The 112,254-nt window shown below is 57.5% G+C and carries 114 protein-coding genes (1 of these 114 only partly in view); 44 read left to right on the plus strand and 70 right to left on the minus strand.

What is annotated here, in order from left to right; all coding sequences use genetic code 11:
- The first annotated feature begins 66 nt into the window (after nucleotides 1-66).
- Nucleotides 67-792, plus strand: coding sequence for a cation transporting ATPase C-terminal domain-containing protein (locus tag AB4090_RS06360; RefSeq protein WP_369573029.1), 726 nt, complete (start codon nucleotides 67-69; stop codon nucleotides 790-792).
- A 75-nt stretch (nucleotides 793-867) separates the two neighbouring features.
- Here AB4090_RS06360 and AB4090_RS06365 read toward each other — a convergent pair whose 3' ends face one another.
- The 4 genes from AB4090_RS06365 to AB4090_RS06380 form a co-directional block, all read right to left on the minus strand.
- Nucleotides 868-1,410, minus strand: a complete 543-nt coding sequence (locus AB4090_RS06365) for an OmpA family protein (RefSeq protein WP_369573030.1) — start codon at nucleotides 1,408-1,410, stop codon at nucleotides 868-870.
- Between the two features lie 88 nt (nucleotides 1,411-1,498).
- On the minus strand, nucleotides 1,499-2,833 hold the full coding sequence (locus AB4090_RS06370) for an OprD family outer membrane porin (protein ID WP_369573031.1): 1,335 nt from the start codon (nucleotides 2,831-2,833) through the stop codon (nucleotides 1,499-1,501).
- 142 nt (nucleotides 2,834-2,975) lie between these two features.
- Entirely contained in the window at nucleotides 2,976-4,259 is a 1,284-nt protein-coding gene (locus tag AB4090_RS06375) for an esterase-like activity of phytase family protein (protein WP_369573032.1), read from the minus strand.
- Nucleotides 4,260-4,304: 45 nt separating this feature from the next.
- Entirely contained in the window at nucleotides 4,305-5,612 is a 1,308-nt protein-coding gene (locus AB4090_RS06380; protein ID WP_369573033.1) for an OprO/OprP family phosphate-selective porin, read from the minus strand.
- Nucleotides 5,613-5,857: 245 nt separating this feature from the next.
- Here AB4090_RS06380 and AB4090_RS06385 point away from each other — a divergent pair, with 245 nt between their 5' ends.
- From AB4090_RS06385 to AB4090_RS06395, 3 genes are all read left to right on the plus strand, one after another.
- Entirely contained in the window at nucleotides 5,858-6,829 is a 972-nt protein-coding gene (locus tag AB4090_RS06385) for a LysR family transcriptional regulator (protein WP_369573034.1), read from the plus strand.
- Nucleotides 6,829-8,217, plus strand: a complete 1,389-nt coding sequence (gene hemN / locus AB4090_RS06390; protein WP_369573035.1) for an oxygen-independent coproporphyrinogen III oxidase — start codon at nucleotides 6,829-6,831, stop codon at nucleotides 8,215-8,217. Before AB4090_RS06385 ends, hemN begins: the two co-directional genes overlap by 1 nt.
- A gap of 187 nt (nucleotides 8,218-8,404) precedes the next feature.
- Nucleotides 8,405-9,310, plus strand: coding sequence for a DUF2034 domain-containing protein (locus tag AB4090_RS06395; RefSeq protein WP_369573036.1), 906 nt, complete (start codon nucleotides 8,405-8,407; stop codon nucleotides 9,308-9,310).
- 134 nt (nucleotides 9,311-9,444) lie between these two features.
- Here AB4090_RS06395 and AB4090_RS06400 read toward each other — a convergent pair whose 3' ends face one another.
- From AB4090_RS06400 to AB4090_RS06440, 9 genes are all read right to left on the minus strand, one after another.
- A complete protein-coding gene (locus AB4090_RS06400; RefSeq protein WP_369573037.1) occupies nucleotides 9,445-9,792 on the minus strand; it encodes an ArsC family reductase in 348 nt (115 codons plus the stop codon).
- A gap of 33 nt (nucleotides 9,793-9,825) precedes the next feature.
- Nucleotides 9,826-11,163 carry a Fic family protein gene (locus tag AB4090_RS06405; protein ID WP_369573038.1) on the minus strand — a complete coding sequence of 446 codons (1,338 nt, stop codon included), beginning with the start codon at nucleotides 11,161-11,163 and terminating at the stop codon, nucleotides 9,826-9,828.
- Nucleotides 11,164-11,358: 195 nt separating this feature from the next.
- Complete coding sequence (locus tag AB4090_RS06410) at nucleotides 11,359-14,394, minus strand: type I restriction endonuclease subunit R (RefSeq protein WP_369573039.1); 3,036 nt, start codon at nucleotides 14,392-14,394, stop codon at nucleotides 11,359-11,361.
- A complete protein-coding gene (locus AB4090_RS06415; protein WP_369573040.1) occupies nucleotides 14,391-14,984 on the minus strand; it encodes a retron system putative HNH endonuclease in 594 nt (197 codons plus the stop codon). The genes AB4090_RS06410 and AB4090_RS06415 overlap by 4 nt, the downstream gene beginning before the upstream one ends.
- Before the next feature lie 36 nt (nucleotides 14,985-15,020).
- Entirely contained in the window at nucleotides 15,021-16,439 is a 1,419-nt protein-coding gene (locus tag AB4090_RS06420) for an AAA family ATPase (RefSeq protein WP_369573041.1), read from the minus strand.
- Nucleotides 16,439-17,683, minus strand: coding sequence for a restriction endonuclease subunit S (locus AB4090_RS06425; RefSeq protein WP_369573042.1), 1,245 nt, complete (start codon nucleotides 17,681-17,683; stop codon nucleotides 16,439-16,441). The genes AB4090_RS06420 and AB4090_RS06425 overlap by 1 nt, the downstream gene beginning before the upstream one ends.
- Nucleotides 17,680-19,809, minus strand: a complete 2,130-nt coding sequence (locus AB4090_RS06430; protein WP_369573043.1) for an N-6 DNA methylase — start codon at nucleotides 19,807-19,809, stop codon at nucleotides 17,680-17,682. Before AB4090_RS06430 ends, AB4090_RS06425 begins: the two co-directional genes overlap by 4 nt.
- A gap of 163 nt (nucleotides 19,810-19,972) precedes the next feature.
- The gene (locus AB4090_RS06435; RefSeq protein WP_369573044.1) at nucleotides 19,973-21,601 is read right to left on the minus strand and encodes an ATP-binding protein; all 1,629 of its coding nucleotides are present in this window, start codon (nucleotides 21,599-21,601) and stop codon (nucleotides 19,973-19,975) included.
- Nucleotides 21,602-21,972: 371 nt separating this feature from the next.
- Nucleotides 21,973-23,160, minus strand: a complete 1,188-nt coding sequence (locus AB4090_RS06440) for a class I SAM-dependent methyltransferase (protein ID WP_369573045.1) — start codon at nucleotides 23,158-23,160, stop codon at nucleotides 21,973-21,975.
- Between AB4090_RS06440 and AB4090_RS06445 the strand changes: the two genes are divergently transcribed.
- From AB4090_RS06445 to pyrC, 9 genes are all read left to right on the plus strand, one after another.
- Nucleotides 23,159-23,911, plus strand: a complete 753-nt coding sequence (locus AB4090_RS06445) for a pteridine reductase (RefSeq protein ID WP_369573046.1) — start codon at nucleotides 23,159-23,161, stop codon at nucleotides 23,909-23,911. The two genes, AB4090_RS06440 and AB4090_RS06445, sit on opposite strands and share 2 nt — an antisense overlap.
- Nucleotides 23,912-23,915: 4 nt before the next feature.
- Nucleotides 23,916-24,299 carry a NifU family protein gene (locus tag AB4090_RS06450; protein WP_369573047.1) on the plus strand — a complete coding sequence of 128 codons (384 nt, stop codon included), beginning with the start codon at nucleotides 23,916-23,918 and terminating at the stop codon, nucleotides 24,297-24,299.
- Entirely contained in the window at nucleotides 24,299-25,645 is a 1,347-nt protein-coding gene (gene rimO, locus AB4090_RS06455; protein ID WP_369573162.1) for a 30S ribosomal protein S12 methylthiotransferase RimO, read from the plus strand. Before AB4090_RS06450 ends, rimO begins: the two co-directional genes overlap by 1 nt.
- A 120-nt stretch (nucleotides 25,646-25,765) precedes the next feature.
- On the plus strand, nucleotides 25,766-26,035 hold the full coding sequence (locus tag AB4090_RS06460; protein WP_369573048.1) for a ferrous iron transport protein A: 270 nt from the start codon (nucleotides 25,766-25,768) through the stop codon (nucleotides 26,033-26,035).
- A gap of 3 nt (nucleotides 26,036-26,038) precedes the next feature.
- A complete protein-coding gene (gene feoB / locus AB4090_RS06465) occupies nucleotides 26,039-28,375 on the plus strand; it encodes a Fe(2+) transporter permease subunit FeoB (protein ID WP_369573049.1) in 2,337 nt (778 codons plus the stop codon).
- Entirely contained in the window at nucleotides 28,372-28,656 is a 285-nt protein-coding gene (locus AB4090_RS06470; protein WP_369573050.1) for a hypothetical protein, read from the plus strand. Before feoB ends, AB4090_RS06470 begins: the two co-directional genes overlap by 4 nt.
- A gap of 66 nt (nucleotides 28,657-28,722) precedes the next feature.
- Nucleotides 28,723-29,331: an OmpA family protein gene (locus AB4090_RS06475; RefSeq protein ID WP_369573051.1), complete on the plus strand. Its 609-nt coding sequence runs from the start codon at nucleotides 28,723-28,725 to the stop codon at nucleotides 29,329-29,331.
- Nucleotides 29,328-31,241, plus strand: coding sequence for a peptidoglycan D,D-transpeptidase FtsI family protein (locus tag AB4090_RS06480; protein WP_369573052.1), 1,914 nt, complete (start codon nucleotides 29,328-29,330; stop codon nucleotides 31,239-31,241). Before AB4090_RS06475 ends, AB4090_RS06480 begins: the two co-directional genes overlap by 4 nt.
- 190 nt (nucleotides 31,242-31,431) lie before the next feature.
- On the plus strand, nucleotides 31,432-32,487 hold the full coding sequence (gene pyrC / locus AB4090_RS06485; protein WP_369573053.1) for a dihydroorotase: 1,056 nt from the start codon (nucleotides 31,432-31,434) through the stop codon (nucleotides 32,485-32,487).
- Nucleotides 32,488-32,493: 6 nt separating this feature from the next.
- On the opposite strand, the gene AB4090_RS06490 is transcribed toward pyrC, so the two are convergent.
- The 9 genes from AB4090_RS06490 to AB4090_RS06530 all read right to left on the minus strand — a co-directional run bounded on the left by AB4090_RS06490 (nucleotide 32,494) and on the right by AB4090_RS06530 (nucleotide 38,558).
- The gene (locus AB4090_RS06490) at nucleotides 32,494-32,757 is read right to left on the minus strand and encodes a Txe/YoeB family addiction module toxin (RefSeq protein WP_369573054.1); all 264 of its coding nucleotides are present in this window, start codon (nucleotides 32,755-32,757) and stop codon (nucleotides 32,494-32,496) included.
- Nucleotides 32,757-33,017, minus strand: coding sequence for a type II toxin-antitoxin system Phd/YefM family antitoxin (locus AB4090_RS06495; protein ID WP_369573055.1), 261 nt, complete (start codon nucleotides 33,015-33,017; stop codon nucleotides 32,757-32,759). Before AB4090_RS06495 ends, AB4090_RS06490 begins: the two co-directional genes overlap by 1 nt.
- Before the next feature lie 70 nt (nucleotides 33,018-33,087).
- Nucleotides 33,088-34,338: a diaminopimelate decarboxylase gene (gene lysA / locus AB4090_RS06500; protein WP_369573056.1), complete on the minus strand. Its 1,251-nt coding sequence runs from the start codon at nucleotides 34,336-34,338 to the stop codon at nucleotides 33,088-33,090.
- Nucleotides 34,338-34,469: a lipoprotein gene (locus tag AB4090_RS06505; RefSeq protein WP_369573057.1), complete on the minus strand. Its 132-nt coding sequence runs from the start codon at nucleotides 34,467-34,469 to the stop codon at nucleotides 34,338-34,340. The genes lysA and AB4090_RS06505 overlap by 1 nt, the downstream gene beginning before the upstream one ends.
- Entirely contained in the window at nucleotides 34,466-35,854 is a 1,389-nt protein-coding gene (argH, locus tag AB4090_RS06510; protein WP_369573058.1) for an argininosuccinate lyase, read from the minus strand. Before argH ends, AB4090_RS06505 begins: the two co-directional genes overlap by 4 nt.
- Before the next feature lie 67 nt (nucleotides 35,855-35,921).
- Complete coding sequence (locus AB4090_RS06515; RefSeq protein ID WP_369573059.1) at nucleotides 35,922-36,506, minus strand: cytochrome b/b6 domain-containing protein; 585 nt, start codon at nucleotides 36,504-36,506, stop codon at nucleotides 35,922-35,924.
- Nucleotides 36,507-36,551: 45 nt separating this feature from the next.
- Entirely contained in the window at nucleotides 36,552-37,484 is a 933-nt protein-coding gene (locus tag AB4090_RS06520) for a homoserine kinase (protein WP_369573060.1), read from the minus strand.
- Nucleotides 37,485-37,488: 4 nt separating this feature from the next.
- The gene (locus AB4090_RS06525; RefSeq protein WP_369573061.1) at nucleotides 37,489-37,821 is read right to left on the minus strand and encodes a DUF2782 domain-containing protein; all 333 of its coding nucleotides are present in this window, start codon (nucleotides 37,819-37,821) and stop codon (nucleotides 37,489-37,491) included.
- 17 nt (nucleotides 37,822-37,838) lie between these two features.
- The gene (locus AB4090_RS06530) at nucleotides 37,839-38,558 is read right to left on the minus strand and encodes a TIGR00730 family Rossman fold protein (RefSeq protein ID WP_369573062.1); all 720 of its coding nucleotides are present in this window, start codon (nucleotides 38,556-38,558) and stop codon (nucleotides 37,839-37,841) included.
- A gap of 68 nt (nucleotides 38,559-38,626) precedes the next feature.
- Here AB4090_RS06530 and polA point away from each other — a divergent pair, with 68 nt between their 5' ends.
- Nucleotides 38,627-41,329, plus strand: coding sequence for a DNA polymerase I (polA, locus tag AB4090_RS06535; protein ID WP_369573063.1), 2,703 nt, complete (start codon nucleotides 38,627-38,629; stop codon nucleotides 41,327-41,329).
- A 3-nt stretch (nucleotides 41,330-41,332) separates the two neighbouring features.
- On the opposite strand, the gene AB4090_RS06540 is transcribed toward polA, so the two are convergent.
- On the minus strand, nucleotides 41,333-41,791 hold the full coding sequence (locus tag AB4090_RS06540) for an NAD-binding protein (RefSeq protein WP_369573064.1): 459 nt from the start codon (nucleotides 41,789-41,791) through the stop codon (nucleotides 41,333-41,335).
- Between the two features lie 42 nt (nucleotides 41,792-41,833).
- Nucleotides 41,834-42,580, minus strand: a complete 747-nt coding sequence (gene yihA, locus AB4090_RS06545) for a ribosome biogenesis GTP-binding protein YihA/YsxC (RefSeq protein WP_369573065.1) — start codon at nucleotides 42,578-42,580, stop codon at nucleotides 41,834-41,836.
- 88 nt (nucleotides 42,581-42,668) lie between these two features.
- Between yihA and AB4090_RS06550 the strand changes: the two genes are divergently transcribed.
- Nucleotides 42,669-44,501: a cytochrome c biogenesis protein ResB gene (locus AB4090_RS06550; RefSeq protein WP_369573066.1), complete on the plus strand. Its 1,833-nt coding sequence runs from the start codon at nucleotides 42,669-42,671 to the stop codon at nucleotides 44,499-44,501.
- A gap of 24 nt (nucleotides 44,502-44,525) precedes the next feature.
- Nucleotides 44,526-45,704 (plus strand): c-type cytochrome biogenesis protein CcsB, encoded by a 1,179-nt coding sequence (gene ccsB, locus AB4090_RS06555; RefSeq protein WP_369573067.1) that lies wholly within the window; start codon nucleotides 44,526-44,528, stop codon nucleotides 45,702-45,704.
- A gap of 2 nt (nucleotides 45,705-45,706) precedes the next feature.
- Here ccsB and AB4090_RS06560 read toward each other — a convergent pair whose 3' ends face one another.
- Both AB4090_RS06560 and panD read right to left on the minus strand, forming a co-directional pair.
- The gene (locus AB4090_RS06560) at nucleotides 45,707-46,939 is read right to left on the minus strand and encodes an MFS transporter (protein ID WP_369573068.1); all 1,233 of its coding nucleotides are present in this window, start codon (nucleotides 46,937-46,939) and stop codon (nucleotides 45,707-45,709) included.
- Between the two features lie 6 nt (nucleotides 46,940-46,945).
- The gene (panD, locus tag AB4090_RS06565) at nucleotides 46,946-47,311 is read right to left on the minus strand and encodes an aspartate 1-decarboxylase (RefSeq protein ID WP_369573069.1); all 366 of its coding nucleotides are present in this window, start codon (nucleotides 47,309-47,311) and stop codon (nucleotides 46,946-46,948) included.
- Nucleotides 47,312-47,546: 235 nt separating this feature from the next.
- On the opposite strand from panD, the gene ettA reads away from it, so the two are divergent.
- The 8 genes from ettA (at nucleotide 47,547) to AB4090_RS06605 (ending at nucleotide 54,025) form a co-directional block, all read left to right on the plus strand.
- Nucleotides 47,547-49,214 (plus strand): energy-dependent translational throttle protein EttA, encoded by a 1,668-nt coding sequence (gene ettA / locus AB4090_RS06570; RefSeq protein ID WP_369573070.1) that lies wholly within the window; start codon nucleotides 47,547-47,549, stop codon nucleotides 49,212-49,214.
- A gap of 64 nt (nucleotides 49,215-49,278) precedes the next feature.
- Nucleotides 49,279-49,878 (plus strand): nitroreductase family protein, encoded by a 600-nt coding sequence (locus tag AB4090_RS06575; protein WP_369573071.1) that lies wholly within the window; start codon nucleotides 49,279-49,281, stop codon nucleotides 49,876-49,878.
- A 91-nt stretch (nucleotides 49,879-49,969) separates the two neighbouring features.
- Nucleotides 49,970-50,410: a type II 3-dehydroquinate dehydratase gene (gene aroQ / locus AB4090_RS06580; RefSeq protein WP_369573072.1), complete on the plus strand. Its 441-nt coding sequence runs from the start codon at nucleotides 49,970-49,972 to the stop codon at nucleotides 50,408-50,410.
- Nucleotides 50,411-50,431: 21 nt separating this feature from the next.
- Nucleotides 50,432-50,902 (plus strand): acetyl-CoA carboxylase biotin carboxyl carrier protein, encoded by a 471-nt coding sequence (accB, locus tag AB4090_RS06585; RefSeq protein WP_369573073.1) that lies wholly within the window; start codon nucleotides 50,432-50,434, stop codon nucleotides 50,900-50,902.
- A gap of 1 nt (nucleotide 50,903) precedes the next feature.
- Nucleotides 50,904-52,250 (plus strand): acetyl-CoA carboxylase biotin carboxylase subunit, encoded by a 1,347-nt coding sequence (accC, locus tag AB4090_RS06590; RefSeq protein WP_369573074.1) that lies wholly within the window; start codon nucleotides 50,904-50,906, stop codon nucleotides 52,248-52,250.
- Nucleotides 52,247-53,149 carry a 50S ribosomal protein L11 methyltransferase gene (gene prmA, locus AB4090_RS06595; protein ID WP_369573075.1) on the plus strand — a complete coding sequence of 301 codons (903 nt, stop codon included), beginning with the start codon at nucleotides 52,247-52,249 and terminating at the stop codon, nucleotides 53,147-53,149. The genes accC and prmA overlap by 4 nt, the downstream gene beginning before the upstream one ends.
- Nucleotides 53,124-53,768: a zinc-ribbon and DUF3426 domain-containing protein gene (locus AB4090_RS06600; protein WP_369573076.1), complete on the plus strand. Its 645-nt coding sequence runs from the start codon at nucleotides 53,124-53,126 to the stop codon at nucleotides 53,766-53,768. Before prmA ends, AB4090_RS06600 begins: the two co-directional genes overlap by 26 nt.
- On the plus strand, nucleotides 53,768-54,025 hold the full coding sequence (locus tag AB4090_RS06605; RefSeq protein ID WP_369573077.1) for a helix-turn-helix domain-containing protein: 258 nt from the start codon (nucleotides 53,768-53,770) through the stop codon (nucleotides 54,023-54,025). Before AB4090_RS06600 ends, AB4090_RS06605 begins: the two co-directional genes overlap by 1 nt.
- Here AB4090_RS06605 and AB4090_RS06610 read toward each other — a convergent pair.
- The 3 genes from AB4090_RS06610 to AB4090_RS06620 all read right to left on the minus strand — a co-directional run bounded on the left by AB4090_RS06610 (nucleotide 54,007) and on the right by AB4090_RS06620 (nucleotide 56,745).
- Complete coding sequence (locus AB4090_RS06610; protein WP_369573078.1) at nucleotides 54,007-54,660, minus strand: lytic transglycosylase domain-containing protein; 654 nt, start codon at nucleotides 54,658-54,660, stop codon at nucleotides 54,007-54,009. The two genes, AB4090_RS06605 and AB4090_RS06610, sit on opposite strands and share 19 nt — an antisense overlap.
- Nucleotides 54,657-55,070: a stringent starvation protein B gene (locus AB4090_RS06615; protein ID WP_369573079.1), complete on the minus strand. Its 414-nt coding sequence runs from the start codon at nucleotides 55,068-55,070 to the stop codon at nucleotides 54,657-54,659. The genes AB4090_RS06610 and AB4090_RS06615 overlap by 4 nt, the downstream gene beginning before the upstream one ends.
- Nucleotides 55,071-55,356: 286 nt before the next feature.
- Nucleotides 55,357-56,745, minus strand: coding sequence for a cation:proton antiporter (locus tag AB4090_RS06620; RefSeq protein WP_369573080.1), 1,389 nt, complete (start codon nucleotides 56,743-56,745; stop codon nucleotides 55,357-55,359).
- A gap of 474 nt (nucleotides 56,746-57,219) precedes the next feature.
- Here AB4090_RS06620 and AB4090_RS06625 point away from each other — a divergent pair, with 474 nt between their 5' ends.
- Nucleotides 57,220-58,509 (plus strand): NAD(P)/FAD-dependent oxidoreductase, encoded by a 1,290-nt coding sequence (locus AB4090_RS06625; protein ID WP_369573081.1) that lies wholly within the window; start codon nucleotides 57,220-57,222, stop codon nucleotides 58,507-58,509.
- A gap of 17 nt (nucleotides 58,510-58,526) precedes the next feature.
- Nucleotides 58,527-59,225: a glycosyltransferase family 2 protein gene (locus AB4090_RS06630; RefSeq protein ID WP_369573082.1), complete on the plus strand. Its 699-nt coding sequence runs from the start codon at nucleotides 58,527-58,529 to the stop codon at nucleotides 59,223-59,225.
- A 16-nt stretch (nucleotides 59,226-59,241) separates the two neighbouring features.
- On the opposite strand, the gene fabG is transcribed toward AB4090_RS06630, so the two are convergent.
- The 14 genes from fabG to AB4090_RS06700 form a co-directional block, all read right to left on the minus strand.
- Nucleotides 59,242-59,961: a 3-oxoacyl-ACP reductase FabG gene (fabG, locus tag AB4090_RS06635; RefSeq protein WP_369573083.1), complete on the minus strand. Its 720-nt coding sequence runs from the start codon at nucleotides 59,959-59,961 to the stop codon at nucleotides 59,242-59,244.
- Nucleotides 59,958-60,344, minus strand: coding sequence for a hypothetical protein (locus AB4090_RS06640; protein WP_369573084.1), 387 nt, complete (start codon nucleotides 60,342-60,344; stop codon nucleotides 59,958-59,960). Before AB4090_RS06640 ends, fabG begins: the two co-directional genes overlap by 4 nt.
- Nucleotides 60,345-60,401: 57 nt before the next feature.
- Entirely contained in the window at nucleotides 60,402-61,211 is an 810-nt protein-coding gene (locus AB4090_RS06645) for a beta-ketoacyl synthase chain length factor (RefSeq protein WP_369573085.1), read from the minus strand.
- Entirely contained in the window at nucleotides 61,208-62,404 is a 1,197-nt protein-coding gene (locus AB4090_RS06650) for a beta-ketoacyl-[acyl-carrier-protein] synthase family protein (RefSeq protein ID WP_369573086.1), read from the minus strand. The genes AB4090_RS06645 and AB4090_RS06650 overlap by 4 nt, the downstream gene beginning before the upstream one ends.
- Nucleotides 62,401-63,609: a hypothetical protein gene (locus AB4090_RS06655; RefSeq protein WP_369573087.1), complete on the minus strand. Its 1,209-nt coding sequence runs from the start codon at nucleotides 63,607-63,609 to the stop codon at nucleotides 62,401-62,403. Before AB4090_RS06655 ends, AB4090_RS06650 begins: the two co-directional genes overlap by 4 nt.
- On the minus strand, nucleotides 63,599-64,219 hold the full coding sequence (locus AB4090_RS06660) for a hypothetical protein (protein WP_369573088.1): 621 nt from the start codon (nucleotides 64,217-64,219) through the stop codon (nucleotides 63,599-63,601). The genes AB4090_RS06655 and AB4090_RS06660 overlap by 11 nt, the downstream gene beginning before the upstream one ends.
- 68 nt (nucleotides 64,220-64,287) lie before the next feature.
- Nucleotides 64,288-66,615, minus strand: coding sequence for an MMPL family transporter (locus AB4090_RS06665; RefSeq protein WP_369573089.1), 2,328 nt, complete (start codon nucleotides 66,613-66,615; stop codon nucleotides 64,288-64,290).
- Entirely contained in the window at nucleotides 66,605-67,207 is a 603-nt protein-coding gene (locus AB4090_RS06670) for an outer membrane lipoprotein carrier protein LolA (protein ID WP_369573090.1), read from the minus strand. The genes AB4090_RS06665 and AB4090_RS06670 overlap by 11 nt, the downstream gene beginning before the upstream one ends.
- Nucleotides 67,191-68,093, minus strand: coding sequence for an acyl-CoA synthetase (locus AB4090_RS06675; protein WP_369573091.1), 903 nt, complete (start codon nucleotides 68,091-68,093; stop codon nucleotides 67,191-67,193). The genes AB4090_RS06670 and AB4090_RS06675 overlap by 17 nt, the downstream gene beginning before the upstream one ends.
- Nucleotides 68,090-68,377 (minus strand): hypothetical protein, encoded by a 288-nt coding sequence (locus AB4090_RS06680; RefSeq protein ID WP_369573092.1) that lies wholly within the window; start codon nucleotides 68,375-68,377, stop codon nucleotides 68,090-68,092. Before AB4090_RS06680 ends, AB4090_RS06675 begins: the two co-directional genes overlap by 4 nt.
- On the minus strand, nucleotides 68,374-69,708 hold the full coding sequence (locus AB4090_RS06685; RefSeq protein WP_369573093.1) for an AMP-binding protein: 1,335 nt from the start codon (nucleotides 69,706-69,708) through the stop codon (nucleotides 68,374-68,376). The genes AB4090_RS06680 and AB4090_RS06685 overlap by 4 nt, the downstream gene beginning before the upstream one ends.
- A gap of 7 nt (nucleotides 69,709-69,715) precedes the next feature.
- Entirely contained in the window at nucleotides 69,716-70,174 is a 459-nt protein-coding gene (locus AB4090_RS06690) for a hypothetical protein (RefSeq protein ID WP_369573094.1), read from the minus strand.
- A gap of 111 nt (nucleotides 70,175-70,285) precedes the next feature.
- Nucleotides 70,286-70,558: a phosphopantetheine-binding protein gene (locus tag AB4090_RS06695; RefSeq protein ID WP_369573095.1), complete on the minus strand. Its 273-nt coding sequence runs from the start codon at nucleotides 70,556-70,558 to the stop codon at nucleotides 70,286-70,288.
- A 99-nt stretch (nucleotides 70,559-70,657) separates the two neighbouring features.
- Nucleotides 70,658-71,017, minus strand: coding sequence for a hypothetical protein (locus tag AB4090_RS06700; protein ID WP_369573096.1), 360 nt, complete (start codon nucleotides 71,015-71,017; stop codon nucleotides 70,658-70,660).
- Between the two features lie 136 nt (nucleotides 71,018-71,153).
- On the opposite strand from AB4090_RS06700, the gene AB4090_RS06705 reads away from it, so the two are divergent.
- Complete coding sequence (locus tag AB4090_RS06705) at nucleotides 71,154-72,158, plus strand: hypothetical protein (protein WP_369573097.1); 1,005 nt, start codon at nucleotides 71,154-71,156, stop codon at nucleotides 72,156-72,158.
- A gap of 65 nt (nucleotides 72,159-72,223) precedes the next feature.
- On the opposite strand, the gene AB4090_RS06710 is transcribed toward AB4090_RS06705, so the two are convergent.
- The 13 genes from AB4090_RS06710 to AB4090_RS06770 form a co-directional block, all read right to left on the minus strand.
- On the minus strand, nucleotides 72,224-73,228 hold the full coding sequence (locus AB4090_RS06710; RefSeq protein ID WP_369573098.1) for a class 1 fructose-bisphosphatase: 1,005 nt from the start codon (nucleotides 73,226-73,228) through the stop codon (nucleotides 72,224-72,226).
- A 23-nt stretch (nucleotides 73,229-73,251) separates the two neighbouring features.
- Nucleotides 73,252-74,001 carry a cell division protein ZapD gene (gene zapD, locus AB4090_RS06715; RefSeq protein WP_369573099.1) on the minus strand — a complete coding sequence of 250 codons (750 nt, stop codon included), beginning with the start codon at nucleotides 73,999-74,001 and terminating at the stop codon, nucleotides 73,252-73,254.
- A 66-nt stretch (nucleotides 74,002-74,067) separates the two neighbouring features.
- Nucleotides 74,068-74,664: a dephospho-CoA kinase gene (gene coaE / locus AB4090_RS06720; RefSeq protein WP_369573100.1), complete on the minus strand. Its 597-nt coding sequence runs from the start codon at nucleotides 74,662-74,664 to the stop codon at nucleotides 74,068-74,070.
- Nucleotides 74,664-75,464, minus strand: a complete 801-nt coding sequence (locus AB4090_RS06725) for an A24 family peptidase (RefSeq protein WP_369573101.1) — start codon at nucleotides 75,462-75,464, stop codon at nucleotides 74,664-74,666. The genes coaE and AB4090_RS06725 overlap by 1 nt, the downstream gene beginning before the upstream one ends.
- Entirely contained in the window at nucleotides 75,448-76,815 is a 1,368-nt protein-coding gene (locus AB4090_RS06730) for a sigma-54-dependent transcriptional regulator (RefSeq protein ID WP_369573102.1), read from the minus strand. Before AB4090_RS06730 ends, AB4090_RS06725 begins: the two co-directional genes overlap by 17 nt.
- Nucleotides 76,812-78,401, minus strand: coding sequence for a nitrogen regulation protein NR(II) (locus AB4090_RS06735; protein WP_369573103.1), 1,590 nt, complete (start codon nucleotides 78,399-78,401; stop codon nucleotides 76,812-76,814). The genes AB4090_RS06730 and AB4090_RS06735 overlap by 4 nt, the downstream gene beginning before the upstream one ends.
- Before the next feature lie 7 nt (nucleotides 78,402-78,408).
- Nucleotides 78,409-80,109, minus strand: coding sequence for a type IV-A pilus assembly ATPase PilB (gene pilB, locus AB4090_RS06740; RefSeq protein WP_369573104.1), 1,701 nt, complete (start codon nucleotides 80,107-80,109; stop codon nucleotides 78,409-78,411).
- Entirely contained in the window at nucleotides 80,079-80,939 is an 861-nt protein-coding gene (gene aroE, locus AB4090_RS06745) for a shikimate dehydrogenase (RefSeq protein WP_369573105.1), read from the minus strand. Before aroE ends, pilB begins: the two co-directional genes overlap by 31 nt.
- The gene (locus tag AB4090_RS06750; protein ID WP_369573106.1) at nucleotides 80,933-82,069 is read right to left on the minus strand and encodes an anhydro-N-acetylmuramic acid kinase; all 1,137 of its coding nucleotides are present in this window, start codon (nucleotides 82,067-82,069) and stop codon (nucleotides 80,933-80,935) included. Before AB4090_RS06750 ends, aroE begins: the two co-directional genes overlap by 7 nt.
- Before the next feature lie 20 nt (nucleotides 82,070-82,089).
- Complete coding sequence (locus AB4090_RS06755; protein ID WP_369573107.1) at nucleotides 82,090-82,575, minus strand: peptidylprolyl isomerase; 486 nt, start codon at nucleotides 82,573-82,575, stop codon at nucleotides 82,090-82,092.
- Complete coding sequence (hemH, locus tag AB4090_RS06760) at nucleotides 82,572-83,621, minus strand: ferrochelatase (RefSeq protein ID WP_369573108.1); 1,050 nt, start codon at nucleotides 83,619-83,621, stop codon at nucleotides 82,572-82,574. The genes AB4090_RS06755 and hemH overlap by 4 nt, the downstream gene beginning before the upstream one ends.
- Nucleotides 83,618-84,391 carry an exodeoxyribonuclease III gene (xth, locus tag AB4090_RS06765; protein ID WP_369573109.1) on the minus strand — a complete coding sequence of 258 codons (774 nt, stop codon included), beginning with the start codon at nucleotides 84,389-84,391 and terminating at the stop codon, nucleotides 83,618-83,620. Before xth ends, hemH begins: the two co-directional genes overlap by 4 nt.
- Nucleotides 84,392-84,401: 10 nt before the next feature.
- Nucleotides 84,402-85,001, minus strand: a complete 600-nt coding sequence (locus AB4090_RS06770) for a glutathione S-transferase N-terminal domain-containing protein (protein WP_369573110.1) — start codon at nucleotides 84,999-85,001, stop codon at nucleotides 84,402-84,404.
- Nucleotides 85,002-85,033: 32 nt separating this feature from the next.
- Here AB4090_RS06770 and rlmJ point away from each other — a divergent pair, with 32 nt between their 5' ends.
- Genes rlmJ through prmB form a run of 4 tightly spaced genes read left to right on the plus strand, consistent with a single transcriptional unit; the run spans nucleotide 85,034 to nucleotide 87,924 of the window.
- A complete protein-coding gene (rlmJ, locus tag AB4090_RS06775; protein ID WP_369573111.1) occupies nucleotides 85,034-85,981 on the plus strand; it encodes a 23S rRNA (adenine(2030)-N(6))-methyltransferase RlmJ in 948 nt (315 codons plus the stop codon).
- A complete protein-coding gene (locus AB4090_RS06780) occupies nucleotides 85,978-86,253 on the plus strand; it encodes a hypothetical protein (protein ID WP_369573112.1) in 276 nt (91 codons plus the stop codon). Before rlmJ ends, AB4090_RS06780 begins: the two co-directional genes overlap by 4 nt.
- Nucleotides 86,254-87,015: an exodeoxyribonuclease III gene (locus AB4090_RS06785; protein WP_369573113.1), complete on the plus strand. Its 762-nt coding sequence runs from the start codon at nucleotides 86,254-86,256 to the stop codon at nucleotides 87,013-87,015.
- Between the two features lie 9 nt (nucleotides 87,016-87,024).
- The gene (gene prmB / locus AB4090_RS06790) at nucleotides 87,025-87,924 is read left to right on the plus strand and encodes a 50S ribosomal protein L3 N(5)-glutamine methyltransferase (RefSeq protein ID WP_369573114.1); all 900 of its coding nucleotides are present in this window, start codon (nucleotides 87,025-87,027) and stop codon (nucleotides 87,922-87,924) included.
- On the opposite strand, the gene AB4090_RS06795 is transcribed toward prmB, so the two are convergent.
- A complete protein-coding gene (locus AB4090_RS06795) occupies nucleotides 87,888-88,829 on the minus strand; it encodes a LysR family transcriptional regulator (RefSeq protein WP_369573115.1) in 942 nt (313 codons plus the stop codon). The two genes, prmB and AB4090_RS06795, sit on opposite strands and share 37 nt — an antisense overlap.
- An 88-nt stretch (nucleotides 88,830-88,917) precedes the next feature.
- Here AB4090_RS06795 and AB4090_RS06800 point away from each other — a divergent pair, with 88 nt between their 5' ends.
- Nucleotides 88,918-90,423, plus strand: a complete 1,506-nt coding sequence (locus AB4090_RS06800) for a DHA2 family efflux MFS transporter permease subunit (protein ID WP_369573116.1) — start codon at nucleotides 88,918-88,920, stop codon at nucleotides 90,421-90,423.
- On the opposite strand, the gene AB4090_RS06805 is transcribed toward AB4090_RS06800, so the two are convergent.
- A complete protein-coding gene (locus tag AB4090_RS06805) occupies nucleotides 90,384-91,289 on the minus strand; it encodes a mechanosensitive ion channel family protein (protein WP_369573117.1) in 906 nt (301 codons plus the stop codon). The genes AB4090_RS06800 and AB4090_RS06805 overlap by 40 nt on opposite strands.
- A gap of 105 nt (nucleotides 91,290-91,394) precedes the next feature.
- Here AB4090_RS06805 and argS point away from each other — a divergent pair, with 105 nt between their 5' ends.
- Both argS and AB4090_RS06815 read left to right on the plus strand, forming a co-directional pair.
- Nucleotides 91,395-93,137, plus strand: a complete 1,743-nt coding sequence (gene argS, locus AB4090_RS06810; RefSeq protein WP_369573118.1) for an arginine--tRNA ligase — start codon at nucleotides 91,395-91,397, stop codon at nucleotides 93,135-93,137.
- A gap of 6 nt (nucleotides 93,138-93,143) precedes the next feature.
- Nucleotides 93,144-93,950 carry an SPOR domain-containing protein gene (locus tag AB4090_RS06815; protein ID WP_369573119.1) on the plus strand — a complete coding sequence of 269 codons (807 nt, stop codon included), beginning with the start codon at nucleotides 93,144-93,146 and terminating at the stop codon, nucleotides 93,948-93,950.
- Here AB4090_RS06815 and AB4090_RS06820 read toward each other — a convergent pair.
- Both AB4090_RS06820 and rsmA read right to left on the minus strand, forming a co-directional pair.
- Nucleotides 93,919-94,383: a YbjN domain-containing protein gene (locus tag AB4090_RS06820; RefSeq protein WP_369573120.1), complete on the minus strand. Its 465-nt coding sequence runs from the start codon at nucleotides 94,381-94,383 to the stop codon at nucleotides 93,919-93,921. The two genes, AB4090_RS06815 and AB4090_RS06820, sit on opposite strands and share 32 nt — an antisense overlap.
- Before the next feature lie 11 nt (nucleotides 94,384-94,394).
- Nucleotides 94,395-95,189: a 16S rRNA (adenine(1518)-N(6)/adenine(1519)-N(6))-dimethyltransferase RsmA gene (rsmA, locus tag AB4090_RS06825; RefSeq protein ID WP_369573121.1), complete on the minus strand. Its 795-nt coding sequence runs from the start codon at nucleotides 95,187-95,189 to the stop codon at nucleotides 94,395-94,397.
- Nucleotides 95,190-95,254: 65 nt separating this feature from the next.
- On the opposite strand from rsmA, the gene AB4090_RS06830 reads away from it, so the two are divergent.
- Complete coding sequence (locus AB4090_RS06830; protein WP_369573122.1) at nucleotides 95,255-95,809, plus strand: HNH endonuclease; 555 nt, start codon at nucleotides 95,255-95,257, stop codon at nucleotides 95,807-95,809.
- A gap of 3 nt (nucleotides 95,810-95,812) precedes the next feature.
- On the opposite strand, the gene pdxA is transcribed toward AB4090_RS06830, so the two are convergent.
- From pdxA to AB4090_RS06870, 8 genes are read right to left on the minus strand one after another with little or no spacing between them, the layout of a single operon-like run.
- The gene (pdxA, locus tag AB4090_RS06835) at nucleotides 95,813-96,805 is read right to left on the minus strand and encodes a 4-hydroxythreonine-4-phosphate dehydrogenase PdxA (protein WP_369573123.1); all 993 of its coding nucleotides are present in this window, start codon (nucleotides 96,803-96,805) and stop codon (nucleotides 95,813-95,815) included.
- Entirely contained in the window at nucleotides 96,802-97,065 is a 264-nt protein-coding gene (locus AB4090_RS06840; protein ID WP_369573124.1) for an RNA-binding S4 domain-containing protein, read from the minus strand. Before AB4090_RS06840 ends, pdxA begins: the two co-directional genes overlap by 4 nt.
- A complete protein-coding gene (locus tag AB4090_RS06845) occupies nucleotides 97,058-97,990 on the minus strand; it encodes an ABC transporter ATP-binding protein (protein WP_369573125.1) in 933 nt (310 codons plus the stop codon). Before AB4090_RS06845 ends, AB4090_RS06840 begins: the two co-directional genes overlap by 8 nt.
- Nucleotides 97,983-98,294, minus strand: coding sequence for a lipid asymmetry maintenance protein MlaB (locus AB4090_RS06850; protein WP_369573126.1), 312 nt, complete (start codon nucleotides 98,292-98,294; stop codon nucleotides 97,983-97,985). Before AB4090_RS06850 ends, AB4090_RS06845 begins: the two co-directional genes overlap by 8 nt.
- Nucleotides 98,284-98,937 (minus strand): phospholipid-binding protein MlaC, encoded by a 654-nt coding sequence (locus AB4090_RS06855; protein WP_369573127.1) that lies wholly within the window; start codon nucleotides 98,935-98,937, stop codon nucleotides 98,284-98,286. Before AB4090_RS06855 ends, AB4090_RS06850 begins: the two co-directional genes overlap by 11 nt.
- Before the next feature lie 17 nt (nucleotides 98,938-98,954).
- On the minus strand, nucleotides 98,955-99,434 hold the full coding sequence (mlaD, locus tag AB4090_RS06860) for an outer membrane lipid asymmetry maintenance protein MlaD (protein WP_369573128.1): 480 nt from the start codon (nucleotides 99,432-99,434) through the stop codon (nucleotides 98,955-98,957).
- Nucleotides 99,435-99,450: 16 nt separating this feature from the next.
- Complete coding sequence (gene mlaE / locus AB4090_RS06865) at nucleotides 99,451-100,227, minus strand: lipid asymmetry maintenance ABC transporter permease subunit MlaE (RefSeq protein WP_369573129.1); 777 nt, start codon at nucleotides 100,225-100,227, stop codon at nucleotides 99,451-99,453.
- Nucleotides 100,224-101,036, minus strand: a complete 813-nt coding sequence (locus AB4090_RS06870; protein ID WP_369573130.1) for an ABC transporter ATP-binding protein — start codon at nucleotides 101,034-101,036, stop codon at nucleotides 100,224-100,226. Before AB4090_RS06870 ends, mlaE begins: the two co-directional genes overlap by 4 nt.
- Nucleotides 101,037-101,390: 354 nt before the next feature.
- Between AB4090_RS06870 and speD the strand changes: the two genes are divergently transcribed.
- Entirely contained in the window at nucleotides 101,391-101,792 is a 402-nt protein-coding gene (gene speD / locus AB4090_RS06875; protein ID WP_369573131.1) for an adenosylmethionine decarboxylase, read from the plus strand.
- 45 nt (nucleotides 101,793-101,837) lie between these two features.
- On the opposite strand, the gene plsY is transcribed toward speD, so the two are convergent.
- Nucleotides 101,838-102,500, minus strand: a complete 663-nt coding sequence (plsY, locus tag AB4090_RS06880) for a glycerol-3-phosphate 1-O-acyltransferase PlsY (RefSeq protein ID WP_369573132.1) — start codon at nucleotides 102,498-102,500, stop codon at nucleotides 101,838-101,840.
- A gap of 46 nt (nucleotides 102,501-102,546) precedes the next feature.
- On the opposite strand from plsY, the gene folB reads away from it, so the two are divergent.
- The 7 genes from folB (at nucleotide 102,547) to AB4090_RS06915 (ending at nucleotide 110,674) form a co-directional block, all read left to right on the plus strand.
- Nucleotides 102,547-102,915 carry a dihydroneopterin aldolase gene (gene folB, locus AB4090_RS06885; protein WP_369573133.1) on the plus strand — a complete coding sequence of 123 codons (369 nt, stop codon included), beginning with the start codon at nucleotides 102,547-102,549 and terminating at the stop codon, nucleotides 102,913-102,915.
- Between the two features lie 154 nt (nucleotides 102,916-103,069).
- Nucleotides 103,070-103,417, plus strand: coding sequence for a DUF4168 domain-containing protein (locus tag AB4090_RS06890; RefSeq protein WP_369573134.1), 348 nt, complete (start codon nucleotides 103,070-103,072; stop codon nucleotides 103,415-103,417).
- Between the two features lie 172 nt (nucleotides 103,418-103,589).
- A complete protein-coding gene (gene rplM / locus AB4090_RS06895; RefSeq protein ID WP_369573135.1) occupies nucleotides 103,590-104,018 on the plus strand; it encodes a 50S ribosomal protein L13 in 429 nt (142 codons plus the stop codon).
- Between the two features lie 12 nt (nucleotides 104,019-104,030).
- Nucleotides 104,031-104,417, plus strand: coding sequence for a 30S ribosomal protein S9 (gene rpsI, locus AB4090_RS06900; RefSeq protein ID WP_369573136.1), 387 nt, complete (start codon nucleotides 104,031-104,033; stop codon nucleotides 104,415-104,417).
- Nucleotides 104,418-104,507: 90 nt separating this feature from the next.
- Nucleotides 104,508-105,542 carry an N-acetyl-gamma-glutamyl-phosphate reductase gene (gene argC / locus AB4090_RS06905; protein WP_369573137.1) on the plus strand — a complete coding sequence of 345 codons (1,035 nt, stop codon included), beginning with the start codon at nucleotides 104,508-104,510 and terminating at the stop codon, nucleotides 105,540-105,542.
- A gap of 161 nt (nucleotides 105,543-105,703) precedes the next feature.
- A complete protein-coding gene (locus AB4090_RS06910) occupies nucleotides 105,704-106,879 on the plus strand; it encodes an EAL domain-containing protein (protein ID WP_369573138.1) in 1,176 nt (391 codons plus the stop codon).
- A 33-nt stretch (nucleotides 106,880-106,912) separates the two neighbouring features.
- Entirely contained in the window at nucleotides 106,913-110,674 is a 3,762-nt protein-coding gene (locus AB4090_RS06915) for an EAL domain-containing protein (protein WP_369573139.1), read from the plus strand.
- A gap of 14 nt (nucleotides 110,675-110,688) precedes the next feature.
- Here the strand turns inward: AB4090_RS06915 and AB4090_RS06920 are convergent, their stop codons facing one another.
- A complete protein-coding gene (locus tag AB4090_RS06920; RefSeq protein WP_369573140.1) occupies nucleotides 110,689-110,907 on the minus strand; it encodes a hypothetical protein in 219 nt (72 codons plus the stop codon).
- 12 nt (nucleotides 110,908-110,919) lie between these two features.
- Here AB4090_RS06920 and AB4090_RS06925 point away from each other — a divergent pair, with 12 nt between their 5' ends.
- A protein-coding gene (locus AB4090_RS06925) for an EAL domain-containing protein (RefSeq protein WP_369573141.1) crosses the window boundary here: on the plus strand, nucleotides 110,920-112,254 show its 5' portion. 1,518 nt of this gene lie beyond the right edge of the window; 1,335 of the gene's 2,853 nt are visible here — the first part of the coding sequence; it begins with the start codon at nucleotides 110,920-110,922; its stop codon lies beyond the right edge, outside the window.

Raw genomic sequence — 112,254 nt, forward strand, 5'->3', positions numbered from 1 at the left:
GCCACCACAGACGTTTTCGAAAATAGGCGCTGAAACCCCTATGAATGCTGGGGTGGCATTACGAATTTGACGATTTTTGCCGTTGAACTGTCGAACTCGGGAGTGCTCGCTGACGACAACTTTGCCAGTATTGCCCGAGCGGTGGCAGAAGGACGTGCCATTTACGATAACCTGCGCAAGGCCATCTTTTTTATACTTCCCACCAATGGTGCCCAGGGTCTGGTGGTGCTGGTCGCCGTGGTGGCCGGACTGCAACTACCACTTTCCCCCCTGCAAATTCTTTGGGTCAACCTCGTCATTGCCGTCACCTTGGCACTGGCGCTGGCTTTCGAGCCGGCTGAACCCGGCATTATGAAGCGCCGGCCGCGCGATCCCCATGGCAGTTTTCTCGACCTGCGCTTTTTTCTGCGCGTTGGCCTCGTCTCCCTCAGCATTGGCGGCGCCACTATGGCCACCTTCTACGCCGAACTTTCCCTGGGTATGAGTGTGGAGCTGGCACGCAGTATGGCAGTCACCACCCTCGTCCTCAGTCAGGCCGCGTATCTCTTCAATGTCCGTCATCTACAAAGAGCAGCATGGCATTGGTGCGCCTGGTTCAGCAATCCCATGGTCTGGATGGCCCTGACTGCCTTGCTGCTTCTGCAATTGGCTTTTCTCTATCTGCCAATTTTGCAGCACGTTTTTCAAACGGAGGCCCTTGCCCCACGCCACTGGGGCGTTGCCGCGCTCATTGCCCTTGGGGAATTTTTGTTGATCGAATTGGAAAAATTCCTGATCGCCAAGCGCCCATAAAAAAGCCCCAGCAAGCTGAGGCGAGACAGAGGAGGAGCAATGCCGAAGCACTGCAGGGTTGAAATTGTGTACGAATTACTCGGTAACGGTCTTCTGCACCTTGATCGTGGAGTTGATCTCTACACGCTGATTCTGAAAGCGGCCTTCCGGCGTAGCATTGCTAGCGACGGGATCGTCAAAGGAATGACCCTTGAGTACCATGCGATCCTTGGCCACACCATGGGCTTCGAGATATTTTGCTACGCTTGCTGCACGCAGCTTCGAGAGCTTCAGGTTGTAGGCATAAGTGCCGACTTTGCTACAGTAGCCATTGACATCCAGAACCGCGTCCGGGTGCTTTTCGGAGAAGGCTGCCACTTCATCCAGAACATGGATATCATGACTAAGCAGTTTGTAAGAGTTGATTTTGAAGTTGATGCCGGTAATGGTGATGGGTTTGCTCTCCAAAACCGTTTTCTGCACCGGGGCAATGGGCGCCGGAGCGGGCGCAGGGGTTGGAATAGGGGCGGGTTTGGCTACGGGCGGCTTACCCGCAGGACAGCCCAAAAACGGCCCATTGGCACAGCCAGCAGCGGCAATCAGTACAGCGGACAGTATTACAGCTCTTTCTAGGCGCATATTTGATCTCCAATTGAGGGGAATCATTCCCAAATCTTGGTAGGGAAAGCACGCAGATGCGAGATTTCCCTAATTCGTTTGTAGTGCCTTAGAAGTCGTAAGTCAACATGACACGGTTATAAATGAAATATCCCGTGGGTAGATCGCCATGCGCCACTTCGACGCGATCGCGAATGGAAAGACCCTTCATAAAACCCTGCGGGAAATAGGTCAGATCGCCATAGATGTCGTTGGCATAGCCGGCCTGCTGCAGGTGATATTGCGCGTAGGCTGCCTGGAACAGAAATTGGTTGCCCAAGAGGTGCTGGGCAACGCCAATTTTCCAACCGTGGCCAGGCCCCATTTCCACAAGACCGCGAATCATGGAGGTGGTGTAGAGGGGATCGGTGGCATAACCGGCGGTGTAGGGAGAAACAATTGCACCGTTACCAATGGCCCCAACGTGGTTGAGAATTTCATTGTAGGCAGCGGTGATGGCTCCCTTGCCGAAGATGGCGTTGCCCAGATCATAATCAGCGCCTAACTTCACCCCCCAGCTGGTGCTGTTTACGCCACGTCCAATGCTGCCATTTGTACCATCGACAGACTTGGTGGCGTTGTTCAACAGGCTGTTACTTTCCCACTCGCGCAGCGCCTGCACGCCGATGAATGGGTCAATTCCGGTGCCTGTATTGTAAGTATAGCTGGCGTCGCCGTAGGCCATTTGCGCGAAACTGTAGAAATTGTAATACCAAGCCTGCGCATCAATGCCGTGATCCTTGTAGCTGGTGCCAAAGGCCAAGACACCGTTAGCAGCGTTCGTTTCTGTCTTTGGCAGCACCGCGTCGCCGCCATAAATTGGATCACCGTCGAAACTGGTCTGGTAGTAGAGGTTGTCGCGGTAGTAGTCACCCGAGGTACGACTCTTCCAGCGGAACATGCGCATGCCATAGATATTCCAGTGGCAATACGGGGAAACTTCCGCAAAAATCCCCTGGAAAGTCGCGGGAATCATGCGCGAGTCAGAGCTATTCACGAAAGGCGTGTTGACGATCTGGTTGCCGGCCCGGATCAACACGATATCTGGCATGGAGTACTGCAGATAGGCTTGGCCGAGGGCATTGATGGAGTTGGCGGTGCCCATGAGGGTAACGTCGGGATTCACGCGGTTGGTGCCCAGACTATTGGCGGTGTAGAAGCCAACGTCGGCGCTGAAACCTGCCAGAGAGGCAGTGTGGGCATTGATGTAACCACCCAGGGAGAAGGCGCTGAGATTGGTGGCATTCTTGCCAAAAAAGCGGTCGAAGTAGTACGAGCGAATCTGGCCATCAACCTTGCTGTTCATGATGAAGCTTTTCAGTGAGTCGTCGGCGTGGGCAACGGCACTGAAGCCACTGAGGGCCATTAGTACCGCCAAAGTCGTGGCGCGGTGCTTCGAAAACATGGGGGCGTTCTCCTCTTCGGTGTAATTGCAACATTGGCAAGATAACAACGGAATATGACGCTGTGATGACAGTTCCGTGAATCTTTTGTGACGTTATATATTATTAGATATAAAAATGCCATCCCTAGAGGAGTCCGCCCGGTTACTCCGCGTGCATGAGCCGCTGCGCCTCCGGGCTCAGGGAAACCTGCCAGACCGTGCTCTTCTCGTTGCTGATGCCAAAGTCATTGTCGCTGATGAAGAGTAGGCTCTTACCATCTACCAGGCTCATGCCCTCGACCTTGCCGAGCCCCTTGCCGAAGGCGTCGCTGCTTTCCCAGAGCAGTTGCAGCGCGATGGGCTTGACTCCAACCTTACTTAGATCGCTCTGCTCTTCCAGGCTGGGTAGGGTATCCGGCTTCGCCCATGGCGTAGCGATGAGATTGGTGGCTCCTTGCAGGTCGGCCAGATAGACCGCCACCTTGCGTCCGGCGTGCAACATCACCAGCACGCGATGCGTATCGACCACGCTCATGGCGGAGAGCTTGAGATCTTTTTGTTTTTCACCGGGGGCGAAATCCGCGATCTTGGGAAATTCCAACGCGTAACCGCCTGCCATACCAGCAAAGTTGCCAGCAGTATCCAGGTGGAGAGCGATTAAGCGGTCGCTACGCGAGTGCTTCGCCACTTCATCGTTGGGATTGGCCAAAGGGCTTTGCAAGGCTACAAAGAGCAGCTTCTGATCCGGCGCCAGGGCCATTCCCTCAAAGCCGCGATTGAGCTTGCGTCTGGCCAGCAGGGGTGGCAGCACAGCGCGCACCGGAACGGCGCTCCCTTGGTAGAACTGCGCCGTGCCCTTGGGCACCAGGCGCTCCTGTACCGTGCCATCGGGGCTCACCCGCAGCAGGCTCGGCCCATACTCCTCGCCAATCCAGAAGCCACCCTTGGTAAGAGCGGTAATGCACTCCGTGTCCACGCCATTGGCGGAAAACGGCAACGCCTGGAGTTGTGCATCAATGGGCTTTTCGCCATTGGGAAGCTGTGGCGGCAGGCCAGTCAGCTTTTCGCCGTTGGCGGCATGCAACGGAATGGGCTCGCCACTTAGGGCTACTTTGCCATTGGCAATGGTCAGCGGATAGATGCTCGGCGCATAACCGGGCACCGGAAAGATTACCTCCGGCTCATGACAGACTTCCTTGCCGAGCACCTTGCCGCTTTTGTCGCAGGGGATGTTGGGGCCGCGATCACTGACGGAATAGAAGTCTGTCCAGGGCATTCCCTGGGCGTGCGCCAGACCGCTGCCTGGACCGATCGTTAGCTGCAATTCTTTACCGGCCACTGCGACATTGGCGAGTGGCTGGCGTAGCACTTCGCTGCTCAATTCATCGGCGGCCGCGTGCAAGCCATAAGTAACGAGCAGCGCAGCCAAAAAAGAGAGTTTACGCATAAATTATCCTTACAGGAGGGAGTCGCCTCCCTCCTCGATCACACCTTAGAACAAGAACTGCCCACGGAACTGCAGTATGTTCAGATCGGTGTTGTACTTGGGATCATTCCACCAGGTCGCACCCACCGGTTGGGCAACGGGGATGTCGCCAACATGGCCGTGGCTGTAATCCAGCATCAAGCGTACGTGCTCATTGGCGTACCAGTTGATACCGGCCGTGAGGTTGTAGCCACGCCCACCGTAAATGCCGGCATTGGCATCATTCAGGTTGAGGCGGTCATAACGCAGGGCGACTTCCCAAGCACCTCCCGGTCCGATGTCCTTGAGGTAATGGAATTCGCCCAGCTTGGGTTTGAAATTACGGGGCTGCCCGGTGAGGGTATAGGTAGCCTGCACATAGTAGCCGTTGAAGGTTGCCGTCGGCAGGCCCATGCGACGGGAGACGTTCATGCCGACGTAGGCGCCCTCAAGGGAGAAAGGTCCAGCCACGGCGGCAGTTTCCAGGGTATAGTTGAACTGGCTGCTGGGGTTGCTGACATAGGCTTCGAGCAGTTTGGTGCCAGAGACGCTGGTTTCTGGGCGGGTACCGTAAAAAGCGGCGGCATTCTTGTCGCCAAAGCCGGTGTAGTTGAGGTTGGCGCCGAAGTAGAGATCGCTGCCATAGCTATGCAATGGGGCATAGGTGGCACGCCCGGAGATGGTGTAAATGCCGCTTTGGTTGGTAGCGGTGTTGCTGATCGAGGCCACGGTTTGCTGCTTGGTGTACGCCGTGCGCGCCACACCGCTGTAGCTGGTGTACTGCTTTTCATCCAGGGCATTCATGAAGCCGCCCAAACCCAGCATCCAGTTGTCGCCACTTTGGGTGATTTTCAAGCCCATGCGCCGGTCGCCGTAAGTATCCAAACCTTCCAGCAGGGGGCGCTCCATGAACACGTTGTCGTTGGAGCTGTTCAACTGGTCCATGGTGAAGAAGGTCTTGGATTGCCCCAGGGTGATACTGTTGCCGGGTATTAGACCCGTATAGGCGAAGTAGGCATCTTTGAAGCCTGCCGCCCCGCTATCGGTGAACTCATACTGAAATTTGAATTTCCATTCCTCGGCGATCTTGCCGGCGGCGAAGATACGTGCCCGGCGCAATTTGGCACCCGCTGGCCCCATGATATCGCTGACCTTGCCATTGGGCGCCATCACCGATTTATTGAAATAGGTGGCGTAGTCGGCTTGGAGACGTCCACCGAGAATCAATGAGTAGTCATCGTGATTGGAGCGCAGCACCGTGGATTCGTCGGCTTGCGCCAGGACTGGAATGGTAGAAATGGCGGCAATCGCCACCAGAATAAAACGTTTTTGCATTGTCGAGCTCCCTCTACAGTTCGTGGATACTGCAAAGAGCCCAACGCGATACAGGGTTCGAGAAAACCCTGTTCTGAATAGTTGCATACGCTCTTTACACTATCGTTTCTATTGAGAGCGTAGCCTAGCAGACGAAAGTGACACTTTTATGAACCTTTGATGAAACTTTTGTGACAACCGCTTCATCTGCCTTCTTTTTGCAAGCTGGCGTATGATGAGAGCCGAATTTTGCAACAAAGACGCCGATGCCCATCGAAATTCGCCAACTGCGCACCATTGAAGCCGTTCTGCAACATGGCAGCATCGCCGCGGCTGCGCAGCGCCTGCACCTGACCCAGTCGGCCCTGTCGCATCAACTGCGCGGGCTGGAAAATGAGTTCGAAATCAAGATCTTCGACCGCGATAGCAATAATAGCGTACGCCTCAGCCCGGCGGGGGAGCGGCTCTATGCCCTGGCGCGCGAGGTACTGCCGGCCCTGCGGCGCACCCAGGAGGAGTTGCGGCGTCTGGCGAGTGGTCGAGGTGGGCGGCTACGCATTGCCGTCGAGTGCCATACCTGCTTTGATTGGTTGACCCCGGCCATGGACCAGTTCCGCGCTGGTTGGCCGGATGTGGAAATGGACATTGCCTCGGGTTTTCAGCAAGACCCGCTGCAACTGCTACGCAGTTATCAGGCTGATCTCGCTATTCTCAGCGCCCCGGAGGCGCTGCCCGGCGAGATTGAGCGGCACCCCTTGTTCAGCTATGAGGTGGTGGCCCTGCTCAGTCCGCGTCATCCTCTCGCCGATCGTCCTTTCCTGCTGCCCGAGGATTTTTTGGAAGAGACGGTCATCACCTACCCTGTCGAAGACCGGCGCCTGGACCTGTTCCGCGAGTTTCTCCTCCCCGCCGGAGTGCAACCCTGGCGGCGGCGCCAGGCAGAACTCACCGTCATCATTCTGCAATTGGTCGCGTCCGGACAAGGGATCGCCGCGCTGCCAGCCTGGGCGGTGAGCAGCTATGGCGACCGTGGCTATGTACGCGCCTTGCCTCTGGGTCCGCAAGGGCTCTGGCAAGATCTCGAGGCGGCCAGCTTACGTGGGCAGAGCGAGCAAGCGCATCTACAGGCGTTTCTGGAGGAAATTCGCGCCAGCGCCGGGGCCGAGCTGCGCGGCATCCGCACCCTGAATGGGCGGGACGCGCCGGAACAACGAGCGGGCAAACGCGAGGAGAGCTGATGTCTACCATTACGGAAACTGTCGTTTTCGATCTCGATCTCATCCAGCGTTACGATCGTCCCGGTCCACGCTACACCTCCTACCCTACCGCGCCGCAGTTCCATGCGGATTTCGATGAAGCCGCCCTGCGTGCCGAGTTGCGCAGCAGTAATGCCAGCGGCAGACCGTTGTCTCTATATTTTCATATCCCCTTCTGTGAGCATCTGTGCTTCTACTGCGCCTGCACCAAGGTGGTCACCCGGCATCGGGAGTGGGGCACGCCCTATGTGCAGCGGCTGACCCAGGAAATGGCCCTGTTGCGGCGGGATGTGGACGGCGACCGCCCGGTCACCCAGTTGCACTTTGGCGGTGGAACCCCAACATTTCTGGTTCGCGCGGATATGGAACGCTTGGTGGACGGCATCGCGGCACAGTTTCATCTGCTCGATGACGACTCCGGGGAATATGGCATTGAGGTGGACCCCCGTGCCCTGGAGCCGGGCACCCTGGCGCTGCTCCGCCAGCGGGGATGGAATCGCCTGAGCATGGGGGTCCAGGATCTGAACCCCGAGGTGCAGAAGGCGGTGCATCGGGAGCAGAGTCTGGAATTGGTAGCGGGGGTCATGGCCGAGGCCCGCGCCCTGGGCTATCGCTCCATCAGCCTCGACTTGATTTATGGGCTGCCTTTCCAAAGCCCTGCCAGTTTTGCCGCGACCCTAGAGCAAATCCTCCAACTGCGTCCCGATCGTTTATCGCTTTTCAACTACGCCCATCTGCCCGAGCGCTTCCTGCCCCAACGCCGCATCCGCGACGCCGATCTGCCGCGCCCGGCCGAGAAATTGCAGATCCTGCAGGAGAGCATCGCCACCTTGCAGGCCGCTGGCTACGTTTATATCGGCATGGATCATTTCGCCCTACCCGAGGATGAGCTGACCCTGGCGCAACAGCAGGGCCAGCTCTACCGCAATTTTCAGGGCTATTCCACCCATGCCGATGCCGATTTGCTGGCCATGGGGATGAGTGCCATTGCCATGGTTGGGCCGAGTTATAGTCAAAATCTCAAAGACTTGGATGCCTGGGGCGCCGCGCTGGATGCCGGCCAACTCCCCGTGGAGCGGGGCCTGCGCCTCAGTGCCGACGACCTCCTGCGCCGGGCGGTCATCACTCGCCTGATCTGCGATTTTCGCCTCGACATTCCCGCCATCGAGGCCCAATTCGGCATCCCCTTCGCGGACACCTTTGCCCAGAGTTATCCCGCCCTGGAGGCCCTGGCCAAGGACGGCCTGATCCAGTGGACACCCACCGCCATCACTGTCACCCCACCCGGACGCCTCCTGGTCCGCCATGTCTGCATGGCCTTCGATGCCTATTTGGGGCAGCAAAACACCCGTTTTTCCAAGGTGATTTGAGAAACGATGCCGATGTAGGCTAAATGTACCAGCTGGCAGGCTCAACAATCGGTCCTGAAAACGCTGGGATTTAGGAAAATTGTCGAAATCATGGTGCGGCAGGTCAAAAGATTGCTGGGCAGGGGGTACCGCTTTATTCTGGAAGCTGCCAATTGCCCGACCCTGAGGGGTATAAGAGGAGAATATAATGACCGCAAAATCTGAACGAGGGCATTTGTGGATACTGGCTGCTGCTATGGCGATTATTGCCCTGGTTTTTGCTTGGGTGGTGCTGCCAATAGTTTTCCCTAATAATGGCATCGGCAAAGCTCTTCTTGGTCCCATGCAGCTATTGGTGAGTCTTTTCGCGGCTTTTTCTGTTATTACCGCGCTCAAGTTATACTTAGGGAATACGGGGGTGGTCAGCAAGCCTTCGCAACGAATAGTTTCGGGACCGGGGACAGGTTATACCGCCTATAGTCCAAGCCCATCAGAAAGGCCTGCTCGCCCAGCCGTGTATCCGGAACCTCCAAAAAGAGCCGATCAAACGCAATTACCGCCCAATAACATACAAACTGTGTGGAATCTGAAGCTGTTGCAGTCTCTTGATTGGAAGAGATTCGAGGATTTATGTAGTGAATACATCAAGTCCAAAGGAGTGCGCGCAGAAACCACATCGCTGGGTGCAGATGGCGGCATTGACGTAAGGGCCTACAATCAGGCTGGTGAACTCCAGCAGATCATTCAGTGTAAGGCCTGGAAGCAAGATGTTGGCGTTAAATATGTCCGGGAGCTGGCTGGCAGCTTGATGGACGCCAGAGCACGCTTCGGTGTTTTCATTTGTTCCAGCGACTATACTGCCGACGCGTGCGCATTTGCGCGAAAAAATCACATCGTTTTGATCACAGGGGTTGACTTGGTAAATGCTATTACCGCGCTCCCCGTTGCAGAGCAACATCGCTTGCTCGCCTTTGCAACTGCCGGTGACTACACCACGCCCACCTGCCCAAAATGTGGTATCAAGATGGTCAAGCGCCGTGGACATTCGGATTTCTGGGGCTGTGCAAATTACCCCAAATGCCGCCGCACATTTCCGATGAGTAAAACCGTTTAGCTTTTTAAGTCAAACCTTAGGCGTTCGCGCTCCCATTGGCGGTTCCCCGGAGAGCGGCACGGCGTTGTAGTTGAGCCTTTTTGGTCCGCTGCCATCTGCGTCTCCATCCTGTGCATCTGTCTGCACCGTGTAGCTCAGCCCATGCGGGCTGCCCAATCCTCGGGTGAGAACCCCACCAGTATCTGTCCATCGCGGTCCAGGATCGGGCGACGGATGACGCTGGGATAAGCCTGCATCAGGGCCAGGGCGTCCGCATCACCCTGTAGCTGCCGCTGGTCCTCGCTCAGGCGGCGCCAGGTGGTCCCCTTGCGATTGATCAACGCCTCCCAACCCAGCGCTGCCACCCAGCGTTGTAAAGCTTCCAGGGGCACCCCCGCCTTCTGATAGTCATGAAAATGGTAGTCCACCTGTTGCTCTTGTAACCAGGTGAAGGCCTTTTTCATAGTGCTGCAATTGCGGATGCCGTAGATGGTGATTTGCACAAAAGCTCCTGAAAATGTCTGTCAGTGAAAATGTTAGGAAATGCGCGCGCGCAAGTCCTCCGGGACCCGAAAAAGGAAGCTGCGCCCCCGTTTCCCTTGTTCCAACAAGCTCGCAGCGGCCAAATCCAGCAGGTCGGCTCGCGCCGTGGCATAGGTCACCCGATGGGAGCGCTGATGGCCAGCAATGAGATAGGCATATCCGGGGTGTTTGAGGGCGTGGGTCAATAGCGCCAACTGCCGGTGATTGAAGCGATCACGCAAGGCCGCAGAATGCTGTAATAGATGCTCGGCATCGCGCAGTTCGCGGCGTTTGCGTGCCAAATGTTCGGACAAGGCCGCCATAGCCTTGCCTATCACCTCCAACTGATGCAGGAGAAAATAGGTGGTGTCGTTGTCATCGGTTTCCACGTACAAAAAGGCGCGGGCATACTGGGCCGGTGCGCGCTTGATGATCTCGGAGATGGAGAGATATTCCGTCAGCCAATAGCCTTGGCGCAGCATGCTCCAGTAGAACAAAGCCCGCGCCGTGCGCCCATTGCCGTCCACGAAGGGGTGGTCGTAACCCATCATGAAATGCAGCAAGATCGCCCGCAAAACCGGCGGCACATAGGGGGTATCGGCTTCCTCCCCGTTGGCGAAGGCACAGAGCCGTTCCAGCCGCGCTGCCAGGGTAGATGCTGGCGGCGGCTCATGCAAAACCGTTTGATTTCGATGGTCCACCACACGGACATCGTCGCGACGGCGCAGGCGCCCGGCGTCCTGCATGTCCTCCAAGGTGTTTTCGCTCACGACCCGATGGAGTTCGAGGATCAATTCTGGCCGAATGGCCTCCTGCTGATGTTGTCGCACCCATTGCATCGCCTGGAAATTGTTGAAGATCATCTGCTCGCTGTGGTCACGCGGCTGCCGCCCGGCGCGGAGCATCTCCTCGGCGACGATCCGTGTGGTGGAGGCGCCTTCGAGCTGGCTGGAGGTAATGGATTCCTCCATAAGGGAGTTAAAGATATAGCGATCCCGGTCGCTGCCAGTGATGACCGGCTCCGGCGGACTTGCCTGGCCGGCGGCGAAGCGGTCCACCTGGCTGAGCTGGCGCAAGATCGGTTCGGGCAGCGCCAACTGCATGGGGCGGCCCTGTTTGTCCAACAGGTGGGGAAGCGCGCGGAGCTGACCTTGGCGGGCGATTTTCAGTGCCGTCCAGAGTTGCTCCACGGTCAGCCCGTTCTGTACCGGGCGATGACGCAGCGCATCCCAGTGCAGATATCGCCCGTCCAGCAGCGGGCTGTTGTGCAGGGTGAGTATCTGCAACAGCGTCTCCGGCCTGATTTCGCGGAGCAGTTGGGTGAGGCTGGCGGGGGCGACAGGGATCTTCATGGCCATTAACTATCAAAAAATCTCAATTTGATATTTCATTGATAGTTTGGACGAGGCACTGCACCCTGTCAAAGCTAAGTCTTGCAAACCGATTTCATGCATTGCACCTGTAAAATTCTTGACGCACACTGGTACTCTGAAAATAGATGCTGCGGGTATTTGTCCCTTGGCTTCTGATAGAGCGGGTGCTGGTAATCAAGCTTGGTCGCCTCGATTACTGACCTTCTTGCTTACCAACAGTCGGTCGTAAACTTGGTGCCCAAGCCATTTTGATACGAGCTCCTGCATCTCCGGTTTGCCCATGTAGTCGCTGAAGAGCTCTTCGTTCAGTTCCATGCGCTCGATGAACAAGGATTCAAGCACCTGCCGGAACACCAGCTGGAACTTGTCGAGGGAGTTAACCTCTGCTGCTTGCCTCAGCGACTCATTCAAGCTCGCCGCCTCGGCGATCTGATCGAAGAACAGTTGATCTGCTTCGTTCAGTTCCCCCCCAAAACGTTGATTGATGATATCGATGAGGCGCGACAGCGAAACATGTTCCTCGCGTACCATTCCAGACCCAACCTCACGTGGGCCATCCAGCGGTTTGGCATAACCCTCATTGAGGCAGATCGAGCCTTCGCTGATCTTCTGCAACCTGTAATAGTCGAGCTCGATCTCCTCATCAAATTGATATCCCGGCCCACTCTTGCGCTTGGGCAGCTTCAATGCGAGGTGCCGCAGGTACGTAAAGAGTTTTTCCAAGTCGCTGTCTTGATAGGGGATCACCTGACTCAAGAAACTGTAGAGATTACGAAAGGCTTGCAGTTTGCCGCGCCACAGCTCGGCTTCCGCCTCCTCCGTGCTCTGCAACTGCACGAAGCGCGCGACTGCCTGATCGAGAATCGCGTTCATCACCTTGTGGTCGCCGGGGCTTTGGCGGCGCTTTGGCGCGAAGAACACGCGCGCAAACTCGACCACCTCGGTCTGCAGGTACACGCCAGATGCATCAAGCTCGGCTTTGACCTCGTAGAGCTTGTCTGGATCGACTTGCTCACCCATGACTGAGCCAACGTAGTACTGGCGGAAAGCCTCCTGGATCTCACCGGGCTCATTGACGAAGTCGAGCACAAAAGTGTCGTCCTTAAGCGGATGGGTACGATTCAATCGCGACAGAGTCTGCACCGCCTGAATGCCCGCCAGGCGCTTGTCAACATACATCGTGTGCAGCAACGGCTGATCGAAGCCGGTCTGGTATTTCTCGGCCACCAGTAGGACGCGGAAATCTGGCTTGGCGAAGGTGTCGGGTAGCTCTTTCTCTTTTAGGCCGTCATTCATCTCGACCTCTGTGTACGACTTCTCCGGAATCTTGTCGTCTTCCACTGCGCCCGAGAATGCCACCAGGCTCTTGATCGGGTAGCCCTTCTCCTGGATGTAGCGGTCGAACTCCTGCTTATAGCGCACGGCCTCCAGCCTTGACCCGGTCACCACCATCGCCTTGGCATGCCCGCCAATCTTGTGTCGAGTGAAGTGCTGGAAGTGTTCGACCATCACCTCTGTTTTCTGGCCGATGTTGTGCGGATGGAGGCGCATAAAGCGGGCCAGCGCCTTGGCAGCTTTCTTGCATTCGACGTTGGGGTCGTCTTCGGCTTTCTTGATCAGTTTGTAATACGTTTTGTACGTGACGTAGCTTTTCAGCACGTCCTCGATGAAACCCTCCTCAATGGCTTGGCGCATGGTGTAGCGATGGAAAGGTTCGCCGTTGCGCCCGAAAATCGCCAGGGTCTTGTGCTTGGGCGTTGCGGTGAAGGCAAAAAAGCTAATGTTCGGCTGATGGCCCCTTTTGGCCATAGAGCGGAACAGTCGCTCCAGTTCGCCTTCCTCTTCGGCCATCTCTTGTGCCTTGCGGCGCAGCTCGGCACCACCCAGCACTCCCTTGAGTTCGGTTGCTGTCTCGCCCGACTGCGAGCTGTGTGCCTCGTCGATGATCACCGCATACTTGCGCGCTGGTAGATGACTCTTCCCGCCTTCGCCGCGCTCCTCGCCCAGCTTGGCGAGCTGCCCAGATACGAATGGAAACTTCTGCAGCGTGGTGATGATGATCGGCACACCGGCTTCCAGCGCCTCGGCGAGCTGGCGCGAATCTTCGTCTATCTTCTGCACCACGCCTTGGCGATGGTCGAACTGGTAGATGGTGTTTTGCAACTGGCGGTCGAGCACCACGCGGTCGGTGATAACCACTACGCTGTCGAAGAGCCGCTCGTCTTGCGCGTTGTGCAGGCTGGACAGTCGATGCGCCAGCCAGGCAATCGTGTTGCTTTTGCCGCTGCCGGCCGAGTGTTCGACCAAGTAGTTGTGCCCCACGCCCTCGCTGGCAGCGGCCGCCACCATCCGGCGCACGGCCTGCAACTGGTGGTATCGCGGAAAGATCAGGCTTTCCTTGCGTACCTTCTTGCCGTCATCTGTCGTCTTCTCTTCTGCATCAAGATGTAGAAAGCGGGCAAACAGATCGAGCAGGCTGTCGCGCTGAAGTATCTCTTCCCACAGGTAGGCCGTCTTGTAGTTGCGTCCTTCGGGATCGGGCGGGTTGCCAGCGCCGCCGTCCATGCCCCGATTGAAGGGCAGGAAATAGGTGGATGAACTCGCCAGCCGGGTAGCCATGTAGGCCTCTTCGGTGTCCACCGCGAAATGCACCAAGGTGCGCTTGGTGAACTCGAAGATTGGTTCACGCGGATTGCGGTCGTGGCGGTACTGGTGGATGGCATTGGCCGCCGTCTGGCCGGTCAAGGGGTTTTTGAGTTCCAGCGTCACCATCGGAATGCCGTTGACCGACAGCACCACATCCAGCGACTTTTCCGCCTTCGGACTGAAGTGCAACTGACGGGTCAGCCCCAGCCGATTGGCCTGGTAGCGCGCCTCCAGTTCCGGATTGAGGCCGTGGGCGGGGCGAAAGAAGGCGATGCGCAGCGTGCGGCCGAAACATTTGAAACCGTGGCGCAGCGTAGCCAGGGCGCCATGGGTGTCCAGCCACTTGCAGAGCGATTCCAATACGCGCGCGCCGGTCTGCTCGCCGTGCAAGGCCTCCAGCTTCTCCCACACCTTGCCCTGGGTGGCGCGGATAAAGGCCAGCGCCTCATCGGGGAAGATGGCGCGTTCGCGGTCGAAGCCTTGGCCATCGACGCGCGTATACCCATTGCCCAGCAAGAACGCCTCGATGGCGGTTTCGAATGCGGCTTCGCTGGTGCGTTTCATACGGTGGCCCTCGCTTGTCTTTTTCGTAGCCAATAGACGACGACCTGCGCGAACTCGGGCAAATCTCCCGCTTTCGTGCCGTCCCATTTGGGAAGCTCGCGCGCTGGATCTACGCGGCGTCCGTCCTGGAGTCGCTGCTGAAATGCTGCGAGCACAGCCTTGCGGTTACTAACCAGGCGAGGCAGATTCAGGTTGAGTACGACATTGAGGGCACCGTCAATGGCGGCATCGTCTGCCTTGATGGTGCCATCGCCCAAAAAACGGATCTTTCGCTCGATGGGATGCGCCGGGTCGCACACGCTGAAGCAAAGCCCATTGTTGCCCTTGCGCGTATCGCAATGCTGCTCGCGATCGGGACGGCCGTGCCCACCCAGGCAGGCGCCGAGCAGATTGCTGTAGTCGAGCTGCCGCTCAGGGTGGTCGGCCTGGCATTGCCAATGCTCGATCTTCATGCCCACGGGTGTGGCCTGAATACGCGACTGGCAGTAGCAGCACAGGCCACGCTGCTCGGCAACCAGCGCCTGGCGCAAGGCCGCCTTGTCGGCGTAGTTGTCGTAGTCGGCATGCGGCTGCTGGCGATGCTGGGTCAAGGTGGGGGGCTCCGCCCCCTTCTGGATGGTCCGCATTTACTCGGTACCCTCGAGAAAGCGGATCAGCGAACTGGCCCGAGTCAACTCAGGCTCGTCCTCGCCCAGCTTGCGTTCGAGGTCCGCAATGGCGGTACGCGCCTCGTCGAAACGCTCCTGGTCGATTAGATCGAAGAGGGCTTTCAGTTCCCCGTCTACCTCGCGGTTACGCACCGGGGCGCCCATGAATTCTTGCAGGATGCGGTTGGCATCCATGCCATAAGCCTCGGTGGGCACGGTCACGGTGACTTTGCCATCCACGAATTCAAGGAAACGCACGCAGCGCGCTGGCACCTCGCCCAACACGAGAGGCGAATGAGTGGTCACCACGAATTGGCAGGCCTTGAAGATGTCGCGCAGGCGTTGCAGCACATCGCGCTGCCACTTGGGATGCAGGTGCAGCTCGATCTCGTCGATCAGTACCAGTGCCTCACCTTCAGCTATTGGGTTTTCGAGATTAGGATTGGCGACAGCAAGGCGGCGCGTTAGGTCAAAAACCAAAGCAATCAACCCACGCTCGCCGTCGGATAATTGCTCAAAAAATAACTGCTTACCAGCGCTTTTGTCGTTAACTTGCTCAGCAATCGTCGCATCTTTCATGACGGAGTAGCGGGGTGGGTTTTCTTCATGAAAACAAAATTCCTTGATCTGGGGCATGAGGCTGGAAATAGCTTCCTGAAGCAGCTTCATAATCCGTTCCCCATACTGCACAGTTTCTTTTCTGAGCACACGGGTCGAAAATATGGCACGTTGCCACTTAGCAAATTCGTTTAGCGATATCTCAAGTTGCGTCAGTGATTTTGAGAATGCCGCCCCCTGCTTGAAAGGCAATGTGCCTTGAAGTTGTGGCGGAAGCCTTAAAAGCAAGCGATGTGTTGAGTAGTACACAACCAGTGCTTGTGTTGGGCTGCTTTTCAGGTAGCGTTTCAGCCTTACCTCTGTTTCATGAGTGTCAGTAAAAAGCCAGTTCAGATGCTTCTCAAAATTTCCTTCTAATCGCTTGTCTATCCAAGTGATCTCGTTTTTTAGGTTTTTGTAATCAGGCGTCCCCCTTTCCAGAAGAGCCAGCTCCTTCTTCATCTGGGTTTGCTTGAGCCCAAGCGCCAGCTTTTCACCCTTATCAAGGCTTTCCTTAGATAGGAAGGTGATTAACTGCGCGGCTCCCAAGTTACTGCTTTCCATTTCAATGATGCAGGTTGACTTGCCTTGCTGTATATCGGCATCAATCAATGGCAACGGCTTTTCTCGCGAAACCGTAAATTCAGGCAAGGAATGGGAATACGCGATCGCTATAGCCTGCAGGATGGTTGATTTGCCAACGCCGTTGATACCGGCGATCACTGTCAGCCGCTCGTCAAAATTGATATCCAACCGATCAAAACCACGGAAGTTGGTCAGTCCTAAACTTTTCAATTTCATTAGGTCATCTCCTCCAGCGGGATCTGGCCGGTGACGGCGGCGGAGATCAGCGCGGCGCGGCGTTCTTTCAGCAAATTAACACTTCCTCGGATTGCTCTCCGCTGAAGATCGATTCTTCCGGTGCCTTTCGAAATCTCCGAGATGATGTGCTCTTGCTCTTGGAGGGGAGGAACCGGAATTCGAATAGCACTGAGAGTCTCTCGATTGATCTTTGGCATCGCGACCCGAGCGGATTCGAGTTCTGCCCACATAGAAAAATCTTCGGAGAGTAAGAAATACTGCAGATATTGTGGGAGCAGCCTCTCAGAAGGACGGAGCGCATACATGTCCGCACTACACAAGCAATCCTGTTCGGCCAGCGCAACCTTGCGCAGCGCGGGACGAATCTTTGAATAGAGTACATCACCCTCTCTGCATAAGTACTTGCCACTTATTGCGCCTTGATCTGCAGAGGTTTCCTTGTAAATAACTTGGCCCGTGCGTGACTCAATGTGATTCGGTGCAATCAAGATCATTTCGGAGAAATTGTCATCCTCGGGGTCTACATGCCCTTCAGATATGAATACGTCCCAAGAGAACTTGGTTGTCGGCCAATGTGCCGGAATCTCGCCCAGCCATTCCTGGTCGGAGCGTTTGAGCGGGGTGTTGGGGTTGAGGCCGTGGGTGACGACGCGGCTGATGAGTGCGGCGCGCTTTTCGCCCAGCAGCGCCAGCATGCGTTCCTTCTCGGCGATCAGCCTGTCGATGCGGGCAGTTTCGCGGTCGAGGTACTTAGCGATTCGCTCTTGGGTCTCCGCGTCCTTCGGATACGGCAACACAAGATCTTTCAGAAATTCACCGTCCACATGCGGGATGCCCATGCCGTTTGTAAATGTCTTGAGAACTGGCTCAGAAGCCTTGCAAAGCCAGAACAGAAATTTCCGATCAAATTGAATGGGTCTTACAAGCGCCGCAGTGGACGATACGGCGCCAAGCTTTGCACGCAAAAACTCACCCGCGTTTGATCCGTCCCAAAGCAATAGGACGTCTTGGTCGTCGGCGGTAATCATTCCTTCCGATGAGACATAGGTGGATGCGTCAGTGTCACCCCGTAAGTACTCCATTGATAAATAAGGCAGGGATTCAGAATTCGCATCATCATCGCCCTTGACGGGAAGTCGTCCCTTGGATGTCGACGCGATATACCGAAAACGCATCTGATTCCAACGGTCGGGTATGGTTGGCGCGATGCTGATAGGACTCACTCCGTCACCTCCCGCAGCAAGCCCAGAATCCGCTTCTCCACCTCGGCCAGCTCCGCATCAATCTCTGCCAGCGGCCTCGGTGGCTGGTACTGGAAGAACACCCGGTTGAAGTTGATCTCGTAGCCGACCTTGCCAATGCCGCCGTCCTGGTCGTCCAGCATCTCGCGGTCGATCCAGGCATCCGGCACGTAGGGCCGCACTTCGCGCAGCACATAGCTGACGATGTCCTCTTTCAGCGGGATGTTTTCGGCGTCCTTCAGGGCTGGATCGGGTTCGTACTCCACATGCTGGCTCTTGCCGACCCCGTGCAGGCCTAGTAACTCGTACAGCTCACTTGCAGCGAGCTCTGGTAGGACTTGGTTTGGAAACCATACGGAGCTGATGGGGGTATCGCCAGCCTTGTGGCGTTTGGCGATGACCGGCGCGGCCTCGCGGTCCACGCTGGTGAAGCAATCGCGGAAGATTTTCTTCTGCGCCGTACCCTTGGCGCCCTTGGCCCAGCCTTCGACGTCGTCGGGCAGGTTTTTGAAAACCTGCTGCACGGTGTCCCAAGTGTTATTCCAGTCCAATAGCGGTTCGCTGCCGAGTTCGTCCTGTACAGCCTGCAGGGCGTCGTACAGTTCGGGGCAGGTGTTGAGGAATCGCTCGCGAGCCTCGTCGGTGATCTCGAAGCGCAGTCGCAATGGGCGAAGCACGGTGATGCGGCGGTAGCCGAAGTCGGTGTTGTCGAACACGCGGCTGGTCTTGCTCTTCTCCATGGCGCCGTGTTCGCGCGTGATGTCATCAAGCGCAGCCTGGTCGAGGTAGCGTCGCTTGTCGCCCAGGCTACGCTTCATCGGCGTGTAGCGCTCGCGGGCGTCGATAAGCTGGATCTTGCTTTTGCGGTGCTCAGCCTTGCGGTTGGTAACCACCCAGATGAAGGTGCCGATGCCGGTGTTGTAGAACATCTGCTCGGGTAGGGCGACGATGGCTTCGAGCTGGTCCCGCTCGATGATCCAGCGACGGATGTCGCTTTCGCCGCTTCCGGCACCGCCAGTGAAGAGGGGCGAGCCGTTAAAGACGATGGCGGTGCGTGAACCGGGCTTGCCGCGGTTGCCGGACTGGTATTCCTGGAACTTGCTCATCATGTAGAGCAGGAACAGCAGGGCGCCGTCGTTGATGCGCGGCAGCTTGCCGCTGTAGCCACAGAAGCTGGGCCAGCGGTCGATGGTCTTCTTCTCGGCTTTCCAGTCCACTCCGAAGGGCGGGTTGGCCAGCAGGTAATCGAAGCGGTGATCGGGAAACGGGTCGTCGGTGAGGGTGTTACCCAGCACCACTTGGCCATCCTTGTGGCCTTTGATCAAGAGGTCGGAAGCGGCCACTGCATAAGAGCGTGGGTTGTAGTCCTGTCCAAAGACCTTGACCGTGGCTTGATCGTTGTGGGCGCGAATCCAGTTCTGCGCCTCGGCCAGCATGCCGCCCGTGCCGCAGGCCGGATCGCAGATGGTGACGATGACACCTGCCTGTGTGAGCACGTTGGTATCGGGCTCCAGCAACAGATTGACCATGAGCTGAATGACTTCTCGCGGAGTGAAGTGATCGCCCGCGGTTTCATTGGCGGATTCGTTGAAGCGCCGGATCAGGTCTTCGAACACCAGACCCATAGTGATGTTGTCGACGCGCTTGGGGTGCAGGTCGACCTCGGCGAACTGGGCCACCACTTGGTAGAGGCGGTTGGACTCTTCGAGCTTCTCGATCTCCTTGTCGAACTCGAAGCGCTCAAAGATCTTGCGGATGTTTTCGGAAAAGCCAGCGATGTAGTCGGCCAGATGACGCCCGATATTGTCGGGGTCGCCCTTGAGCTTGTAGAAGTCGAGCTGACTGTGGTTGTGAAAGCCCAGCGGGGTGCCATCTTCATCCTTGGCCAGGTTGTTAAGGATGGCATCGATATTGGGAATGCCCTTGCTGCTCAGTTCGGCATAGCGTTTGAGCACAGCTTCCTTGCTGGAAGCCAGAACGGCATCAAAGCGGCGCAGTACGGTGAGCGGCAGCATCACGCGTTCGTACTGCGGTGGGCGGTAGGGGCCGCGCAGTAGATCGGCAACGGACCAGATGAAGTTGGCGAGTTGTTGGAAATTGGCGCTCATGGATGCGTCCTAGAGTTCGATGGGTTCTGTTTTGCCGCTATCGACCGTCTAGTACTGACGGTGGTCGATATAACGCTTTGATTTATTTTGCCTGCGTGGGCATATCGCCCAATTTCTATCGCCCGGCAATCGCCGATATCGCGCATGTTGTCCGATATCCAAGTCATGCCACTGCCCAGTACCGCCGCCAGCGGTAGTTGCCTTCGAAACGTACAGCGCGGGGCTCAATCAGTTCCTCCAGCGCTCGCTTGACTTGCTTGGGGTAAATTTCACCGCCGACGCGCTTGTGAATATCGCGGATCGACGGTTTCGGATAACGCTGTAGGTCTTCCAGCACCAGCGTTGCCAAGCGGTGCGGCTCGATGCGCTTGAGGGTCGTTTCGCCGGCGAATTGGAGGCTGCGCAGTAAATCGGGATCAACAAAATAGCGTGTGGCCTGGGTACGGCCGGCACTTTGCACCAGATACCAGTTGAGCAAGCGCTTTAGCCAGGGCCGAAGTGCTTCGACGGATGGAAGCCCAAGTGTGGTTGCCAGCTCGCGTGCAGTCATTGCGTCGTGCTGGGCCAAGAGGCCCAGAGAAATGCGCTCACGCTGGGTGAGTTGATAGGTCTGATCTGCCTTGGCAATGAAGTCGATGATCTCGGGCTTGAGGATGCGACGGCGCGCCGTCACCTGCACACGGTCGTGGGTTTCAATCAGTTCTGGAGCAGGGCGGCCTTGAGACAGCAAAACTTCGAAAAGCTTGTCGAAGCCACTGCCTTCACGTTCCATCAGCTTCAAGTCGTGGAACAGTCGGGCCAGGTGCTCGTTGCGGCGCACGGTGGTATGCAGCACGTTTTGGGGTGTAACCCCCAGTGGCAGCGGCCCGGGGTTAACCACCTCCAGTCGGTCTGGATGCAGATTTAGGAAGATATCGCCGCGCTGGGTGTAGGGCCGGTGCACCAGCGCATTGACGAGCAGTTCGCGCACAACGATTTTGTCGAAGGCCGGCACATTCTGGCGGTACAGGCCACCGGGTAGTTCGTAACGCTCGCGGAAATCGGGCACCTCCTGCCAGACGGCCTCGATCAGTTCCATTGGATTGAGGGTGTGGTCATCCCATACCAGCTTGTTGACCTTCTGGCCGTGCTCGTCGTACTTGATGACCGGTGCCGTGGTCAGTTGGGCGCGGTGATGCTGACGGCCAAGGCAGAGCACGCCCAAGTTGGTGAGGGACTGTCCTTGCGCCAGCTGATAGTGATCAAGCAATTCGTCGTTGGACTTTTCCTTGACCGATGCCTTGACGCGGTCTGATGCGCGCAAGGCAGCTAGTAGCTTGACACGCTTGGTGGCATCCACCTCGGCGCGCGGAATATGCAGGGTGGTCTGCGTTTCCCAGGGCAGTGCCGCACGTTCGCTGGCCAACCGCATCACATCATCGCCGGTGACGGGCCTGCTTTGATCTGCCACGCGCAGGAAATAACGACCGTCGGTGGTGGACGCCACGGCCATGGCGCGCGGAATGCGCAATTCGATGTACTGCCCGCCATTGGGGGCGGTGGCGACGTCGGGCAGTGCGGCTACGTTGACAGTACGCTCGGCTAACTTTCGCCGCAGTGTGTCGGGTAGGTCTACCGGGATGTGTTGGTGGGCCGGTGGGGCGTTTTGCCCATCCTCGATGCCCAGCACCAGACGACCGCCGGTTGCATTGGCAAACGCAATGCAATCCTTGGCGATTTCGTGCCAGTCGGCGTTTTTGCCTGTGACCGCACGCAAGGACTTATGGTCTAGAAATTGTCCTTCCAAGCTCAAATGCAGCCTCCCCCAATTTTTTCATCGTTTCTTGCCCCATGAATCCTCATCCGCGCCACCCGCACGAACCCATTTGTCCACCTCGGAAATCTTGAATTTCCATAGGCGCTCAACACAATGAGCTGGCAAGTTCTTGCGGTCAATCCACGATAGTATAGTGGACCCGCTAGTCAAGACAGTATCTGCCTGGGTTTAAGCTAGTCTGGTTCCCACTTCTGTACCAGAATGGTGCTGCGCCATGTCGCCCTCGCGGGACGAAACTTTGGGGGCGGCGGGGTGCTTTGGCAAAAGGCTCGCTACAAGGCATCGAGCCGCTTATACAGGAAGCGACAAAAACCATGCTGGTTGCAGGCGTAATCCCACTTCCGAACCTACTTGCGTAAAACAATCGAGCAATCCCAGAGGTTTTTGGGGTCAGTTCCGCGCCCCCCTAACCCCCCCCGCGTCAGCAGCAAGACCTTGAAGCTCTCGCCCATCTCCTGCGGTAGGGTGAGCTTTTTGATTTCGTTGTTCAGCGCCAGGACCGCCTCGGGGCTGCTGGCCTGTGCGTGTAGTTCGGCGTAGACCTCGGGCAGGCCGTGTTCGATGAGAAAACGGGCGAGATTGCCATACCACGCAATGTGCAGGCCGACCTCCTCGGCCACCCGCAGCAGGCCGGTGAAGTTGACGTGGGCGGTGAGGTCGCAGAGGCCGGGCCAGACAAAAGGGTCATCCAGCCACTGGTGGCGGTAATAGGCGCGCAGGGTGCCCATCTGGCGCTGGGGATGGTAATACTCCCGCGCCTCGTGCCCATAGTCGATGAGCAGGATGGCCCCCGATTGCAGGTGGCCGGCGAGGGTCCGCAGCCAGGCCTCGGCGCGGGGGTGGACCTCGCTGCGATAGGGCGCCGGCCAGTCCTGTCGCCAGGGCTCTACCAGGGCCTGCAAGGCGGCCGAGGCAGGGTCCGGGGCGGGCGCCCAGGCCAGGGCGCCGTCCGTGGCCACCACCACCCCCATCTCCCGGAGGATACCGTCGTCGCCCTGTTCCACGACCGCCACCGGGATGGCGTCGAGGACCTCGTTGGCCAGCAGGACGCCATTCCAAGCGGTGGGCAGCTTCTGCACATGGCGGCTGGCGGGGCAGGCGGCGCGCTGGCGTGCTTGCAAGTCTGGGCTGAGTTCCAGCAGGGTGTAGGGCACCTGGGGCAGACGGGTGTGGATTTGCGTCGCCAGGGCGCCGCTGCCGCCGCCCAATTCCAGTACCCCATCCCGCCCCAGCCAAGGGGTCATGGCCCGCGCGAGCACAGCGCCAAGGATGCCCCCCATCTCGGGGGCGGTGATAAAATCTCCGGCAGCGCCCAAACGTTGCTGCCCGGCCATATAGTAGCCCAACCCCGGCGCATAGAGGGCCAGATCCATGTACTCGGCAAAGGGCAACCAGCCCCCGGCATGGACAATGGCCCGGCAAATGGACTCCGTCAGGGCGGCGCTATGGGCTAGGGCTTCGGGGTCCGGCAAGGGCAAGTTTGCCTTGCGCCCCTGGGTCCATTGGGTTACAAAATCCGCACGCCCATCACCCATGGAATCCCCCTTGTCTGCACCGGAAAAAGTCGTACTCGTCACAGGCGCCGCCCGCCGGGTCGGGGCCGCCATCGCCCGGCATTTGGCGGGCCGAGGTTGTCATCTGGTGCTGCATTATAGGCAATCCCGCGCCGAGGCCGAAGGGCTGGCGGCGCAGTTGCGGGCCGAGGCGCAGATCGAGGTCTTGCTCCTGGCCGGCGACCTCAGCGACCCTGCCACCCCCGCCCAGCTCATGGCCGCGACCATCGCCCATTTTGGTCGCCTGGATGGTCTGGTCAATAACGCTTCTCTCTATGCCCCAGCGCCCTTTGCCCAACTCACCCCCGGCGATTGGGAGCGCATGGAGGCCATCCATCTACGGGCACCCCTCTTTTTGACCCAGGCGGCTTGGCCCCACCTGCGCGCCCAGGGCGGCGCCGTGGTCAACCTGGGCGATGTCCACGGCGAGATCCCCTTGCGCGGTTACCTGCCCTACAGCGTTAGCAAGGCGGGGCTGCTGGCCCTGACCCGTTCCCTGGCCAAGGAACTGGGGCCGGAGGTGCGGGTCAACAGTGTCTCGCCGGGGGTGGTGCTCTGGGCCGAGGGCCAAGATCCCCCCGATGGTGATCGCCAGGGGCTCCTGGAGCGCAACGCCCTCAAGCGGGTGGGCAACCCCGAGGATATCGCCCAGGCGGTGGCCTGGCTGCTCTTCGATGCCCCCTATGTGACGGGGCACAACCTCGTCGTCGATGGCGGGCGCATGTTATATTGAGCCCATGTCGACGCCCGAAAGAACCCCCATCCGTTTTTACACGGAAGCAGAATTGGACATCCTGGAAGAAAGCGATCCCGTCGCGGCCGCCAAGATTGCCCACGCCCAGGCCATGGCCCAGCGCCTGATCGGGCGCAAACGCAGTTTTGGTCCCGATGATCCCCTGCCCGATCCCGCCGCCGTTGCCGAGGGCATTGCCGCCGTGCGCCGCATCCTCAACCGCGATGGCGGCGATATCGAGCTGGTGGACATCGAAGAACGCAACGTGCGGGTACGCATGAAGGGTGCCTGCGCCGGCTGCCCCAATGCCGTCATTGACCTGCAACAGGTGGTGGAAAAGATTGTCGGTGCGGTACCGGGCGTGGCCAGCGTGAGCAACACCTTTTGATTTCCCTCAAACCCCCGCGCAAAACTGCCAGGGCGCCCCGCGTCGGCTTCGTCAGCCTCGGTTGTCCCAAGGCAACGGTGGATAGCGAGCGCATCCTCACCCAATTGCGTGCTGAAGGCTATCAGTTGGTGGGGGACTACGCCGGTGCCGATCTGGTGGTGGTCAATACCTGTGGCTTCATCGATGCTGCCGTGGAAGAGTCCCTGGAGGCGATTGGCGAAGCGTTGGAAGAAAATGGCCGGGTGGTGGTGACGGGCTGCCTCGGGGCGCGGGACGGTGGCGCCTTTGTGCGCGCCAGCCACCCCAAAGTGCTGGCCGTCACCGGCCCCCAGGAAAACAGCGCGGTGATGGATGCCATCCATACGGCCCTGCCCCCTGCCCATGACCCCTACACCGACCTGGTCCCGCCCCAGGGGCTGCGCCTCACCCCGCCCCATTATGCCTACCTGAAGATCTCCGAGGGCTGCAATCAGTCGTGCAGCTTTTGCATCATCCCCGACATGCGTGGCAAGTTGGTGAGCCGCGACCCCGATGCCATTCTGCGCGAGGCCGAGGCCCTGGTGGCGGGCGGCGTCCAGGAGCTTCTGGTCATTTCCCAGGACACCGGGGCCTATGGGGTAGATCGCAAATATCGCACGGCCTTCCACAATGGCCGCCCCCTCAAGACCCGCATTACCGATCTGTGCAGCGCTTTGGGCGAGCTTGGGGCCTGGGTGCGCTTGCATTACGTCTACCCCTACCCCCACATCGACGAGCTCCTGCCCTTGATGGCGGCGGGGCAGATACTCCCTTACCTGGACGTGCCCCTACAGCACGGCAGTCCGCGCATCCTCAAGGCCATGCGCCGGCCTGCCGCCGCCGAGCGCACTCTGGAACGCCTGCAAGGCTGGCGTGCCGCCGTCCCCGACTTGACCATCCGCAGCACCTTCATCGTCGGCTTTCCCGGCGAGACCGAGGCGGAGTTCGAGGAGCTGCTGGACTTTATCCGAGCCGCCCAACTGGACCGGGTCGGTTGCTTTGCCTATTCGCCGGTGGAAGGGGCTGCCGCCAATGCGCTACCGGGCGCCCTGCCCGAGGCCGAGCGCGAGGCGCGCCGGGAACAGTTCATGGCGGTACAGCAGGAAATCAGCACCGCTCGTCTACGGTTGCGGGTGGGGCAGGTGCGCGAGGTGCTCATCGATGAGATCCATGCCGACGGCAGTGCCGTTGCCCGCAGTGCTGCAGATGCCCCGGAAATCGATGGTGTGGTCCACCTGAACAATGCCCAGGGGCGTCGCGTGGGCGAGCGAGTGCAGGCACATATCCGTGATGCCGACGAGTACGACCTGTTCGCGGTACTCGACTAGACGCTAGTCGTCGCTTGCGCCACAAATCGTCTGACACCTGACTTTTACTTGAGAGGCATTGCAAGAACGATTCTCATTTAATAGAATCGCTCCCATAGAAGAGCATATCAGGGAGCGGTTATGAGAGAGTCAGAAATCGGGCGGGAAATCCGCAGCCTTGCGCAACTATCACGCGGTAACCAGGGCGTCATCCACGCCATCCATGGTGCTGCCAACGAGAGCAAACGGCTTTTGATTATGGGCCTACGTCCAGGCTCGGCATTTACCCTGCTGCTCGGGCCCGATCGGCGCGGGGTGGTGCTGGATAGCGCCGGCACCCGCATCGCGCTGGGCCGCGAATGGCTGGACCAGATCCAGGTGCGCCAACCGTCCGCCGCGGCGAAGGGTTGATTTATGGTCAAGCACTGTAGCGCCGTCGCGGGCGCCACGCTCCCCGCTGGCAGTCCGCGCATTGCCCTGGTCGGCAATCCCAACTGCGGCAAGACCACCATTTACAATCTTCTTACCGGCACTCACCAGACGGTGGGTAACTGGCCCGGTGTTACCGTCGAACGCCGCTCGGGCAGCGCGCGCCTGGCGGCAGGCGAGAAGGTCGAGGTGATCGACTTGCCGGGAATTTACAGTCTGTTGGGCGGTGGCGGTGAAGACCAGGCGGTGGCGCGACAGTTTCTGTGCGACGAGGACGTCGAGCTGATCGTGCAGGTGCTCGATGCCAGTACGCTGGAGCGGCATTTACTCTTGACTGCCGAACTCATCGAGCTGGAACGCCCCTTGTTGATCATCCTGAACATGGTGGACGAAGCGCAGGATCGCGGCCTACGGATCGAAGCCAGCGCACTTTCCGTGCGTCTTGGCGTACCGGTAGTGCCGATGGTGGCACGTCGGGGGAAGGGCTTGGGGGAGCTGCGCCTAGCCCTGCGCGAGGCACTGCGCGCGCACGTGCTACCGCAAAGGCCTGATTGGGAGCCAGTGGTGGAAGCCAGCCTGAGCGAACTAAGCACCGAGATCGGCGCGCAAATTGGCGAGGAGCGCAGTCGTTTTTTGGCCTGGCAAACTCTGGAAATGCCGGAAAGCACGCCGCCAGCCCTGCGTGCGGCGCGTGAGCGTGTGGCGCAGCGTCTGCAACAAGGCAGCGGTGAGGATGTTGTCGACCTGCTTCCTGCCGCACGCTTTTCCTGGGCTGCGGCACTCGCATCCCGGGTGACGCAAGCCACGGGCAAGGCTGGCTGGAGACAACGCGCAACGCGCCATCTCGATCGCTGGATTTTGCACGACTGGCTGGGCGTGCCGATCTTTCTTGCAGTGTTGTACCTGGTCTTTGTGGTCAGTTTCAGCGGCGGCAATGTCTTTCTCGATTTTTTTGATCAGACCTCGGCGGCGCTGCTGATGCACGGCTTTGGCCATCTGTTATTGCAAGTTGGCGCACCGGGCTGGCTGGTGAGCGCCCTGGCCGGGGGGATTGGTGGTGGTCTGAATCTGGTGATTAGCTTCATCCCGCCCATTGGGCTGACCTTTCTTTTCCTCGCCTTTTTGGAAGACTCCGGGTACATGGCGCGCGCCGCCTATGTGATGGATCGCCTGATGCGCCGCGTGGGTTTGCCGGGCAATGCCCTAGTGCCGATGGTGATTGGTTTTGGCTGCAACGTGCCGGCCATCATGGGCGCGCGCATCATCGACGATCCGCGTGGACGGGTGCTGACGGTACTCATGCAGCCCTTCATGTCCTGTTCGGCACGGCTGACGATCTACATGGCCTTTGCCGTGGTCTTTTTTCGCGGCAACGGCGGGCAGGTGGTGTTTTTGCTCTATCTGACGGGCATTCTCATGGCCCTTTTTACCGCCTGGCTCCTGGGAAAGACCGCGCTGCGCGGTCAGGCCCGTCCCTTTGTCATGGAGCTGCCGCCCTATCGGCTGCCGAGCCTGCGCAGCGTCGCGCTGCAAGCGTGGCAACGCCTACGCATTTTTGTGCTGCGTGTCGGCAAGGTCATCGCCGCAATTGGTTTCATCCTCTTCCTCTTGCCGGGCATTGGCTGGACTAGCCAGGGATTGCGCGCCACCGACATCGACCATTCGCTATTGGCGCAAGGTAGCGAGGCGCTGGTGCCCCTCTTTGCGCCCATGGGTATACAGCGCGACAACTGGCCGGCAGTTGCCGGTTTAGTGGCCGGCGCAGCGGCCAAGGAAGTGGTGATTGGCACCTTGAATGGTATCTACCAGCGCCAGGCTGGTGGCGACTTGATGGCGCAGTATCGCGATCCAAATATCGTGCAGGCATTGCGCGATGCCTTAGCAACTATCCCGGAGAATGCCAGCAAGCTGTTGAGCAGCTTTACCGATCCCTTGGGATTTGCCGATCTAAACCAACGCGATGCGAGTATTGCGGATTCGGGCGCCAGCTCACAGACCCTCGGCGCCCTGGCGCAGAGCTTTACGCCCCTGTCGGCCTTGGCCTATCTGCTCTTTGTACTGCTTTATGTGCCCTGCGCTAGCACCATGGGGGCGCTACGGCGGGAGGTAGGCTGGGGTTGGATGTTGTTTTCCACGGCTTACGGCATCGGCATTGCCTGGGCGGTGGCGACCCTGGTATATCAGTGGGGGACCTTTGCCGGGCACCCGCGCACGACCTGGGGCTGGACGGCGGCCATCGCGATCGCCCTCTTGCTCCTGCTTTTGGGCCTGCGCCAGCAAGGACGGCGACACAGCAGGCTCCATCTTCAGGAGCAGGGATGATGGAGAGCCCACTCTTTCGTATCCGCGAGCTGCTGCGCGCGGGGGAGAGCCTAAGCCCAAGCGAAATCGCGCAGCGTCTGGAGCTTGCGCGCGACTTGGTAGATGCCGGCCTGCAACATTGGCAAAGTCGGGGTGAACTTGCTCGTGTACAAAACTTGACGCAAGTTGGAAACAGTAGCTGTGCGAACCGTTGTGCCGGCACTTGCTCTGGCTGCACGCCGCCAGCGCCCCCCGTGCCGGTCGAAGCACGCTATCGCTGGCGCGCCCAACGCGCTGCCTAGACAGGAGAGAACCGAAAAGGACCAGCGTTGTCATAGAGGTATGCCAACAAGTGAAGGAATGTCCTCATGCCGCAGTTTCCATCCTCTACCCTGTCAACGCGCGCCGTGGCCCTTGGCGCAGTTTTTTCTACCACGATATTACTCAGTGCCTGTGCCCAGCACGTTTCGCCAACAAGCCATGCGCAAATGGTCCCAAGTAGCGTTGTTCCTAGTCAAAGTGCCAATACCCAGGCGCTGAATCGTGCAGAAGAGCGAGAAAACAACCTCTCCTACGGCCCATTGGGTGGCCATAACGAAAATCTTTCCGATGCCGAACTCGCAGCCCTCCCGCGCCATTTGCGCGTGCATTTTGCACAAAACAGCTTCCATATCAGTGCGCATGCCCGCCACATCACCAATGAAAATGCGCGTTTCTTGCGGCGTTTCCCCAATTTGCACGTACGACTGGAGGGGAACTGCTCGCAACCGGGTACGCAGGAATACAATCTCGGCCTGGGGGAATGGCGTGCCCATGCCATCAAGGAACTGCTGGAAGCAGATGGCGTGTCCGCCAGTCGCATCAGTACCGTTTCCTTTGGCAAAGACAACTTACTTTGTAATCAAAATACCGCTGCCTGTTGGCACCGCAATCAGCGCGTCGATTTTGTCTACCGTGCCACAAGCAGCGGAGAATGAACCCGCCCACCCGACCATTTCGCAAACTGCCACGCTCGCGGCCCCTTTGGCTCGCGGGCATTTTCATTATTGGTTTTTTGGCAGTCCTAGGTCGCGATATTCAGGTGCAATATCTGCAGGCCAAACATCTGCGCTTCCAGGGGCAGATGCGTTATCTGCACAATCAACGCCTGCCCGCGCAACGCGGGGTAATCTTTGGTGCCAACGGCCTACCCCTGGCGGTAAACACTGCGGCAAGCACCATCTGGGGCGACCCCAAGGTCTTGGGAAAACATCAGGCGCAGTGGCCGCAACTGGCTAAGGCGCTAGATATGTCTGTCACTGAACTAGGCCAACGCTTGGCCAGCGGTGGCGCCGCCTTCGCCTATCTGGCACGGCAGCGACCCCCAAACGTTGGCACAGCGGTGCGCGCCTTGGGAATTCCCGGGGTTGGGGTATTGCCCAGTTCGCGCAGCTATTTTCCTCTGGGCGCCGCAACGACACCCCTGATTGGCCTCGTGGACCAAGCACATCAAGGGGCCACGGGCATGGAGTTGAGTTACAACCAGTGGCTGGCCGCACACCCCGGCTCGGAAGAGGCCCTCTACGATGGGCATGGACAAATCGTCAAGGTCCTGAAGGTCTCGCAACTCTCGCACCCTGGGCATGCCATCCATCTAACCATCAACCCGCAAATGCAGTATTGGGCCTATATGGCCTTACTACGTTCTCTACAGCATTTTCATGCCTGGGTCGGGTCGGCGGTACTTATGAACGTGCATACCGGCGCCATTTTGGCCATGGTCAGTGCTCCCAGTTGCAATCCTAATCAGGTGGGCGCCTGCACGGCACCAACAGACTATGTGAACAATGCGGTGCACCAAGCCTTTGAACCGGGTTCGGTGATGAAGCCCTTTGCCATTGCCGCTGCCTTGGCCAGCCACAGTGTTTCCCCCACACAGAAATTCCACGTCTTCCACCCACTCTGGGTCGGCGGCTACCCCATCACCGACGACGTGCCTCATCACATTCTCAATATCGAGCATATTCTCAAGTATTCGAGCTGTATCGGGACGGCCAAGATTGCCCTGCGCACCCCCAAACGCACCCTGTATGACATGTACCAAGCGGTGGGCTTTGGCCGTGTGCCAGCTGTAGGGCTCCCTGGGGAAACCGCTGGTGTCTTGCCGCCTTGGCAATCCTGGGGCATCGCCCGCCACGCTACGATTTCGATCGGTTACGGGGTCTCGGTGACAACACTGCAGCTCGCGGCTGCCTACGCCAGCATTGCCAACGGCGGTTGGTATGTGCGCCCGCACCTTTTCGCTGGCGAGAAGCTGCATCGACACCGGGTGATGCCGGGCTGGGTCGCCAATGATTTGCGAAGTTGGCTGCGATCCGTCGCCCGCCCAGGGGGCACTGGCATTTTGGCCGCGATCCCTGGTTACGGTGTCGGGGGCAAGACCGGCACCTCGAACATGGCCAATGGCAAAGACGGCTTTTACCACCATCGTACCAACGCCACTTTTGTCGGCTTTGCGCCGGGCGCTCATCCAGATTTGGTCATGGCGGTGAACCTGCGCGGTAGCCACTACTCCTGGAACTTTGGCGGCATCGAAGCGGCCCCGGTGTTCCGCTACACCATGCGCCGTGCGTTGCGCACCATCGACGTTGCCCCACGCTGCAACATCGGCGGTAAATTCCTGGAGATTCGCGTACCTGCTGGTTCCGACGTGCATGAGCTGGCATCGAAATACCACAGCACCAGCCGTTATCTGATGCAGATCAATCACCTGTCGAGCCCACAAGCACTAGAGGCCGGCGCCTTTTTCAAGGTTCCCATGCCTTTGGGTGAAAAAGATTTTTGCCGCGTACAAACCCCGGCAGTAAGTCGCGCCCAGGCGGAGATCTGGAGTGAGGGGGGCGGCTAAAGCGGGTTGCGCGTAGGCAGCCCCACAAGTCGGTGCTACCCTTGCGGAATGCAATAACATGAGAGGCCGGTGCCATGCGTAGTAACGTTCTCGATGAAGATCTGCAAGCCTGCAGCGAAAGGCCGCGCACGGGTTTTCGCCGCGATGGTCGGGAAGACCTCGTTGCCTATGCGTTTTCGGAAACGGCGGCATGAGTTCGATTACGACCCAAGAAATCAGCATCCTGCGTCCCGATGACTGGCACCTGCATCTACGCGATGGCGCCATGCTCCACACGGTTTTGCCGGACACGGCTGTGCGCTTCGGTCGCGCCATTGTCATGCCCAACCTCAAGCCACCAGTGTCTAGCGCCGCTATGGCGCAGGCGTATCGGGAACGCATCTTGGCCGCGTTACCGAAAGGCTCTGTTTTTACGCCATTGATGACCCTGTATCTGACGGAAGCGACGCCCATCGAGGCAATCCGGGCAGCGAAGGAAAGTGGCATCGTGCATGCTGTCAAATACTATCCTGCGGGAGCCACCACCAATTCAGAAAATGGCGTGCGTGATCTCAAAAAGGTCTATCCCGTTCTTGCCGCTATGGAACACTGGGATTTGCCGCTGCTGCTGCATGGCGAAGTCACTGATCCGGTAGTTGATGTTTTTGATCGGGAAGCGGTTTTTATCGAAAGGCATCTCATTGCTCTGCGTCGCGATTTTCCGGCTTTACGCATGGTGCTGGAACATGTCACCACCAGTGCCGCGGTTGATTTCGTGCAGAGCGCAGGAGCGCGCACCGCAGCCACGATAACCGCTCATCATCTGTTGTTGAATCGCAATGCGATGTTCCAGGGCGGCATTCGCCCGCATCATTACTGCCTACCGATTCTGAAGCGGGAACGACATCGCGAGGCCCTGGTACAGGCCGCAATCAGCGGTAATCCGCAGTTTTTTCTTGGCACTGATAGCGCCCCACATCCGCAAAATGCCAAAGAATCTGCTTGCGGCTGCGCCGGGATCTACACCGCCCACGCCGCCATCGAACTCTATGCGGAGGTCTTTGCCAAGGCCAATGCCCTGGATCGACTGGAAGCCTTTGCCAGCCGGCATGGCCCTGCTTTTTATGGGCTACCCTGCAATACGGACAGCATTACCCTGCGGCACGAAAGCTGGTGCGTGCCAGAGAAGATCGGTATGGGAGCAGAAATGATCGTACCCTTGCGCGCGGGCGAGGAAATTTCCTGGCGCCTGGTCGGCGTTGGGTGATCGCCCCTACACATAGTGGTAACGGCAGGCGACGATCACGAGCTCGGTATCCGTCGCGCGGTAGACGAGACGGTTGCTTTCGTCAATGCGCCGCGACCAGTAGCCGGACAGATCACCACGCAGGGCTTCTGATTTGCCAATGCCGGCGAAGGGTTCCGGGGCCGCCGCTTCGATCAGGAGGTTGATACGGCGCAAGGTCTTCTTGTCTTGTGATTGCCAGTAGTGATAGCCGTCCCAAGCGTCGGGCACAAAACAAATCGATCGTGCCATTACTCGCTGGGGAGCAAGTCGCGCCGCTGCGCTTGGCCCGCCTGATCCTGGGCAATAGCCCGCGCCAACGCTGCGGCGCTGGCGGGGTTACTGGTGAGGTGCAGCGTTTCTACGATGCTGTTATAGCTGTCCAAAGACATGAGTACCGCATCGCCGGCGGCATCACGGCGACTGATGACTGCCACATCAGCATCCTGGACTACGCTGTCCAACAGGGTTTTGAACTCGTTTCGCGCCTGGGTGTAGCTGATAACTTTCATGGCAGATAAACCTGTGCAAGTACCCGTACAATTCTAGTCCGAGTGCGGACGCTGTACAAGCAGCCGCAGGCTAGTCGACCAGACAGTCCTCTTCGGGGCCGAGCAGATCGGCGAGAGTCTCGCGGCGGCGGATGCAACGTATCTCTGCGCCCTGCACCAGGATCTCGGCGGCGCGGGGGCGGCTGTTGTACTGGCTGCTCATGGCAAAGCCGTAGGCTCCGGCGCCGAGAATCGCGAGAGATTCCCCTGCGGCAATGGCGGGCAGCGGACGGTTTTTGGCAAGGAAATCGCCACTTTCACAAACCGGCCCGACAATGTCGCAGTCGCGCAGCGGCGCGTCGCTCTGCCGTAGGGGCAGGAACTCGTGCCAGGCCCCGTAGAGGCTGGGGCGCAAGAGATCATTCATGGCTGCATCAACCACGCAAAAATGTTTGCCCTCGTTTTTTTTCCAGTACTCGACCGTGGTCAGTAAGGCCCCGGCATTCCCCACCAGGGAGCGGCCCAGTTCCACCACCCGGCGCACCTGCAGACCCGCCAGCGCAGTGTCGAGAACGGCAGCGTAATCGGCCGGGCTGGGGGCATTTTCCTCGTGATAGCGAATGCCCACGCCACCGCCACAGTCGATATGGCGCAGGGTGATGCCACTATCGCGCAGCCGTTCATAGAGATCGCGCAGGCGGCGGGCGGCAGCACCCAGGGGTTGCAGGTCGATGAGCTGTGAGCCGATGTGGGCGGCGACGCCGATAAACGCAATGCTCGGCCACTCTGCTGCACGCCGGTAGAGGGCCTCGGCGGCGGCAATGGGGATGCCAAATTTGCTCTCTTTCAGGCCGGTGGCGATGTACTTATGGGTGCCGGGATCGACGTCAGGATTGACGCGCAGCGCGACAGGCGCGCGTAGCCCCATTTTCGTCGCGACTTCGGCAATGCGTTCCAACTCCGCCGCTGACTCGACATTCAGACAAAAAATCCCGGCGTCGAGGGCTGCGTGGATCTCGTCGCGGCTTTTGCCTACCCCGGAAAAGACGATCTTTTTCGGATCGCCACCGGCGCGCAGTACCCGCGCCAGCTCGCCAGCGGAGACAATATCGAAGCCCGCGCCCCATTGCGCCAGGCGACGTAGCAGATGCAGGTTACTATTGGCCTTGACCGCGTAGCAGGTAAGGGTCTGTTCACCCAGGGCGTGGGCGAAGGCGTGGTAACGCTCGCGCAGATAGAGCTCGGAATAGACATAGCAGGGGGTGCCATAGCGCTCGACGATCTCGCTCACAAGGCAATCGTCGACATACAGTTGCCCGGCACGGTAATGAAATGGATGCATTAGTGGCTGCTCGTCGTCGAACTGGTGGGAGCGGGTGCTTGCGGGAGGGTGAGGGGGGTTTTACGGCCACAACCGGCCAGGGCCAAACTGCCGAGCATGAGCAAGACGATCCAGGGGCGCAGACGCATCATTCCACCTCTGCCTGCAATCGCGTGCGGGCACGGGCGATGGCGGCGCGCACTTGCTCGGGCGCAGTGCCACCCAGGTGGTTGCGGGCGGCGACGGAACCTTCCAGGGTGAGCACACGGAAGACATCCTCGCCAATGGTGCTGGACAGCGCTCGTAGTTCGGCGAGCGGCAGGGCTTCGAGGCCAATGCCACGATTCTGGGCAAGGCGCACGGCGCGTCCAACCACGGCATGTGCATCGCGGAAAGGGACTCCCTTGCGCACCAGATAATCGGCCAGATCCGTGGCCGTGGCAAAGCCCTTCTCCGCCTCGGCACGCATGCGCGCGGGACGGGTCTGCAAGCCCGGCAACATGCGCGCCAGGAGTTGCAGGCTGGCTTCGACTTCATCCAGGGCGGTAAAGAAGATGCTCTTATCTTCCTGATTGTCGCGGTTGTAGGCCAGCGCTTGCCCCTTCATCAGAATCAGCAGTGCCGTGAGTTGCCCCATGACCTTGCCACTCTTGCCGCGGATAAGTTCGGCCACATCGGGGTTTTTCTTTTGCGGCATGATGCTGGAGCCAGTACAAAAAGCATCGGGCAGTTCGATGAACGCCAGCGCCGCCGACATCCAGTAGATCAGCTCTTCCGCCAGGCGCGACAGGTGTACGGCGATGATCGACAGGGCCGCCAGGGTTTCGAGGAGAAAATCGCGATCGGAAACGGCATCGAGACTGTTTTCGGCGACGTGATCGAAACCGAGTTCGCGGGCGACGTCCCAGCGGTCGATGGGAAAGGTAGTGCCAGCCAGGGCCGCAGCTCCAAGGGGCAGGACATTCACGCGCTTGCGGGCATCGCGCAGGCGCTCGGCGTCGCGCCGGAACATCTCGACGTAGGCCATACTGTGATGGCCAAAGGTGACCGGCTGGGCGACTTGCAGATGGGTGAGACCGGGCAGGATGGTGTCTGCCTCGCGTTCGGCGAGGTCGACGAAAACGGATTGCAGGTCGTGCAGGAGTGCGAGCAGGCGGTCGATGGCGCCGCGCGTATACAGGCGCATATCGGTGGCGACCTGATCGTTACGCGAGCGGCCAGTGTGCAGCTTTTTGCCGGTGTCGCCGATCAGTGTGATCAGACGGCTTTCGATGTGCATGTGGATGTCTTCGAGGCTGTCGGTGAAGGTGAAATTGCCGGCGGCAATCTCCGCGCCAATCGTCTCCAGCCCCGTGCAGATCGCCTCGACCTCTGCCGCCGTCAGTACACCAACCCGCCCGAGCATGCGCGCGTGGGCCGTCGAGCCCCGAATATCCTCGGCATAGAGGCGGCGATCGACAGCAATGGAGGACGTGAACTGCTCCACCAGGGCATCGGTACCGGCGGCGAAACGACCGCCCCACATTTTCTCACTCATCACAGACCTCCTCGCTTGCCGCGACTATACCCAAAGCGTTGCTGGTGGACCAGTTCAGTCCCAAGAATCAGTCGGTCAGGCGGAAGATGTTCCAGATGTCGTCGCGGCGCAGCGCGTGCAGTAGCGAAAAGGCGACATGGCCAATCCAGTAGGCCCAGACCAAATTGGATAGCGCCTTATGTAAGGGCGTGAGGGTATGCAGGATGGGGCTGGGCGGGGTGCCCCCTTGCGGGAGAAAGAAGAAGATGGCGGTGCCGGTGAGGGCCATCCAGGTGACCAGCAAGAGACCGAGGCCGTGAATGAGCGCGGCAAGACCGGGGGCCGGACCAATAGGCCGCAGACGTCCGCGGGCAAGGGCACGCAGGTCATCCCAGATGGGACGCCAGGGACCGCGTACGGGAAAAAGCTGGGTGCGAATGGCAGGTGTGGTAACAATCCACAGCCACTCCCAGAGCAGAAAGAGCGCCGTAGTCAGCCCCACCCAGGCATGGGTGCTGAAGAGCAGTTGGGTGATGCTGCCATAGTCGGCGTGCCGGAAATCCGGCGTCATCCACAGCGAACTGAAAAGCTGCCAGGTAACGCCAAAGGCAATGCCTGCGTGCAGCCAGCGCGCCTCACGCGGCCAGGGGTTATCGCGGCTGGTTTCCTGCATGTCTCTCCTCGATGCTTCGCCTGGCCTTGCGTCAGACGCCCGACTTCAACAAAACTCGCGTCGCCGCTCCAGAATGCGACGATATTCTTCGGGATCGCGCAGTTCGGTGAGTTGCCCGCCACGAGGAAAATGCTTGGCCTCCAGGCGTAACAGCCAAAAACGCAGGGCAGCAGCACGCATGTAAGGGAACCAGAGCCCGTGTTCATGCCGCGTAAAGGGACGCACGCTCTCGTAGGCCTGCCAGAGACTAGCGGCAAGATTTTTGTCGAGGCTGCCATCGGGATAGGAACACCAGGAGTTAGCTACCACCGCCAGGTCGTAGAGCCAGGCATCATCGCCGGCATAGTAGTAGTCGATGGTGCCGGTGATATCGTTCCCCGCAAACAAGACGTTATCGGGAAAGAGATCGGCATGGATGACCCCCCCGGGCAGCTTGTCGCGCGGCCACTGCTTTTGCGCTTCGCGTTCATCTACCAATAATTCCCGCTCGCCGGGGCTGAGCTTGGGGATCAAGCGTCTTCCGGTCTCCTGACACCAGCCGAGACCCGCAGGATTCGGGTGCTCCTCGGGAAAGCCTCGCCCGGCCAGATGCATGCGTGCCAGGACTTGTCCGAGGGCGCTGATCTCGGCCTCGCTCGGTGCGCGACCCTCAATCGACTGCCCGGACAAGCGCTGCACGATGGCTGCCGGTTTACCGCAGAGTTCGCCAAGGATTTCGCCATTGCGCGTATGCACCGGCGCTGGGCAGGGAATACCGTGCTGGCTAAGCCATTCCGTCACATGCAGGTAGTAGGGGATGCTCTCCCGCGGCAGGCGCTCAAAGATGGTCAGAACAAAACGTCCGGCACTGGTGTCGAGAAAGAAATTGCTATTCTCGGTGCCCGCGCAAATGCCGGCGATCTGCTCCAGGCTGCCTAAGTCATAGTCGGCCAGAAAGCTCGCCAGTTCGGTGTCGGGGATATCGGTATAAACAGCCATGCAATTACCAGCGAAAGAGGGTCCACTGCGGCACGTCCATTTTTTCCGCATCGGAGTTGGGCACACGAGTAAATCCATGGCCGCTTCGGTTGACGAGATAGTACGGAGGAAAGGGCTTGGGCGGGATGACCTTGACCATGTAGACCTCGCCATCGGCCTTGAATTCTTCTATTTTGGCGCCTTTCGGCACATGCAGTTCGGCTTCGGGGAGGCTGTTCTTGGGCGGCGCCAGGCGTGGCAAATGAATCGGGTATTTTTCGGGCCCACTGTCGGCCAGTGCAAGGCTGGCGCAGAGGAAGGCACCGAGGCCAAGAAGGATTGCAAGATTGCGCGGCATGAAGGGTTCCTCCCTATTTACAGGTTGAGCAGGGCCTCGGTTTCTGCCGCCGACGGGGCAAAACCGCGTTTTTCGTAATGATCAAAGATGGCTGCGACCACGGCATCGGGGTCGTCGAGTACCGTCACCAAGTCCAGATCGGCTGCGTTGATAGTGCCATGCACCAGCATCGTGCTTTTCCACCAGTCGATCAGCCCGCCCCAGAAGCTGGAATCGAAGAGGATGATGGGCATGCGCCGGGTCTTGCCGGTCTGTACCAGGGTGAGGCATTCGGCGAGCTCGTCCAGGGTGCCAAAGCCGCCGGGCATGACCACATAAGCGGCGGCATATTTCATGAACATTACCTTGCGCGAATAAAAGTGTTCGAAGGAAATGGAAATGTCCTGGTAGGGGTTGGTATGCTGTTCGTGCGGTAGTTCGATGTTGAGTCCAATGCTGTAACCGGTGCCGCGATGGGCGCCACGGTTGGCCGCCTCCATCACGCCAGGGCCACCGCCGCTGATCACCGAAAAGCCGGCGTTGGAGAGCTTTTCGGCGATGCTCAGGGTCTGCTGGTACCAGTGGTGTTCTTCGGGTAAGCGGGCGGAGCCGAAGATACTAACGCAGGGCTCGACGGCGGCCAGTTTCTCATATCCGCGCACGAACTCCGCCATGATCTGGAAGATTTTCCAAGCCTCGCGGGTAAGACGACTCTCGCCGCCATCACGAAGTCGTTCCGTATCCAGGGGTGCGCGCATAGTGTGGGCCTACCGTAGGTGCTCAAATTTTCCGTATTATGGCGGAAAGCAGCGGAAAAGTCCTTATCATGACCGAAAATCCTCGTATCCTTGTCGATGCCTCCAGTTTCCTCTATCGCGCCTTTCACGCCTTGCCCGATCTGCGCGCCCCCGATGGTCTTCCCACTGGTGCCATATATGGCGTAATCAATATGTTGCGGCGTTTGGAGCGCGAATATCCGCAGGGCGAGATCATCGTCATCTTCGATGCCCCAGGGCCGACCTTTCGCGATGACATCTATCCCGAATACAAAGCGCAGCGGCCACCTATGCCGCCAGAGTTGCGCGTGCAAGTCGAGCCGTTGTTGCAATGGATTGGCGCCATGGGCCTGCCGTTGCTGCGTGAGCCTGGGGTGGAAGCCGATGACGTCATTGGCACCCTCGCTTGTGCCACGGAGGTGGAGCGGCCTGTCCTCATCATCAGTGGCGACAAAGATCTCGCCCAGCTTGTCGACATACGCACGAAAATCATCGATACCATGAAGAATACCGTGCTGGATGAGGTGGGTGTGCAGGAGAAATTTGGTGTTACTGCCGGGCAGATCGTCGATTATCTCGCCCTGGTGGGGGACAAGGTGGACAACATCCCCGGCGTGCCCAGCGCGGGGCCCAAGACCGTGGCCAAATGGCTCGGTCAATATGGCAATCTCACAAATCTCCTTGCCCACGCGGACGACGTTGGCGGCAAGGTAGGTGAGGCCCTGCGTAGCAGCCGCGATTTTCTGCCGCGCAGCTACGAGCTGGCCAGGATTCGCTGTGATCTGCCGCTACCGGGGCAGGGCTACCAGCGGCGTCCAGCGAATAGTGCAGCACTTCTTTCGCTGGCAGAGCGCTTGGGCTTTTCTACTTGGCGGCGCGAATTGCAGGCGCAACAGGAGACAGATGGCGAAGTCGAGTCGCCAGTCGCAGCCAGTGACGCCATTGACCGTAGTCGCTATCGCCTGATCGATACGGAAGATGCCTTGTGCGAGTTGTTGGTGCGTTTGCAGGCCACGGAACGGGTCGCCATCGATACCGAGACGACGTCTCTGAACCCTCACGATGCGGAGTTGGTGGGGGTTTCTGTTGCGTGGCAAGAGGGTGATGCGATCGAGGCGGCCTATCTGCCCCTCGGACACCGAGAGGGTAAACAGATAGCGCGGGAACGTGCCCTGATGGCGCTGCGCCCGTGGCTGGAGTCGGCGCGACCCAAGCTCGCCCAAAATGCCAAGTTCGATTGGCAGATCTTTTGGGCGCAGGGCGTGCAGCCGCAGGGCTTGTTACGTGACACCCTGCTCGCCAGCTATGTGCTCGACTCGAACGGCCCGCACGACCTGGATCATCTGGCGCAGCGATTTCTCCAGCATGAGAACATCCACTACGAAGATGTCGCTGGCAAGGGCAAGAAGCAGCGTAGCTTTGCCGAAGTGGCCATTGCTGAGGCCTTGCCCTATGCCGCAGAGGATGCCGATGTGTGCCTGCGCCTCGACGCACTGCTTTGGCCGAGGATCGAAAAAGAGCCCGGCCTGCTGCACGTATTCAGCGAGATCGAGATGCCCCTGGTGCCGGTGCTGGCGCGCATGGAGTGGGCCGGCGTGAAGATTGATCGGCAGCAGTTGGAGGCTCTGAGCAGCCAGCTCGCCGCAGCTATGGAGCAGGTCGAGCGCGAGGCGCAGGAGATGGCCGGGCAGTCGTTCAATCTCTCCTCTCCCAAGCAGATCCAGGAAATCCTCTTCGATAAGATGCAGTTGCCAAGTCAGAAAAAGACCAAGGGAGGCCAGGCCTCAACCGATGAAGACAGTTTGGCACAGCTGGCCGGCCACTCGCCTTTGCCGGGCCTGATTCTGGAATATCGCAGCCTCGCCAAGCTACGGAATACCTATGCCGATGCCTTACCGCAGATGATCCACCCGCGCACCGGGCGCGTCCACACCCACTATCGGCAGGCAGTGGCGGCCACCGGGCGGCTCTCCTCCAGCGATCCGAACCTGCAGAACATCCCCGTGCGCACGGAGCAGGGGCGGCGCATCCGCGCTGCCTTCATTGCCGAGCCTGGTCATCTGCTGCTGAGTGCCGATTATTCGCAAATCGAGCTGCGCATCATGGCGCATTTGTCGCAGGACGCAAGCCTGCTGGCTGCCTTTGCTGCGGGCGAAGATATCCACCGGGCGACCGCTGCCGAGGTATTCGCGATCCCGCTGGAGGAAGTCGATAGCGAGCAACGGCGCGCCGCCAAGGCGATCAATTTCGGCCTCATCTATGGTCAGACCGCTTTTGGCCTCGCGCAGCAGCTAGGGGTCGATCAGGCCAGTGCGCGCGCCTACATGCAGCGCTATTTCGAGCGTTATCCTGGGGTGCAACGGTACATGGAAGACACCCGCGTGCAGGCGCGCAAGGTAGGTTTCGTCGAGACCCTCTTTGGCCGGCGGCTCTACGTGCCGGAGATTCAGTCGCGCAATCCCGCCCGCCGAAATTACGCCGAACGTGCCGCCATCAATGCCCCCCTGCAGGGGACGGCGGCCGACCTGATCAAGCTGGCGATGATTGCCGTCGATGCCTGGTTACAGGAAGATCCCGCACGCGGTCGCATGATCCTGCAGGTGCATGACGAATTGATTCTGGAAGTCCCGGAAGCAGGATTAGCAGACGCCACGCAAGCTCTGCGTGCGCGGATGGAAGGTGTGGCAAAACTTGCAGTGCCGCTGGAAGTCAGTGTGGGTTGGGGCGCCTCCTGGGCCGAGGCACACTCCTGAGGATCAGTGCTGGTTGCTGCTGTGGAACATCTTCAAAATGGCATCACTACTGAGTTCTTCCCCATTCAGTGCCATGGCCAGGACCTCGCCACCAATGACCTGGGGGGCGATAATCATGTCCGGCTGTACGCGTTGCACGCGCTTGAGGTTTTTGCTGTCGTTGACGGCGGCCACGGTCTTGGCGGGGCCTTGTAACTCGCGTACGGCAAGGATGATGAAGGCATTTTCCGAATCGTCGGCGCGCAGCGCGAGAACCGCGGCGGCGGCATTGGCCTCGGCCTGGTTGAGGACATCCGTATCGCTGGCGTCGCCAATGATTACGTCTTCTGCCTGAAAGTAGGTGTCATCAGGCTGGCGCAGCAGAATTACGCGCACGACTTGCTCGCGCTGCTTCAGTTCGCGGTAGCTGTTGCGCGCCAGGGGCGTGTCACCAACAATAAGATAGTGATCTTTCAATGACATGGCTGTATCCCTCACGTGTTTTCGGAAAAATTGAACTTTACTTCAATCTTTAGCATCAAAAGGGGGTAGCTTTTCCCGGACTTCACCTCCCTGTCCGGGATGGGAGTCCTCTCCTCCCTTTGAGGACTCATTATTGTTCCCCGCTTCTGGCGGGGGACTTTTTTCCAGCCAAGTCGCTAACGTAGCGTGTAGCTCTGCGACGCCGTCCCCTTCCTTGGCGGAAAACAGTTGTGCGCTACTGCCTTCCATCTCTCCTGCCCGCAATACCTGTTGCAGCGTTTGTTTTGCCGCCCCGCGCGAGAGCTTGTCCGCCTTGTTCAGCAAGACGTGTACTGGCTGCTGGCAGTGGGCGGCAAAGCGCAGCAGGTCACAGTCGAAAGGCATTAGCGGATGACGAATATCCATAACCAGAATGAGGCCGGTAAGGCTTTGCCGGCTACGCAGATACTGGTTGAGCAATTCGCCCCAATGCTTGCGCATGGCCTCGGGAACCTTGGCATAGCCGTAGCCTGGCAGGTCGACAAGACGTTTTTCAGCGCTGCCGAGGGTAAAAAAATTCAGGGCCTGGGTGCGACCGGGGGTGCGACTGACCCGCGCTAACGCCCGTTGCTGGCAGACACGGTTGAGCACCGAGGACTTGCCGACATTGGAGCGTCCCGCCATGGCCACTTCGGCACCGCTGTCGGCAGGGAGTTGGCTTAAGCGGGTCACGCTGAGCAGGTACTCGGCCTGCTGCAGGGCGACAAGACGTGCTTTCCCTTGCCCGGGATTGTGCTTGGTATGTTCCATGCTAGGAGCATAGCCGTGGGACGCGGTTACTGGCAATTCTTTCTTGAAGCGCTAGACTGCGAGCAGAGAAAACAAACGGGAGGTGGTCTTGCAGACCGTAAGCAATGTTCGGTCGGTCCAGTCGTCGCGACTGCGCTTGCTGGTGCAGTTTTTGGGGTCCATGCGTCTGGCGGTAAGCTTGTTGGTGTTGCTGGCTATCGCGTCGATTATTGGCACGATACTCAGCCAGCAACAGCCCTACGACAATTATCAGCTGCAATTTGGCAGCTTTTGGTTTCAGGTCTACCGCGAACTGGGGCTCTACAATGTCTATCGTACCCTTTGGTATACCGGCATTGTGGCCTTCCTGGTCCTGTCCACCGCCACCTGTGTAACGCGTAACACCCCACGCATGCTGCGCGACATGCGGGCGCTGCCGGTGCGGCAACGGCACGCAGCAATCCGGGCACAAGATCATTTCTTGTCGATGGATGCACCGGCGTCCGCCGAAGCCATGGCAGCGCGCCTCGCCAGTTTATTACGCACGGCGGGCTTTCGTCCGCGCCTGGAGCGCGATGGCAGCGATTTCTATGTGGCCGCCCGTAAGGGACGCTTTCATCGGCTCGGCTATTTCCTCACCCATCTCGCCATCATCCTGATCTGTGCGGCGGCCCTTTATAACGCCGACATCCCGGTGAAATGGGCGGAATGGACCGGCACCCTCAAACCCGCCAACAACTTCGATCTGCCCCTGAGTGAAATTCCCCGATCGGCATGGATGCCGCTGCACAATCCCGCCTACCGCGGCATCATCACCTTGCCCGAAGGCCAGACCGCCAACGCGGTGTTTGCATTGGCTGGAGATGGCTATTTGGTGCAGCCCCTGCCATTTCGCATCCACCTACGTTCTTTTCATGTGCGTTATTACTCCACCGGCATGCCGAGCGATTTCGTTTCCGACGTCGTGCTCTATAGCCCATCTGGCAAGGTACTGAAAAGCGGTATCATTCGCGTCAATCATCCGATGTCTTACGATGGTGTGGAGATTTATCAATCCAGCTTTAGCGACGGTGGTTCGCTATTGCATTTGCAAAGCTATGTGTTGGGGATGCCGGCGCTGCATCCGGGAATGCTCTCCGGCCGAGTTGGGCAAACGCTGCAGGCGGGCAATTCCGGCTATGCCGTGCAGTTGAAAAACTTCTCGCTCTACAACGTCATGCCACGGGCCGCCGTGGGCGAAAAGCCAGATCCCAAAAATCCCATGGTCAACCTGGGACCGAGCTACACCTACATCGTTCACGACCCGCATGGTGGCGCGGCCGAGTTCAAAACCTATTTCAGTCCCATTAGCCGTGACGGACAGGGGTATTTTGTGCAGGGCTATCGCCAGGCGCTGGGGGATCCCTATCACTATGTATATCTGCCAGTAGGGCCGAATGGCGGCATCTCCCTGTTCCTGAATTATCTGGCGGCCCTGCAGGTAGCAGCACATGGGGGGGCGCAGGCATCGCCAGCGATATTTCAGGAGATTTTCGCGATGCTGGCAGCGCGCGTGGCGCCAAATATGTCCAGCGTCGAGCAGGATCACTTTGTTCAGGCGAGCCTCAATGCGCTGCAGCAGATGCGTGATTACCCTGCACCCTTCCTTCTGCATTTGCAGTCCTTCGATCATCGCTGGGCGGCAGGTTTGCAGGTCACCAAGTGGCCCGGTACGGTGCCAATCTACTGGGGCTGTGTAGCTCTGGTCCTGGGTATTTTTATTTTGTTTTACCTGCCGCAACGGCGTGTCTGGGCGCGGGTCGAGAATCAGGATGATGGCTGTCGCCTGGAGCTGGGCGCCAGTGCCGACCGCAACAAACGCGAATTTGCCCGCGAATTTGCCGCCTGGGAACGTGCCCTGCAAGCGCCGCCCGGCAAAGATGGTACTACATTACATTGTTGAGTCTTGTGGAGAGGAGCGAAACACATGGCAAAGAGCATGGAATCCTGGGCAGAGGGGCTGCCAAGCGAGTTTCAGCAGCGTAGTCTGAAGGAGATCCTCCGCCAGGAGGCGGCCTGGGTCTTGGGCCTTACGGCGGTGGCCATCTTCATTCTCGCCCGCTGGAGGGCGGATTTTGGGTACTGGCAATATGTGGTGCTGGTATCCTGGTACGTTGGGTTGCTGCTCGCTGGCATTGCCTGGCGGCCTTTACAATGGGCGACGGTAGCCAGTGTTTTGCCCGCACTGGGCGCCGTTTGGCTCTATGCCCACGGCCAGACGCCGGCGAACAACGTTGTCCTCCATTATGTGTTGCAGGGTGTCGCGGCGGCATTATGGATGTCAGCATTGCTGTTGCTCAGCACCGGGGCCTATCTCGTTTCTGTGTTCACCGGTAGCGCTGCCATCGGGCGTTGGGCAACGCGACTCACCTGGGCCGGTGTGATCTTCGGCTTCATCGGCCTCGGAGTGCGTTGGCGTGAGACCTACCTCGGGCACGCAAGTTGGGGACACATCCCGGTGAGTAATTTGTGGGAAGTCTTTGTGCTTTTCTGTGCGACTACTCCCCTGTTTTATCTGTATTACGAGCAAAAGGCACAAAATCGCAGTCTGGGTGCCTTTGTCATGCCCCTGGTGGCGGCGGCGGTAGGCTTCTTGCTCTGGCTGACGCTGGCGCAGCACATGGATCAAGTCGAGCCATTGATCCCGGCCTTACAGAGTTTTTGGATGAAGCTGCATGTGCCGATGATGTTTGTCGGCTACGCAAATTTCACTATCGCGAGCCTGATTGGCGTGGCCTACCTGCTGCGCGATTGGTCGGTGCGGCGCGGTGGCGTTCTGGCTGCCCGGCTGCCCGATGCGGAGCTGATGGACGATGTCATGTACCGCGCCATCGCCCTGGGTTTCCTGTTTTTTACCGTCGCTACCATCTTGGGCGCGGTCTGGGCAGCGCGCGCCTGGGGTGGCTTCTGGTCCTGGGACCCCAAGGAAACCTGGGCACTCATCGTCTGGCTCAACTATGCCGGTTATCTCCACGCTCGGGTGGTGAAGGGCTGGCGCGGTCGCAGCATGGCCTGGTGGTCTTTCCTGAGCCTGTGGGTGGTGAGTTTCTGCTTCCTTGGCGTCAACATGTTTCTGTCCGGGCTACATTCTTATGGAAAGTTGTGAGGCTACGGGTCAGTGTTCCTTGCGGGTGCTGGACGAGTGCTGAAGAACCTGCTGAATAGGAGCAGATACAATCCCTGCAACCCTGCCGCCAGGTAAAACGGCCAGCTGAGAAAACCGGCGGCAAAAAAGAGCCCGGCAACGACCGGGCCAATGGCGCGCGGGGCCTGGATGCTCAGGCTGTTGACGGTGGCGGCAAGACCGCGGTGTCGCTGGTCGACAATGCCCAGGAACAGCGCTTGCCGTGAGCCGATACTGCCCTGATTCATCGCCGAGCGGAGGATGTAGGCGAGCATCGCTAACCAAAACGTGGGTGCCAGTGGGATCGCCAGCAGCATCAACAGGCCCAGGAGACGCAGGCGCACCACGGTGCCGACCATCCCAAAGCGGCGGTTCAGGCGAATGCTGAACAGCGAGCTAGCGGCGGCAACAAAAAATGCGACGGCCATGCCGGGGCCGATCAGGGCGGGACCAGCGTGAAAACGCAGGTGCATCCAGTAGGCCATCAGCGGGCCAATCAAACCGATGCCCAAGCCGTTCAGGCTGTTGATGGCGCCAAAAGTGAGCAAGGGTCGCCAACGGAATGGAGTGGCCGATTCGGTAACGATATCTTCTGCGTTGCTCATACTATTGCGGCGCGGAGCAGGTTCCTCTGCCGAGAACAATAGCCATTGACTCGCCAAAGCACCGAGCAGGACGAGGACGAAGAGGCTGCGGTAGCTAAATAGCTCAGAAATGTGCGGTGCTAGTAGGCCCGGCAGTGCCGCAATCGCCGCACCGAGTCCCATTCCGGCAAGGCCGATTGCGGTATTCACCGGTAGAATTTGTCCCCAGATTTCCTGCGGCAGACTGCGGGAAAGCCACGCCTGTTCGGCGGGAGCGAAGGGGCCGGCACCACCATTGGCACCGCGACCAAAGGCGCCGAGGAGTGCAGCGATGCCGAGAACAATGGGGTTGCTCGTGACCAGGGCCAGAACGGCGGCTAGGGCTTGAACGCCCTCATAGGCGAGTAGAAAGCGGCGCGCCCCGTAGCGATCGCTAGCCGGCCCTACCAGCAGCGTAGCGAATCCGCCGACGAGTAGACTCGCGGAGTAGAGGGCGCCAATCGCGACTGCAGTCCAGTGCAGTGCATGCAGATACAGCGCAAAGTCTACCACCAGGGCGCCCTGTCCGACGCTGCGCGCCGCGCGGGCGGCCAGCAAACGCCGCGCTGCTCCCGGTAGCTCTGCTAGCAGCAAGGTACTTCAAACAGCCAGAGTGGGGCGGACTTCCCGATTGTTGGCGTCAACATGGATTACCGTGGGCTGCCAGCCACGCGCCTCCTGCGGACTGATCTGCAAATAGCTGGCAATGATGAGCAGGTCGCCCTGGGCGACGCGGCGTGCGGCAGCACCGTTGACGGAAATGGTGCCCGAACCCGGCGCCGCGCTGATGGCGTAGGTGGTAAAGCGGTCGCCATTGTTCACATCGTAGATTTGAATCTGCTCATAGGGGAGAATTCCGGCTGCCGCCAATAAATCCGTATCGATGGCACAGGAGCCCTCATAGTCGAGTTCTACCGCCGTGACTCGTACTCGGTGCAGCTTACTTTTCAACATCGTTACCAGCATTATGGCTCCTTCTGATCTTTAGAGTGACGACGTGCCAGACGGTTGACCCCCAAGGCCACCAGTAGGAACAGGACGGGCGTCCCAACCATGACGATGATATCCCCCCAAACGCTCAACATTTGCCAGTGTCCTCTTCACGCGAAGCTCTAAAGTGTAACGCGCCGCAACGAGTCGGGGAATTGCTCTAGAGTTTTTGCTAGACTAGCGCCAATTTGACCCGCAGCAAGGATTTCCCATGGCCCAATATGTCTTTACCATGAATCGCCTGAGCAAGGTGGTGCCGCCCAAGCGCACTTTACTCAAGGACATTTCGCTTTCCTTTTTTCCCGGTGCAAAGATCGGCGTGCTGGGCCTCAATGGTGCGGGAAAATCGACCTTACTCAAGATCATGGCCGGCGTCGACAAGCAGTATGAGGGTGAAGCCACGCCCATGCCAGACCTGAAGATCGGCTACCTACCACAAGAACCGCAAGTCAACCCGGAAAAGACCGTGCGCGAGGCAGTGGAAGAAGGTCTAGGCGAGATCCTCACTGCCCGCGCCGAACTCGATGCCGTCTACGCCGCCTATGCCGAGCCAGATGCCGACTTCGACAAGCTCGCCAGCGAGCAGGCGCGCCTGGAAGCGATTCTGGCGGCCGGGGATGGGCACCAAGCCGAACAGCAGATGGAAGTCGCTGCCGATGCGCTGCGCCTCGCCCCCTGGGACGTAAAGGTGGGCACGCTTTCTGGCGGCGAGAAGCGGCGCATTGCCCTGTGCCGTTTGTTGATCAGCCGTCCCGACATGCTCCTGCTGGACGAGCCCACCAACCATCTCGACGCCGAATCGGTGGAATGGCTGGAGCAATATCTGGCCCGTTTCCCTGGTACGGTGGTCGCCGTCACCCATGATCGCTATTTTCTCGATAATGCGGCGGAGTGGATTCTGGAGCTGGACCGCGGGCAAGGTATTCCCTCGAAGGGCAACTACTCCACCTGGCTGGAGCAGAAGGAAAAGCGTCTGGAGCAGGAGGCGCGCACCGAGGCCTCACGCATCAAGGCGATGAAGCAGGAGTTGGAGTGGGTGCGGCAGAGTTCGCGCGGGCGGCAGAGCAAGAGCAAGGCCCGTCTCGCTCGCTTCGAAGAGCTGAGTTCCTACGAATATCAGGCGCGTAACGAGACCCAGGAAATCTTCATTCCGGTGGCCGAGCGTTTAGGTAATGAGGTCATCGAGTTTGAAAACGTCGCCAAGGGCTTTGGCGATCGCCTGCTCTTTGAAAACCTGAGCTTCAAGATCCCGCCGGGCGCCATTGTTGGCATCATCGGTCCCAATGGCGCGGGTAAATCGACCTTCTTCAAGATGATTACCGGTCAGGAGCAGCCCGACAGCGGCACGGTAAAGATCGGCCCAACGGTGCAACTGGCGTACGTCGACCAGTCACGCGACGCCCTCGCGGCGAAGAAGAATGTCTGGGAAGAGATCTCCGGTGGCCTGGATATTCTGCAGATCGGGAAGTTCGAAATTCCCTCGCGTGCCTACTGCGGGCGTTTCAATTTCAAGGGCGCCGACCAGCAGAAGCTGGTGGGGCAGCTCTCCGGCGGTGAGCGTGGGCGCCTGCATCTGGCTAAGACCCTGCTTACCGGTGGCAATGTACTGCTTCTCGATGAGCCGTCCAACGACCTTGACGTGGAAACCTTGCGCGCCCTAGAAGATGCCCTGCTGGAGTTCGCCGGCACGGTGATGGTGATTTCCCATGACCGCTGGTTCCTCGACCGCATCGCTACCCATATCATCGCCTTTGAAGGTGATGCGCATGTGGAATACTTCACCGGTAATTATCGCGAGTATGAGGAAGATAAGCGTCGTCGACTCGGTGAAGAGGCCGCGCGCCCGCATCGTCTGCGCTTCAAACCCATTAGCCGCTGAGCTTTGACATAATACAGACTGGTCGGTATGATTTCGCGACGGTACAATTATGGGAGAAATTCGTATGGACGTTATCACTGCCATTCAAAAGCGTCGGGCCGCGAAGGCCTTCGACCCGCAACATCAGATGTCTGCCGAAACGCGGCGGGTTCTGCTCGAAAACGCAGCGCTGGCACCCAGTGCGTATAATATTCAGCACTGGCGGATCGTCGATGTGCAGGAAACAAGACTTCGCCAAGCCATCCGTGAGGTAGCTTGGGGGCAAGCGCAGGTAACCGATGCCTCGCTACTCCTGGTGCTCTGCGCCGATTTGAACGCATGGCAGGAAAGGCCGCAGCGCTACTGGGCGACAGCGCCGCAGCCGGTGCAGGATTTTCTACTCCCCAAAATGGACGAATACTATCGCGGCAAGCCGCAGGTGGCGCGCGACGAGGCCATGCGTAGCCTCGGGATTTTTGGCATGACGGTGATGCTGCTGGCGCAGGATCTTGGCTACGATAGTTGCCCGATGGATGGGTTTGATTTTGATGCTGTAGCACGCCTGATCCACTTGCCGGAAAACTTTGCCATTGGCTACATGGTGGCTATAGGCAAGGGCATGGACAATGCCTGGGAGCGCAATCGCCTACCCAGTACGGACTGGTTGATCAAAAACCATTTTTGAGGGCAGGTCGTCCTTCATCTGGATTTGTGGGGCACTTTGCGGCAGACTCTGAGGCCATGTACCGAACGAACATAGGCTTAAGGCTGCCCGCGTGCCCCACGTACTGATCATTCACGGACCTAACCTCAATCTTCTCGGTCGGCGCGAGCCGCAGCACTACGGCCAGAGCACTTTGGCGCAGATCGATGCCGCCTTGCTGACGCAGGCGCAGGCTTGGGGCTGGCAACTGCGCTCAATGCAGAGTAATGCCGAGCATGAACTGGTCGATGCGGTACAAGCAGCAGCTGGGCAGGGAGTCGATTACATCATCATCAATCCCGCTGCCTTTACCCACACCAGTATCGCCTTGCGTGACGCCCTGAGCGCTGTAGCCATTCCCTTCATCGAAGTACACCTATCCAATATCCACGCGCGGGAACCTTTCCGCCATCACTCCTATTTTTCTGACCTGGCGCAGGGAAGTATTGTCGGTCTCGGGCCGGACGGCTATACCCTGGCCCTCGAAGCGATTCACCGTCGCCTGTCGGTCTGAACGACACCAAAGGAACTGCATATGGACATACAATTCATTCGCCGCTTGGCTGACCTCCTGGAAAAGGGCTCCATTGATGAGATCGAGGTAGTCGAGGGGGAGAGTAAGGTCCGCATCACCCGTCACAAAGAAATTGCCGCACCGGTGCAACACTACGCGCTGCCAAGCGTGCCTGCCGCCATGGCGGTGCCTGTGCCTGCGGCAGAAACACCGGCAGCGGCGGTGAAGGTGGAGGCAGCGCAGCCGGAAGGCTACATGATCAAGTCGCCCATGGTAGGGACCTTTTATCGTGCCTCTTCCCCGGAAGCGAAGTCCTTTGTTGACGAGGGAAGCGTGGTCAAGGCCGGGCAGACCCTGTGCATCATCGAGGCAATGAAACTTCTGAACGAGATTGAGGCCGATGTGAGCGGCAAAATTCTCAAAATCCTTGTCGGGAATGGTCAGCCGGTGGAATATGGCGAGCCCCTCTTCATCATTGCGCCCGAGTCCTGAGATGTTTGGTAAAATCCTCATCGCCAATCGTGGCGAAATAGCGTTGCGCGTGCAGCGCGCTTGCCGCGAGATGGGTATTCGTACCGTGGCCGTGCACTCCGAACCCGATCGCGACCTGATGCACGTCAAGCTTGCGGATGAGTCGGTTTGTATTGGTCCGGCAGCTTCGGATAAGAGTTACCTAAGTATTCCCGCAGTGATCGCAGCTGCAGAGGTGACCGACGCTGAGGCCATCCATCCGGGCTTTGGCTTTCTCTCGGAAAATGCCGATTTTGCCGAGCGCGTCGAGCGCAGCGGCTTTGTCTTTATTGGCCCTCGTCCCGAGAGTATCCGTATGATGGGCGACAAAATTGCGGCCAAGAGTGCGATGCGCAAGGCCGGTGTTCCCTGTGTGCCCGGCTCCGATGGCCCCTTGCCGGAGGATCCTGCCGAGATCCAGCGCCTCGCGCGCGAGATTGGTTACCCGGTCATTCTCAAGGCCGCCGGTGGCGGCGGCGGGCGTGGCATGCGCGTGGTACATACTGAGGCGCATCTCCTCAACGCCGTAAGCCTGACTACCGCCGAGGCCGCGCGTGCCTTCGGCAATCCGGTCCTGTACATGGAAAAGTTCCTGGAAACGCCGCGGCACATTGAGTTTCAGATTCTATGTGATGGGCATGGCAACTGTGTCCATTTGGGCGAGCGCGATTGTTCCGTGCAGCGCCGCCACCAAAAGGTCATCGAAGAGGCGCCAGCGCCGGGCATTACCCCAGAGCAGCGCCAAGCGATAGGCGCCGCAGTCGTTCAGGCATGCAAGGATATTGGTTATCGTGGTGTGGGCACCATTGAGTTTCTCTACGATCCGGTGGCAGAGACTTTCTTCTTTATCGAAATGAATACCCGTGTGCAGGTCGAGCATCCGGTTACGGAGCTCATTACTGGCATCGATATCGTCAAGGCGCAGATCCGCGTCGCGGCCGGGCAAAAACTCTGGTTCACACAGGATGATGTGCAACTGCGCGGCCATGCCATCGAATGTCGCCTCAATGCCGAAGACCCGGAGCGCTTTGTCCCCTCGCCGGGGCAAATTACCGCTTGGCATCCTCCTGGTGGCCCCGGCATCCGTGTCGATAGCCACATCTATGCCGGCTACCGGGTGCCTCCCTACTATGATTCGATGATCGGCAAACTGATTGCCAGTGGTGCCGACCGCGCCGAGGCCCTGGCGCGCATGCGTAGCGCCCTGCGGGAAATTAATATCGAGGGAATCCAGAGCAATATTGCCCTGCACCGACGGATTGTCGATGACGCCCAGTTTGCGGCGGGTGGAGTGCACATCCACTACTTGGAGGCGTTGCTCGGCCTATGAGTCCGGCGTGGTGGCAGCTACATCTGCGCGTGCCTGGCCAGGAACTGGAGGCGGTGGAAGATGGCTTGCTCGCCGCCGGCGCCGAGACGGTCAGCTGGCTGGAGGACGATGCGGCTTCGCCGGTCTTTGTCGATGGCGAAACCTGGGCAATCAACCAGGGCGAGGCACTTTTTGCCGGCACGGAAGAGGGGCGCGCTGCCATTGATGGATTGCTGGCGCAGCCCCACTGGCAGAGCTATCAGCCACGTGTCGAGGCCCTGGCGGAGCAGGACTGGGTGGCACAAACGCAAGCGGCCTTCCCTGCGCAGCAATTCGGGCGACTCTGGGTTGCACCGCGTTGGGCCGAAGCGCCCGCTGAGGCGTTGCTGTTGCGTCTTGATCCGGGGCGCGCCTTTGGTACCGGCTCACATGCCACGACGGCACTATGTTTGGAATTTTTGAGCGAGACGATTGCGGGCGGCGAGACGGTGCTCGATTACGGCTGTGGCTCAGGAATATTGGCCATTGCGGCGCTGTTGTTGGGTGCGGAATCTGCGGTTGGGGTGGATACCGACCCGGTTGCCTTAGAAGTTGCAGGCGAGAACGCCCAGGAAAATGCGGTCGCGGAAAGGATGAAGTTGTGCTTGCCGGACGCGGAGAAATTGGGGCAGTATCCTATCGTTGTCGCCAATATTCTTGCCGCGCCGTTGATTGATCTTGCCCCACTCTTGGCGCAGCGTGTTCTGCCTGGGGGGCGCGTAGCCCTCTCCGGCCTGCTTCATGCGCAAGAGGACTTGGTGAGGGCGGCCTATGCACCATATTTTTCTCTTGCGCCGTCCAAGCGGCGCAGCGATTGGTCACTGATTGTTGGAGAACGTCTACCAGGAGAGCGAGATGGAAGTCCAATGCCCGCGTTGTGAATCGACTTTCGCTGTAGATCCTCTTTCCCTGCGGGGGCATCAGGGACTTTTGCAGTGTAGCGTCTGTAGAGAGGTTTTTCGGGTGCCAATTGCTGCGCCAGCAATTGCCAAGTCTCTTGAATCCGAAAATACCCATCGCGGAGGTATCGGCCGCTGGTTTTTGCTCGCTGTCATCGTTTTCCTGTTGTTGGTGCTGGTTGTGCAGATTCTTTGGTGGACGCGCAGCTATGCTTATTTGGCCAGCTCTCCGGCCATTCGTAACGTGATTTTGCAGTCCGCGCAAGGTCTTGGGGTGGAGGTTCCCTGGCCGGGACCGAATCGTGAAATTCACATTGTGCAGAGTACGGTAACGCCGCTGCCGAATCATTTGGCGGTGATTCGTGGCAAGCTGGAAAACACTTCGGGAATGGTACAGGCGTATCCACAAATTCAAGTGGTGCTCAGTAATGCCTATGGCTCAACGATTCGTACCTTGACCTACGCACCCAATTCTTATCTTCCTGGGAATGTATTGGCGCGTAACGGGTTCATTCCTGGGGAAAAGGTAGGCTTTTTATTACAGGGCTCGCAATTGGAAACGGCGCCCGGCTATCAAGTCACGATTCTGAGCCTGCCCTGATGGATGAATTTGCTCCCGGCGACGAGATGCCGAGCTTACGAGAATGTATTTTTCACCAAGTGGCGCGATACTTTGCCGACCTGGGAAGCGAGTTGCCACGAGATTTACATCAACAAGTCATGGAAGAAGTCGAACGCGCTCTGCTAGAGAAGGTATTGCGGCAATGTGATGGCCAGCGTGGCATCGCGGCGCAGTGCTTAGGTATCAACCGCAATACATTGAGCAAAAAGATTCAGCGTTACGGACTGGAGATCTGAATGACTGGCTTTACCCAGCTTTCATCCGCATCAGTTTGGTCGCCACTGCTTTGGAAGCGTTGATAATAGGCCATTACTTTTGGTACGTAAGCCTGCGTTTCCTGAAAGGGCGGGATGTGATACCCCGCTTGGATTACCGCCTGACTACCGGCATTGTATGCTGCCAACGCGAGACGCAAATCGCCACTGAAGCGGTGGAGCAACTCGGCTAGATAAGCGGCGCCCCCACTGATGTTTTCTTGTGGGTTGAAGGGGTTTTGCACGCCAAAACGGCTTGCGGTGGCGGGCATCAACTGCATCAATCCCATAGCGCCCTTGTTGGACACGGCACCAGCATTGAATCCCGACTCGACCCGAATCACGGCATTCAGCAGCGCGGTGCTGAGCCCGTACTGTTTTGCTGCGGTCTTAACGATGGGTTGCAACTCACTGCGGGCGACGAGATCAAAATGTTGCCGAGCGATGTGCGTTGCCATCTTTGGTGTCCGCATGACCAGGTGGTACTGTCCCTTGTGTTCGGGCAGATTGGTAAGGTGTATTACCCCGTCACTGCCGGTGTAGGCATAGATGTCTGCGTGTGCGGCGGAAGCCAGCAGCGAAAACAGCACGCCTGCTAGTGTGCGCCGCAGAATCATTTGATAACCCGCAGGCCAGGACGTTGGGACGGTGGGGTTTCCGCCTTCTTCGTGGTCTCCGGCGCAGAAGGTGGGATGGCCGGCTCCGGAAAGCCCATGCCTTCCTGGGTTTCAGCAGCATAAATGGCTACTACCGCCGCCATGGGTACGGCAATGCGGCGCGCAACCCCGCCAAAACGCGCCTGGAACTGTATCCAACCGTCGCCCATCTGCAGACCAACTACGGCTGCCGGGGAGATGTCGAGGACAATACGCCCATCACGGTCGTATCCGGATGGTATCTCGACCCCTGGATAGTCGATTTTTACCACGATGAAAGGCGAGTAGCCCTGCTCCACACACCAGGCATGAATGGAGTCTAGTAGAAAAGGCTTGGCGGATTCTGGTAGCAACTGCATCCCTCGGTTCACGATCGGCTCCCTGACTAAATTAGTACAGATGCTAAGTATGACAAGCTTGCCGGCAACTTGCAGCCTTGCGATTATCTCCTAAAATGCTTCTGGGTAACAAAAGTTGTCTATGGCCGAACGTAGGGCCCCTCTACATTCTTACTCTACCTCAACGGGTGGCGACAGATATCCTGACAGGGGGCGCTATCCTGTCAGAAAGGCAGAGAAATCGCGTTACTCAGCCTCGATTGCTGGAGGTGTCCTGAGGTCAGGATGGGATATGCTTCGCGCTCTGGTAAGTTAGAATTTAATCTGCGCCGTAGCTATCGCAAGCGTTTGTACCCGAACCCAGGGTGTACTTTATGCCAGCTTGTGGCAGCCATCGGCGGAGCAGTGGCGTCGTAATAACGGTGCTAAAGATCGCCATGATCACCAACATGGTAAATACCTGCTGTGATATTACTCCTATATCATATCCTACATTAATAACAATCAATTCCATTAAAGCTCGGGTATTCATCATGATGCCAATAATTTTGGATTGCTGGTTATTCAGGCTGGATATCCGGGCAGCAAAATAGGAGCCGAAAAACTTTCCAGCAGTTGCTAGTGCTAATACCAGCATGCACCACAACCACGCCGATACACTGTTTAGACCGCTGATATCGGTTCTGAGTCCTGTATATGTAAAGAAAATGGGGAGAAAGAATACCAACACAAACGGCGAAACCGTATTTCGCCACGCAGTTACGAACTTTCTTTCCGTAGAAAGAATAACGCCCACCATAAAACCACCAAATATCGTAAATACTCCTATCGAAGCGGTAATCATCCCAGAAACAAATATGCTGATGAGAATAATTCCTAGTAGCTGCGGCGTCAGGACATCATTTCCGCCAAACCGAGAAATGGTTAGCCTAAGTAGTGGTCGAACGATCAATATCCACGACACAATGAATAAGAGCAATATGGCGATTTTTGCCACAAAGGCGCCGACTGTAAAGTGGGATAATGCTAGCGCGACGACTAATGCCAAAAGAATCCAGCCGATTACATCATTGATCGCCGCTGCGCTAATGGCGATCGCTGCGATCCTGGTTCTAGTAATACCCAGCTCCATCATCATTCGACCTAGCACGGGTACGGCGGTGATGGAAAATGCAGTGGCCACAAATAGTGCATAAATTAACGGCTGAACATGGGGTGCCAGCGTGTCTGCGGTAAGTAGACCAAAGCCTATACCTAAAACGAACGGGAAAAATATACTGGCGATGGCTATGAGAAATACGGAGCGCTGATTATCCCTGCTGCGCAAATGTGAGAAATCAAATTCCAAGCCGACTTGAAACATTAATAAAGTAAGCCCGATTTGGGACAGCACGTCTATTGGCACTGATGAAATGGAGTGGAAAACATAATGAAAAACCGTGGGCATCATGAGTCCAAACAATGACGGCCCTAACACGATTCCTGCAATGATCTCTCCGACCACCGCCGTTTGCCAGAATCTCACGGCGATTACGCTTCCAACCCTTGCGGCTAGAAGAATAATGCTTAACTGCAATATTGTAAAAAATATCACCAGCTCTGATTTCTGCGTAGAAATGCTGAAAACTTCGTTATAAAAGGCCATGCTCATATCTGATAGAGTGAGATTAATGAAATTCGACATCATCGAAGTGACGACGACAGTCATCGTCATCACACATTTTTAGGGAGCTGTGATGTAACAGGACGCAGTATTGTGCGCAATGTTACCCTTGTCTGCCCTCTCGGGGTTAGCACCTGAACGTCAATTTGTTGCAGGTAACGATTTTCCCACCGAACGTCAGCAGCCATTCAATACGCTAAATCATATACGAACGTTCGTGCAAATACCAATAAAATAGCTTTCCTGACAACGTGATGGCATCCCCGCTTTCCAAGATCCATTCGCGAGATACCTTGGATGGCAGTAATGGTTAGTGTTCGGCGCAGGTGTTGGTCATCAAAGACGGAGTGCGCTGCGGGCCATATGACAATGATAACTCTTCGATTCTCCAGAAATAATAGCCCCCTAAAAAGTCTTTTATTATAATCAGAATGTTAGCGCAATGGCAGTGGCTTTAGTGACTGGTTTCCGATACCATTGGGATGCGTCCAGGGGATGACGATTCTGGAGAACATGCGGATGAATGGGCAGGAAGGTACGTTGGCTGTTGATACTGATGTCTTGGTTATTGGTGGTGGTCCCGCTGGGTCTACGGTGGCGGCTTTGCTAGCGAAGAAGGGTTGGCGGGTGACGCTGTTTGAGAAGGACCGACACCCGCGTTTTCACATTGGGGAGTCATTGCTGCCGCAAAATCTGCCGCTTCTCGATCAGTTGGGGGTGCGAGAGCAGGTAGAAACCTCTTCTATGACCAAGTATGGAATCGAATTTGTTTCCCCTTTTCACGGCAAAAAAGTGCAATATGAATTCGCCAAGGCTTGGGGGCGACGCTTGCCCTATGCCTTTCAGGTCCAGAGATCGTCTTTTGACCACATCCTGCTGCAAAATGCCGCCCAAAGCGGGGCACAGGTCTATGAAGACTGCGAGGTGAAGTCTGTTGAGCTTAATTCTGGTGCATCTCCGGCAGTGGTCTCGGAAGATGCCGATGGCCATCAGCGCCACTGGACCGCGAAATTCATCGTCGATGCCACGGGGCGTGATACGCTGCTTGCCGCAAAACTTGGTGCCAAAGAACAAAATCAGCGCAACAAGAGTGCGGCGATATTCGCGCACTTTACCGGGGCACGACGCTTGCTTGGCAAAGCAGAGGGGCACATTACCATCGTGTGGTTTGATGAGGGATGGTTCTGGTTCATTCCGTTGGCTGGGGACACTACTAGTGTTGGTGCCGTTTGTTCCCCGGAATTTTTAAAGACTCGGAAGACGGACCTAACGAGCTTTTTCTATAGCATTATCGACATGTCGCCAGAGATCGCCGAGCGTTTGCAAGATGCGACGATGGTCGGCAAGGTGACCGCTACCGGGAATTACTCCTACAAGTCTTCTGTTACCAGTGGCCCTAACTTTCTCATGGTTGGTGATGCCAGTTCTTTCATTGATCCGGTGTTTTCTACGGGCGTCTATTTGGCGATGCGTGGCGGTTTTTCTGCGGCAGAGGCCGTGGACACCTGCCTTCGCTATCCGGAACGCAGCAAGAAGGCACTAAAGCGCTATGATGTATCCATTCGCCACGCGGTTGGGGCGTTTACTTGGTTCATTTATCGTATCCGTCAACCGGCCATGCGCAATCTTTTTATGTCGCCTCGGAATACCTGGCGGATGGAGGAGGCAGTCTTGTCTTTACTGGCGGGAGGTATATCCGAAGGCTGGCAAGTGAGCCTACGCCTCTATCTTTTTCGCGCCATGTACTATGCCACCAAATTTTCCCGTTTCTTGAGAGGTGCTCGCAAGTCGCCCTCTTCTGTTGCGTGAGCCCTTTTGTGGAACGGATGCAGCTGGTCCTGATTCCTAGCTACAACACCGGCCCCAAACTCTATGATACCGTCGTTACTGCTTTGCGGTACTGGCCTGCGATTTGGGTGGTCATTGATGGCAGCAACGACGACAGTGATAAGACCCTCCTGGCTCTGGACGCGAATGGTTTGCGCGTCATTCGGCGTCCTGAAAATGGTGGCAAAGGGGCCGCGATATTGGATGGTCTGCGTCTGGCACAACAATATGGTTTTCATGATGTTTTGATCATGGATGCGGATGGGCAACACCCGGTTACAGAAATCCCGTCGTTCATGGCTGATGCGGAGCAGCATCCGGGCACTATGATTCTTGGTATTCCGCATTTTGATGGTTCGGCCCCAAAAATACGGGTTTGGGGACGGAAAATATCGAATTTATTGGCGCGCTGGGAAACGGGGTTGCCAATTGGCGATGTCCTGTTCGGTTTTCGAGTAGTTCCCGTGCAGGAACTGCTCGCCGTAATGGAGGCGAGTCCTTATATGCGCGGTTATGATTTTGATACGGAATCCTTAGTGCACTTGTGCTGGCGTGGTGTTCCCCTGCGCCATCGGATAGTGGCGGTCTACTATTTCAGCGCGGAGGAAGGGGGAATATCTCACTTTCACTACCTGCGCGATAATTTACGCCTCGCAGCTATGCACTTGCGTTTATTGGTAACGAAATCTTTGCAGTGAAAAGGTTGGTGTTTCGTTACGCCATAGCGCCATTTACCTGGATAAGTTGACCGGAAACATAGCTTGCCTGCTCCGAGGCCAGAAAAGCGACCACATCTGCTACCTCCTGCGGTGTTCCGGCCCGTTTCATGGGTACCAGACGCTGCAGCACTTCTTGGGAAAATAGTTTGTTGGTTGCTGTTGTGGCAATGACCCCCGGCGCTACCGTATTCACCGTGATGCCGCGACTGGCAACTTCTAGCGCCAAGCTCCGTGTCGCTCCCTGCAAGCCCGCTTTTGCTGCGGCATAATTGGTTTGTCCTCGATTCCCCATAACCCCTGTAACAGAAGATATATTGATGATTCTTCCCCAGCGTGTACGAATCATGGGTAGGAGCAGTGGCTGGGTGGTGTGGAAAAAACCATGCAGGGAGACATCTATCACCTGCCTCCATTGTTCCGCTCGCATGCCTGCCAGTGGTGCATCATCATGAATGCCTGCATTGTTCACTAAGATCTGTATGGGGGCTGTCTGCAAAAGCTTGTTGAGCGCCATCTGTGTTGATTCTGCATTAGTGATATCAAAGGATATCGTTTCCGCAGAGCCACCGGCGTCCTGAATCCCGTCGACCACGGCTTGTGCCCGCTCCGGATGGGAATGAGCGTGAACATAGACATGATTTCCTGCCAGTGCGAGGGTGTTGGCAATGGCCGCGCCAATGCTACCGCTGCCGCCAGTTACCAAAGCATGTCTCAAGGGAGATCTCCAAATATTACTACCGCCAAGCCACGGAGCCAGGATCTTGTGGCGGTGCTAACGATAAAGGAATAGCGAGCACTGGCCTCGCTACCTTCGTGACGACGTATTTCAATCTGCAAAGGTCTGATATCGTCCGTCAGAACGGATGTAACAATATGGACGTCACGTAAGCTGACCAAATAGCCCGGTACCGGGCCGTCGCCTGTGAGGGCAGTAAGGGCGCCATGCAGTGCCATTGCTTGCGCTGCGATTTCTATCAGGCTTGCAGTACCAAGGGTGGCGTCGCCCCGACGTAGCGGGTTATCCGCTTGTTGGTAGCGTCGCGAAACAGCAGACAATGTATCGGGGCCCCAATCCTGCACCTCATCCAAAAGACACATGCGCCCGGCGTGAGGAATGAGTTGTAAAATTCGGTCTCGCGTTACCCTGTTCATCGTCTATTCTTCTGTGGTCGCATCGCTAAAGGAAATCACCACAGGCAAAGAGTATCCAGGCAAATACTCCAGAACTACCGTTTCTGATTTCCCTTCTGCCAAGGCGCAAAGTAGCGGTAGGCATCTCGCCGCTGGTGTATGCCGCCGCAGCGTCTCCAAGGTCGGATTGCTGATGATCGTCGGGTTTTCAGCAACGCCAGCCGCGATATGGAGGCAGGCCATGCTCGCTGGTGATGGCGCAGGCGCCAAGACGAAGGCTACACCGAAAAAGGGCGAACCGATGGGACGAATATCACCCAAGGGTGCGGGATAGGGCATATCATAGGCAATGAGCAGGGCTGCGCCACCGGTCTGAACTTGCGCAGCCGCTTCGAGCAACCCGGCTGCAAAGCTGCCATCATGTGCACATAGACTGGTCGTAGCCGCGCGCGATCCTGTAGCAATACTCCAGTAGCCGGCGCACACATTGTGCACGGAGTTGTGAAAGTGAGTTGGGGAGAGCGCCGGTTGGGGGCTGGCAAGGGCGCACATGATTTTATGGATGGTATTCCCCTCGGCGCCGGAAGAGGCAAAAACGGTGGGTAGCTGGACGGCTTCTTGGCGACTGGCAACGAGCGCCTCCAAGCCAACAGCGAGCGCCACCCGTACGATCTCCGGTGCTCGACGGCGCTCATTACTGGGCAGGAGGGCCGCTACTGGCAATGGAGTGGGAGAGGGTTGATAGGGGAGCACTCCCGCTAGCACGTTACGGCTACCCTCCCAGCTACCAAGACCAGGGGCTAGTAGGCCAACGCCTTCTAGAAAGAGTCTCACTTCCCCACCGTACCGAGTATGACGCTACAATTGACGCCACCGAATCCGAAGGTGTTGCAGAGAACGTGCCGCACGGGCGCGTGTTTGCCAACACATTGATAATTGATAAGACATCCAGGGTCGACGGTGCGCGTGTGCGGGCTGCCAGGAATGAATTGCGCCTGCAGCGCGAGCGCCCCGAAAATTGCACCCAAAACACCTGATGCACCCAGGGTGTGACCGGTAAACCCTTTGCTGGAACTACAGGGTACGGTGCTGCCAAACAAACCAGATACCGCCTTGTCCTCCGCCGCATCGCCGATGACCGTTGCCGTTCCATGAAGGTTAATGTAATCAATTTCCTCGGCCTCTAACCCTGCAGCTAGCAGTGCGTTCTGCATGGCTGCACGTGCTCCTTCGCCCTGAGGGTGCGGTGATGACATGTGATAGGCGTCAGAGCTTTCACCCACACCGAGTAGTTGAATGCTGTGTTCATGATGTCCGTCATGTAATCGTTCGAGCAGGACAAAGCCTGCGCCCTCGCCGATGGAAATTCCATTCCGCTCAGCATCGAAAGGACGACAGGGGCCTTCGGCAATGACTCCCAGGGCATGGAAGCCGAACATAGTGGTGCCACAAAGGGTATCTACCCCACCGACCAAGGCGGCATCACAGATCCCGGCGTCGATCATGCGCGCGGCACTGGCAAATGTTTTGGAAGTCGCCGCACAGGCAGTAGAAATGACATAAGATGGACCCTGCAATTTAAGAACTTCGCGCACGAAGCGACCCAGCGCATAGGTATTGTGTGTATTCGGGTAATGCAAGGTTGTGGGTAGAAAGCCAGTGTTGGGATCTCGCTGGCGATACGCCTGCTCGGTTTCCAGAATTCCTGATGTGCTGGTTCCCAAAAACAAACCAATACGCGAGGGTGTGTAACGCGTTTTGGCAGCTTCGATTGCATCCAATAGTCCGTCCTGTAATAGCGCCTGCATGGCGAGGCGATGATTACGGCAATCGTATTCTGACCACTGAGCAGGTAGAACTGTGTCTGCCAGCCTATCCACCTCCCCCGTATACGCCGCGATGGGCAGCGAAGCGAATTTGCTTGGCGCGAGCCCGCTGTGCCCTGCTTGCAGGTTGCTGAGGGTTTCCTGCTGACCGTTACCGATGGCGGAAACAACGGAGAATGCTGAAAAAACGAGCTTTTTCATGCGGTTTCCTGAAAATTTTGCAGAATGTGCGAAATCGCTTTTTTGCTTTGCGCAATATGTGCTACATAGTGATCCCAGAATATTTCATCGAGATGTTTGTTGGTATCTGGTATCTGTTCGTAAAGAGATAGAAAATGGCGCAAATTCTCTCGTAATTGAAAATATCGAGAGCTTTTTAAAATTCTTCTGAAATTTCTAGGATATTTTCCCCAAAATGGGTTATCATAAAAAATAAGTTTTAGATTGCGTGAGACGTCATAAATATCGTTGTTTATTATTACGGGTTCTATGCGTGTTAAAGCGCCTGGACCAGTTGGCAGTGTGCCCCAACGCAGCAAGGTATCCCGCGTGAACAAGTCGGAAAAAAGTGCCGCAGGATCAATAATTGGCAAATCGTTGCTGCTCACGATCAAGTCCACCAAGGTATTTTTTGGCACCGGAAATTTGAACGCTGCACGCACTGCCCATTGTCCTGTGGGCCAAGCCGGTAAAACTCCAGCTTGGGCCAATGTGTTACGATTTACATGCACGCAATTGTTATTGAATAAGCTCCACGTATATTCTTCACCACCTTCGCGATAACGATGATTAAGGCTATTCAGATATTCTACTATCGCGTGCATACGGGCTGCGTTTAAAGGAACGCGTGCACAATAAGCATCGCGCCCCAGTCTGATTCCATAGTCAGTGGCTATGGATAGCTCGTACTTAAACTCCCGCTCTGACATTCCTTTTGGTTTGTCTTTAAAAAATTTTGGCTGAAATTCTATGGCATCATACAGGCCTAAGTTTTGTGCCTGTTCCTGCGTGCGCAGGTAACCGTCGCGGGTCAAAGGTTCGCCTTCAGCCAGTGCCCCACGCATGAAAAAATCGCGACCCTCGACGGCAATCCAGTTGGCATTACGATAATGTTCATTGACGCTAATGCCCGCGCCAGATTGAGCGGGAAACTCATGCGCTGCACAAACACGAAGCACGGGATAGCTTCCTGCAGAGCGATCTACTCGGACACCGTTGAGGTATAAGACGGAGTGTCCGCCACCAATGCCGCTATTCAGTTCAATACCGCAACCAGGCTTTTTGCGAAACTCCGAGAGAGCAGAGAACTCCGCATAATAAGGAAAAAAATCCGCGTAATTCTCCTGATCTGGATGCCGGTCGGAGAGGTGAGTAGGCTTTGTCTTGGAGTCTATCTTACGCATCATCCGCAGTTTTCAGAAAGGGCGAACGGGACAACAGATCATACCAAAGCGTTTTCCAGGTGGGCCAGTCATGGTCACCATTCTGCACACTGACATCCTCTGCGGGTAAACATCCAGCCAATAGCTTTTGGCCAGAAGAAAATCGGTCTTGACGTGCGTACCCCAGATACAGCTTGAGATTGGCGCCTTTCTCTTTCGCCAGGTAACTTGCTATCCATTCCAGTACAGATTGCTCGGCAGTTGTCATAGTTACATCGCGTAGTGCGAAATCAAATCCTCCGGCATTCGCTAATGCAGCCATAGTCCCCCGTGTCCCCAGAAACGGCGCTAATAAAAACAGTCCTTCGATATAGGTAGAGTAGACACTTGCATATAGCAACGCTCCCATGCCGCCCAAAGATATTCCCAATAGCCAAATGCGTTGATAGCCTTGTGTTAGAGCGGGCAAGATGGCTTGTTCATGGAGTACATCGGCTACTCTATTCTCCTCCAAATATAAGCCTATATCCAATTCCAATACCACTATATCTACTGCGGCGGCCTGACATTGCAGCGCCGAAATCATCTCGTGGGCAGCGAACTCGTTGGCCCGCATTCCGGCACCAGGCAGCATGATCAACAGAATGCGATGCGCATCTGACTGCGGCGATGGATACTCCAAGCGCCCGGCAATAGGGGCTTTCATGCCTGCACCGACGCCCTTGGCAAGCTCATGACGGCACCACCAATCAGACTCAGAAATGTGCCAAGGGCAACCGTCATGCCAATATCGTGGAGTACGGGAATGTCGGAGAAGCCCATGAGGCCATAAGCGCCGACGGTGCATAAATTGGCCAAGACAATGGCTGGGATGGCGCGCTCCCAGAGCGGATCGCCTGGCACGGCACGCTCAAAAAATAAACAGTAGTTCGATCCAGTAGCGACCGTGAGAACAAAGCCCATCACAATGAAAATATTTAATGGAGCGTCATCAAATGTCATCACCGCAGCCGTCAAGACCACGGCCATTGCGAGTGGCACCGCGACTTTGATGGTGCGCCGTATAGAGCGCAGGCCTATCCACAATAGTATTAGAATCGCCGTGCTACCGACGACGGCGAGCATTACTGCCTCGTGCTGGAACGTCGCTAGGAGCACATTACTTTGCTGCTGGAGATCGACCAAATCAATCTTGTGGGCAGACAGGGTTTGTTTGACGAGTGCAGGGGTCGATACCCCCATGAGGGGCGCGATAACCACCCAATGCGATTCATAGCGTAGCAACATCGAGTCAAAACGCAGCGCTAGGGCCGGGGGTAAATCGGCCGGCGTCAAGAGCGGTGCAGCACGAGCCGCCGCCACGTCCTTGAGAAAAGGAGCAAACACCCCGGAGCGAAACGGTAGACCGACCAGTGCCTGATGCAAACGAGACTGGAGCACGGTAGTTGTTGGTAACGCAGACTGGCGCGCCTTTTGCGTCGCATTGCTCGGGAGTACATTGCTCGGCAGATCGAAAGCAGATATTTGGCCTCGGGTCTTTAATCTTTTCATGAGAGACCCTAGGTGTTCACTTTCCTGTAACGCCTGTTGTGCACTATCTGTCGAAAAGACCGCAAAATACTGTTCATTCGGTATCCCTAATTCTTTACTCAGCTTTACATTTAGGGCTTGGGCGGTCGGTGGAATAGGACTCAGATTCATCAGATTTTTGTCCCAGGTGGGGCCCCGGTGCATTAATAGAATCGACACGGCCGCTGCGACAGCGAGTAAAAAGACGACACGAGCCGGTCGGCGATGACGGATCAACCAACCCATGGGTCGGGCAATGTTCCCCGCTCCTACGGCATAAAACTGATGTGGTACCAAGGGCGGGAGCACATAGCGCGTGACCAGCACGGAGGTCACTAGGCCAACAATAGAAAATAACCCCAGTTGTGCGAAACCCGCAAAATTGGAAGCCAACATGGCGGAAAAGCCGACGATAGAGGTGAGCGCCCCAAGGCGTAAGGTCGGCCAAATTCGTTTCAGCGTGTCGTTTGCGTCTTCTCGGCGGCTCGTTTGGGTGAACAGATAGGTGGCATAGTCTAGCGCCTCACCAATCAGGGTAATGCCAAATCCCAGGGTGATGCCCAGCACAAAACCAAAGTGAAGGGAGACTACGGCAATGGCAATGATGGCGCCGCTGATGATGGGGAGTAACCCTAGCAAGAGCATGCGTGGTGACCGATATGCATAGAGCAGCAATAAAACCACCCCGAGTATCGCTAGCGTGGATAGCAGAGTGACATCGTGTTCGATGATGTCACGTGTCTGCACACCAAAGACCCCGGGGCCCGTCAGGCCGATCTCCGTGCTTTGCGCCCCAACGGTTTTGCTACGAATTTTGTCGAAGTTGGTCTGAATGAAGTGAATATCCCGCTGTTGTGCATCCAAATCAAAGCCAGATGCATTGGTATGTACCAACAGTATTGCCGCATCACCATTTGCGGATGTCCAAACGCCGTGTTGCACTGCTGGACCGGTTCCAGGCACACGCAGATTCGTCATGACTCCCATCACTGCATTCGTAGGATCAGCAGGGAGGCTCTGCGACAGTACCGGACCTAAGTTGGTCGCCAACAATCCCACATCATGTTGCAAGGCACTATGCAACGCCGCTACGGTAAATTGCGACGGGGTCACATTTGGACTCAGAAGGTATCGATTCTTCCATACAAATTGTTGTAGAGGCGCGGTCGATTGGGTATCCCCGTTCATTACATCGACAAAATGATGATTTTTGCGCAGGGTTTGCGCCAAATCCTGACTGAGGGTTGCCAACACAGGCGTCGGCGCCCCGTGGATAGACAATAACAAAAGATGTGAGGCCGCTCCGCCATTGACCTGCCGCTCCAGCACTCGCTGTGCCAGTGGCGCTGAGTGGGGCAGAAAATTACTCATCTTGGTGCGGTAGTCGCTGCTAGCGTCTACGACGAGGCCAATGAGCAGCAGGAGCACCCAGAGAAGCAGTGTCCAGCGGTTAGTGCGCAAGTGTGATCGTCTCCGAAATCTGCATATCCGTTACGCTGCCATCGGGGCTCACGGTTTTCATTTGTGTCATGTGCCGCCCGTTGCCGTAAATAGTCATGCTTTGCACCAGCTTTTTGACACTTTCAGAACGGGGTACGAGTTTGAGCTCCCAGGCGCTGCGCGGCCCATCGAACTTCGCGATGTATAGTTGCTTGAGTGTGCCAGCATTACCCGAGAGAACCGCCTGAACCCCGCCTACCAGGCCATTGATTTGTGGGGCGTCAGAAACATTGAATACCCGCGTCTGATCATGGGGACCACCGCTAACGGTAATCTGTTGATGATCGAGGATAAAGGTTTCGTGTATCGGCGCCAGCGTCACTTTGCACAGGTAGGCCGGGGCTTTGTAGCTCAACACACCGCTACTGGCCAGTGGCTTGGATAGTAACGGCGAGGTTTGGGTTTGGGTAAAGCTCGCTGAGACTGATTGTACCTCGGCCATTTGTTGCAAAAGCGTTTGCAGATCCCAAGGCGCGGTTTGTGCCCAAGCTTGCCAGGGAGCGAGCAGTAGGAGCCCCAAGATTCCAAGGCGCTTTTCAACGCCAGAAATCATAAAAGTTGAACCAATTGAACGGCGCATCAAGGCAGTAGAATTCCAGGATACCAACATAACGACGCATGACCTCATCTATCCAGGCCTCCATGTCTGCGGGGCGTTGTTCCATCGCAGGGGCCAATGGCTCAAAGTATACCTCATAACGCCCGCCACCTCGGTACACGCTGACCATCATTACGACGGGGCGTTGCAATAACATTGCCACGCGAAAGGGGCCTTTGGGAAAGGCTGCTTCTTCCCCTAAAAATGGATAACGAACCAAATCGCGGCCATCGACATTACGATCTGCTAACACACCGATGAAATGTCCACGTTGCAAGCGATCCGCCACGGTAATGAGCGAATCTAGGCGCCCCAGGCCGATGACCTCTGCAGCCAGTTGCGGATTGATGGCAGCCAGCACGTCGCGAATTTTCTGGGCGTTTTCCTCGTACATCAGCAAACTGATGGGCAGCTCTGCTCGCTGGCGGCCGACCGCCCGCGCAACCTCAAAACTGCCAAAATGTGCACCAAACAACATGCAACCCCTGCCGGTAGCCTCAATCTCTTGCGCCAGCTGTTCATTATGCACGGTGATTGTAAACCAGCGTTTCTGTTCATTTAAAAGGAAAACGCGGTCTAATAGACAGGCGGCAAAGGTGAGAAAGTGTCGAAAAACTTCTCCATTTCGTGCTGGGCGCCCCCAGATCCGTGTCAAATAGGAACGCGAAGCCTTTTTGGCGTCGGCAGCGAAGAGCATGAAATACAAACAAATAGGGTATAAGAATAGGCGCATCAGGGGACGGCCCACGCGCAGCGCGACCCAGACATAGGCCTTAATCAGAGGGAGTGCGCCAAGCTCGCGCCGGTTAGCCCATTCCTGGCTTTGCACCTCGTCGCTCATTCGCTTTCCAGGAGGCCGGTCATTACGACGTCCCCAGCGGAATGACAAGAAAAGCGGATTTTTCCGCCATCCAGCGATTGCCAACGCAGTTCTAGCGCCGTGCCGGGGCGCACAATTCGCAAGAATTTCACATTACGAATGAGGCAGGGGCAGCGCAAAGCTAATGCGCTTAGGGCGTGATCAAGCAAGAGAGCGCCGGGGACGATGGGATTGCCCGGAAAATGCCCGGCAACGCTCGGATGGTCAGCATCCACTATGATTTTTCTGCATTCCCAGCTATTCATGAAGATCTCCCCAGTAACGCCAGTAAGTCACCGCGGACAAGTTTGCCCGTCGCATTTCTGGGTAGAGTGTCCACCAGCGCCAGTTTGCGCGGGATGAACGCGGGATCCAAGCGTTCGCGCAATCCTTGGCGTACTGCTTCAATAGTCAATGTGGGGGCCACTACCACGGCCATGAGCCGTTGCACCATCCCGATCGGGACCTCATCGATCAGGAAGACCCCATCTTCCACTCCCGGGATGCTCAGCAGTTGCGTATTTAAATATGGCAGGGAGCTACGTTTTCCTGCGACATTGACCATGTCTTGTGCCCGCTCGCCCAGACGAAAATGTTGTGGAGCGGTGAAGTCTATGGCGTCCTGCAAGGGGGCAATGCCTTCGACGGCAGGACCTTTCGCCCAGTTCCCGGTGTTGTTTTGGAAGACCGTTATCCCCTCAAAGAGATGCCAATCGGTTTCCTGGGCGGTACGCCGCGCTGCAATTTGGCCGGCCTCTGTGCAACCATAAATTTCCATGAGGGGGGCCAGAAAACACCTTTCTGCGGCGATCGCCAGAGACGTTGGCAATGCCGCAGTTGCCGATAGCAATAAATCTATTGCTGGCATGCCGCCCCGTTCTGCTATCAGGGCGCGTAGATGCACGGGCGTCGTTACCAAAATGCGTGGGCGTGGCGTGCTGAAGAGGACCGCGCGAACGTCGGCCGGATATAGGGGCGAGCCTGCTTCGACGGCCAAACCATGCTGTAATGCCAACAAGATGTTGGACTCCAAGCCATAGCTATGTTGGTGCGGAACGGTGCTAACGATGTTGCCTCCGCGTAAGGAACTGATGGCAAGACGTTCCCCTGCTGCGCGCGCACTATGTACGAGGGTCGACCAGGTCTTGGGAATCGGCTTGGGATCTCCCGTAGACCCGGAAGTGAATTGAATGGATGCGATTTGCTGGCCGGGGATGTGTAGGTCGAGGAGAGGGCCGGAAGCATCTAGATGTGCCGGGTAGGGTAAGTGAGGAATCGGTAAATCGCCCCTATCCGTAATGGCGTACATGTCTGTATAAGCCTGACTTACCGCGCGTAACGTCGCGGGTGCGAGGGACGCTGGCATGACACTAATCTGCCGCCGTGCAAGGGCAGCAGCAAAGCTCACGAGAAAGCGATAGCGGTCACTGCAGGCATTGATGACGTGCGAGTGTTCTGGCAAACATTGCGCCAACGCTGTCACATCGTGCCGGAATTGACTCATGGACCAGGTTTGCGCTCCCCGCCTAGCAATGATGTCGTCATCGGCGTAGTGCGCGAAAAGGTGTACTTTTGCTGCACCGCCCTGCGTCAACATACTGTCGTCATAAAGATTCTGTTGTTGAGGAAGCCGGCGTCTCTTTTTGCACCGGCTCCGCAATCATTGCCAGAATCGCTGCCAAGGAATGGCGTGGTGGGTTCTCCAAACAGCGCTGGCGAACGACGTATTCTATGGTAAACATGGCCAGTACCAAGGGAAGATCTAGGATGTTGGCATAGAAAGACCAGACGACCAACGGCGCAAAACAAAGTAGCGAGATGGACACAATAATTTGCGCAGCAAAGAACAGCGTCCAGGCTACGGTTACCTTACGTGTGTACTGGATTAACGCCAAATCCAAATCCCCGTGCATGCGCCGTACCATGCCCGTAATGAGCGGTTCGTGTCCTTTGCGTAACGTAAGTCCAAACGTGATCAGTAGACCCATGTAAATTGTCCATTGCATGATCGCCGTTGCGGACACCAGGGCAAATTTTGCGAGCACCCAGGGACTCCAGCGCAAGGCTAAAGGTATGGAGGCGGTTGCAACAATAGCGAATTGTATGCCAACGGGAACAAGGATAATCGCGAGCAAGGCCAAGACCTGTCGGCGCCCGGATGACGCCGTCCCCATTTAGGCGCCCCGATGCTCTTGAATGAATTGGTTTAAATTGCGTAGAGAACTAAAAATCTGCACATTGTTCTCATTGTCTGCTTGCAATTTTACGCCGTAGCGCTGCGACACTACTAATGCGATTTCCAACATGTCGATGGAGTCCAACCCTAATCCTTCTCCATAGAGCGGGGCCTCGGGATCGACTTGATCCGCAGGGGTATCCAGATTCAGGGTTTCAATAATAAGGCTAGCAAGGGCAGATTCCTCGGTAGTCAATAAACTGCTACTCATATCTACCCGCCATTGCACTTGCTGATTTTGCAATCGACTTGCAATAAATCCAAAATCCAGGGCCTCCGATATAAAAAACGCTTCGCACCATGATAACGTCTAGCCGCCAGACGAATCTCCCGTGATTTTCTTGGAGAATGCATTTGCCCCGGCTTTCATGGCATCCCAAGTCATTTCCGCACCATTGGCAATCCCCTGACCAATTTGTGTAGCACCTTTGCTCACATGGTCGGCGCCCCGACTAAATTGTTGAGAAACGCTGCCAGCATTTGCGGAAGGGCTCTCCCTAGTCACCTGCGCGGGTGAAGCATATTGGGCGGCGGGCGCTTGGCCTTCCGTGCCGCGAGCAGGTGCAACGCGCTGGGCGCATGCAGCGCACGCTATAGTCAGCGCTGCCAGTACAACGCTAGTAACAGTGATGCGATAGGAAATCATGGTTCTTAGGGTAGCCGTTTCCATGATCGAACGCTAGACCTGGGCGGGGCCTAGCGGCTGCGCCCGCAGTTCGGGCGTGGCATACTCGTGCGCGTGATCCAGTGACGGGGAAACGAGATGACGACGGACCCAGCGTATGGGGCGCGAGGAAGAAAAAGATATGCCTGAAGCTTTGCAGCTTCTCAGAGCCATGCCCGCGGCCCTGTTTCGCCAGTCTCCGGAGCAACTCGCACGGACTCTCGGTATCGTGCAGTATGGTGTGGGCGAGGCGGATGCAGATCTGCATCAACTCGGCATTCCAGTGGCCAAGATTTCTGCACTACCCCTCAATGCGCCGGATGGTATTTGTGAGATATGGCGATCCTCTCTGCCGATCCACGAAGGCCGGGCGGGGGATGTCCACTGGCGCGATGATGGCACGGTAGCGTTTTTGACCTGGGAGCGAGGAGACACGGGCGAGGCCGCCTTGGAGGATATGACCGATGCGGCCTATCGAGCACTATTCGCTGCTATAAATTCCCAGAATCATCATTTGTTGCGAGTCTGGAATTATATCGGCGAAATTAATGATGATTCCGCAGGACTGGAGCGCTACCGGCAATTCAACATTGGTCGGCAGCAGGCCTTTGTCGGAAGTGGGCGGTCGGTAGCGGGTGAGAGCGTGCCAGCGGCTAGTGCCCTGGGAGCAAATGGCTCTACTCTCGAATTGTTTGCCTTAAGTTCGCGACATGCAGCGATTACTATCGAGAACCCGCGTCAGATCAGTGCCTACCGCTATCCCGCAGACTATGGGCCGCGCGCACCCACTTTTTCTCGCGCGAGTTTAGTGGATATCTTCGGTGCAACGCTGTTTATATCGGGAACCGCAAGCATCGTTGGCCATCAGACCGTGCATCAGGGGGATTGTCGCGCGCAGACGCGCGAGACCCTTCACAATATTCAGATACTATTAGACGAGACGCGTCTCCGGCATGGGGCTGTGTGGACATTGCAAGACCTGGAATTCAAGGTGTACTTGCGGTTCAGCTCGGACTTACCTACGGTGCTAGAGGAAATGGAACGCGTCATTGCTGGGCCAGCCAAGGCTCTCTTTCTGCAGGCGGATATTTGCCGAAGGGACCTCTTGGTAGAAATTGAGGCGGTCGGGTTGGCGTCGGCTAGCTAGGCAGTGCCAGCCCCAATCTGCCACGGGCGCGCTATCCATTCCCCATGCACACGAAACATCCGGTGCTATTGGCGGTGATAGGCGACCACCCGCTCCACCTCATTTTTCGCACCGAGGATCACCGGCACGCGCTGATGTAGCCCGGTGGGTTTGATATCCAGAATTCGTTCCCGCCCGGTACTGGCTGCGCCACCGGCCTGTTCAATCAAAAAGCCCATGGGGTTGGCCTCATAGAGCAGGCGCAGCTTGCCTGGTTTCTTCGGGTCACGGGTGTCGAAGGGGTAGAGAAAGACGCCGCCACGGCAGAGGATGCGATGTACGTCGGCAACCATGGAACCGACCCAGCGCATATTGAAATCGCGCTCGCGCGGACCTTCCTTGCCAGCGTTCAATTCGTCGATGTAGCGCCGCACCGGTGCTTCCCAATGCCGATGATTGCTCATGTTGATGGCATATTCGCTGGTATTTTCAGGAATCTGCATCTGCGGGTGAGTAAGCACATACTCTCCCACCTCTGGCAGCAGGGTGAAGCCATTGACGCCATAGCCGGTGCTATAGACCAGCATGTTGCTGGAGCCGTAGAGGGCATAGCCGGCACACACCTGTTCTGCACCGGGCTGCAAAAAATCTTCCAGTTGGGCATTCTCACCCGCTACCGGTGCCTTGAGGATGCTGAAGATGGTGCCGACGCTGATCCCCACATCGATATTGCTGGAGCCGTCCAACGGATCGAAGAGCAAGAGATACTTGCCGCGCGGGATGCCCGCGGGAATGTTGTAGGGGCCATCCTCTTCTTCAGAAACCATGCCCGCCAGATGCCCGGTCCAGTCCATGGATTTGAGGATGGCGTCGTTAGCAATGACGTCGAGTTTTTTCTGCACCTCTCCCTGTACGTTGCCGGTTTCCGCGCTGCCGAGGGCACCTACCAAGGCGCCGCGATACACCTGCGAGCCAATGAACTTACAGGCGACCATCAGGTCGTTGAGCAGGGCGGCGAAGTCGCCGGAGGCCTCTGGGTAGAGGCGAGTTTCTTCGATGATGAATTGACTGAGGGTGGTACCAATCTGCATGGCTGGTGATCCTTTTGGCCGGTTCAACAGGCGCTGAGCGCCAGACGAAATTCGATGCTGGATTCTAGCGCGCGGCTTGGTCCGGGGTCTATCCACTCGAGAAACTGGATGTGCAAGCGATGAATGCCGCCACTAATTTTGGGATAGAGGTGTGCGTCTTGCGTTTCAACCTGCAATAAAGATAAGGAGTGCCGGGGGTTGAGCGGGGTACCAAAGCGTCCATGTTCGGCGGTCTGCGTACTCCAATCGAGGGATTCCCGCAAAAAACGGAGAATGAGTGCGGCGCTGCTTTCCAGCAGGGTAAAATCAGCCCGCCAGTGCTGAAATTGGGCGACACGAAAGGCTGGCTCTTGTTGCTCCCAAAAGGCCAGCAATGGCAGATCAGCACCGGTCAGCCCGCCAGCAACGGATTGGCGCCCGCGCGCCAGCTGCAGTAGCTCTTGGTGCCGTAAGGGTTCGGCAAAGCCCTGGTGGCTGTCGCGTAAGGCCTGTTGCTGCTCACGTAGGCGATTTTCCCAACGGCCAAGAGCCGAGTGATTTACCAGTTCCGATTCTTTCCATGCATGCAGCGTTTGGATGAGGCGGTCCAACTCCAGGAGCAAATCAATGCGTAACTCTGGGCGTTGGCAAAAATCAAAAAGTTCCAGAAAAGTACGCAGAACGGCACGCAAGGCCTCTGGCTCGGAAAAATTTCGATCCAGACAATGAAATATACCTTCGAGGCGCAGCAGGGATCTCGTCCTCTCTTGCAACGCAGATTCGTATAGGGCCATCGCTACATTCTTTCCAATTCCTACCCGAGAGTGCCACAAGCCTTGGTAGGAAGCAAAAACCTAACCTTATGAGCACAGGGTTTGCCACCAGTAGAGAAGGCGGCGCTGCAAGTCGGCAGGTTTTTGCCTATTGGCGATGATCCATGTGGCGATACTCCGGCGCTCTTCTGGATGTATCTGTTGCTCGATAGCGGCCTTTGCCGTTTTCCGGTCCCAGCCGCGTTGGGCCAAGCGCTCGACTTGTAGCCAATTGGGACAATCAATCAATAATACACCGTCAAGCAATTTTTGATACCGGCTTTCAACGAGCAAAGGCAATACCCAAAGAATGATCGCTGTGGGTTCTTGTGCGGCAATCACATCGCTTTCCATCAGAAAGCACTGGCGAATTTGCGGATGGAGCAGTTCTTCCAGCCAGCGTTTGGCGCTGGGGTCGGAGAAAATTTGCTGGCGTAGTCGAGCGCGATCCAAGCTACCGTCTGCCTGCAAAATCGCGGAACCAAAATGCTGAGCGATTCGTTCCAGATTGGCATGGCCGGGTCGTACCAGGTCCCGGGCGAAGAGATCAGCATCAAGGATCTTCGCGCCTTGCGCTGCGAGAACATCCGCAGCAAGACTCTTGCCGCAGGCAATGCCGCCGGTCAGCCCGATGCGTAGACTCATTACGGGGCGGCCAAATGCAGGAATTGCTCGATCACCACTTGTGGCCAGAGGAGCATGGTCGCTGCACCCAAGGCCAAGTAGGGACCAAAGGGAATGGCGTAGTCGCGGCCTTTACCACTGGCGAGAAAGACAATGGCTACCAGCCCACCGCTCAATGCCGCGAGAAACAGGGCAAGAAACATGTCTTGCCAACCGAGCCAGGCGCCGATCATGCCGAGCAGCTTGAAATCGCCGTGCCCCATGCCCTCACGCCCGCTAAGGCGCAAATAGATTTCTGCCAAGCCGCGCAGCAGGCCGTAGCCAAGCACCAATCCCAGGAGGGCATCAAGCGGGCGAGTCAGCGCAAAGTCTTGTGTGAGAAAGGCGCTGGCGTTGATTAGCAAGCCGAGAACCATACCGGACTTAGTAATACGGTCGGGGAGGAGATAGGTCTCGAGGTCGATGAGAGTGAGGGCAAGCAGGGCCCAGAGCAGAATCAGCGCAGGCAGGAGTTGTCCATGCCAACCAATGACCCAGGCGGCCAGTATGGCCAATAAAGCAGCAACGATCTCCACTAGGGGATAGCGTCCGGAAATGGCCCCTTGGCAGTAGCGACATCGTCCCCGCAGGCTGAGCCAGCTCAGCACGGGAATGTTATCCCAGGGACGTAACTCGTGCCCACACAGTGGACAATGCGACCCAGGGAAGACGATGGATTCGTGTCGCGGTAGGCGATGAATCACAACGTTTAAAAAACTGCCGACCAAGAGGCCGATGACTGCCAGGAGCGTCCATGCCAGGGGCTCAAGTGTCGTTGGCATAAACGGTCCCTTTTTTGCCGAGTTGCATACGCATGGACAATGAGCGTTGGCTGATGCCTAAATTCTGCGCACAGGCCTCCGCATGGTTCTGCGCGGCAGTGAGTTGACTGAGGAGGAAACGTTGTTCTGCGTCCCGGAGCCGTTGCGCCAGAGGCGAAAGACCCACTGCCGTAGCGGGTGCTGCTTGCGCATCCGGGAATTCCTCCGGCCGGAGGTCATGGAGCATGATCTCCGGTCCGATATGCAGGGCGAAGGCGCGTTCGAGAAGGTTTTCCAATTCGCGCACGTTGCCAGGAAAGGGTTGCTGCGTTAGCCAGTTGAGGGCGGTTGGCTGCAATTTTGGTGTTGCTTTGCCCTGGCGTTGGGCGATTTTGTGCAACAGCGCTCCGGCCAATAGGGGGACGTCGCCACTCCGTTGGCGTAGGGGTGGAATTTGTAGAGGGACGACATGAATGCGGTAGTAAAGATCGGCGCGAAATTCGCCAGCGCTGATCAGCTCTTGTAGATTACGATGGGTGGCGGTGATCAAGCGGATGTCGATGGGAATCTCGGCGCTGGCGCCGATCGGGCGGATGCGCCGTTCCTGCAGGGCGCGTAGGAGTTTTACCTGCATCGCCATGGGGACGTCACCAATCTCGTCGAGAAACAAGGTGCCACCATCGGCAGCGAGGAACAGGCCTTGACGCTTCTGACTGGCACCAGTAAACGCCCCTTTCTCGCTGCCAAAGAGTTCGCTTTCCAACAAGCCCTCGGGGATGGCAGCACAATTCACGGCTACAAAGGGCTTGTCGCGGCGCGGTCCGGCGTCGTGTATGGCGCGTGCGCTGAGCTCCTTGCCGGTGCCAGATTCACCGGACAAGAACACCGGAGCGTTACTGCGTGCCAGAAGATGAATCTGCTGGCGTAAGTCGCGCATTCCAGGGCTGTTACCGACCAAACGCTCGATGCCATGGCCTACGCCCTCAGATTCGAGTGTAGCAAGGGCTTTTGCTTGCTCTACCAACCGGCGCAGGCGCGGAAGTTCAATCGGCTTGGTCATGAAATCAAAGGCACCGGCCTGCATGGCCTCGACCGCCCCCTCAGTTGAGGAATAGGCGGTAATGACTGCGACGGGTAGTTGCGGGACGTGGCGATGAATATGACGCACGAGCTCCAGGCCGCTGCCGTCGGGTAGACGTAAATCCGTTAGACAGAGATGGAAGGAATGGTTGTTCAAGGCACCTTGCGCCTCACGCAAGCTGTGCGTGCAAAGCACATGGAAGCCCATCTCAGAGAGGGTGATGTCGAGCAACTCCGTGATGGTTTGCTCATCATCCAATACCAAGGCCCACGCGCCGGTTTTTTCGTTCATAATGGCGTACCCAGATGCCATTCAGAAAGCTTGAAAATAAACTCCGCCCCGCCGCCGCGATGATTCCGTATTTCGATATCTGCTTGATTGGCGCGTAGCAGTTCGCGTACGAGAGGTAAGCCAAGACCCGTGCCCAGGGATTCCGTAGTAAAAAAGGGTTCAAAAATACGTTCCATATTTTCTTGTGGGATACCCGGACCATGGTCTCGCACGCGTATTTCCAGCTCCCCCCTATCGGCCAAAAATCGCACAGCAATATCCACTTGTAGAGTACCATCCTCAGCACGTCCATAACGTGCTGCATTCAATAGCAAGTTTGCGAAAACCTGCTGTAGTTGCTCGGGATCACAGCTTGCAAGTGGGAGACTATTGGGAGCGTCAAGCGCTATTTGTAGGTCTTTTAATCCAGGGTCTTCACGGAGTTGATTTAAGACCACAGGTAACCAAGCGGCCAGAGAAATTGGTTCCGGATGGGCCGCTCGGGGGCGAGCCATTTCCAGAACGGAATCGACAATGCGATTCAGTCGCTGCGACTCGCGATCAATGATGTTCAGTAGACGTTTTTCACTATCATTTAGCGTACGCTCACCCAACAGTTGTGCCGCATGGCGAATGGCGCTCAGTGGATTGCGAATCTCGTGCGCGATGTTCGCGGCGAGGCGCCCGAGTGCAGCCATCTGCACCTCGCGCTGCCGTTCCCGTAGTATCGTGGCGTCGCGTAAGGTTATAAGATTGTATGGCGTATTAGGAAGAGCCACGCTTTGCACCCAAAAACTTCGCTTTTTTCCGATCCCATCCGGTGCCGAAAGTTGCAGTTCTTTCTCGCTCCTTGAGCCTTGGGTATAAAGAAAGTCCGCGAGTTCTGGGCGCAAAAGATCAAGCGCTTCTGGCAATCCAACATCATTTTGAAAATCTATCATTGCGCGTGCAATGGGGTTGCTGAACAACACGCGGTGTTGACGATCAAGGACTAAAAGGCCGGCATCAGTCTGCTGAATGATTTCGCGATTTAGGGTGTTTAAATCGATAATTTCTTGTTCTCTGGCGGCGCTCCAGATGGCGTTACGCTCTCGACTCCGTACGAGATTGTCAGCGAGAAACGCGACCGTGAGCAAGGCAACAATATAAATCAAGGTGCGACTGGACAACCATTCAATATCTTGCAGACCACTAATCAACAGGATAAGCAGGATGAGAATCCACACGATAGCTAGCGCCGCTCTGCCACGTAGCTGGTAGGCATTGGCAATGAGTAATAGCAATGGCAGTACGGCGAGCGTACCCGATAATCCGCCGGTTAGGGTGAAGAGTGTGAGAACCAGAGCGATGTCGATGATGCTGGTGAAAAGTTTACTCGCGTCCTGCCAGAAGTTCGGCCACAATTGTAAAGTAAATAATATGCCTAGGCTCCAAATCAGAGCGACAGTACTGGTGTCGCGAACGGCAGGAGCGAGACCGGAAGACTCTAGAATCAGAGTGTTGGTCGATAGCGTACTGATCAGGACGAGAACGACGCTGACGAGGAGACGCGAAATTGCAATGCTCCAAGCCTCCATCTGGAGTCGATGAACAGGACCAGTCTGCATTGCTCCGTTAGCGATTGGTGACGCGAAGGACTTCTTCAAGACTGGTTATGCCCTCTTTCACCCGCAGTAGGCCGGATTGGCGCATGTTGAGAATACCTTCCGCCGCTGCCTGTCGGGACAGATCCATCGCCGTACCACCACGAAGAATTACTTCGCGCATGGCATCACTGACGGGCATGACCTGATATAGGCCCATGCGGCCGCGATAACCACCATTACACTGATCGCAGCCGACGGGACCCATGGGATTCCAGCCAGGGAGATCTTCTGCCGTAAAGCCCGCCTCCAGTAGTGCGGCATCCGGAATCTTCTCCGGCTTCTTACAGGCGACGCATAGTTTCCGCACCAAACGTTGTGCCATCACTAGATGCACGCCACCGGCAATATTGTAGGTCGGTATACCCATATTTTCCAGGCGCGTAAGGCTTTGCGGGGCATCGTTAGTGTGCAGAGTCGCCAACACCAAGTGTCCGGTCTGAGCAGCCTTCACCGCAGTCTCTGCGGTTTCCAGATCACGGACCTCGCCGACCATGATGACGTCGGGATCCTGGCGCAGGAAAGAGCGCAGGGCCGAGGCAAAGTTGAGGCCAATGCGTTCGTTGATGTTGACTTGATTGATTCCATAGACCGGAATTTCTACGGGGTCCTCCGCCGTGCTGATGTTTACATCACCAGTGTTGAGGATGTTGAGTGCGGTATACAATGTCGTGGTTTTTCCAGAGCCAGTAGGGCCGGTAACCAAAATCATCCCGTAGGGCCTGTGGATGGCATCGTCAAAGGCTCGCAATTGTTCTGGCAAGAAACCCAAGGCCTCGATGGGCACTTTCGAGCTGGCTGGATCAAGAAGGCGCAGCACGATGGTTTCGCCAAAGTTGGTCGGCAGAAAAGATACCCGAAAATCAATGATTCTCGCAGGTGGAATCCGTACCCGTAGCCGTCCATCCTGGGGCAAGCGCCGCTCAGAAATATCGAGGCGACACAAAATCTTCAGACGCGAGGTAATCCCATCACGCAAAGCAATGGGCGGGTGAAGCATGTCTTGCAGCACGCCGTCAAGGCGGTAACGCACACGAATGTCTCGTTCATACGGCTCAATATGAATATCCGATACCCCTTTTTGAATGGCATCAAGTAAGAGTTGCTGCACAAAACGAACGACGGGTGCGTCTTCACCCCGGGCCTCGCCACCTAGGTCAAATTCCTCTTGATCTTCTTGTTCGTCACCGGTAACGAAAAAGTCTTCGAGTTGATTTTTGAATCCGCCAGCGTATTCCGCAACGGCTTTGCCAAGCTTGTCTGCTTCGACAAGGATGGGGTTGATCTGCAAACCGCCAGCGTTGAAGCGGATATCCTCTGTGGCCTTGACATCGGTTGGATCTGCCATGGCCAAATAGAGTGCATCGCGATGCAGCGAAATCGGGAGAACCTGATGTCGTTCGAGAAGCGCACGATCAATGCGGCGAATGATGGTTTCGTCAAGTTGCACCGCATCCAGATCGAGCATCGGCATTTTATAGCGTTCTGATAGATACTGCACCAGATCCGCTGCCGAAAATGCCTTCTTCCCGACGAGAAATGGGAGCAAAGGTTGCTTTCCACGTGCGGGGTCGTTTAGCAAGGCTCGTAGGGAGTTTTCGTCAACAAGCCCGGCCCCCACAATGCCACGCAATAGGGGCGTTAGTGTCGCAGTTTCGGGGTTGGCAGCCATTTGCGCAACAATTCCTCCACGGCTCCGGCATCCGGCAACTGGCCGGTCCAGATACGAAAACTCTCTGCCCCTTGCTCCACGAGCATGCCCAAGCCGTCTACGCAGCGCAGACCGCTGGCCTGGGCCGCCGCCAGCAAGGGGGTCTGTAAGGGTTTATAGACGATATCACAAACTATGCTCGATTGGGGTAAAGCATCCAGATGGATTTCTGGGTAATTTTCGCCCTGTAGGCCGCGGCTGCTGGTATTCACTAACAGTTGGAGATCGCCGAGGAGCGGCGTGATTGCCGAGCGGGAAAGCACTATTGGGCGGATGGGTAGGGTGGGAAAGTCCGCGGCCAGGGCCTCGGCACGTGCCAGGGTGCGGTTGGCCAAGTAGATGGGCGTAGCGTCTTCGCTGGCGAGGGCGTGGAGCACGGCACGCGCCGCGCCACCAGCACCAATCACGAGGCTTGGGCCATTAACGGCACCGGCGTGCCGGCGCAGGGCGCGGGCAAAGCCAGTCACGTCGGTGTTTTCACCGAAGATGCGCCCATCGTCAAAGAGTAGCGTGTTGACCGCACCGATGGCGCTAGCGCGCGGCGAGAGCTCGTCAACTAATTGCAAAACTGCTTCCTTGTGCGGGATGGTGACATTGATGCCGCGGACTCCCAGCGCCTGCAGGCCGCGAATGGCGTTGGACAATTCTTCTGCGCGCACCGGGAAGGGGGCATAGAGAAAGTCCACGCCCGTTTGCCTGGCAAATTCTTGCTGCATCCACGGCGACAAACTGTGCTGCACCGGGTTGCCGATGATGCCACAAACGATGGCGCCGCCGCTCGGCTTCAGCATATTTGCTCGCGCAGATTGAGAAGCGTAGACCAATTTTTTCCCGGATACAGGCTGCCGAGCACCACACCCTCGCGTTGACCGGTAACGCCCTGCAAGTCGACGCTGCGGCCGAGCAGACATTGTCCTCCCAGCCAGGCAAAGGCCAGGGGCTCCATGGCTGCACTGGGAATCTTGCTGGTCTGTTCGCCAATGTCCACGGCAAGATCTGGCAAAGCCGCCTGCAGACCCGTGAGCAGGGCATGGTTGTGAGCGCCACCGCCAAAGACCAGCATACGCGCCGCTGTGGGTAGCCAGCGCTGTGCGGCCTGGGCGATGCTGGCGGCGGTCAGGGCCGTGAGGCTGGCGAGAAAATCCGCTTCCCCATGCCGCCAGGCAGACCATTGCGTTGCGACCCAGCGGGCGTTGAAGAGCTCTCGTCCGGTGCTTTTCGGTGGGGTGCGGCGAAAGTAGTCCATGGCCAGCCATTCCTGCACGGCGCTTTCTTGTATTTGTCCCTGAGTCGCCCAGTCGCCGTTGGCATCATAGCGCTTGTTTCCCTCACTCAGAAGCTGCACAGCGGCATCAATCAGGACATTACCCGGCCCGGTATCGAAGGCACGCACGGGTTCCCGGCTACCCTGCTCCGGCACCCAGGTCAGATTGGCCATGCCGCCAAGATTCAGTACCAATAGCGGCTCGCATGTAGCGAGCCAAGCGGCATGAAACGGCGGCACCAAAGGCGCTCCCTGCCCACCAGCAACCACGTCAGCACGGCGGAAGTCATGGGCGACGCTGCGCCCGGTGGCCTGGGCAACTGCATAAGCAGAGCCGATCTGCCAGGTATATCCATCCGGTCCATCGGGTTGATGGGCGACAGTTTGGCCATGCAGGGCGACAAGGTCAAAAACTACGCCAGAGGCGAGAATCTGCTGTGCAAATTGGCCGTGCAAACGCCCAATCTCTCGGTCCATTTCCAAGTATGGACGGACCTTGTCACTCTCCTGCAGGCGAAAAAGCCGCTCCTGCAGTTCTGCTGGGTAGGGAAAATGCCAATGACCACGAAATTCTCCCGCGGACGTGGCAGAAAATTGCAGGAGGGCGGCGTCGATGCCGTCGGCACTGGTGCCCGACATCATCCCCAGGATCTGCAAGCGCCCCCTCGCTTTCCGAATCAGTCGTGCGCGTGACCGTGGGGGCCATGCACGTGGCCGTGCTCTAGCTCTTCCGCCGTGGCCGCGCGTACGTCGCGCACGGTGACGTCAAAGTGCAAGTCCATGCCTGCCAGAGGATGATTGAGGTCGACGGTGATGTCGTTGCCTTCCATCTCGATTACGGTGGCAATGCGCACGCCTTCATCCGTGTCCACCTCGAACTGGGCGCCGATTTCGAGTTCCGAAGGATCATCAAAATCCTCTTTGCCCACCACATCTACGAGATCTTCGTCCCATTCGCCGTAGCCATCTTCGGGACTCACGTCTACCTCGACGCGATCGCCAGTTTGGTGACCGTTCAGGGCGCGCTCCAGCCCCGGTACAATGTCGCCGTGGCCATGCAGGTACACCAAAGGCTCGTCACCCTCGGAGCTGTCGAGGATCTCGCCGTCCTCGTCGATCAAGGTATAATCCAGGGTAACAACGCAATCCGTGGCGATCTTCATGGTGCAACTTCCTTTATGGGTGGGTCTTCCGAAGGCAGTGTAGCGGTTGCTGCAGAGTGGTGCAAAAGCCCTTGGGCGGTAGGGAGATGTTCGTCCAGAATCGCGCGAAAATCGGCGACCCACTCGGCATCATCATTGAGGCAGGCGATGTAGTGCATCTGCTTGCCACCGGCATGCAGGAAGGTTTCTTTGCCGCCAATGGCCATCTCTTCCAAGGTCTCCAGGCAGTCGGTTGCAAAACCTGGACAGAGGCAATCAATTCGCTCGATCCCCTTTTCCCCCAATGCTTTCAGAATGACGGAGGTATACGGCTCGAGCCAGCGCGCCGGACCAAAGCGGCTTTGGAAAGTCTGTACCCATTCGTCTTTTTGCAGTCCCAGAGCCGCAACCAGCAGTTCGGTGGTTTTTTCGCACTCACCGCGGTAGGGATCGCCGAGTGCCACATTGCGCGCCGGCAGGCCGTGGAAGCTCAACAGCAGCCGGTCTGGGCGCCCGTTCTGCTGCCAATGTGTCTGCACCGAGCGCGCCAGGGCGGCTATGTAGCGCGGGTGCTTGTGCCAGTCGCGTACGAAGACCAGCTCCGGCAGATTGCGCCAACCGCGTAGCTCGGCGCTAACAGCATCAAAGATCGACGCTGTGGTGGTGGCGGAATACTGCGGATAGAGGGGCACCACCAGGATTTTCTCGCAACCCGCGTCGCGCAAGGCGCGCAGTTCGGCGGCCACCGCCGGCTGTCCATAACGCATCGCGAGCCGTACCTGCACCTTGCCGGGGCGCTCGGCCTCATATTGCCGCTGTAATCCCGACGCCAGATTTTGGCTGTAGACGAGTAGCGGCGAACCCTTATCGAGCCAGATACGGCGATAAGCGCGCGCCGAGCGTGCCGGGCGCGTCAACAGGATGGGGCCATTGAGGATGGGCCACCAGACGAAGCGCGGGATTTCCACTACCCGCGGATCACTGAGAAATTCACGCAGGTAGCGGCGTACCGCGGGCGTCGTGGGTGCCTCGGGGGTACCAAGGTTTACTAACAGAATACCGATCATGCAGGTTCCTCCAAAAGTAGGCAGACCGGGGCGTGATCCGACGGACGTTCGGCGGCACGCGCGCTGCGGTCAATGTAAATCTCCTGGAGGCGTGGTAAGAGGGTCTTGCTGCCCAATAGTAAATCGATACGTAAGCCAATGTCGCGACGAAAACCGGCGGCCCGGTAGTCCCACCAGCTCCAGGCACGGGTGTCTGGATGCTGATGGCGAAAGAGGTCAGTAAGGCCCAGATCCAGAATTCGCGCCAGGGCGGCGCGCTCGGCGGGCGAGCAGAGGATGTCTTCCCCCCAGGCCGCGGGGTCGTAGACGTCCAGATCCGTTGGCGCGATGTTGAAGTCGCCAAGCAGAAGGAGATTAGGTGCGCGCTGCAGTTCCTCGCGGAGCAGGGCTTCGAGTCGGGATAGCCAGCCGAGTTTATAGCGGTATTTGTCGCTATCGACAGCTTGGCCGTTGGGCACATAGACATCGATGATGCGCAGATCGCCGACATTGGCGGCACAGATGCGCGCCTGCCCGTCGCCGCCATTGGGCCAGTCGCACTGCTGGTTGTGTAGGGGCAGGCGGCTGAGGATGGCGACCCCGTTGTAGGTGGGCTGGCCGTGATAGACGCTCTGGTAGCCAATCTCTGCAAACGCAGCAACAGGGAAGCGTTCGTCGGTGAGTTTCGTTTCTTGCAGGCAAAGCACATCGACCTGTTCCGTTTGCAGCCAGTCCCGTACTTGCGGCAGCCGGACCTTGAGAGAGTTGACGTTCCAACTGGCAATTTTCACGCGGACATTCTCACTGGGGGCTGGTTTCGGCTACGCTGGGTCGATCGCGCAAGGACTGATACCAGCGATGCAAATCGGCATAGGGCACGAGAAACTCTGGGGCGCGCAGATCGACATAGCCGATGGCGGCAATCACCGCAATTTGCCCCAGGTCGAGGGGTTTGTCACTGCTCTGCGTCCAGCGCTGGCTCTGTTCCTGCAGGTAGGCCAAGCCACTTTGTACCTTGCTCCGTTGTTTACCAATCAGGGTAAGATCCTGGCAATCTTTGCTATGACGATGTTCCTGCACCCAGGCAATCGTCGCGTCCATGATGCCATCGGCCAAAGCCTCCAGGCGCAGACAGCGGATCTTCTCTTCAGGATCGCCAGGCAAAAGCGCAGGTTCGGGATGAAATAGCTCCAGGTAGTGGAGGATCACGGCAGAATCATACACGGCCTCGCCGTTGTTGCGCACCAGAACCGGGATCTTGCCCAGCGGATTTTTCTCCCTGCCGGCATGTTCCGGATCGCGCAGGTTCACATTCTCGATATCGCATTGGATGTTCTTTTCCAACAAGGCAATGCGTACCTTACGGGCAAACGGACTGGTGGGTGTGCTGTATAGTCGCATGGCAGGGTTCCTCGCTTGAAAATATGGTCCTTATGATGACGAATGCCCGCGCGCAAGCCAAGGGATGCGCCAGCTTCTTCCCTCGCGTGGAAAAATACCGCAGCATCCTCACTATGAACTACCGACATCAATTTCACGCGGGCAACGCCGCCGATTGCATGAAGCACCTGGCCCTGGTGCTTGCCTTGACGCAGTTGCTAGAGAAAGACCGTCCTTTTTATTACGTCGATACCCATGCCGGTGCCGGCCGCTATGCGCTAACGGCGGGTGGCGAAGCGCAGGAAGGGATTCAGCGTCTTTGGCCGCAGCGGCGGGAACTCACCGAACTGCGTCCGTGGCTTGACCTCTTGTTGCCGGAAAACGCCGGAAAAGAGCTGACTACGTATCTCGGCTCGCCGCTCTTGGCAGTGCGCCTGCTGCGCCCCCAGGACCAGATCTTTTTGCTTGAAAAGATGCCGCAAATCGCGCAGGAGTTGCGGCAGGCCCTTGCTGGCCGACCACAGAGCAGTATTCTGCTGGAAGACGGCTATCAGTTTCTTCGGCGTGTGGCACCACCCGCTGCCGGCCGTGGCCTGATCTTGGTCGACCCTGCCTTTGAGGCGGCGGACGAGTGGGAGCGCTTGGCAGAATCCCTGCTCGCCGCCCTCCAGCATTGGCCGCAAGCGAGTTTCCTGGTGTGGTACCCCATCAAGATCCGCGGTAAGATTTCACGCCTGTGCCAGCATTTGCAGGTACATACGGCGCTGCAGAGCGTGGAACTGCTGTGGGAGGCCGACTCCGGGCGTGAGCGCCTGATCGGCTCGGGGCTGCTGCTCATTCGGCCGGTCTGGGGGTTTGTTGAGCCCCTTCTCGCCGCCTTGGGTCGCATGGCACCACAGCTAGCCCCGCGCGGCGAGTGGTCGTTGCAACTGCGTGCTCTGCCCCAGGCCGCCCGCCAACTGCCTACGCCATCCGAGAAATCAGGAAAGAGAAAAAGATGACTTCCTTGCCCACAGTAGAACACATTCAATCTTTGCATTTTTATGGTGGCCCCAAGGCCGAGCACCAGTTGACCCTGGCGCAGCGGCCCGACAATCGCTTGTCCATCCAGGTGCTCTATCAGCTCGCTATACGCCACGGCGTCATCAGCCCCAGTGGCGCGCGCGAGGTTCTTGCTACCTTGCCGACGGAGGAGGGCGCGGCGGATGCCCGCAGCCTGCTGCAGCGGGTGCTCGACAAAGGGGAGTTTCTCGCCGTGCGGGTACAGCGCTAAATGCGTCTGTATAGCTGGAACGTCAATGGTTGGCGCGCGGCCTTGCGCAAGGGCTTGCGCGACTGGGTGGCGGAGGCCGCGCCAGACGTTCTCTGTGTGCAGGAAAGCAAGGCCGACCCCGAAAGACTCTCGCAAGCAGAGCGCGAGCTAACGGGTTACCAAGGCGATTGGGCAGTAGCCGAGCGGGTGGGCTATAGCGGTGTTGCGACCTTTGCGCGAGCGGCTTGCCCCCTAACGCAAAAGGGTTTGGGCGATCCCCGCTATGACCGCGAGGGCCGCGTCTTGGTGCATAACTGTGGCGATTTCGATCTCTACAATATTTATTTCCCCAACGGCAAGAAAGATGCCGAACGGCTGAGCTACAAGCTCGATTTTTATGCCGATTTTCTCGCGCAGATCGAGGCGCGGATGGCGGCAGGCCGCCCAGCGATTTTTTGCGGTGACGTGAATACGTCCCATCGGCCCATCGACCTCGCTCGTCCCGCAGAGAATGCCGGGATTTCTGGGTTTTTGCCGGCAGAACGTGCCTGGCTCGATCGTTGGGAGGCGGCCGGTTGGGTGGACAGTTTCCGCCATCTATATCCCGAGCAGGTTTGCTATTCCTGGTGGAGTCAACGTACCGCAGCGCGAGAGCGCAACATTGGTTGGCGGCTCGACTATTTCTGGGTGCATAAAAGTCTCTTGCCGCGCGTGCGCGGGGCGGGCATCGCTACTGAGGTATTCGGTTCGGACCACTGCCCGGTTTGGCTGGAGATCGACTAGGAGAACGCCATGCGTTGGCAAGCATATCGAGAGATCGCTGTGGGCCTGGAGAGCATTGGGGATTTCTGGCGCTACGGACAGAGCCGCTTTACCCGCGCCGGCATCGACTGTAGCCAGGGATACCAAACTCCGCGCGCCGAGGCCGCGGCACTCGTGGCACGACGCTTGGCCCTGGAGCCTGAGGATTTGCCCGAATTGCGCGCCGCGCGGCTTACCCAGGAGGAGCGCGCGGCGGTGCTGTATGCCTTTTACCAGCGCGAAATCCTGCGTCGCCCAACGGCGTATATTCTGCAAGAGGCGTGGTTTGCCGGGTTACGGTTTTTTGTGGATGAACGTGTCCTGATTCCCCGCAGTCTGCTCGAACCCTTCATCGAAGAGGGCTTTGCGCCGTGGCTGGCGGAAAATCGTGTGCAAAGCATTCTGGAGATTGGCACGGGCTCCGGCTGCATGGCGGTGGCCCTGGCCCAACGCTTCCCCGAGGCGCAAGTCGATGCGGTCGATATTTCCGCCGGCGCCTTGGCCGTGGCGCAGCGCAATGTCGATACGCATGGCTTGAGCGAACGAGTGCGCCTGCGCAGATCGGACCTTTTCTCTGCCCTCGCCGGCGAACGCTACGACCTGATCGTTAGCAACCCACCCTATGTTGATGCCGCCGCCATGGCGGAATTGCCATCGGAGTACCGCCACGAGCCACGTCTTGCTCTGGCCGCTGGAGAGGATGGCCTGGACTGCCTTCTACCCTTACTGCAAGAAACCCCGTCCCATTTGCAGCCAGGCGGGGTGCTGGTGCTGGAAACTGGCGATGCCGAGGCGGCCCTGATGACCAAGTATCCAGACTTCCCGCTGATGTGGCTGGAGCATCCTGCCGGTGGCTATGGTGCCTGTGTGTTACTCGCAGAAGAAGCCTGACGCTGGGCCCCGTCCAACGGCAGAAGCAGGTCCAGAAAGGCACGTAAGGCGTGGGACGCATGCTCGACCTGCGGATGCACCAGATACAGGGTCCAGAACAATCCCTGCGGTGGTTCCAGGCGCAAGGAAGCCAGCGGCCAACGCACCTTGTCCAAGGCCTCGACCGAGGCAAAGCCGATGCCGAGCCCGGCCGCGACGGCCTCGCGCAGGGCCTCTACGCCAGTAACTTCAACGGTATAACTGGGCTTGAGTCCAGCCGCGCGTAGCGCTGCTGCCACGCGCCGGCGAATACCCGAATGCGGCTCGCGCCAGACAATGGGTTCGCGCAAGATTTCTGCCCAGGTGGCGCTTTGCTTCCCGGCCACTACCCACGGGTGCTGCAGGGGTAAAATCGCTACTAGCTCATCCTCGCGCCAGGGACTCTGCTGCAGGTCGTTGGGTAGCTGCTCCGGGGCGATGGCTTCCTCGGTGAAGAGCAGATCCCAATCATTCCAATCCCAGTCTTCCAAGGCCAGCGCGCCGGTCTGTAAGCGTAATTCTATGCCGGGATAGGCGCTGCGAAAGCGCGCCAGATGTTCCATCAAAAAATAGTTGGCGACGGTGCTGCTGGCCGCGATGCGGAGTTGACCCTCTTGTTGTTGCTGGCGCCGACTCACCCAGTCTTCAATTTGCTGGAGGTTGCCGCGTAGGGTACGTAGCAGGGGTAACAGTGCTTCGCCAGAGGGACTGAGACGGATGCCACGTCCGGCACGCAGGTAGAGTGGTTCGCCCACGGCGTTTTGCAGCCGCTGCAGTCGCCCGGAGATAGTAGGCTGGCTGCGATGTAAGCGTTCACTTGCGCTTGCCACGCCGCCTTCCTCTGCTACTGCGAGAAAACTCAGAAGATCCTCAGGGTGTAATTTCATCGGAGATTTCGATCAATTAAGGCAAACAAATCCATTGGATCAATATAAGCCAGAGCGCTAGGGTTGCCTAGTTCAGTTGGGGAGAATGATGGAGCAGAGCGAAGAAAAAATGCCCTGGTTGTTGTTTCTGGGCGTTGCTTTGGCCCTTGCCCTGGGGTCTTTTGATGGCGCTGCGGTGCAAGGCATCTTTCCCTACCTTGCAGGTGGTGTAGCCACGAGCAGCGATCATGCACTCTGGGCCTTGACCTACTTCATCGTCAACTGGTCGGTGGGAATCACTCTCATGCCCTGGACCTCTGCCCGCTTTGGTGCGCGCCGGGTCTTTTTTGGCGCCTGTCTGCTGGCGGCGCTGGGAAGTGTGATTAGTGCGGCCACCAGTAATCTCTGGATTCTGCTATTAAGCCGCGCGATGGAGGGAATGGCAGCAGGATTACTGGTGCCCCTCAGTCAGAGTTTGTTTCTGCGCGCGAGCCCGCCAAAGCAGCACGGTTTGGTTACCGTACTGTGGAGCAACGCCATGCTGGTACCCTTCTTCGTTGGTCCTGCTCTGGGCGGTTATCTCGCCGTTACGCTTAGCTACCGCTGGATATTTGCCCTTTCGGTGCCCATCTGGTTGTTTGCCGCATGGCTGGGCTCCGGGCAGATTCGCGAGGAACGCGGGCCGCGACCGCCAGCCTTCGATCTCGCCGGCTTTCTGCTACTCTACGCGGGTCTCATGGCCTTGCAGATCGTCCTTGACAATGGCGAGCAGTATGGTTGGTGGCACTCGCGCTTCATACTTAGTGCCAGCCTGATCGCCATCGGCTTGCTATCCCTTTTCGCCTGGCGTGAAGCGAGCGCGCAGCATCCGCTATTACGTTTTCACTATCTGCGGCAGCGCAATTATTGGCTGGGGCTGGTCTTGCTGTGTCTGGGGTGGGCCTTGTTCATGGGCTGGGCCTCGTTATTGCCTCTCTGGGCGGAGCAGAATCTTGGTTTCAATGGCTGGTGGGGCAGTAGCATCCTCATCCCCATTGGCCTGGCGGCGGTGCCAGTGTCTACCTTGATGGATCGACTGCGCGGGCTTTTTGGTTTGCGTCGGCTGGCCAGCGCCTGTTTTCTGCTTTTCGCCCTCGCCTACGGCACGGCGTATCTGAGTCCGATGATGAGCCTGGGGGATCTGTTCTGGCCGGTGTTTTTGCTCGGCTTGGGGGTTGGTTCTCTCTTTGTGCCGCTGACCCTCATCATCCTCTCTGGCATACCCAAAGAAGAAACACCTTTGGCGAGCACCACCAGTAATTTTATCCGTGTCTTCAGTGCCAATATTGGCGTTAGTATGTTGGAGGTCTTCTGGGCGCGCGGTACGGCGTTGGCACAGGCACACCTGCGTGCCGATCTGCGGCCAGTGTCCGGTCTCCCGTTGCCGATGTTGCGGCAGCATATGGAGATCCTGGCCGCTACCCTGAGCCTCAATAACCTGCTACGTCTGTCTATGTGGATTGCCCTGATGGCCGCCGTTATCGCCTATGTTTTTCTGATTTCGCCACGGAAAATGGCGGCGACGGCTGCAGCAAGTTATGTGGAAGAAGAGGAACGCGAAACGGCTTCTGCGTAAATCCGCGCATCGTCAGGGCGGGCAAAGCTGATCTCCTGACGCGGACGCGGGACTTCGATGCCGGCCTGGTCCAGGGCCTCGGCGAGCAACCAGTGATATTCGGCCCGCGTACTCCCCGGCCGCATCAAGGCATAGCGGTCTACCCAGACGATCATCTCGCAATCGTAACCGGCTTCCCCAAAGGCACTGATCCAGAGACTCGGTTTTTTGCCTTCTACATTTAGGGTGTGCTCCGAACGATGTGCTGCCGCAATCACCAGCTCCCGTAGCGCCTCGCGGTCGGTGCCGTAGGGCACGCGGAAGGGAATGTGCAGGCGCATGGTGCTATCACTCAGGCTCCAGTTGATGACGTCGCCATTCACAAACTGCGAGTTGGGTACGAGGATGTCGATGTTGTCGTTGGTGCGCACTTGCGTGTAACGCACGCCCAGGTGTACCACGGCACCGTGCAGACCATTTTCCTTGATCTGGATGTAATCACCGACCTTGATGCTCTGTTCCATGAGGAGGATGAGTCCAGAGGCAAAGTTGCTGAAGATGTTCTGCAAACCAAAGCCGAGACCGACGCCGACGACGCCGCCCAGGATCGACAAACTGCTCAGGTTGACGCCCATGCTTTGTAGAGCGATCAGCACGCCAAAAACGAGGACGATGTAGTAGCCGATGCGGGAAATGGCATACGCCAAGGAGGGATCCAGCCGCCGGCTCAGGAGGATCCGCGTTGCCTTGCGTAGCCAGCGTGCGCCCCACCAGAGCAAGATCAGGACGACGATCAGTTCGACAATGCCTAAGGGCTCGATTTGGATGCCGCCGGGAAATTGGATCGGTGTGCGGAACCAGGTCCAAATGATGTCGAGTTGTTTCACAGGTTACGTCTCAACGGGATCCTTGCCAATATTGTATGGCCCCTGACGAAAGAGGCAGCTTCAGGTACACTGCAACAAAAATTCTTTTTGCTCAAGGTTTGTTTTGTGAAAAATTTCGTTGTTGAACCCCTTTTGCTTGCCCTGCAGGCCTTGCAGCAGCAAGGTTTGTTGCCGGAATTTCCCGCACAACTCGACTTCGATCGCCCGCGACAAGCCGAACATGGTCACCTCGCCAGTAATGTCGCTTTGCTCCTCGCCAAGGGCGCGGGCAAAAAGCCGCGTGATCTGGCCGCCGCTATCGTCGACGTGTTTCCCGCATCACCATGGATCGAACGGGTAGAGATTGCCGGCCCAGGCTTTCTCAATTTCTTTTTGCGGCCTATCGCCTTTCAGGCGGTCGTTGCCCAGGCGCTGGAGCAAGGGCGAGATTTTGGCCGGCAGGATCTGGGCGCAGGCCAGCGCCTGCACCTGGAATTTGTTTCTGCTAACCCGACCGGTCCCTTGCACGTTGGACATGGCCGTGGCGCCGCCTACGGCGCAAGTCTGGCGGAGATCCTGCGTTTTTGTGGCTATGAGGTCTTTTGCGAATACTATGTGAACGACGCCGGGCGGCAGATGGATATTCTCGCTGCCAGTGTCTATCTTCGCTACCTGGAGGCGGCGGGCGAGAAATTGCCCTGGGAGTTTCCGCAAAGTTCTTATCGTGGCGACTATGTGCGCGAGATTGCGGCACATCTGCTGGCTGCCGAGGGGCATGGCTGGTGCGGCGTGGCGGCGAACATGCCCAACCTGGCGGCCATCGAGGATGGTGATCAGGCCATCGACAGCCTCATCGCCTATCTCAAGACCTCTTTCGGGCCAGAGGCGTATGGACGCCTGCATGCCGCCGGTTTGCAGGAAATCCTTGGCGACATTCGCGATGACCTTGCCGAGTTTGGTGTGGTCTACCAAAACTGGTATTCCGAGCGCTCGCTCATGCAAAACGGCGCGGTAGAGCGGGCGATGGCGCGCTTCCAAGAGGGGGGGCATTGTTACCGGGCGGAGGGGGCCTTGTGGTTTCGCTCCACTGACTTTGGCGATGACAAAGACCGTGTGTTACAGCGGGAAAATGGTGCCTATACCTACTTTGCTTCGGACGTGGCCTATCACTTTGAGAAGAGCACGCGCGGTTTCACCCAGCTCATCGACATGTGGGGGGCCGACCACCATGGGTACATCCCACGGGTGCGGGCGAGCATGCAGGCCCTGGGTGCTGATGCCAATGCCCTGGAAGTGCTGCTGGTGCAGTTTGCCATTCTTTATCGCGGTACCGAGAAGGTATCGATGTCGACCCGTGCCGGAGAATTTGTCACCTTGCGCGAGCTGCGCAAGGAGGTAGGCAATGATGCCGCCCGTTTTTTCTATGTGCTCAGGCGCGCTGATCAACATCTTGATTTTGATCTGGAACTGGCGACCAAACATTCCGAGGAAAATCCCGTCTATTACATTCAGTACGCCCATGCACGGGTACATTCCTTGCGGCGGCAGGCGACGGAACGTGGTTTGACTCTTCCGACGGAACTGCCCGATTTGGCCAGTCTCACTGATCCGCGGGAATTGGAGCTGGCAGATTTGCTCTGGCGCTTCCCCGAGCAGGTGGCGAGTGCTGGACGCGACCGCGAACCGCATCAAATAGCATTCTACCTAAAAGACCTGGCGGCGAGTTTCCATACCTACTACAACGCCACGCGGATTCTGGTGGAAGAAAATGAGCTGCGTTTGGCGCGCTTGGCTCTCGCCAATGCCGTGGCGCAAACATTGGCAAATGGCTTGGCCCTGCTGGGGGTTTCGGCGCCGGAGAAGATGTGATCGGCAATGCGTGACTATAAAGGCCATAGTAGCCGCAATCCGCAACCGGAGCCGACGCACGCGCCCCCTACCCAGCGGCGCGTGCAGCCAGTAGTGGAAGCGGAGCCGGAAGAAGAGCTGGAAATTTCTCCATCGGCTCGGCGTCGGGGTCATGGTTGGATTTGGCTGTTGCTGATTGCCCTGCTGCTGCTCAGCGGCGCGATTTGGTGGTGGGTGGCAAGCCTGCCGATGGCGAGTGGCCAACTCGGTTTGTACCCCAGTGTTGCCACTCAGGAAACGACTTCCGCCGTGCCAGCCGCCACCGCGCCAAAGCCAGCGTCGAGCAACGCGGTACCGGTGGCTAAAACGGCATTAGCAGCATCTGCTCCCGTATTGAGCACTGCTGTCGCGGCCTCTGTCAGTAGCGCGACCGCCTCTACCCAGAGCGTCGTACAATTTAATTTTTACCACATTTTGCCGCAGATGAAGGTCGACATCCCTGCCGATATCCTCGGCAGTGGGCCGGGGATACCGAGTGCGCAGACCTCTAGCGCCCCTGCCGCGGCGCCGGTACGCATACAGGTGGGGGCACTTAACAATCTGGCCGGCGCACAGGTGATCCAGGAGCGTCTGGAGCTGCTCGGCATCCCCAGTCGCCTGGAAAATCTGCGCGGCAATGATGGTGCCAGTTATTACCTAGTCTTTACCCGCCGCTATGCCTCTCCGATCGATGCGCAATCGGCCTTGGCCAAGATTCGCGGTATGGGGGTGACGCCCATGTTGCAGCCTGTCGCTCCCAATCTCAGTGGGCCGTCGGCGCCTCCAGCGCCTTGATGGCCGCCGCCGCACTCTGCTTGCCGTCGGCTACTGCGCGAAGGCCAGGAAGGTAATGATTGCAAGTCTCTACCGCCGACAAAAGGTAGCTCTGCAGAAGCTCTACCGAGAGACAGGATTCGGGGATTTGCACGCCACTCTTGCAATTGATCTCCAAATCATCCCAATCGAGTTCGAAATTACCCAATGGCAGTCCATAGTTGGCGCGCGTCAGAAATTCGGCGACCGCTGCCTGGCGCGCCGCCGGAAATTCCAATCCTTGCGCCCGCACATAAAACAGGATCCGCTCCAGTTCCGTGTGCACATGGCAGAAGACGTCGAGGGTACCGTTGGGCACTGCCACGGCGCAGGTGATGACCGGATAGTCCTGCAGGGTTTTGGCGTTCCAGCCTAGATGATGAAACAAGGCCTCGGCGGCCTCCAGATGCTTCACGATGTTGCTCCTTATTGTGCGAGTGCCTCGGCGAGGCGAACAAAAGCTGCAAAATCCAGCGTCTCGGCACGGGCCGATGGCGCGATCTCCAAGACCTCCAGCATAGCGCTATCAAAGACTCCCTTGAAGTTGTTGGCTAGGGTCTTGCGCCGTTGTGCAAAGGCAAGACTGACGACCCGGGCAAAAGGTGGCAAGAGTTCCGGCACCAGGCGGCGGTACGGCGTGAGGCGTACAAAGGCGGAGTCTACCTTCGGTACCGGGCGGAAATTGCCCGGCGCTACTGGAAACAGGACTTCTACCTGGGCCTGCGCCTGCACCATCAAAGACAGGCGTCCATAGGCAGAGCTCCCAGGACCAGCCGCCAGACGATCAGCGACTTCTTTTTGCAGCATGAAATGCATGTCGACGATGGCATCGCTCTGTTCTAGAAGATGAAAAATGAGAGGCGTAGAGACGTTATAGGGGAGATTGCCGACAACGCGAAGTGGCTGCCCGGCCTCTTGTGCAAGTCGATGAAAATCCACCTGTAGGGCATCGCCAGCAATGACCTGCAAACGCTCCGCAGGAGCCAAGGCATGTAGATTCGCTAGGAGATCGCGATCTAGCTCGATGACCCGCAAGGGCTCCACGCCGCCGTGCGCCGTCAGTAGCGCCTGCGTAAGGGCACCGGGGCCGGGTCCGATCTCGAGCAGTGCGTCATTTGGGCGCGGTGCAACGACCGCAACGATGCGGGAGACAATCGCCGGCTGCACCAGAAAATTCTGGCCAAAACGTTTTTTCGCCTGGGGCAGCTTTGCTACTTGCAATTCTTGCCGTCCTTCATGCTATATTGCCTTGACGCCCCTGGCGGGCGCTAAGCAACGGAAAGCCAATGCATCTCGTGCTTCGTCTCGACATCAGCGGCCGTCCCATGGCTTGGGAAACCTGGGAAGAAGCTGCTGCCCATTATGCCCGCGGCAACGTCGCGTGGACACTAGGGGATCCTTTTTTCACCGCTCACGGCGGTACCTCGCGGTGCAGCGGTGAGATTTCGCTGCTCAACATCCACCCGCTGATTGCGGTGCGTGGCCGTCATCAGGGCAAGATTCGTCCCCCCGCTCTGAATAACCCGACCTTGTTTCATCGCGATCGCCATCTTTGCCTATACTGTGGCGGCAGCTTTCCACAGCGGGACCTCACCCGCGACCATGTCGTACCGCTTTCGCGCAAGGGTCGCGATGTATGGACCAACGTTGTCACCGCCTGCCGGTGGTGCAACAGTCGTAAAGACAACCGTACCCCGGAAGAGGCCAATATGCCGCTGCTCGCCGTGCCCTTCACGCCAACCTGGGCGGAATACCTGCTGCTCAGCAATCGCCGTATCCTTGCCGACCAGATGGAGTTTTTGCTGGCACAGGTGCCCATCGCTCGGCAGCACGTATTCTAGACCTCAGCTACTGCTCAGGCGGCGCTGGCGGACGATTTCCGCCGCCGCCTGGATGGCGTGTAACAGGCTGTGGATCTCGGCACGGCCACTCCCCGCGAGGTCTAGCGCCGTGCCATGATCCACACTAGTACGAACGATCGGCAAGCCGAGGGTGATGTTCACTGCCTCGCCAAAGGCATGGTACTTGAGTACCGGCAGGCCCTGGTCGTGGTACATTGCCAGCACCGCATCCGTATCTTCTAAAAAGCGCGGCGTGAAGAGGGTATCCGCAGGCCAAGGACCTGTAATCGCCCAACCCTCCCCCTGTAGTTTTCCGATGACCGGCGCGATGATGTCGATCTCTTCCCGGCCCAGGTGCCCGCCCTCGCCCGCATGGGGATTGAGGCCGGTAACACGGATACGCGGCTCTGCTAGACCAAAATCCTGCCGCAGCCCCTGCTGCAAGAGGCGCAGACTACGTTCCAGATCCGTGGCATTGATAGCGGCGGCGACATCCCGCAACGGCAGGTGGGTGGTGGCGAGGGCCACACGCAGGCCGCGCCCAGCCAGTAACATCAGTACCTCACCTTGCCCACAGCGGGCGGCCAGATACTCGGTGTGACCGCTGAAGGCGATCCCCGCATCATTGATGACACCCTTATGGATGGGGCCAGTGACCAGCGCATCCGCAAGCCCTGCCTGGAGTAGAGATACGGCGCGGTCCAAGCCCTCCAGTACCGCCGGGGCATTGGCCGGATCGAGCTGCCCGGCACGGCAGGAATGGGGCAGGGTGATCGGCCAAACGGAAAGCGTCTGGTTGTTCTCAGGCCAGCCTTGCTCCGGGCTCCAAGGTGCAAATGCCACTGGGATTCCGAGCTGGATAGCGCGGTGGCGCAGGCAGTCGATGTCACCAATCAGGACCAGTGGGGGGAGCATGTGCTGCGCGAGAGAGACGCAGAGATCGGGGCCGATGCCTGCCGGCTCACCAACGCTGAGCAAAAGACGCAGACGGCTCATACAGGCTCCGTCTCCGTCAGAATGCTCACCACGCCATCCGGTCCTTCTACCCGCGTTGGCAGGCGTAGAACCTCAGCCTCGAGAATACGCTGCGGCAAATCCAGGCGCAGTCGATCACCAGCTTGTACCGCAGCCCCTGCCTTGGCAGTGCGCCCGTTGATCTGCACGCGACCAGCATCGCAGAGGGTCTTGGCGATGCTACGTCGTTTGATCAGGCGCGACATCTTCAAAAACAGATCCAGGCGCAGAACCTCAGCCATGGCTGCGGGCCTCTTGGAGAATATCGGTAAAGACTTCCTCCAGCCGTGGCTCTTGCAGATGCAGGTCGATGATCTGCGCCGGTAATCCCTGCAGCGTGCGCAAGACCTCACTCATCGGATGCAATACCTCGTCGACTTGCAGGACGCGCGTATTGCCATTGGCACCGAGAAGAATCGCGCTGAGCGCGCCGGGTAGCTCCCCCGGGTCGCGGTCGAATTCGATGGTGAGGGTGCGCTTGCGCTGATTTTTGGCGAGCAGGCGGTCTTTCTGATCCAGGGCTATGACTTGCCCGTGTTGCAGAATGGCGATGCGTTCGCACAGCTCTTCCGCCTCTTCCAGGTAATGGGTGGTCAGAATGACGGTGTGGCCGAGGCCGTTGTAGCGCCGCACAAAACGCCAGAGGCTCTGACGCAGTTCGACGTCGACGCCCGCGGTGGGCTCGTCCAGGACCACCACTGGCGGACGATGCACCAAGGCTTGGGCAATCAGCACGCGGCGTTTCATGCCGCCAGAGAGATTGCGCAGATTGGTATTCGCCTTGTCGCTCAGGTCGAGCTCGGCCATGAGCTCATCAATCCAGTCATCGTTGCGGCGCAGACCAAAATAACCCGATTGCCAGCGCAAAAATTCGCGTACGGTAAAAAACGGATCGTACGCGAGTTCCTGCGGCACTACCCCCAAGAGCTGGCGACTCTGGCGATATTGGCGCTCGACATCGTAACCAAAAATTTCGGCGACCCCGCTCGAACGATGCACGACCCCGGAGAGAATGTTGATGAGCGTCGATTTGCCGGCCCCATTGGGGCCGAGAAGTCCGAAAAATTCCCCCGCTTCGACATCGAGATCGATGCCGGCAAGGGCGAGGAAACCATTGCCGTAGACCTTGCGCAGGCTGCGAATATGGACGGCGGCCTGCTCAGGCACAGGCATTTTCCGGCCAGAGTTGCCCGAGTCCATACAGACTCAGCAGGTCGTACAGAGTCTTGGGCAGGTCACGCAGCTCTGCCTTACTCCCCAAAGTGCGCTGGGCACTTTGCCACTCCAGCACAAAGGCGAGCGTTGCGCTGTCTAGGGCGGTTACCCCCGCTAGCGAGAGATGTGCCCACTGGCGCTGCAGAAGGGCCTTGGCATCGCGACGCAGGACTTGATCGAGGGGGCGCAAGCGCCAATCGCCGCTGAGACGCAGTCCGCCAGCGGCGTCTTTTTCCCAACTTGCCTCAGCTGGCATGGGCTGTCTGGGTGCCGGCATCCGCTACCTTGCTTTTCAGCTCGTGCAACAGTGCGGGGATCCCGTGTTGCCCAGCAATATTGCCAAAGGCCTGCCGGTAGTTGAGTACCAGGCTCACGCCGTCGACGTAAATATTGTAGATCTGCCATTGTTTGTTGTTTTCGATCAGGGCGTAAATTACCGGAATGGTCTTGCCTTGGCCCTGATCGATGTCCATGTTGACTTGGGCGACCGGCGGATTTTGCGAAATCTGCTGGCTGCCCTCTACCTTCACATCCTGTCCATGATATTGATTCAGTGCGTTGCTGTAGGTCTTGACCAAGAGTTCCTGAAAGAGTTGGGTGAACTCCTTTCTCTGGGCAACATCCATCTGTCGCCAATAGCTTGCCATCACATAGGCCGACATGGTGTTGAAGTCGATATGTGGGACGATGGCATCGGCGACTTCTTTCTTGACTGCCGGTGTGACCGGTTTACCCTCGTTCTTTTGCAGGATCTGCAGGACGTTATGGGTCATGTTCTGCACGACGGCAGAAGCCGCTTGCGCGCCACTAGCCGTCGCGTAGGCTGTTTGACCGAGCAGGAAGGACAGGACGAAAGCTGCCAAAATCCAAAGCTTGTGCTGCCGATGGGCCATGTGCATGGGGATCTCCATTTGCGTTAGTGTGTCGTTGTGCCAGAGGAGCTGCCACTGGCTTTATCAAAAACCATTTGGCCGATGAGCTGGTCGATGTTGACGGCCCCTTGGGTGAGGGTGATGGTGGCCCCAGGCTTCAGATTCTGCAGCATCCCGCCAGGCTGAATGGCAACGTACTGCTCGCCCAATAGTCCCTGGGTATAAATCGAGGCACCGGTGTCGATGGGGAGCTTGATGCGCGGTTCAATGCGCATCGTCACCTCGGCGCGGAAGGTCTGTGGATTCATACCGATATGGGTGACTTCACCAATGGTAACGCCGCCCAGTTTGACCGGACTGCGGTCCTTGAGGCTCCCGACGTTGTTGAAATCGGCGTGCAGGACGTAGCCATTGCCGTAGGCAAAACCCGAGAGGTTGCCGACGCGCAGGGCCAGCACCGCCAGGGCTGCAACACCTAAGAGCACGAAGATGCCCACCCACCAATCGATTGCCCGTTGACTCATAATTTGTTCCTCAACATCAAAAAAGTAGAGCCGTCAAAATGAAGTCCAAACCCAAGACGGTGAGCGAGGCCATGACAACGCTGCGGGTGGTAGCGGCGCCGACGCCCTCGGCAGTGGGTTTGGCAGAAAAGCCCTGCCAGACCGCGATCCAGGTCACTACCAGACCAAAGCAAAGGGCTTTCAGCAGACCATTGAGGATGTCTCCACTCAGCGTCACGTTGGACTGCATCTGCGCCCAAAAGGTGCCGCCATCGACCCCGAGCACCGGTACCGAGACCAGGTAACCGCCGAATATTCCTACCAGATCGAAGATGACGCAAAGAATTGGGACGGCAAAAATCCCACCCCAGAGTCGTGGCGCAACCACCCAGGCGAGCGGATTGACAGCCATCATCTCCATGGCCGCGAGCTGCTCCGTCGCCTTCATCGAGCCGATCTCGGCGGTGAGTGCCGAACCGGCGCGGCCAGCAAAGAGCAGGGCGGTGAGCACCGGACCAAGCTCACGCAGCAGCGATAGCGCAATCAATGTGCCCAATGCCGAGGTGGCGCCAAAGCGGACCAAGGCATAGTACCCCTGGAAACCGAGCACCATACCGGTAAAGAGTGCCGCGACGATCATTAGCGCCAGCGACAGTACGCCGAGGCCATACACTTCTCTCAGCCACTGCCGGAAGCTGAAATGACGGTTGCCTACCGCGCTCAAACCGCCCAATAACAAACGGGTAGCAGCGCCGAGGCGGGGCACTGTCTCCCAAACCACATGCCCAAGGCGCGGCACGAAAAAATCGCTCACCTAGTCTCCTTTATGCCCAAGGCCACAGCAAAAGATTCTGACGCTGGATAGTGAAATGGTACAGGTCCCTCGGGTGTACCACGCAGAAATTGCTGTGCCAAGGGCGACTCACTGGCGCCCAATGCCTCCGGGCTGCCTTCGGCAATCACCTTGCCGCCACCCAGAATGTATCCGTAATCGGCAATCGCAAAGGTCTCTTTGACATCGTGGCTGACGACAATACTGCTGGCGCCAAGGGCATCATTGAGACGCCGAATCAAGCTGGCGATAATGCCAACACTGATGGGGTCGAGGCCGGTAAAGGGCTCGTCGTAGAGGATGAGCAGGGGGTCCATGACTACCGCGCGGGCGAGGGCGACGCGGCGTGCCATACCGCCAGAAAGCTCCGCAGGCATGAGCTCGGCGGCACCACGCAGACCCACAGCCTCGAGTTTCATCAAGACGAGTTTTTGCAGTAGGGATTCGGGTAGGCGAAAATGGCGGCGCAGCGGAAAGGCCACGTTTTCAAAGGCGCTGAGATCGGTGAACAGCGCACTGTGCTGAAACAGCATCCCCATCCGTTGCCGCAGCCGGTAGAGAGCCTCCCGGGAGAGCAGCGCGGGGTTCTGTCCAGCAACCATCACTTCGCCACTCTGGCCCTGCAGATTACCAGCAATGAGATTGAGCAGGGTGGTTTTACCGCCACCACTGGCGCCCATCACGCCAACGACGGCCCCGCGTGGGACATGCAAGTCGACCCCATCCAGAACCACATGCTCCCCCCGCGCAAAATGTAGGTCGCGTATTGCTACCAGGTCGTTCTCTGTCAAAATCCTCTGCCCATTTCTCTGTTCATCGTGCTAATTATACTCGGCCAAGGCATCGCTAGGCCAATCAAAGATGTTACAGGTGTTATGGATTGCCAAAATCTCGCAAATTTGTGACAAAAACCTTTCATCTTGAAGGCGTTGTGGCGTTTTTTTCCGCCCTTGCATCGCTGCGCAAAAAGTGTATAGTTGCCAACCTGTTTCCACGGCACCGAAAGCAGTTACGGAGGGGTCAGTCCTTAAGAGACTCGGAGCGCGGCAAAGCCGGTTCCAGCAAGGTAGGGCATAAAACCAAGTACTGTCTGGGGGTGCACGGGAGCTACTTCTTAACCTTTTTGCTTGTTAGGGGGGGCACCTATGCGCTCATTGGGACACCAAATCGTTGCAGACTTTTACGGATGCGACAGCAGTACCTTGTCGGATGTTGATTTTGTTACCGATGCCATGCTCGAGGCCGCCAGGCGTGCCAACTGCACCATCGTCACCCAGACCTTCCATCACTTTTCTCCCTATGGCGTGAGTGGTGCGGTCATTGTTGCTGAATCCCACTTGGCTATCCACACTTGGCCAGAGTATGGGTACGCCGCGGTAGATGTGTTTACCTGTGGCGATGTCATTCAGCCGGAAGATGCCTTGGGCTTCCTGAAAGAGGCCTTCGGCGCTGCACAGGTCTCCACCATGGAGATGAAGCGCGGCCAGGTGGAGATGATGGGCGTCCCCAGCCATGAGGTTCGGGTCAAGCCCGTACTCTGTGCCTGACTAATCATCGCCGCACGCAAGGCACCTCATTGAGGTGCCTTTTTCTTATGGGCGTCGGCGGAATGCCGTCTCCTCGCCACTGAGTAGGCGCTGAATATTGCTGCGGTGACGCCACAATACCCAGAGAGCCAAAACGATGACGAGAACCCGCAGGCTCACTTGCGGTAAGAGATACCAAGCATAGACCGGTGCCGCAATGGTCGCGATCAGTGCCGACAGGGAAGATACGCGGCTAGCAACAAAGACCAGTAGCCACGTAGCGATGGTGGCCACGCCCAATAGGGGCGCGATAGCCAGCAAAATTCCGAGGGTCGTGGCCACGCCTTTGCCACCGCGAAAGCGAAAATATACGGGATAGAGGTGGCCAAAGAAGGTCGCCAGTGCTACCAGGGCCACGGCCCAGTCCGGTAATCCTGCCAAGCGCGCCGCAACAACCGGCACTAGTCCCTTTACCAGATCTCCCAGCAGGGTAAGCGCGGCAGCCTTTTTGCCCCCAAGACGCAGCACATTGGTTGCCCCGGGGTTGTGTGACCCAGCATGCCGCGGGTCCGGCAGCCCCAGCGCGCGGCTGACGAAAATGGCGGTGGCAAGGGAGCCAATCAGGTAAGCGGCTATGCACCAGGGTACGATCAACCAGGGAGATGCGAATAGCAAAATGGGTGTACTCAGCACATGGCAGTGGCCAGGGAAAGCGGTATCATAAAGCATTTGCTGGCGAAGAACAGACTTTGCCCGGTACCAGAGCGGAGAGCCCATGGATATCCTTTTTGTACGCGAACTCAAGGTCCAGACCCGGATTGGCATCTATGATTGGGAACGCGAGGTCCCGCAGACCGTCCTGATTGATCTGGAAATTGCCGCCGACGCAGCGTGTGCCGCAAAGAGCGACAGTGTGAGCGCCACCATCAACTATCAAAGCGTATGTGATCGCATTGTCGAGTACCTGGAGGGAACGGAAACGCAACTGGTCGAGACCGTGGCGGAAACCATCGCGCACATGGTTCGCGAGGAGTTTTCTGCCCGTTGGGTGCGGGTTAGCGTGCATAAACCCGCAGCCGTGCGCGGCACCCGCGACGTAGGTGTACGCATTGAGCGAGGAATTTTAGAGCCTGGCACGATATGAGCCCGATCTGGCCCGTTGGCGACGTCCATAGGTCGCTTGCAATCCCGTTACGGTGGGGTTAGTGTGGCGCAGAGGTATCGGAAAAGATAACGTAACATGCTGATATATTAGTTTATTATTTACATTCTTGGCACTTTTTGTGAGGAGAAAGCAGATGCGAAGTCTGAACCAATTTCCGTTGCGCGCTGGTATTTTTGGCGCCGCGTTGTTTGTTCTCGGTGGCTTTGCCAGCGTTCCGGCACTGGCAGCAACTCCCGGTCAAATCCATGATTTTGCTCAGGCAGTGGAACAGATCAAGCCTTTGAATGAGCAGGTTCATGCGGCTATCAACAAAGCGGGTGTCACGGCCGCACAAAAGGAAGCGATGAAACAGTCCTACATGGAAAAGGTAAATGCTATCCTCGTCAGTCATCATCTGACGGCGGAACAATACGGCAGTATGTTGCAGGAAACGCAGAAAAATCCTACGTTCGCCAAGGAAGTCGAAGCGGCCATGCGCTGATTGATGTTCCTCGGGCAGAGGCAGGAGGTCTCTAGGAGTTGCGCTTCTTCGCCATCAGGCAGAGAAGCGCAACCGACGCTGTGAGGGGCCATAATGATAATTTTTCATTGACACAGAGGTTACTTAACTTTATTCTCTCGCGCCTTGACGTTCAGGTAGAGCGGAGTGCTGCATGAAAACCTATTCTGCCAAATCCCATGAAGTACAAGGGGATTGGTTTGTTGTCGATGCCACGGATAAAGTCCTTGGCCGTCTTTCCGCGGAAATTGCCAAGCGACTGCGCGGCAAGCACAAGCCGGAGTTTACCCCCCACGCCGACATTGGCGACTATATCGTCGTCATCAATGCCGACAAGATTGCGGTGACTGGCAACAAGGCCAAGGATAAGATGTATTATCGGCACACCGGCTATGTCGGAAACCTGAAAAGTGCCTCTTTCGAGAAAATGATGGAGACGCACCCCGAGCGGGTCATCGAGATTGCCGTTAAAGGCATGTTGCCCAAGAATCCCCTGGGTCGGGCGATGTATCGCAAACTCAAGGTGTACACCGGCGCGCAGCATCCGCATGCGGCGCAGCAGCCCCAACCCCTGCAATTCTAAGGCGGATTTCGTATGGAACAGTATTACGGTACCGGTCGTCGCAAAAGTGCTACCGCGCGTGTCTACCTGCGGCGTGGCAGCGGCAAAATCAGCATCAACAAGCGCAGTCTGGAAGAGTATTTTGGTCGCGAGACCTCGCGCATGATTGTGCTACAGCCCTTGGAACTGACCGGCAACGGTAGCCAATTCGACATCCTTGTGAATGTTAGTGGTGGCGGCGCCAGCGGTCAGGCGGGCGCGATCCGCCACGGCATCACCCGCGCCTTGATGGAATACGACGAAACCCTGCGCCGGCCCCTGCGTAGCGCTGGGTTCGTTACCCGCGACGCGCGCGAGGTGGAACGGAAGAAGGTCGGTAAGCACAAGGCCCGGCGGAGCCATCAGTTCTCCAAGCGCTGAGATTTTTATCGCGCTCGTTCCAGCCGCCCCTCCGGGCGGCTTTTCTGTTTGTGCAGTATATTGTCAGAGAATGCGTGGGGAGAAAAAATTATGATCCGGGTCGGCATTGTTGGCGGTACGGGATATACCGGTGTGGAGCTCTTGCGGCTGCTGCTTCCCCATCCCAAAGTCGAGGTGGCGGTAATTACCTCACGCGCCGAGGCAGGGCAACGTGTCGATGCACTTTTCCCCAACCTTCGGGGACATACCGACTTGCAATTCTCGGCAGTTGCCGGCAAAGACCTGCATGACTTGGATGCGGTATTCTTCGCCACGCCGCATGGGGTAGCCATGGAGATGGCGCCCGAACTCTTGGCGGCGGGGGTGAAGCTGATCGACCTCAGCGCCGATTTTCGTTTGCGCGACGCCAACGTATTTCAGGTTTGGTACCGGCACCAGCATCAGAGTCCTGCACTTCTGCAGGAGGCCAGTTATGGGTTGCCGGAGATCTTTCGGGAAGAGATCCGTAATAGTCGCTTGGTCGCTAACCCCGGCTGTTACCCCACCGCCGTGACCTTAGGTCTCGCGCCCTTGCTTGAGGCGAACTTGCTCGACCTGGATTACCTGATTGCCGATTGTAAGTCGGGGGTGAGTGGTGCCGGCCGCAGTGCGCGCCTAGGCCTGATTTTGCCGGAAAGCGCGGATAGCGTGAGCGCCTATGGCGTGAGTGGTCATCGCCATCGTCCAGAAATCGAGGCAACCTTGAGTACACTCGCTGGCAGCAGCGTTCAGTTGCAGTTCACTCCGCATCTGATGCCGATGATCCGCGGCATTCATGCGACCCTCTACGGGCGTTTGCGCCAGCCCATGCGCAACGAGGAACTGCAGGAGCTTTTCGAGCAGCGTTACGTGCACGAGCCCTTTGTCGACGTAATGACGTTTGGGGAGCATCCCAGTACCCGCGCTGTACGCGGAGCGAATGTCTGTCGCATCGCCCTGCATCAGCCACGCGCTGGACAGGTGGTAGTACTCTCCACCATCGACAATTTGGTCAAGGGCGCTGCCGGGCAGGCGGTACAAAACCTGAATTTGCTCTTTGGCTGGCCGGAAATTTTGGGTTTGGAACAAATCGCGCTACTACCATAATCGAGAATTATCAAAAAAGTTACACAATGTACAATATATTTTAAGTTTTCTCGCGATCTTGCCGAATCGGTTTTTTCGACTATAGTAGCCTCTATATGGATCCAGGCTCTGCTCATGGGGGGCTTGGTAAAAATCATTACATCGGCAAGAACGGCGCTCTTATGATCAATGACATCACCGCTTTTCAGGGCTTCATGCGCGCATGCAAGGCCCCCGGTCAGGCCTGCAGTAGTGCGAGTCTGCAGGCCGTTTTTTCCCTCCCAGGTGATAAGCTCAGCTGGCGCTTTCCCGAAGATGTGCTGGCATATTTTCAGCCCATTTATTCGGTGTATCAGGAACGCATCGTTGCCGTTGAGGCGCTGGCGCGTGTCCGCGCCAGTAGTGGAGAGGTATTGCAGCCAATGCAGTTTCTCCCTTTTCTTACCTTGGACCAACGGCGCGAGCTCAGTCGGCAGATGCTCGTTGCTGGTATTGCACTGCTGGAAACATTGGATGCTGAGGGGATTTCCCTCGACCTCTCCTTCAATGTGGATCCAGATTTCATGGAGGATCAGGATTGCGTGCCCTGCTTCCTGGGGGTGCTTGGCAGCACTACCGTCTCGCCGCAACGGATTACGCTGGAGCTCCTGGAAAGTGGCGACTTTTTGCAAGGTGATATCGCTGTACTCCGTTTACAAGCCCTGCGCGATACGGGGGCACAAATTGCCCTGGATGATATTGGTAGCGCCTATTCTTCCCTCCTGCGCTTAAAAAATCTGCCCATTCAGAAAATAAAGCTGGATCAAGAGCTCGTTCGCGATCTGGATCGCGAGCCCAAAATCATGGCCTTTTTGCAAAGCATGAAGTTTCTTGCCGATGGATTGGGCGCCACTCTAATTGTCGAGGGCGTGGAGACACTGACGATCCTCGATGCGGTTGCTCAATTGCATCAAGACCTTGTGCAAGGGTATGCAATTTCCCGCCCGATGCCGAGCGACGCATTTCTTGTTTTTGTTCGCGACTACGTGTGTCCTTTGGTAGGCTCCAAACCTGGCTCCCTATTGGGAGCCTACGCCGCCCACGTACTTCGTCGTCCGCTGATGCACAGCCTGCAACATGATCACGATACTGTAGCCCTGACCAAATTTCTGGAAAACTGCCCCCTACTGGAATACCTCCGCAATCACCCGAGCCCGGTGAGTGCACCAGTCCTGGACGCCTATGCAGCATTATTGCGTGGCGCCCGTGATCTTCCACACGTACCGCTGCATCAGCAGATCACCGAAGCGGAACTGCAACTGCAGGCCATACTCTACGACGCCATCCGTGCAGCGCGGCATGATGTGCTTGGGGGCTGATTCCGTTTCCTGCGGCTTGCGGGGATCTCGGCCTTGAAAAAGGATTTCGACCCAGCACTTCTCACAGAAATTCGCTTGCCAGTTTGGGAGAATGCGAAGCCCATCGGACGACTTTGGTGGGTAAATATCTGGCTGTTTCTCGCTACGGTGCTCGCGAGCGTGCTGGGGGGCTTACTTTTTCGGGACGTGCTGCCGAGTCAATATTGGCCTATTTGGCCAGCGGAGGGAGTGGCGGCCTATGGCATCCTCGCTTGGGGGCCGCGGGTAATTCCGGGGCTGCTGCTCGCGCGCATTTTCGTGAGCTTGGTCTTTCTTCACTTTCCCGTACCCATTGCCTTATGGGCAGACCTGGGAAGTATTTTTGCACCCTGGTTAGGACGGCGACTCCTCTATCAAATGACCCCCGATTGGAGGGGTTTCGGCAGTGTTCGTCATACCCTGAGTTTTCTTTTGCTGTTTTGTCTGATCCCGGCTTTTATTAATGCCGCCTGGCTGATTGCTGGCACTAAGCTCCTGACACAGGTGGCCGGCCCGTCCATGCAGAATCTGTTTTTCTATTGGACCCTCGCGCAATTCGCCTCTTTCCTGAATATCGGCGTATTATTGCTCGTCTTGCTGCATGGGCATAACCAAGCGCCATTACGCTTGCCGCGCAGTTTTCTGCCCTTTGCTCTGCTGATGCTGGCCATCGTTGTTGCCCTCTTCTTCCAACATTTTTCTGCGGGCAGTTTGGCGGAGGCGAGTGTCGTTCTCTTGGTCTTGCCATTTATCTGGATGTTGTCCAAATATCCGGTGCAGCTGGTGTATCCGCTGGCTGCCCTGAGTTTCCTTCTTGCCCTGTTGGGAACCAGTCATGGATTTGGCCCTTACGAACACGATGAGTTGATGCTGCCGGAAACCCTGGCCCTGATTATTGGCATGGTTTTAGAGGTGATGGGCCTGCTTGCCGGGGCCATGATGGCAGAGCGCAGCTCTGCCAGTGTGGCGCTGGAACGATTGAATCAGGATCTGGAACAGCGGGTTTTCGCACATTCCCAGGATTTACGGCAGCGCAATCGCGAGCTACGTATCCGCGATGCGTTCCTACAATCGGTTACCGAGATTAACCGACTTTTTTCCGCACCGGCACAACAAGACTTGCCTCGTATTCTCGAGCAATTCTGCAGCATCTTGGTTTCGCGCATGCAGCTCGCTGCCGTATGGATTGGGCAGGTGAAGGAGGAGGAAAACCGCATTCATCTGGCGGCAGCGGCCGGTCCACTCACCTCCCCACTGGCCCGCGTGCAACTGCATTGTTACGCCCGCGAGGGCCAGCCGCAGTCTCCCGCCGGCCGCGCGATCGAAACCCAGCGCACCATGCTTTTCTCGGCTGATGATCCACTCTTTGCACCGTGGTATGCCCTGATTCAGCAATATCGCATGGGAGGCAGCATCTACGCACCGTTCTCTTGGCCGGATGGAAGTCCCGGAGTATTGGCCCTTTACCGCTATGCGGATGCAGCGTTTCCGGCGGAAATAAACGATTTGTTGGAACGCCTGAGCGCGGACCTGGCGGCCTTTTTACGTCAGCGTCAGGTAGCGCGTGAGCTGGAAGACATCCGAACGCTTCAGAAGACCATGTTAGTAAGTGGTGATATTACCTTGCGCGCTCGGGAAGCGCCCAAGATGCTCCAGGCCATTTGCGACGAGTTGATTCGAAGTAAACTCTTCAATGCCGCGTTTATTGTCCGTCCAGATGCCTCGGGAGTGTTCCAGGCGCTTGCCCTGGCCGGGCATAATGTGGACTGGATCATGCGCCGGCGTTGGACCATTCACCCGGACGACGTACCTGATGGGCAGTCGCTCACCTCTCGTGCCTGGCGGGAGGGTAGTCACCTGGTTGTTCAGGACTATTTGGAAGCGCTGGGTAGCGACGCTGCCTGGTTTGCTGATGCCCGGGACAACTGCTGGCACTCCGTTGCGACATTACCTGTTTATCACTTCGAAGAACGTTGGGCGATGTTGAATGTCATCAGCGATCGAGCCCATCTGTTCAACGAGGAGATCATAGAAGTGCTGCGCCGTGTGGCGTTGTTGCTTGGCCATGGTTTGGATGAAATTCATCTGAAAGAACAGTTGTCGGAGGAACGGCAGCGGCAAAGCCACCTGGCTCGCCATGACGCCCTTACCGGACTAGCGAATCGCCGGGGGCTGACGGAGTTTCTCCAGCCGACGATGACCCGCGCACGCCGCAATGACAGTTTACTCGCGCTAGCCGTCCTTGATCTGGATGATTTCAAACCGGTGAACGATCAATATGGCCATGCGGCAGGGGATCTCTTGCTGCAAGAGGTAGCGAATCGCCTGCGCCTATCCCTGCGTCAGAGTGATCACTTGGCGCGCCTGGGCGGAGATGAATTTGTTCTTGTCTGGGACAACTTACAGAGCCGGGAACAAATCCATTCCATACTCGAGAAGATTGGCGATACCCTGGCCCAGCCATATTTTCTGTCCGACTTGCCGATGATCCGCATTCACTTGAGCGCAGGCATTACGTTTTATCCGCAGCCAGACGTGACTCCTGGAGATGCCGATTTACTTTTGCGCCAGGCCGACCACGCTCTCTACGAAGCCAAGGAAAACAAAGGTATACGTAATTCTTTCTGGTCATTTTTTGCGGATGAGGCGGCCAGCGAGCGACAGCGAATCCAAGCACTATTGCGTAGTGGACAGATGCTTTTGCAGTATCAACCCATTCTTGATCAGCTTCATGATCGCATTGTTGGCGTGGAGGCGTTGGCCCGTCTCGCTGGTGGCGAGAGAGCGATATCGCCGGGGGATTTTCTTCCCTTCCTCTCCCCGGAGGACCAGTGGGTTCTCACCGGTTTGGTTCTTGCTCAGGTCAGCGAGGACTGGCAATCCTGGGAAAAACAGGGGGTCAAACTGTGGGTAGCGTTGAACATCCCCCCCAGTTTCCTGGCGAGTAACAGTAGTCTCGAAAGGCTTCAGCAGCTGCTTAGGAGCTGCACGGTCCCCGCCGAGCAGTTGATATTGGAAATTCTTGAGAGTGATGAATTGCTGTCACTTGATCTGAGTGCGCAGTCGATCCGCAAACTACAGGCTCTTGGGTATCGTGTTGGCCTCGATGACGTGGGAACGGGGTACGCGTCCCTTCTCTATTTGAAGGAGCTGCCCGTCGATGAGATCAAAATCGACCAGGCCTTCGTGTTGCACCTTGGTGAACATCCGAATGATTTGCACTTTCTGCGCGCCTTGCTCGATCTCGGGCAATCACAAGGACTGCAGGTCATTGTCGAAGGGGTGGAAAACCAAGCCATTCACAACGTCTTGCGCTTGATGCAGGTGCCGCTGCTGCAAGGCTATGCTATTGCCCGCCCGATGTTTGCGGAGGCAGTGCCCGGTTGGTTGGACGGGCGATCGCGAGTGCAACAACGTAGTGACACCACGGGCTATGATTTACTCCAGCTCTATGCCGAGGTCGTCGATTATCAAAAAACCATATTTGCCCTGGTTAGCCTGAATCCCGATTGGTTTTTGCGCTTGGCGCCCTGGTCCGAGGAACAATGTCCCATTCACCGTCGTTTAAGCGGGTTTGATGTTGTTGGACTGGAAGAGGTTGTGCGTGCCCACGAGGAATATCATCAGCAACTCGAGCGAATCACGACGGCGCTGGAGCTGGGGCTGAGTGGCGAGATCCTCGCTTTGCAGCGCGCAGGGGAACGCGTATTGAGCAGCATTGACGGAATCATCCAGCGTCCGCACCTGCTGCAACCCGTTCGTCGTGCTCGGGCCTAGCATTCGCTGCCATGTCACAACAGACTTTGCAATGGTTTGAACGACAGCGCGGCCGACTGCACTGGGCTATCGGTTTGTTTTTTGTGGGTATTGCTGCGGTTTTTTTCTTGTTTTCTGTTTGGCAGGCGCATACGGAAATCCAGCGCCAACATGGAAACCGCATCAACCTTAACACGCACCAGTTGAATAGCCTCGCACGGCAAATTCGCCAGCGACTGGATGGAAATTTCCACGACCTTCTGTTTTTGCGTCAGATCCTTCATTTTCGTTTGGGACAGGCACCGTTTCCCGACCAAGCGAGTCGCGCTGCTCTGGAAAGTTTTCAGAATCATCATCAAGGCTCTCTCGCGATCAATATCCAGAATGCCGATGGCAGCACTATCGTCTGGTCTACTAATAGCAAGCAGAGTTCGAAAACTATTATACCCAATTCTGCTTTTGTTACCGCCAGTAACCGGCGTGATTGGCTCGTAACCAACCCGATCTACGCCGCGCGCTACGAGAATTGGATCATTCCCATGCGCTTACCCCTCTACGATGCGCATGGGAAAGTCGTCGGTTTTCTCGGGCGACCTACGGCACTTCCGCAATTGAGCCGCTTTGTGCCACGAGCGGGGGTGTATATTTTTCTCGACCACGCCGGTCACCCTCTTGCCGAACTCGATGATCACGGGCAGTGGGGTCCACCAGATCTCCAAGCGTCATCGGTAATGGAGCATGTACGGGTAACGATTCCTGGTTATCCCTGGGATTTGGAGATGCGTTGGCAGCCAGCAAGTTGGCTCGATGCCCTTCCTCTGAGCGCCTGGCTGCAGATCAGCTTACCCTTTCTCGCGTTGGTATTATTGTTGTGGCTTTTATTTCGTGTGTCGATAAATACGGTCGATTTGCTACTGGGGTTACGGCAATTCCAGGCTGCCGCACTCGCCATTCACCATCGCTTGTTGCGGGTCAACAGCAGTTTTGCTCTCTACCCTGCGCTATGCGATGCGGTTATTCAGGAGAGTAATATTCATAGCTGTTTTCTCTTGCAACGTGGCGATGAGGAGTCTGCCATAACCTTGCTTGCTGCCGCGAGTAACTGTGCGGAATTCGCCGCCTTACGCGAGCTCCCGCCACCCGCCGGAACTGATGAAGGTGCACCTCGGACCCTGGTTATGGAAGCGCTGCATCGGGGTAGTGTGCAACGTAGTGACCGGATACAGGATTGCGTGATGATTGCACCGCTGAGGGCTGCCTTGGCCAGGGAAAATCTCTGTTGCGCCATTGCCCAGCCCATATTTCTTGCTGGTCGAGCGGAAGCCTGGGGGGTCTTGCTCTGCTTGCAACAAGCCCGGAGCCAGGCGAGCGATACCATCGAAAAATTCTTGCTACAGATTGCGGAAAATTTTGGCCTGGTCCTGAGTCTGTGGCAGCGCCGGGATGCGCTGAACCAAGCCCAAGGAATGCTGGATCTCTTGGCAGAGTTTGATCCTCTTACGGGCGCGGCCAACCGCTCGCGACTAGAAAAAGCCTTTTCGGATTTCCATTTGCGCATCGGGGAAGGCGGTGCTTCGGCCGCACTGGCCGTAGTCGATATT

This window comes from Acidithiobacillus sp. IBUN Pt1247-S3 (assembly GCF_041146875.1).
GTDB lineage: Bacteria > Pseudomonadota > Gammaproteobacteria > Acidithiobacillales > Acidithiobacillaceae > Igneacidithiobacillus.

What these genes read in the sequence shown, in the direction of transcription:
- AB4090_RS06365 (WP_369573030.1), bottom strand. Translation starts at nt 1,410, where the DNA reads ATGCGCCTAGAAAGAGCTGTAATACTGTCCGCTGTACTGATTGCCGCT.
- AB4090_RS06370 (WP_369573031.1), bottom strand. Translation starts at nt 2,833, where the DNA reads ATGTTTTCGAAGCACCGCGCCACGACTTTGGCGGTACTAATGGCCCTC.
- AB4090_RS06375 (WP_369573032.1), bottom strand. Translation starts at nt 4,259, where the DNA reads ATGCGTAAACTCTCTTTTTTGGCTGCGCTGCTCGTTACTTATGGCTTG.
- AB4090_RS06380 (WP_369573033.1), bottom strand. Translation starts at nt 5,612, where the DNA reads ATGCAAAAACGTTTTATTCTGGTGGCGATTGCCGCCATTTCTACCATT.
- AB4090_RS06385 (WP_369573034.1), top strand. Translation starts at nt 5,858, where the DNA reads ATGCCCATCGAAATTCGCCAACTGCGCACCATTGAAGCCGTTCTGCAA.
- hemN (WP_369573035.1), top strand. Translation starts at nt 6,829, where the DNA reads ATGTCTACCATTACGGAAACTGTCGTTTTCGATCTCGATCTCATCCAG.
- AB4090_RS06395 (WP_369573036.1), top strand. Translation starts at nt 8,405, where the DNA reads ATGACCGCAAAATCTGAACGAGGGCATTTGTGGATACTGGCTGCTGCT.
- AB4090_RS06405 (WP_369573038.1), bottom strand. Translation starts at nt 11,163, where the DNA reads ATGAAGATCCCTGTCGCCCCCGCCAGCCTCACCCAACTGCTCCGCGAA.
- AB4090_RS06410 (WP_369573039.1), bottom strand. Translation starts at nt 14,394, where the DNA reads ATGAAACGCACCAGCGAAGCCGCATTCGAAACCGCCATCGAGGCGTTC.
- AB4090_RS06420 (WP_369573041.1), bottom strand. Translation starts at nt 16,439, where the DNA reads ATGAAATTGAAAAGTTTAGGACTGACCAACTTCCGTGGTTTTGATCGG.
- AB4090_RS06430 (WP_369573043.1), bottom strand. Translation starts at nt 19,809, where the DNA reads ATGAGCGCCAATTTCCAACAACTCGCCAACTTCATCTGGTCCGTTGCC.
- AB4090_RS06445 (WP_369573046.1), top strand. Translation starts at nt 23,159, where the DNA reads ATGGAATCCCCCTTGTCTGCACCGGAAAAAGTCGTACTCGTCACAGGC.
- AB4090_RS06440 (WP_369573045.1), bottom strand. Translation starts at nt 23,160, where the DNA reads ATGGGTGATGGGCGTGCGGATTTTGTAACCCAATGGACCCAGGGGCGC.
- AB4090_RS06450 (WP_369573047.1), top strand. Translation starts at nt 23,916, where the DNA reads ATGTCGACGCCCGAAAGAACCCCCATCCGTTTTTACACGGAAGCAGAA.
- AB4090_RS06460 (WP_369573048.1), top strand. Translation starts at nt 25,766, where the DNA reads ATGAGAGAGTCAGAAATCGGGCGGGAAATCCGCAGCCTTGCGCAACTA.
- feoB (WP_369573049.1), top strand. Translation starts at nt 26,039, where the DNA reads ATGGTCAAGCACTGTAGCGCCGTCGCGGGCGCCACGCTCCCCGCTGGC.
- AB4090_RS06470 (WP_369573050.1), top strand. Translation starts at nt 28,372, where the DNA reads ATGATGGAGAGCCCACTCTTTCGTATCCGCGAGCTGCTGCGCGCGGGG.
- AB4090_RS06475 (WP_369573051.1), top strand. Translation starts at nt 28,723, where the DNA reads ATGCCGCAGTTTCCATCCTCTACCCTGTCAACGCGCGCCGTGGCCCTT.
- AB4090_RS06480 (WP_369573052.1), top strand. Translation starts at nt 29,328, where the DNA reads ATGAACCCGCCCACCCGACCATTTCGCAAACTGCCACGCTCGCGGCCC.
- pyrC (WP_369573053.1), top strand. Translation starts at nt 31,432, where the DNA reads ATGAGTTCGATTACGACCCAAGAAATCAGCATCCTGCGTCCCGATGAC.
- AB4090_RS06490 (WP_369573054.1), bottom strand. Translation starts at nt 32,757, where the DNA reads ATGGCACGATCGATTTGTTTTGTGCCCGACGCTTGGGACGGCTATCAC.
- AB4090_RS06495 (WP_369573055.1), bottom strand. Translation starts at nt 33,017, where the DNA reads ATGAAAGTTATCAGCTACACCCAGGCGCGAAACGAGTTCAAAACCCTG.
- lysA (WP_369573056.1), bottom strand. Translation starts at nt 34,338, where the DNA reads ATGCATCCATTTCATTACCGTGCCGGGCAACTGTATGTCGACGATTGC.
- AB4090_RS06505 (WP_369573057.1), bottom strand. Translation starts at nt 34,469, where the DNA reads ATGATGCGTCTGCGCCCCTGGATCGTCTTGCTCATGCTCGGCAGTTTG.
- argH (WP_369573058.1), bottom strand. Translation starts at nt 35,854, where the DNA reads ATGAGTGAGAAAATGTGGGGCGGTCGTTTCGCCGCCGGTACCGATGCC.
- AB4090_RS06515 (WP_369573059.1), bottom strand. Translation starts at nt 36,506, where the DNA reads ATGCAGGAAACCAGCCGCGATAACCCCTGGCCGCGTGAGGCGCGCTGG.
- AB4090_RS06520 (WP_369573060.1), bottom strand. Translation starts at nt 37,484, where the DNA reads ATGGCTGTTTATACCGATATCCCCGACACCGAACTGGCGAGCTTTCTG.
- AB4090_RS06525 (WP_369573061.1), bottom strand. Translation starts at nt 37,821, where the DNA reads ATGCCGCGCAATCTTGCAATCCTTCTTGGCCTCGGTGCCTTCCTCTGC.
- AB4090_RS06530 (WP_369573062.1), bottom strand. Translation starts at nt 38,558, where the DNA reads ATGCGCGCACCCCTGGATACGGAACGACTTCGTGATGGCGGCGAGAGT.
- polA (WP_369573063.1), top strand. Translation starts at nt 38,627, where the DNA reads ATGACCGAAAATCCTCGTATCCTTGTCGATGCCTCCAGTTTCCTCTAT.
- AB4090_RS06540 (WP_369573064.1), bottom strand. Translation starts at nt 41,791, where the DNA reads ATGTCATTGAAAGATCACTATCTTATTGTTGGTGACACGCCCCTGGCG.
- yihA (WP_369573065.1), bottom strand. Translation starts at nt 42,580, where the DNA reads ATGGAACATACCAAGCACAATCCCGGGCAAGGGAAAGCACGTCTTGTC.
- ccsB (WP_369573067.1), top strand. Translation starts at nt 44,526, where the DNA reads ATGGCAAAGAGCATGGAATCCTGGGCAGAGGGGCTGCCAAGCGAGTTT.
- panD (WP_369573069.1), bottom strand. Translation starts at nt 47,311, where the DNA reads ATGCTGGTAACGATGTTGAAAAGTAAGCTGCACCGAGTACGAGTCACG.
- ettA (WP_369573070.1), top strand. Translation starts at nt 47,547, where the DNA reads ATGGCCCAATATGTCTTTACCATGAATCGCCTGAGCAAGGTGGTGCCG.
- AB4090_RS06575 (WP_369573071.1), top strand. Translation starts at nt 49,279, where the DNA reads ATGGACGTTATCACTGCCATTCAAAAGCGTCGGGCCGCGAAGGCCTTC.
- accB (WP_369573073.1), top strand. Translation starts at nt 50,432, where the DNA reads ATGGACATACAATTCATTCGCCGCTTGGCTGACCTCCTGGAAAAGGGC.
- accC (WP_369573074.1), top strand. Translation starts at nt 50,904, where the DNA reads ATGTTTGGTAAAATCCTCATCGCCAATCGTGGCGAAATAGCGTTGCGC.
- prmA (WP_369573075.1), top strand. Translation starts at nt 52,247, where the DNA reads ATGAGTCCGGCGTGGTGGCAGCTACATCTGCGCGTGCCTGGCCAGGAA.
- AB4090_RS06600 (WP_369573076.1), top strand. Translation starts at nt 53,124, where the DNA reads ATGGAAGTCCAATGCCCGCGTTGTGAATCGACTTTCGCTGTAGATCCT.
- AB4090_RS06605 (WP_369573077.1), top strand. Translation starts at nt 53,768, where the DNA reads ATGGATGAATTTGCTCCCGGCGACGAGATGCCGAGCTTACGAGAATGT.
- AB4090_RS06610 (WP_369573078.1), bottom strand. Translation starts at nt 54,660, where the DNA reads ATGATTCTGCGGCGCACACTAGCAGGCGTGCTGTTTTCGCTGCTGGCT.
- AB4090_RS06620 (WP_369573080.1), bottom strand. Translation starts at nt 56,745, where the DNA reads ATGACTGTCGTCGTCACTTCGATGATGTCGAATTTCATTAATCTCACT.
- AB4090_RS06625 (WP_369573081.1), top strand. Translation starts at nt 57,220, where the DNA reads ATGAATGGGCAGGAAGGTACGTTGGCTGTTGATACTGATGTCTTGGTT.
- AB4090_RS06630 (WP_369573082.1), top strand. Translation starts at nt 58,527, where the DNA reads ATGCAGCTGGTCCTGATTCCTAGCTACAACACCGGCCCCAAACTCTAT.
- AB4090_RS06640 (WP_369573084.1), bottom strand. Translation starts at nt 60,344, where the DNA reads ATGTGTCTTTTGGATGAGGTGCAGGATTGGGGCCCCGATACATTGTCT.
- AB4090_RS06650 (WP_369573086.1), bottom strand. Translation starts at nt 62,404, where the DNA reads ATGAAAAAGCTCGTTTTTTCAGCATTCTCCGTTGTTTCCGCCATCGGT.
- AB4090_RS06655 (WP_369573087.1), bottom strand. Translation starts at nt 63,609, where the DNA reads ATGATGCGTAAGATAGACTCCAAGACAAAGCCTACTCACCTCTCCGAC.
- AB4090_RS06660 (WP_369573088.1), bottom strand. Translation starts at nt 64,219, where the DNA reads ATGCTGCCTGGTGCCGGAATGCGGGCCAACGAGTTCGCTGCCCACGAG.
- AB4090_RS06670 (WP_369573090.1), bottom strand. Translation starts at nt 67,207, where the DNA reads ATGATTTCTGGCGTTGAAAAGCGCCTTGGAATCTTGGGGCTCCTACTG.
- AB4090_RS06675 (WP_369573091.1), bottom strand. Translation starts at nt 68,093, where the DNA reads ATGAGCGACGAGGTGCAAAGCCAGGAATGGGCTAACCGGCGCGAGCTT.
- AB4090_RS06680 (WP_369573092.1), bottom strand. Translation starts at nt 68,377, where the DNA reads ATGAATAGCTGGGAATGCAGAAAAATCATAGTGGATGCTGACCATCCG.
- AB4090_RS06685 (WP_369573093.1), bottom strand. Translation starts at nt 69,708, where the DNA reads ATGTTGACGCAGGGCGGTGCAGCAAAAGTACACCTTTTCGCGCACTAC.
- AB4090_RS06695 (WP_369573095.1), bottom strand. Translation starts at nt 70,558, where the DNA reads ATGAGTAGCAGTTTATTGACTACCGAGGAATCTGCCCTTGCTAGCCTT.
- AB4090_RS06700 (WP_369573096.1), bottom strand. Translation starts at nt 71,017, where the DNA reads ATGGAAACGGCTACCCTAAGAACCATGATTTCCTATCGCATCACTGTT.
- AB4090_RS06705 (WP_369573097.1), top strand. Translation starts at nt 71,154, where the DNA reads ATGCCTGAAGCTTTGCAGCTTCTCAGAGCCATGCCCGCGGCCCTGTTT.
- AB4090_RS06710 (WP_369573098.1), bottom strand. Translation starts at nt 73,228, where the DNA reads ATGCAGATTGGTACCACCCTCAGTCAATTCATCATCGAAGAAACTCGC.
- zapD (WP_369573099.1), bottom strand. Translation starts at nt 74,001, where the DNA reads ATGGCCCTATACGAATCTGCGTTGCAAGAGAGGACGAGATCCCTGCTG.
- coaE (WP_369573100.1), bottom strand. Translation starts at nt 74,664, where the DNA reads ATGAGTCTACGCATCGGGCTGACCGGCGGCATTGCCTGCGGCAAGAGT.
- AB4090_RS06725 (WP_369573101.1), bottom strand. Translation starts at nt 75,464, where the DNA reads ATGCCAACGACACTTGAGCCCCTGGCATGGACGCTCCTGGCAGTCATC.
- AB4090_RS06730 (WP_369573102.1), bottom strand. Translation starts at nt 76,815, where the DNA reads ATGAACGAAAAAACCGGCGCGTGGGCCTTGGTATTGGATGATGAGCAA.
- AB4090_RS06735 (WP_369573103.1), bottom strand. Translation starts at nt 78,401, where the DNA reads ATGCAGACTGGTCCTGTTCATCGACTCCAGATGGAGGCTTGGAGCATT.
- pilB (WP_369573104.1), bottom strand. Translation starts at nt 80,109, where the DNA reads ATGGCTGCCAACCCCGAAACTGCGACACTAACGCCCCTATTGCGTGGC.
- aroE (WP_369573105.1), bottom strand. Translation starts at nt 80,939, where the DNA reads ATGCTGAAGCCGAGCGGCGGCGCCATCGTTTGTGGCATCATCGGCAAC.
- AB4090_RS06755 (WP_369573107.1), bottom strand. Translation starts at nt 82,575, where the DNA reads ATGAAGATCGCCACGGATTGCGTTGTTACCCTGGATTATACCTTGATC.
- hemH (WP_369573108.1), bottom strand. Translation starts at nt 83,621, where the DNA reads ATGATCGGTATTCTGTTAGTAAACCTTGGTACCCCCGAGGCACCCACG.
- AB4090_RS06770 (WP_369573110.1), bottom strand. Translation starts at nt 85,001, where the DNA reads ATGCGACTATACAGCACACCCACCAGTCCGTTTGCCCGTAAGGTACGC.
- rlmJ (WP_369573111.1), top strand. Translation starts at nt 85,034, where the DNA reads ATGATGACGAATGCCCGCGCGCAAGCCAAGGGATGCGCCAGCTTCTTC.
- AB4090_RS06780 (WP_369573112.1), top strand. Translation starts at nt 85,978, where the DNA reads ATGACTTCCTTGCCCACAGTAGAACACATTCAATCTTTGCATTTTTAT.
- AB4090_RS06785 (WP_369573113.1), top strand. Translation starts at nt 86,254, where the DNA reads ATGCGTCTGTATAGCTGGAACGTCAATGGTTGGCGCGCGGCCTTGCGC.
- prmB (WP_369573114.1), top strand. Translation starts at nt 87,025, where the DNA reads ATGCGTTGGCAAGCATATCGAGAGATCGCTGTGGGCCTGGAGAGCATT.
- AB4090_RS06795 (WP_369573115.1), bottom strand. Translation starts at nt 88,829, where the DNA reads ATGAAATTACACCCTGAGGATCTTCTGAGTTTTCTCGCAGTAGCAGAG.
- AB4090_RS06800 (WP_369573116.1), top strand. Translation starts at nt 88,918, where the DNA reads ATGGAGCAGAGCGAAGAAAAAATGCCCTGGTTGTTGTTTCTGGGCGTT.
- AB4090_RS06815 (WP_369573119.1), top strand. Translation starts at nt 93,144, where the DNA reads ATGCGTGACTATAAAGGCCATAGTAGCCGCAATCCGCAACCGGAGCCG.
- AB4090_RS06830 (WP_369573122.1), top strand. Translation starts at nt 95,255, where the DNA reads ATGCATCTCGTGCTTCGTCTCGACATCAGCGGCCGTCCCATGGCTTGG.
- pdxA (WP_369573123.1), bottom strand. Translation starts at nt 96,805, where the DNA reads ATGAGCCGTCTGCGTCTTTTGCTCAGCGTTGGTGAGCCGGCAGGCATC.
- AB4090_RS06840 (WP_369573124.1), bottom strand. Translation starts at nt 97,065, where the DNA reads ATGGCTGAGGTTCTGCGCCTGGATCTGTTTTTGAAGATGTCGCGCCTG.
- AB4090_RS06850 (WP_369573126.1), bottom strand. Translation starts at nt 98,294, where the DNA reads ATGCCAGCTGAGGCAAGTTGGGAAAAAGACGCCGCTGGCGGACTGCGT.
- AB4090_RS06855 (WP_369573127.1), bottom strand. Translation starts at nt 98,937, where the DNA reads ATGCACATGGCCCATCGGCAGCACAAGCTTTGGATTTTGGCAGCTTTC.
- mlaD (WP_369573128.1), bottom strand. Translation starts at nt 99,434, where the DNA reads ATGAGTCAACGGGCAATCGATTGGTGGGTGGGCATCTTCGTGCTCTTA.
- speD (WP_369573131.1), top strand. Translation starts at nt 101,391, where the DNA reads ATGCGCTCATTGGGACACCAAATCGTTGCAGACTTTTACGGATGCGAC.
- plsY (WP_369573132.1), bottom strand. Translation starts at nt 102,500, where the DNA reads ATGCTTTATGATACCGCTTTCCCTGGCCACTGCCATGTGCTGAGTACA.
- folB (WP_369573133.1), top strand. Translation starts at nt 102,547, where the DNA reads ATGGATATCCTTTTTGTACGCGAACTCAAGGTCCAGACCCGGATTGGC.
- AB4090_RS06890 (WP_369573134.1), top strand. Translation starts at nt 103,070, where the DNA reads ATGCGAAGTCTGAACCAATTTCCGTTGCGCGCTGGTATTTTTGGCGCC.
- rplM (WP_369573135.1), top strand. Translation starts at nt 103,590, where the DNA reads ATGAAAACCTATTCTGCCAAATCCCATGAAGTACAAGGGGATTGGTTT.
- rpsI (WP_369573136.1), top strand. Translation starts at nt 104,031, where the DNA reads ATGGAACAGTATTACGGTACCGGTCGTCGCAAAAGTGCTACCGCGCGT.
- argC (WP_369573137.1), top strand. Translation starts at nt 104,508, where the DNA reads ATGATCCGGGTCGGCATTGTTGGCGGTACGGGATATACCGGTGTGGAG.
- AB4090_RS06910 (WP_369573138.1), top strand. Translation starts at nt 105,704, where the DNA reads ATGATCAATGACATCACCGCTTTTCAGGGCTTCATGCGCGCATGCAAG.